This is a genomic window from Mesotoga sp. UBA6090 (genome assembly GCF_002435945.1).
Taxonomy (GTDB): Bacteria; Thermotogota; Thermotogae; order Petrotogales; family Kosmotogaceae; genus Mesotoga.
Genome location: NZ_DIXC01000052.1, coordinates 1 through 107,412 on the forward strand (window position 1 = coordinate 1; position 107,412 = coordinate 107,412).

General features: G+C 46.4%; 113 protein-coding genes, 2 tRNA genes, 1 pseudogene and 1 other annotated feature. Of the genes and pseudogenes, 96 read left to right on the plus strand and 20 right to left on the minus strand.

Translation table 11 applies throughout. The features are described from left to right. Positions 1-100: 100 nt before the first annotated feature. The 34 genes from rpsJ to B3K42_RS07865 all read left to right on the plus strand — a co-directional run bounded on the left by rpsJ (position 101) and on the right by B3K42_RS07865 (position 18,923). Positions 101-409, plus strand: a complete 309-nt coding sequence (gene rpsJ / locus B3K42_RS07700; protein WP_110990067.1) for a 30S ribosomal protein S10 — start codon at positions 101-103, stop codon at positions 407-409. Positions 410-431: 22 nt separating this feature from the next. Next, entirely contained in the window at positions 432-1,064 is a 633-nt protein-coding gene (rplC, locus tag B3K42_RS07705; protein ID WP_110990066.1) for a 50S ribosomal protein L3, read from the plus strand. Between the two features lie 32 nt (positions 1,065-1,096). Beyond that, positions 1,097-1,777: a 50S ribosomal protein L4 gene (gene rplD / locus B3K42_RS07710; RefSeq protein ID WP_110990065.1), complete on the plus strand. Its 681-nt coding sequence runs from the start codon at positions 1,097-1,099 to the stop codon at positions 1,775-1,777. Then, positions 1,777-2,076 carry a 50S ribosomal protein L23 gene (gene rplW, locus B3K42_RS07715; RefSeq protein ID WP_110990064.1) on the plus strand — a complete coding sequence of 100 codons (300 nt, stop codon included), beginning with the start codon at positions 1,777-1,779 and terminating at the stop codon, positions 2,074-2,076. The genes rplD and rplW overlap by 1 nt, the downstream gene beginning before the upstream one ends. 16 nt (positions 2,077-2,092) lie before the next feature. After that, entirely contained in the window at positions 2,093-2,920 is an 828-nt protein-coding gene (gene rplB, locus B3K42_RS07720) for a 50S ribosomal protein L2 (protein WP_110990063.1), read from the plus strand. 19 nt (positions 2,921-2,939) lie between these two features. Beyond that, the gene (gene rpsS, locus B3K42_RS07725; RefSeq protein WP_039882973.1) at positions 2,940-3,224 is read left to right on the plus strand and encodes a 30S ribosomal protein S19; all 285 of its coding nucleotides are present in this window, start codon (positions 2,940-2,942) and stop codon (positions 3,222-3,224) included. Between the two features lie 14 nt (positions 3,225-3,238). Continuing rightward, positions 3,239-3,673, plus strand: coding sequence for a 50S ribosomal protein L22 (gene rplV / locus B3K42_RS07730; protein ID WP_099772025.1), 435 nt, complete (start codon positions 3,239-3,241; stop codon positions 3,671-3,673). A 10-nt stretch (positions 3,674-3,683) separates the two neighbouring features. Then, complete coding sequence (rpsC, locus tag B3K42_RS07735) at positions 3,684-4,313, plus strand: 30S ribosomal protein S3 (protein WP_110990062.1); 630 nt, start codon at positions 3,684-3,686, stop codon at positions 4,311-4,313. 24 nt (positions 4,314-4,337) lie between these two features. Further along, on the plus strand, positions 4,338-4,763 hold the full coding sequence (gene rplP, locus B3K42_RS07740; protein WP_110990061.1) for a 50S ribosomal protein L16: 426 nt from the start codon (positions 4,338-4,340) through the stop codon (positions 4,761-4,763). After that, entirely contained in the window at positions 4,763-4,963 is a 201-nt protein-coding gene (gene rpmC, locus B3K42_RS07745) for a 50S ribosomal protein L29 (RefSeq protein ID WP_110990060.1), read from the plus strand. The genes rplP and rpmC overlap by 1 nt, the downstream gene beginning before the upstream one ends. A 6-nt stretch (positions 4,964-4,969) precedes the next feature. Continuing rightward, positions 4,970-5,275: a 30S ribosomal protein S17 gene (gene rpsQ, locus B3K42_RS07750; RefSeq protein WP_099772029.1), complete on the plus strand. Its 306-nt coding sequence runs from the start codon at positions 4,970-4,972 to the stop codon at positions 5,273-5,275. Further along, complete coding sequence (gene rplN, locus B3K42_RS07755; RefSeq protein WP_110990059.1) at positions 5,272-5,640, plus strand: 50S ribosomal protein L14; 369 nt, start codon at positions 5,272-5,274, stop codon at positions 5,638-5,640. The genes rpsQ and rplN overlap by 4 nt, the downstream gene beginning before the upstream one ends. A gap of 12 nt (positions 5,641-5,652) precedes the next feature. After that, positions 5,653-5,973, plus strand: a complete 321-nt coding sequence (rplX, locus tag B3K42_RS07760; protein WP_110990058.1) for a 50S ribosomal protein L24 — start codon at positions 5,653-5,655, stop codon at positions 5,971-5,973. A gap of 16 nt (positions 5,974-5,989) precedes the next feature. Beyond that, positions 5,990-6,550 carry a 50S ribosomal protein L5 gene (gene rplE / locus B3K42_RS07765; RefSeq protein WP_110990057.1) on the plus strand — a complete coding sequence of 187 codons (561 nt, stop codon included), beginning with the start codon at positions 5,990-5,992 and terminating at the stop codon, positions 6,548-6,550. Between the two features lie 12 nt (positions 6,551-6,562). Then, positions 6,563-6,748, plus strand: coding sequence for a type Z 30S ribosomal protein S14 (locus B3K42_RS07770; protein ID WP_099772033.1), 186 nt, complete (start codon positions 6,563-6,565; stop codon positions 6,746-6,748). Between the two features lie 13 nt (positions 6,749-6,761). Next, positions 6,762-7,166, plus strand: coding sequence for a 30S ribosomal protein S8 (gene rpsH, locus B3K42_RS07775; RefSeq protein ID WP_110990056.1), 405 nt, complete (start codon positions 6,762-6,764; stop codon positions 7,164-7,166). A gap of 13 nt (positions 7,167-7,179) precedes the next feature. Next, positions 7,180-7,734, plus strand: a complete 555-nt coding sequence (rplF, locus tag B3K42_RS07780; protein ID WP_110990055.1) for a 50S ribosomal protein L6 — start codon at positions 7,180-7,182, stop codon at positions 7,732-7,734. 17 nt (positions 7,735-7,751) lie between these two features. Further along, on the plus strand, positions 7,752-8,120 hold the full coding sequence (gene rplR, locus B3K42_RS07785; protein ID WP_110990054.1) for a 50S ribosomal protein L18: 369 nt from the start codon (positions 7,752-7,754) through the stop codon (positions 8,118-8,120). 13 nt (positions 8,121-8,133) lie between these two features. Beyond that, positions 8,134-8,739, plus strand: coding sequence for a 30S ribosomal protein S5 (gene rpsE / locus B3K42_RS07790; RefSeq protein WP_110990053.1), 606 nt, complete (start codon positions 8,134-8,136; stop codon positions 8,737-8,739). After that, a complete protein-coding gene (gene rpmD, locus B3K42_RS07795; RefSeq protein WP_110990052.1) occupies positions 8,739-8,927 on the plus strand; it encodes a 50S ribosomal protein L30 in 189 nt (62 codons plus the stop codon). Before rpsE ends, rpmD begins: the two co-directional genes overlap by 1 nt. A 13-nt stretch (positions 8,928-8,940) precedes the next feature. Beyond that, the gene (gene rplO / locus B3K42_RS07800) at positions 8,941-9,387 is read left to right on the plus strand and encodes a 50S ribosomal protein L15 (RefSeq protein WP_110990051.1); all 447 of its coding nucleotides are present in this window, start codon (positions 8,941-8,943) and stop codon (positions 9,385-9,387) included. A gap of 2 nt (positions 9,388-9,389) precedes the next feature. Next, on the plus strand, positions 9,390-10,691 hold the full coding sequence (gene secY, locus B3K42_RS07805) for a preprotein translocase subunit SecY (protein WP_110990050.1): 1,302 nt from the start codon (positions 9,390-9,392) through the stop codon (positions 10,689-10,691). A 2-nt stretch (positions 10,692-10,693) separates the two neighbouring features. Beyond that, positions 10,694-11,353: an adenylate kinase gene (locus tag B3K42_RS07810; RefSeq protein WP_110990049.1), complete on the plus strand. Its 660-nt coding sequence runs from the start codon at positions 10,694-10,696 to the stop codon at positions 11,351-11,353. Further along, complete coding sequence (gene map, locus B3K42_RS07815) at positions 11,346-12,098, plus strand: type I methionyl aminopeptidase (RefSeq protein WP_292598147.1); 753 nt, start codon at positions 11,346-11,348, stop codon at positions 12,096-12,098. The genes B3K42_RS07810 and map overlap by 8 nt, the downstream gene beginning before the upstream one ends. A 12-nt stretch (positions 12,099-12,110) precedes the next feature. Then, positions 12,111-12,356, plus strand: a complete 246-nt coding sequence (infA, locus tag B3K42_RS07820) for a translation initiation factor IF-1 (RefSeq protein WP_099828926.1) — start codon at positions 12,111-12,113, stop codon at positions 12,354-12,356. Next, entirely contained in the window at positions 12,353-12,469 is a 117-nt protein-coding gene (rpmJ, locus tag B3K42_RS07825) for a 50S ribosomal protein L36 (protein WP_099828927.1), read from the plus strand. The genes infA and rpmJ overlap by 4 nt, the downstream gene beginning before the upstream one ends. A 12-nt stretch (positions 12,470-12,481) precedes the next feature. Next, positions 12,482-12,850 (plus strand): 30S ribosomal protein S13, encoded by a 369-nt coding sequence (rpsM, locus tag B3K42_RS07830; RefSeq protein ID WP_110990075.1) that lies wholly within the window; start codon positions 12,482-12,484, stop codon positions 12,848-12,850. Positions 12,851-12,868: 18 nt separating this feature from the next. Continuing rightward, complete coding sequence (gene rpsK, locus B3K42_RS07835; RefSeq protein ID WP_110990076.1) at positions 12,869-13,255, plus strand: 30S ribosomal protein S11; 387 nt, start codon at positions 12,869-12,871, stop codon at positions 13,253-13,255. Between the two features lie 16 nt (positions 13,256-13,271). Then, complete coding sequence (rpsD, locus tag B3K42_RS07840; RefSeq protein WP_110990077.1) at positions 13,272-13,898, plus strand: 30S ribosomal protein S4; 627 nt, start codon at positions 13,272-13,274, stop codon at positions 13,896-13,898. 54 nt (positions 13,899-13,952) lie between these two features. Beyond that, the gene (locus B3K42_RS07845; protein WP_181419035.1) at positions 13,953-14,972 is read left to right on the plus strand and encodes a DNA-directed RNA polymerase subunit alpha; all 1,020 of its coding nucleotides are present in this window, start codon (positions 13,953-13,955) and stop codon (positions 14,970-14,972) included. Between the two features lie 21 nt (positions 14,973-14,993). Continuing rightward, the gene (rplQ, locus tag B3K42_RS07850) at positions 14,994-15,476 is read left to right on the plus strand and encodes a 50S ribosomal protein L17 (protein WP_110990079.1); all 483 of its coding nucleotides are present in this window, start codon (positions 14,994-14,996) and stop codon (positions 15,474-15,476) included. A gap of 38 nt (positions 15,477-15,514) precedes the next feature. Then, a complete protein-coding gene (fsa, locus tag B3K42_RS07855) occupies positions 15,515-16,171 on the plus strand; it encodes a fructose-6-phosphate aldolase (RefSeq protein ID WP_292598156.1) in 657 nt (218 codons plus the stop codon). 510 nt (positions 16,172-16,681) lie between these two features. Next, positions 16,682-17,959: a transcription termination factor Rho gene (gene rho, locus B3K42_RS07860; protein WP_349680964.1), complete on the plus strand. Its 1,278-nt coding sequence runs from the start codon at positions 16,682-16,684 to the stop codon at positions 17,957-17,959. Positions 17,960-17,972: 13 nt separating this feature from the next. Next, positions 17,973-18,923 (plus strand): ROK family protein, encoded by a 951-nt coding sequence (locus tag B3K42_RS07865; RefSeq protein WP_110990081.1) that lies wholly within the window; start codon positions 17,973-17,975, stop codon positions 18,921-18,923. On the opposite strand, the gene B3K42_RS07870 is transcribed toward B3K42_RS07865, so the two are convergent. Beyond that, positions 18,908-19,585, minus strand: a complete 678-nt coding sequence (locus B3K42_RS07870; RefSeq protein WP_110990082.1) for an endonuclease V — start codon at positions 19,583-19,585, stop codon at positions 18,908-18,910. The genes B3K42_RS07865 and B3K42_RS07870 overlap by 16 nt on opposite strands. Positions 19,586-19,691: 106 nt before the next feature. Between B3K42_RS07870 and dnaN the strand changes: the two genes are divergently transcribed. The 35 genes from dnaN to B3K42_RS08045 all read left to right on the plus strand — a co-directional run bounded on the left by dnaN (position 19,692) and on the right by B3K42_RS08045 (position 64,387). Then, entirely contained in the window at positions 19,692-20,795 is a 1,104-nt protein-coding gene (gene dnaN, locus B3K42_RS07875) for a DNA polymerase III subunit beta (protein ID WP_110990083.1), read from the plus strand. Continuing rightward, a complete protein-coding gene (locus tag B3K42_RS07880; protein ID WP_110990084.1) occupies positions 20,792-21,259 on the plus strand; it encodes a 2-C-methyl-D-erythritol 2,4-cyclodiphosphate synthase in 468 nt (155 codons plus the stop codon). Before dnaN ends, B3K42_RS07880 begins: the two co-directional genes overlap by 4 nt. Positions 21,260-21,262: 3 nt before the next feature. After that, positions 21,263-22,465: a type II secretion system F family protein gene (locus B3K42_RS07885; RefSeq protein ID WP_110990085.1), complete on the plus strand. Its 1,203-nt coding sequence runs from the start codon at positions 21,263-21,265 to the stop codon at positions 22,463-22,465. Further along, on the plus strand, positions 22,462-22,842 hold the full coding sequence (locus B3K42_RS07890) for a hypothetical protein (protein WP_110990086.1): 381 nt from the start codon (positions 22,462-22,464) through the stop codon (positions 22,840-22,842). Before B3K42_RS07885 ends, B3K42_RS07890 begins: the two co-directional genes overlap by 4 nt. Positions 22,843-22,857: 15 nt before the next feature. Next, a complete protein-coding gene (locus B3K42_RS07895; protein WP_110990087.1) occupies positions 22,858-23,895 on the plus strand; it encodes a hypothetical protein in 1,038 nt (345 codons plus the stop codon). Further along, positions 23,837-24,418, plus strand: coding sequence for a hypothetical protein (locus B3K42_RS07900; protein WP_292598163.1), 582 nt, complete (start codon positions 23,837-23,839; stop codon positions 24,416-24,418). Before B3K42_RS07895 ends, B3K42_RS07900 begins: the two co-directional genes overlap by 59 nt. Then, a complete protein-coding gene (locus B3K42_RS07905) occupies positions 24,408-25,007 on the plus strand; it encodes a hypothetical protein (RefSeq protein WP_258367177.1) in 600 nt (199 codons plus the stop codon). The genes B3K42_RS07900 and B3K42_RS07905 overlap by 11 nt, the downstream gene beginning before the upstream one ends. 14 nt (positions 25,008-25,021) lie before the next feature. Next, entirely contained in the window at positions 25,022-25,462 is a 441-nt protein-coding gene (locus B3K42_RS07910) for an alpha/beta hydrolase (protein WP_110990089.1), read from the plus strand. 28 nt (positions 25,463-25,490) lie between these two features. After that, positions 25,491-37,148: a type II secretory pathway, component HofQ gene (locus tag B3K42_RS07915; protein WP_258367178.1), complete on the plus strand. Its 11,658-nt coding sequence runs from the start codon at positions 25,491-25,493 to the stop codon at positions 37,146-37,148. Further along, the gene (gene amrB / locus B3K42_RS07920; RefSeq protein WP_110990091.1) at positions 37,145-37,972 is read left to right on the plus strand and encodes an AmmeMemoRadiSam system protein B; all 828 of its coding nucleotides are present in this window, start codon (positions 37,145-37,147) and stop codon (positions 37,970-37,972) included. Before B3K42_RS07915 ends, amrB begins: the two co-directional genes overlap by 4 nt. 89 nt (positions 37,973-38,061) lie before the next feature. Beyond that, positions 38,062-38,565: a hypothetical protein gene (locus B3K42_RS07925; protein ID WP_110990092.1), complete on the plus strand. Its 504-nt coding sequence runs from the start codon at positions 38,062-38,064 to the stop codon at positions 38,563-38,565. Positions 38,566-38,576: 11 nt separating this feature from the next. Further along, on the plus strand, positions 38,577-39,011 hold the full coding sequence (locus B3K42_RS07930; protein ID WP_110990093.1) for a SoxR reducing system RseC family protein: 435 nt from the start codon (positions 38,577-38,579) through the stop codon (positions 39,009-39,011). Next, on the plus strand, positions 38,992-41,301 hold the full coding sequence (locus B3K42_RS07935; RefSeq protein WP_110990094.1) for an endonuclease MutS2: 2,310 nt from the start codon (positions 38,992-38,994) through the stop codon (positions 41,299-41,301). The genes B3K42_RS07930 and B3K42_RS07935 overlap by 20 nt, the downstream gene beginning before the upstream one ends. Before the next feature lie 8 nt (positions 41,302-41,309). Next, positions 41,310-41,651: a holo-ACP synthase gene (gene acpS, locus B3K42_RS07940; protein WP_258367179.1), complete on the plus strand. Its 342-nt coding sequence runs from the start codon at positions 41,310-41,312 to the stop codon at positions 41,649-41,651. A gap of 1 nt (position 41,652) precedes the next feature. Next, positions 41,653-43,650, plus strand: coding sequence for an NAD-dependent DNA ligase LigA (gene ligA, locus B3K42_RS07945; protein ID WP_292598174.1), 1,998 nt, complete (start codon positions 41,653-41,655; stop codon positions 43,648-43,650). Further along, entirely contained in the window at positions 43,647-44,774 is a 1,128-nt protein-coding gene (locus B3K42_RS07950; RefSeq protein ID WP_258367180.1) for a cysteine desulfurase family protein, read from the plus strand. Before ligA ends, B3K42_RS07950 begins: the two co-directional genes overlap by 4 nt. Before the next feature lie 57 nt (positions 44,775-44,831). Further along, positions 44,832-45,704 (plus strand): YicC/YloC family endoribonuclease, encoded by an 873-nt coding sequence (locus B3K42_RS07955; RefSeq protein WP_110990105.1) that lies wholly within the window; start codon positions 44,832-44,834, stop codon positions 45,702-45,704. A gap of 12 nt (positions 45,705-45,716) precedes the next feature. Next, entirely contained in the window at positions 45,717-46,016 is a 300-nt protein-coding gene (locus B3K42_RS07960; RefSeq protein WP_014730503.1) for a DUF370 domain-containing protein, read from the plus strand. Next, entirely contained in the window at positions 46,013-46,630 is a 618-nt protein-coding gene (gene gmk / locus B3K42_RS07965) for a guanylate kinase (protein ID WP_110990104.1), read from the plus strand. The genes B3K42_RS07960 and gmk overlap by 4 nt, the downstream gene beginning before the upstream one ends. Then, entirely contained in the window at positions 46,627-46,860 is a 234-nt protein-coding gene (gene rpoZ / locus B3K42_RS07970) for a DNA-directed RNA polymerase subunit omega (RefSeq protein ID WP_110990103.1), read from the plus strand. The genes gmk and rpoZ overlap by 4 nt, the downstream gene beginning before the upstream one ends. A 96-nt stretch (positions 46,861-46,956) precedes the next feature. After that, positions 46,957-47,032: transfer RNA gene (locus tag B3K42_RS07975), tRNA-Thr, on the plus strand. Between the two features lie 15 nt (positions 47,033-47,047). Beyond that, a tRNA-Tyr gene (locus B3K42_RS07980) sits at positions 47,048-47,134 on the plus strand. Between the two features lie 29 nt (positions 47,135-47,163). After that, positions 47,164-47,331 (plus strand): 50S ribosomal protein L33, encoded by a 168-nt coding sequence (rpmG, locus tag B3K42_RS07985; RefSeq protein WP_110990102.1) that lies wholly within the window; start codon positions 47,164-47,166, stop codon positions 47,329-47,331. 35 nt (positions 47,332-47,366) lie between these two features. Then, entirely contained in the window at positions 47,367-47,573 is a 207-nt protein-coding gene (secE, locus tag B3K42_RS07990; RefSeq protein WP_110990101.1) for a preprotein translocase subunit SecE, read from the plus strand. 25 nt (positions 47,574-47,598) lie between these two features. After that, a complete protein-coding gene (nusG, locus tag B3K42_RS07995) occupies positions 47,599-48,666 on the plus strand; it encodes a transcription termination/antitermination protein NusG (RefSeq protein WP_110990100.1) in 1,068 nt (355 codons plus the stop codon). Between the two features lie 53 nt (positions 48,667-48,719). Further along, entirely contained in the window at positions 48,720-49,145 is a 426-nt protein-coding gene (gene rplK / locus B3K42_RS08000) for a 50S ribosomal protein L11 (RefSeq protein ID WP_110990099.1), read from the plus strand. A gap of 12 nt (positions 49,146-49,157) precedes the next feature. Beyond that, complete coding sequence (rplA, locus tag B3K42_RS08005; protein ID WP_110990098.1) at positions 49,158-49,856, plus strand: 50S ribosomal protein L1; 699 nt, start codon at positions 49,158-49,160, stop codon at positions 49,854-49,856. 11 nt (positions 49,857-49,867) lie between these two features. Then, positions 49,868-49,987: a sequence feature (ribosomal protein L10 leader region), on the plus strand. Between the two features lie 8 nt (positions 49,988-49,995). Next, positions 49,996-50,538, plus strand: coding sequence for a 50S ribosomal protein L10 (rplJ, locus tag B3K42_RS08010; protein WP_110990097.1), 543 nt, complete (start codon positions 49,996-49,998; stop codon positions 50,536-50,538). 21 nt (positions 50,539-50,559) lie between these two features. Continuing rightward, positions 50,560-50,946 (plus strand): 50S ribosomal protein L7/L12, encoded by a 387-nt coding sequence (gene rplL / locus B3K42_RS08015; protein ID WP_292598187.1) that lies wholly within the window; start codon positions 50,560-50,562, stop codon positions 50,944-50,946. A gap of 105 nt (positions 50,947-51,051) precedes the next feature. Then, positions 51,052-54,576 carry a DNA-directed RNA polymerase subunit beta gene (locus tag B3K42_RS08020; protein ID WP_292598189.1) on the plus strand — a complete coding sequence of 1,175 codons (3,525 nt, stop codon included), beginning with the start codon at positions 51,052-51,054 and terminating at the stop codon, positions 54,574-54,576. Between the two features lie 40 nt (positions 54,577-54,616). Further along, entirely contained in the window at positions 54,617-59,311 is a 4,695-nt protein-coding gene (locus tag B3K42_RS08025; RefSeq protein ID WP_110990110.1) for a DNA-directed RNA polymerase subunit beta', read from the plus strand. Positions 59,312-59,417: 106 nt separating this feature from the next. Then, positions 59,418-60,929, plus strand: coding sequence for an ABC transporter ATP-binding protein (locus B3K42_RS08030; protein WP_110990111.1), 1,512 nt, complete (start codon positions 59,418-59,420; stop codon positions 60,927-60,929). Beyond that, complete coding sequence (locus tag B3K42_RS08035) at positions 60,926-61,960, plus strand: ABC transporter permease (RefSeq protein ID WP_258367182.1); 1,035 nt, start codon at positions 60,926-60,928, stop codon at positions 61,958-61,960. The genes B3K42_RS08030 and B3K42_RS08035 overlap by 4 nt, the downstream gene beginning before the upstream one ends. Beyond that, complete coding sequence (locus B3K42_RS08040) at positions 61,953-62,840, plus strand: ABC transporter permease (protein ID WP_110990112.1); 888 nt, start codon at positions 61,953-61,955, stop codon at positions 62,838-62,840. The genes B3K42_RS08035 and B3K42_RS08040 overlap by 8 nt, the downstream gene beginning before the upstream one ends. A gap of 38 nt (positions 62,841-62,878) precedes the next feature. Further along, entirely contained in the window at positions 62,879-64,387 is a 1,509-nt protein-coding gene (locus tag B3K42_RS08045) for a carboxypeptidase M32 (protein WP_258367183.1), read from the plus strand. Positions 64,388-64,393: 6 nt separating this feature from the next. Here B3K42_RS08045 and B3K42_RS08050 read toward each other — a convergent pair whose 3' ends face one another. From B3K42_RS08050 to B3K42_RS08075, 6 genes are all read right to left on the minus strand, one after another. Continuing rightward, positions 64,394-64,846, minus strand: coding sequence for a DNA polymerase IV (family X)-like protein (locus B3K42_RS08050; RefSeq protein ID WP_110990114.1), 453 nt, complete (start codon positions 64,844-64,846; stop codon positions 64,394-64,396). Positions 64,847-65,021: 175 nt separating this feature from the next. Next, positions 65,022-65,342: a NifB/NifX family molybdenum-iron cluster-binding protein gene (locus tag B3K42_RS08055; RefSeq protein WP_110990115.1), complete on the minus strand. Its 321-nt coding sequence runs from the start codon at positions 65,340-65,342 to the stop codon at positions 65,022-65,024. Beyond that, positions 65,342-66,220, minus strand: coding sequence for an ATP-binding protein (locus B3K42_RS08060; RefSeq protein ID WP_110990116.1), 879 nt, complete (start codon positions 66,218-66,220; stop codon positions 65,342-65,344). The genes B3K42_RS08055 and B3K42_RS08060 overlap by 1 nt, the downstream gene beginning before the upstream one ends. After that, complete coding sequence (locus tag B3K42_RS08065; RefSeq protein ID WP_110990117.1) at positions 66,220-67,071, minus strand: ATP-binding protein; 852 nt, start codon at positions 67,069-67,071, stop codon at positions 66,220-66,222. Before B3K42_RS08065 ends, B3K42_RS08060 begins: the two co-directional genes overlap by 1 nt. A gap of 3 nt (positions 67,072-67,074) precedes the next feature. After that, positions 67,075-67,299 carry a DUF5320 domain-containing protein gene (locus B3K42_RS08070; RefSeq protein ID WP_110990118.1) on the minus strand — a complete coding sequence of 75 codons (225 nt, stop codon included), beginning with the start codon at positions 67,297-67,299 and terminating at the stop codon, positions 67,075-67,077. A gap of 4 nt (positions 67,300-67,303) precedes the next feature. Further along, on the minus strand, positions 67,304-67,603 hold the full coding sequence (locus B3K42_RS08075) for a DUF5320 domain-containing protein (protein ID WP_110990119.1): 300 nt from the start codon (positions 67,601-67,603) through the stop codon (positions 67,304-67,306). A gap of 124 nt (positions 67,604-67,727) precedes the next feature. Here B3K42_RS08075 and B3K42_RS08080 point away from each other — a divergent pair, with 124 nt between their 5' ends. The 5 genes from B3K42_RS08080 to B3K42_RS08100 all read left to right on the plus strand — a co-directional run bounded on the left by B3K42_RS08080 (position 67,728) and on the right by B3K42_RS08100 (position 72,629). After that, positions 67,728-68,324, plus strand: coding sequence for a class I SAM-dependent methyltransferase (locus tag B3K42_RS08080; protein ID WP_110990120.1), 597 nt, complete (start codon positions 67,728-67,730; stop codon positions 68,322-68,324). 100 nt (positions 68,325-68,424) lie between these two features. Further along, the gene (locus tag B3K42_RS08085; protein WP_110990121.1) at positions 68,425-69,357 is read left to right on the plus strand and encodes a carbohydrate ABC transporter permease; all 933 of its coding nucleotides are present in this window, start codon (positions 68,425-68,427) and stop codon (positions 69,355-69,357) included. Further along, positions 69,350-70,171: a carbohydrate ABC transporter permease gene (locus B3K42_RS08090; RefSeq protein ID WP_110990122.1), complete on the plus strand. Its 822-nt coding sequence runs from the start codon at positions 69,350-69,352 to the stop codon at positions 70,169-70,171. The genes B3K42_RS08085 and B3K42_RS08090 overlap by 8 nt, the downstream gene beginning before the upstream one ends. 16 nt (positions 70,172-70,187) lie before the next feature. Further along, positions 70,188-71,432 (plus strand): ABC transporter substrate-binding protein, encoded by a 1,245-nt coding sequence (locus tag B3K42_RS08095; RefSeq protein WP_110990123.1) that lies wholly within the window; start codon positions 70,188-70,190, stop codon positions 71,430-71,432. A gap of 9 nt (positions 71,433-71,441) precedes the next feature. Further along, positions 71,442-72,629, plus strand: a complete 1,188-nt coding sequence (locus B3K42_RS08100) for a hypothetical protein (RefSeq protein ID WP_110990124.1) — start codon at positions 71,442-71,444, stop codon at positions 72,627-72,629. Between the two features lie 108 nt (positions 72,630-72,737). On the opposite strand, the gene B3K42_RS08105 is transcribed toward B3K42_RS08100, so the two are convergent. The 3 genes from B3K42_RS08105 to B3K42_RS08115 form a co-directional block, all read right to left on the minus strand. Further along, positions 72,738-73,367 carry a radical SAM protein gene (locus B3K42_RS08105; RefSeq protein ID WP_258367187.1) on the minus strand — a complete coding sequence of 210 codons (630 nt, stop codon included), beginning with the start codon at positions 73,365-73,367 and terminating at the stop codon, positions 72,738-72,740. Further along, positions 73,318-75,471 (minus strand): ribonucleoside triphosphate reductase, encoded by a 2,154-nt coding sequence (locus B3K42_RS08110; protein ID WP_110990126.1) that lies wholly within the window; start codon positions 75,469-75,471, stop codon positions 73,318-73,320. The genes B3K42_RS08105 and B3K42_RS08110 overlap by 50 nt, the downstream gene beginning before the upstream one ends. Before the next feature lie 213 nt (positions 75,472-75,684). Continuing rightward, the gene (locus tag B3K42_RS08115; protein WP_110990127.1) at positions 75,685-76,233 is read right to left on the minus strand and encodes a 3'-5' exonuclease; all 549 of its coding nucleotides are present in this window, start codon (positions 76,231-76,233) and stop codon (positions 75,685-75,687) included. A gap of 150 nt (positions 76,234-76,383) precedes the next feature. Between B3K42_RS08115 and B3K42_RS08120 the strand changes: the two genes are divergently transcribed. Genes B3K42_RS08120 through yihA form a run of 6 tightly spaced genes read left to right on the plus strand, consistent with a single transcriptional unit; the run spans position 76,384 to position 82,614 of the window. Beyond that, positions 76,384-76,701 (plus strand): hypothetical protein, encoded by a 318-nt coding sequence (locus tag B3K42_RS08120; RefSeq protein WP_110990128.1) that lies wholly within the window; start codon positions 76,384-76,386, stop codon positions 76,699-76,701. Further along, positions 76,625-77,698: a DUF362 domain-containing protein gene (locus B3K42_RS08125; RefSeq protein WP_110990129.1), complete on the plus strand. Its 1,074-nt coding sequence runs from the start codon at positions 76,625-76,627 to the stop codon at positions 77,696-77,698. The genes B3K42_RS08120 and B3K42_RS08125 overlap by 77 nt, the downstream gene beginning before the upstream one ends. A gap of 10 nt (positions 77,699-77,708) precedes the next feature. Then, on the plus strand, positions 77,709-79,169 hold the full coding sequence (gene glpK / locus B3K42_RS08130; protein ID WP_110990130.1) for a glycerol kinase GlpK: 1,461 nt from the start codon (positions 77,709-77,711) through the stop codon (positions 79,167-79,169). After that, on the plus strand, positions 79,127-79,681 hold the full coding sequence (tsaE, locus tag B3K42_RS08135) for a tRNA (adenosine(37)-N6)-threonylcarbamoyltransferase complex ATPase subunit type 1 TsaE (protein ID WP_110990131.1): 555 nt from the start codon (positions 79,127-79,129) through the stop codon (positions 79,679-79,681). Before glpK ends, tsaE begins: the two co-directional genes overlap by 43 nt. 4 nt (positions 79,682-79,685) lie before the next feature. After that, positions 79,686-82,061: an endopeptidase La gene (gene lon / locus B3K42_RS08140; protein ID WP_110990132.1), complete on the plus strand. Its 2,376-nt coding sequence runs from the start codon at positions 79,686-79,688 to the stop codon at positions 82,059-82,061. After that, on the plus strand, positions 82,042-82,614 hold the full coding sequence (gene yihA / locus B3K42_RS08145; RefSeq protein ID WP_110990133.1) for a ribosome biogenesis GTP-binding protein YihA/YsxC: 573 nt from the start codon (positions 82,042-82,044) through the stop codon (positions 82,612-82,614). Before lon ends, yihA begins: the two co-directional genes overlap by 20 nt. A 387-nt stretch (positions 82,615-83,001) precedes the next feature. Here yihA and B3K42_RS08150 read toward each other — a convergent pair whose 3' ends face one another. Further along, a complete protein-coding gene (locus B3K42_RS08150) occupies positions 83,002-84,243 on the minus strand; it encodes a glycoside hydrolase family 1 protein (RefSeq protein WP_110990134.1) in 1,242 nt (413 codons plus the stop codon). A gap of 97 nt (positions 84,244-84,340) precedes the next feature. Between B3K42_RS08150 and B3K42_RS08155 the strand changes: the two genes are divergently transcribed. From B3K42_RS08155 to B3K42_RS08175, 5 genes are all read left to right on the plus strand, one after another. After that, positions 84,341-85,186, plus strand: a complete 846-nt coding sequence (locus B3K42_RS08155) for a carbohydrate kinase family protein (RefSeq protein ID WP_110990213.1) — start codon at positions 84,341-84,343, stop codon at positions 85,184-85,186. Between the two features lie 182 nt (positions 85,187-85,368). Further along, positions 85,369-86,310, plus strand: coding sequence for a hypothetical protein (locus B3K42_RS08160; RefSeq protein ID WP_110990135.1), 942 nt, complete (start codon positions 85,369-85,371; stop codon positions 86,308-86,310). A 213-nt stretch (positions 86,311-86,523) separates the two neighbouring features. Continuing rightward, positions 86,524-87,423, plus strand: coding sequence for a tyrosine-type recombinase/integrase (locus B3K42_RS08165; protein ID WP_110990136.1), 900 nt, complete (start codon positions 86,524-86,526; stop codon positions 87,421-87,423). Between the two features lie 29 nt (positions 87,424-87,452). Continuing rightward, entirely contained in the window at positions 87,453-88,205 is a 753-nt protein-coding gene (locus B3K42_RS08170; protein WP_110990137.1) for a PHP domain-containing protein, read from the plus strand. Next, complete coding sequence (locus B3K42_RS08175; protein ID WP_110990138.1) at positions 88,202-88,903, plus strand: DUF2461 domain-containing protein; 702 nt, start codon at positions 88,202-88,204, stop codon at positions 88,901-88,903. The genes B3K42_RS08170 and B3K42_RS08175 overlap by 4 nt, the downstream gene beginning before the upstream one ends. Before the next feature lie 10 nt (positions 88,904-88,913). On the opposite strand, the gene wecB is transcribed toward B3K42_RS08175, so the two are convergent. Next, positions 88,914-90,026 (minus strand): non-hydrolyzing UDP-N-acetylglucosamine 2-epimerase, encoded by a 1,113-nt coding sequence (gene wecB / locus B3K42_RS08180; protein WP_110990139.1) that lies wholly within the window; start codon positions 90,024-90,026, stop codon positions 88,914-88,916. Positions 90,027-90,173: 147 nt separating this feature from the next. Here wecB and murJ point away from each other — a divergent pair, with 147 nt between their 5' ends. Continuing rightward, positions 90,174-91,688, plus strand: coding sequence for a murein biosynthesis integral membrane protein MurJ (murJ, locus tag B3K42_RS08185; RefSeq protein ID WP_110990140.1), 1,515 nt, complete (start codon positions 90,174-90,176; stop codon positions 91,686-91,688). Here the strand turns inward: murJ and B3K42_RS08190 are convergent. Together B3K42_RS08190 and B3K42_RS08195 are read right to left on the minus strand one after the other, a co-directional pair. Continuing rightward, positions 91,685-92,437: a histidinol-phosphatase HisJ family protein gene (locus B3K42_RS08190; protein WP_110990141.1), complete on the minus strand. Its 753-nt coding sequence runs from the start codon at positions 92,435-92,437 to the stop codon at positions 91,685-91,687. The genes murJ and B3K42_RS08190 overlap by 4 nt on opposite strands. Before the next feature lie 3 nt (positions 92,438-92,440). Continuing rightward, entirely contained in the window at positions 92,441-92,749 is a 309-nt protein-coding gene (locus B3K42_RS08195; protein WP_110990142.1) for a polyhydroxyalkanoic acid system family protein, read from the minus strand. A gap of 86 nt (positions 92,750-92,835) precedes the next feature. On the opposite strand from B3K42_RS08195, the gene B3K42_RS08200 reads away from it, so the two are divergent. From B3K42_RS08200 to B3K42_RS08235, 8 genes are read left to right on the plus strand one after another with little or no spacing between them, the layout of a single operon-like run. Beyond that, complete coding sequence (locus B3K42_RS08200) at positions 92,836-93,393, plus strand: 3'-5' exonuclease (protein ID WP_110990143.1); 558 nt, start codon at positions 92,836-92,838, stop codon at positions 93,391-93,393. Positions 93,394-93,395: 2 nt separating this feature from the next. Beyond that, a complete protein-coding gene (locus B3K42_RS08205) occupies positions 93,396-94,682 on the plus strand; it encodes a PhoH family protein (RefSeq protein WP_110990144.1) in 1,287 nt (428 codons plus the stop codon). A 9-nt stretch (positions 94,683-94,691) separates the two neighbouring features. Beyond that, positions 94,692-94,934 (plus strand): DUF4911 domain-containing protein, encoded by a 243-nt coding sequence (locus B3K42_RS08210; RefSeq protein ID WP_110990145.1) that lies wholly within the window; start codon positions 94,692-94,694, stop codon positions 94,932-94,934. Next, positions 94,912-95,964, plus strand: a complete 1,053-nt coding sequence (locus B3K42_RS08215) for a YqeG family HAD IIIA-type phosphatase (protein ID WP_110990146.1) — start codon at positions 94,912-94,914, stop codon at positions 95,962-95,964. Before B3K42_RS08210 ends, B3K42_RS08215 begins: the two co-directional genes overlap by 23 nt. Then, the gene (locus tag B3K42_RS08220; protein ID WP_110990147.1) at positions 95,961-97,061 is read left to right on the plus strand and encodes a GTPase; all 1,101 of its coding nucleotides are present in this window, start codon (positions 95,961-95,963) and stop codon (positions 97,059-97,061) included. Before B3K42_RS08215 ends, B3K42_RS08220 begins: the two co-directional genes overlap by 4 nt. A gap of 21 nt (positions 97,062-97,082) precedes the next feature. Then, positions 97,083-97,676 carry a phosphate propanoyltransferase gene (gene pduL, locus B3K42_RS08225; RefSeq protein WP_110990148.1) on the plus strand — a complete coding sequence of 198 codons (594 nt, stop codon included), beginning with the start codon at positions 97,083-97,085 and terminating at the stop codon, positions 97,674-97,676. Then, the gene (locus B3K42_RS08230) at positions 97,676-98,470 is read left to right on the plus strand and encodes a DUF72 domain-containing protein (RefSeq protein WP_110990149.1); all 795 of its coding nucleotides are present in this window, start codon (positions 97,676-97,678) and stop codon (positions 98,468-98,470) included. Before pduL ends, B3K42_RS08230 begins: the two co-directional genes overlap by 1 nt. A 7-nt stretch (positions 98,471-98,477) precedes the next feature. Continuing rightward, positions 98,478-98,807, plus strand: coding sequence for a hypothetical protein (locus B3K42_RS08235; RefSeq protein WP_110990150.1), 330 nt, complete (start codon positions 98,478-98,480; stop codon positions 98,805-98,807). 28 nt (positions 98,808-98,835) lie between these two features. Here B3K42_RS08235 and glgP read toward each other — a convergent pair whose 3' ends face one another. From glgP to rpmE, 3 genes are all read right to left on the minus strand, one after another. Continuing rightward, positions 98,836-101,403 carry an alpha-glucan family phosphorylase gene (gene glgP, locus B3K42_RS08240; protein ID WP_110990151.1) on the minus strand — a complete coding sequence of 856 codons (2,568 nt, stop codon included), beginning with the start codon at positions 101,401-101,403 and terminating at the stop codon, positions 98,836-98,838. A gap of 160 nt (positions 101,404-101,563) precedes the next feature. Next, a complete protein-coding gene (locus B3K42_RS08245; RefSeq protein WP_110990152.1) occupies positions 101,564-101,932 on the minus strand; it encodes a S1 RNA-binding domain-containing protein in 369 nt (122 codons plus the stop codon). Positions 101,933-101,982: 50 nt separating this feature from the next. After that, positions 101,983-102,192, minus strand: a complete 210-nt coding sequence (gene rpmE, locus B3K42_RS08250) for a 50S ribosomal protein L31 (protein WP_110990153.1) — start codon at positions 102,190-102,192, stop codon at positions 101,983-101,985. Positions 102,193-102,304: 112 nt separating this feature from the next. Here rpmE and B3K42_RS08255 point away from each other — a divergent pair, with 112 nt between their 5' ends. Together B3K42_RS08255 and queA are read left to right on the plus strand one after the other, a co-directional pair. After that, positions 102,305-103,306 carry a ribonuclease gene (locus B3K42_RS08255; protein ID WP_258367191.1) on the plus strand — a complete coding sequence of 334 codons (1,002 nt, stop codon included), beginning with the start codon at positions 102,305-102,307 and terminating at the stop codon, positions 103,304-103,306. Then, on the plus strand, positions 103,287-104,297 hold the full coding sequence (queA, locus tag B3K42_RS08260; protein WP_110990155.1) for a tRNA preQ1(34) S-adenosylmethionine ribosyltransferase-isomerase QueA: 1,011 nt from the start codon (positions 103,287-103,289) through the stop codon (positions 104,295-104,297). The genes B3K42_RS08255 and queA overlap by 20 nt, the downstream gene beginning before the upstream one ends. A 74-nt stretch (positions 104,298-104,371) precedes the next feature. Here queA and B3K42_RS08265 read toward each other — a convergent pair whose 3' ends face one another. The 3 genes and pseudogenes from B3K42_RS08265 to B3K42_RS08275 all read right to left on the minus strand — a co-directional run. Further along, positions 104,372-105,808: an AI-2E family transporter gene (locus B3K42_RS08265; protein WP_110990156.1), complete on the minus strand. Its 1,437-nt coding sequence runs from the start codon at positions 105,806-105,808 to the stop codon at positions 104,372-104,374. Between the two features lies 1 nt (position 105,809). Further along, the gene (locus B3K42_RS08270; RefSeq protein ID WP_110990157.1) at positions 105,810-106,805 is read right to left on the minus strand and encodes an asparaginase; all 996 of its coding nucleotides are present in this window, start codon (positions 106,803-106,805) and stop codon (positions 105,810-105,812) included. After that, positions 106,802-107,412 (minus strand): annotated as a pseudogene (locus tag B3K42_RS08275) (radical SAM protein); the annotation flags it as partial. The pseudogene B3K42_RS08275 and the gene B3K42_RS08270, both read right to left, overlap by 4 nt.

Below are 107,412 nucleotides of genomic sequence, written 5' to 3' on the forward strand. Positions count from 1 at the left end.
GCCGGAGTCGTCAGCTCAATAATTGAGTGATTAACGGTCTTTCCAGGAGAAGGGGGAGTAATCTCCCTTCCCTGTTAACAGAAGGAGGGAACATTTAGGCATGGCCAAGCAAAAAATCAGGATTCGCTTGAAGGCTTACGATCATAAACTGCTTGACTTGTCGGCCAAGAAGATTGTCGAAGCTGTAAAGCTCACCAATGCCAAGGTATCGGGTCCGGTGCCATTGCCAACGGAGAGGACGCTCTACACTGTTCTAACTTCGCCACACAAGTTCAAGGATGCAAGAGAGCAGTTTGAGAAACTTGTTCATAAGAGGTTGATTGAGATATTCGATCCTACGCCAAAGACGATAGATTCTCTTATGAAAGTCGACCTCCCCGCAGGTGTAGACGTGGAGATTAAACTGTAAAGAGACTTCGGAGGTGTGAAAGATGAAAGGTATATTGGGTAGAAAACTCGGTATGACAACTATATACAAAGATGGAAAAGCCTTCGGGGTTACCGTAGTGAAAGCCGGTCCATGTACAGTAGTACAGAAAAAGACGAGTGAAGGTGGCGAATACGACGCCATTCAAGTTGGATTCGAAGAGCTTACACCGGAAAGAGCAAAAAAAATACTGACAAAGCCTCTGGTGAAGAAGTTTGAAGCCGTAAAGGTCAAACCACATAGAGTTCTCAAAGAGTTCAAGGTTGGTAACATCAGTGACTTCAATGTTGGTGATATCATAGAAGCTGGCGTCTTTTCTGAAGGCGAAAAGGTAGACGTAACTGGATTTTCGAAGGGTAGAGGTTTTTCCGGCGCGATGAAGAGATGGAACTTCAGAGGTGGAGAGGCTTCTCATGGTTCGAAGTTCCACAGAGAACTGGGTTCGGTGGGTAATCACACTGATCCTGCGAAGATCTGGAAGGGTAAGAAGATGCCCGGTCAGTACGGTAACGAGAAGAAGACTGTAAAGAATCTAACCGTTGTAAAAGTCGATGCAGAGAATGGACTCTTAGCCATTTATGGCGCAGTTCCAGGAGCGAGGGGCGGCCTCTTAGTAATTAAGAGCGCAAACAGATAGCCCCGAAAATGTGTTGGAAGGAGGACGCAACAATGGCTCAAGCCGACGTTGTGAATATGGCCGGCCAGAAAGTTGGCACAGTAGAACTGATTGAAAGCGTCTTTAACGTTGAACCGAACAAAGATCTTATGTTCAGATACGTTAATATGCAGCTCTCAGGTAGACGTGCCGGACTGGCTTCGGCTAAGACAAGATCAGAGGTTAGGGGCGGGGGAAGAAAACCCTGGGCCCAGAAGCACACAGGAAGAGCAAGAGTAGGTTCAACGAGAAGTCCACTTTGGAGACACGGTGGAGTAATTCATGGACCAAAGCCAAAAGACTGGTCGTTCAATATGACCAAGAAAATGAAGAAGGTTGCGCTACGATCTGCTCTAAGTGTCAGACTCAATGAAGGCAATCTAATAGTTTTGGATGATCTCAAGTTTGACAATCCAAAGACAAAGCAGCTCAGAGAGGTCTTGAGTAATCTTGGACTTGATAAGTCGCAGAAGACACTCTTCGTTCTGCCATGGCAGAAAGACGAGTATCAGAACGTTAGACTCTCCGGGAAAAACATTTATGGTGTGAAGGTAATAATAGCGGATAATCCTGGAAATACAGCCGTAACCAGCAAGACAAATATCGACGGACTTAACGTCTACGACATAATAAATCATGAAAAGCTTGTAATCACGACTGATCTTGTTCGTAAAATCGAGGAGGTGCTCGGTTAATGACTGAAAAGAAGTATTACGGAGACGTTCTCCTCAGACCGCTGATCACTGAAAAGACAGTTGCTTCTGGTGAGATGAACAAGTACATTTTTGAAGTACATAGAGAGGCCAATAAGTATACAGTCAAAGACGCCGTTGAGAAGCTTTTCAATGTGAAGGTTGAACAGGTAAATATCATTAACATGAAGGGAAAACCAAAGAAACGTGGTGTCTTTATTGGCAAGTCGAGGTCCTGGAAGAAAGCAATCGTTACGCTTGTGACTGGATACAGGATTAAAGAACTCGAAGGCCAACACTAAGGTGAGGTGAGATGACATGGCATTGAGAAAGTTTAATCCCGTCACCAAAAGCAGAAGGTCTATGCTTCTTCCTGACTTCAAGGAAGTTACGAAGACTGAACCTGAAAAGTCTCTTCTGGAGCCAATTAAAAATAACGCCGGTAGAAACCATCATGGAAGAATAACAGTTAGGCATCAGGGTGGGGGAACCAAAAGGCGTTACAGAGTTATCGATTTCAAGAGAGACAAGATAGGTATTCCTGCGAAAGTCATATCGATAGAGTATGACCCGAACAGAACGGCAAGGATTGCTCTTCTCCAGTACATCGATGGTGAGAAGAGATACATGCTGGCGCCGAAGGGCCTGAAGGTCGGAGATGGTATTCAGAACGGCGACCAGGCCGAAATATCTGTTGGCAACTCCATGCCACTAGAAAGAATTCCGGTGGGTACGATCGTCCACAACATCGAGTTCTTACCCGGCAAAGGTGGCCAGATTGCGAGAGCAGCGGGAACCTATGCCCAGCTGATGGCCAAAGAGGGGAGATATGCTCTTCTTAGAATGCCTTCTGGTGAGTTGAGAAGAGTAGTGGTGAAATGCATGGCGACGATCGGTATGGTCGGAAATGAGGAGCATTCGAATGAGATACATGGGAAAGCAGGTAGAAAGAGATGGCTTGGAGTTCGGCCGTCGGTAAGAGGCATGACTATGAATCCGGTCGATCACCCGATGGGTGGAGGAGAAGGACGTTCTAAGGGGCACCTTCCTCAGAGTCCCTGGGGACAGCCGGCCAGAGGTTACAAGACCAGAAGGAACAAGAAACCTTCAGATAACCTCATAGTGAAGCGCAGGAATCAGAATTGATCAGGGGGTGTAGTTGAAGATGTCGAGATCTAAGAAGAAAGGCCCATACGTACACCCGAGTCTCTTGAAAAAGATTAGAGAGCTGAATGAAAAGGGAGAAAAGAAACCCATTAAGACTTGGAGCAGAGCATCCATGATTCTTCCTGAAATGATCGGACACACAATAGCTGTCTACAACGGAATGAAGCATATACCGGTTTACATTTCAGAGAATATGATTGGGCACAGACTGGGTGAGTTCTCTCCCACCAGGAGGTTCGGCGGGCATGCTGATAAGAAGAGTAAGAAAGGCGAAGTCAGATGAGGGGGGATGCTGGGATGGCGCAGGCGACGCAGAGAGACAAGCGTTCAGTTCTCCATAGGAAGCGCAAAGAAGAAAAGGCAGCGACTCCCGTTACTCAGGCAAAGGCAGTTGCAAAGTTTGTAAGAATCTCCCCTAGAAAGGCGAGATCAGTTGTAAATGCAATAAGAAATAGGGAAGTTGGCGAGGCGTTTCAGATTCTTGAGTTCTCACCTAAGAAGGCCTCCCGTTTGGTTTACAAAGTTCTGCGCTCTGCAGTGGCAAACGCAGAGAACAATTTTGGACTGAATATCGATAGTCTTTATGTCGAGAAAGCTGTCGTCGATGACGGTCCGAGAATGAAGCGGCTGTGGCCGCGAGGAAGAGGAAGAGCTGATATTCAGCAGAAACGATTTAGCCACATAACCGTTGTTGTAGCAAACCGCGAAGAGATAAGCAATCCTCAGGAGTGAGGTGACATAAGTGGGTCAGAAGGTACATCCTTATGGATTCAGGCTTGGTGTCAGTAAAGATTGGAAAGCCCGATGGATCAACGAGAAGAATTACAAAGAATATCTTCTTGAAGATCTGAAGATAAGGGACTTTCTCAAAAAGAATTACATGGCTGCTGGAGTTTCCGATATTTACATCGAAAGACCGGAGCCAGGTAAGGTGGTTATTACCATCAAATGCGCCAGACCTGGTGTGATGATTGGAAAGAAGGGCAGTGAAGTCAAGCTGCTTAGGCAGCGGCTGGAGAAGCTTATAACCAGGCAGTTCCAGTTAAATATCGAAGAAGTGAAAACACCCGAGACCGATGCGATCCTTGTTGCTGAGGATATCGCGTCAAGAATTGAGAAGCGAGCATCCTATAAGAGAGCCATGAAGAGAGCAATATTCACAGCAATGAGAAAGGGAGCTAAAGGCATAAAGATAATGGTTTCCGGAAGACTGAACGGAGCTGATATTGCCAGGACAGAGTGGTACCTGGAAGGAAGACTTCCTCTCCAGACCCTCAAAGCTGATCTGGACTACGGTTACACCACAGCCTTCACTAAGATGGGAATAATCGGCGTGAAGGTATGGATCTACAAAGGCGACGTACAGGTGTAATTGCAAGAGGGGAGGTAGTTCATAATGTTAATGCCCAAAAGGGTAAAATACAGAAAGCAACAAAGAGGTAAGATGAACGGTAAGGCAAAAGGTGGGACCATTGTTCACTTTGGAGAGTGGGGAATAAAGGCCCTCGAACCACACTGGATATCTGCTCAGCAGATCGAGTCCTGCCGAATTGCGATTACGAGAACACTTAAGAGGAATGGTAATCTCTGGATTCGAATCTTCCCTGACAAACCTATTACCTCAAAAGGAATCGGTGTGAGAATGGGGAAGGGAAAGGGAGATGTTGAAGGCTGGGTAGCTGTTGTCAAGCCCGGGAAGATCATGTTCGAAATAGGCGGAGTGCCTGACCAGCTTGCGAAAGAGGCTCTTCAAAAAGCGGCTTCAAAACTACCTATCAGAACAAAGATAGTACCGAGGTATCAGATAGGAGGTGAGCTCTGATGAAAGCAGTTGAACTCCAGAAGTTCACAGACGAAGAACTCACTCAGATGCTCGAGGATTCAAAGAGAAAGCTGATGGACCTCAGGTTCCAGCTGGAAATGAACAAGTTGAAGAACCATTCCCAGATAACTGTTGTAAAGCGCGACATAGCAAGGATAAAGACCATCCTTCGCGGTCGTGAACTGGGGATAAGGAGGTAATCCGCCATGCCAAGAAAGACACTAGTAGGAACGGTAGTAAGTGACAAGATGGACAAAACGATAGTAGTGAGTGTTACAAGAACGCACATACATCCCTTCTACGGGAAAACCATGAAAACTACTAAGAAGTATCACGCAGATGATCCAGAAGGTCTTGCTGGAATGGGCGATACAGTTGAAATTGAAGAGTGCAGGCCCCTCAGCAAGATGAAGAAGTTCAAACTCGTGAAGGTTCTCAAGAAGGATATCTACACGGGAGAAATACCCGAAACTCCCGAGACCGTTGAAGGTTCCGGAGGTGACCAGAAATGATCCAGTCTGAATCATACCTGAAGATCGCAGACAACTCCGGTGCGAGAATGATCAAGGTGATACAGGTCGCCGGCGGGTACAGAAAGAGATCGGGAACCATAGGTGACATAGTTGTTGCGGCAGTGAGGGATGTGGCACCGAACACAGATTTCAAAAAGGGTGATATCGTAAGGGCCGTTCTTGTTAGAACCGCGAAGGAGATTCGCAGACCAGACGGTACCTACATTCGCTTCGATGACAATGCTGCGGTCATTATCGACAAGCAGAACCAGCCCAGAGGGACACGCGTCTTTGGACCTGTTGCTAGAGAAATAAGGGATAAGGGATTCTCCAAGATAGCTTCTCTAGCCCAGGAAGTCTGGTGAGGAGTGAGCAAAATGAGTAGAGTGAAAAGAGAAGATACAGTAATGGTTATATCAGGCAAAGACAGGGGCAAGAAAGGCAAAGTTCTTAAGACAATTCCCTCGGAGAAGAAGATAATAGTTGAGGGAGTCAACTTCACGAAAAAGCATCAGAGACCAACTAATCAATACCGTGAAGGTGGAATCATTGAAAGGGAATCCCCAATATACGTTTCCAAAGTGATGGTTGTCTGCCCCAACTGTAATAAGCCTACGAGAGTCGCCCACAAAATTCTTGAAAATGGTGAAAAGGTCAGATCTTGCAAGAAGTGCGGCGAGATAATCGATAAGGTCTGATGGGGAGGAATTGTTGATGGCATACGAATACGTCCCTTTGAAAGATAAATTTGAAAGTGAAGTAGTCCCTACCATGACGAAGGAATTTGGATACAAGAACAAGCTAGAGGTCCCTAGGGTTTCGAAGATAGTTGTCAATATGGGGATTGGCGAAGGTTCAAGAAATGCCGACCTTCTCGATCTACATGGCAAAGAGCTGATGACGATTGTCGGGCAGAAGCCAGTGGTGACGAAAGCCAAGAAGAGCATAGCGAACTTCAAACTTCGTGATGGAATGCCGGTTGGATTGAAGGTTACCCTCAGAGGGCCCAGGATGTACAACTTCCTATACAAGTTGATTAATGTTGTGCTTCCTAAACTAAGAGACTTCAGAGGCGTTGATCCCGACTCATTCGATGGTAGAGGTAATTATGCAATGGGGCTTCCCGAACAGCTAGTCTTTCCCGAAATTGTACCGGATCAGATAAAACGAGTTCAGGGAATGGACATAATAGTTGTTACAACGGCCAGGACTGATGAGGAAGCAAGAAGATTGTTAGCCCTTCTTGGACTTCCTTTCAAGAGAGTCATGGTCTAAGGAGGTAGGTGCATGGCGAAGAAATCATTAATCGAAAAATGGAAACGAGAACCCAAGTTCAAAGTAAGGAAATATAACAGATGCAATCTTTGTGGCAGACCCAGAGCGGTTTATAGAGAGTTCGGTCTTTGCAGAGTGTGCTTTAGACAGCTGGCTTCCGAGGGAAAACTCCCCGGTGTGAAGAAAGCAAGCTGGTGAGGAGGGAAATGTAATGTGGAGTGATCCCATAGCCGACATGCTCACTAGAATAAGAAACGCCAACGCTGCTTTCAAGGAGAGCGTGGACATACCGGCTTCTAACCTGAAGAAGAAGCTTCTGGATATTTTGAAGGCAGAGGGCTATATAGACGACTATAAATATATAGAGGATGGCAAACAGGGTGTTCTTAAGGTCTTTCTGAAATACAAGGGAGACAGAAGGCACAAGATCAACGTCATCTCTGGAATTGTGAGAATTTCTAAACCTGGCAAAAGGATGTACGTAAACAAGGACAAGCTTCCGAAGGTAAAATCAGGTATGGGAATAGCAATTTTAAGTACTTCCAGCGGAGTGATGACAGACAAGCAGGCCCGTTCCCAAGGCGTCGGCGGCGAAGTCATCTGCTACGTGTGGTAGGGAGGGAATTCTAATGTCTAGACTACTAAAGCATTCCATAAAAATCCCTGCTGGTGTATCATACAAAATCGAAGGAAACTTGATCACTGTGAAGGGACCTAAAGGCGAGCTAAAACAGGAACTCCTTCCTCTTGTGAAGATCGAAGCCGACGAAAAAGAGCTCTGGGTTAAGTCAAATGAAGATGTTGTGATCAGAAAGAGTGACTATAAGAGATTGGCAAAATATGCCGGCACCTTTTGGTCGCTAATAAACAACATGGTGGTGGGCGTTACACAAGGGTTTGTTAAGGAACTTGAAATCGTTGGAGTAGGATACAGAGCTCAGCTTCAGGGAAAGAAGCTTGTAATGAATCTCGGTTATGCTCATCCTGTTGAGATTGATCCTCCTGCTGGAATAGAGTTTGAAGTACCGGCGCCGCAGGCTATAGTTGTCAAGGGAATCGACAAGTACTTAGTTGGGCAGGTTGCTGCGAACATCAAGCGATGGAGAATACCGATTGTCTATTCCGGAAAGGGTATACGTTACAAGGGAGAAGCAATTAGAACCAAAGTCGGTAAGAAGGTCTAATCAAGGAGGCGGCTGGAGTGTTCAAACATAAAGACAAGAAGGAACAAAGGCGAAAGAGACATCTTCGCGTCAGGTCTGCAATTTCCGGAACACCGGAAAGACCGAGACTGGCAGTCTTCAGAAGCGAGAAGCACATTTATGCTCAGCTGATCGATGATTCCAAGGGAGTCACCCTTGTTTCAGCATCGACGGTAGACAAAGATGTCAAGGGTTCCATAGATAAGTCATGGAATGTAGACGCTGCGAAGAAGGTCGGGGAGCTCCTCGCAAAGAAGGCGAAAGACAAGGGAATCACCAACGTGGTTTTCGACCGTGGGGGATTCAAGTTCCATGGAAGAATAAAGTCGCTTGCCGAGGGAGCTCGAGCAGGTGGGCTACAGTTCTGAGGAGGTGAGGAAGATGGCTGAAGAGATGAAGAATGATCGCAATTCGAAATCTTCACGTGAAGGAAGAAGAAACCCCAGAGCTTCCAGAAACGCTCCTGTAGAAAAGCAGGTAGAAGACAACGAATTTGAAGAAAGAATAATTGAAATAAGAAGGGTTACAAAGGTTGTTGCTGGAGGAAAGAATCTATCCTTTAGAGTAGTTGCCGTTGTAGGCAACCGAGATGGAAAGGTTGGTCTTGGAATCGGCAGTGCCAGAGAAGTCCCGACCGCAATAAGAAAGGCAGTTCTAGAAGCCAAAAAGAATGTTACAGAAGTTGCGGTAAGAAACGAGACCGTACCACATGAGACAGTTGGTCGACAGGATTCCGCAAGGATAATGTTGAAACCTGCAGGTCCAGGCACGGGTATCATTGCCAACTCCCCCGTCAGAGCAGTTGTAGAGCTTGCAGGAGTTAAGAATATCCTAACTAAGTCTCTGGGATCATCAAATACGCTTAACATGGCCAGGGCGGCTCTGAATGGTTTGATTAGTCTGAGATCCCCGCAGGATTTTGCAAAGCTTAGAGACATTTCCTTGAAGAGGGTCTTCCACGGAATCAGCGAGGAGGCAGGTCAGTAATGGCAAGGAGTTTGAGAATACGATTGATAAAGAGTCCGATCGGCTTTAATAGAAGACAGCTGAAGACAGTAAGGGCGCTGGGTCTTGGTAAGTTGGACAGTGAAGTTGTCCAACCGGATTCTCCACAGATCAGGGGAATGGTTAATGCCATAAGACATCTTCTTGCTGTCGAAGAACTTGATGACTGAAGGGGGTAGGAAGATGGCTTTTAAAGTTGAAGATCTAAGTCCGACGCCCGGTTCGAGAAAGAGAGAGAAGAGAATAGGACGCGGTATTGGTTCGGGAATGGGTAAGACCGCCACAAGAGGCCACAAAGGACAGGGAAGAGCAACCGGCAAGGTGGCTGCACGATTTGAGGGCGGACAGACACCCCTATTCAGGAGAACACCGATAAAAGGGTTCAGGAACCGAGGCTCCATAGAGTATGCCACTGTCAATATTTGTACTCTTGAGGAAAGATTCGAAAGTGGTAGTGAGATTTCGCCTGAGATTCTCGTTCAGAAGAACATATTGAAAGATCTCAAAGATGGAGTGAAGATCCTGGCAAGAGGTGAATTGACCAAGTCTCTTATAGTCAGGGCAAATGCTTTCAGTGCAACTGCCAAGGAGAAGATCGAAGCTGCTGGTGGAAAGGCTGAGGTGATCTGATAATGTGGAATGCCCTGAAGAACGCGTTCAAGATACCTGAGCTAAGAGACAGAATTCTCTTCACGTTTTTCGCGCTGGCAATCTTCAGACTAGGTGTCTACATACCAATCCCGGGAATAAATATTCAGGCTTGGTCAGCTTATTTCGGTACTCTCTCTGAAGGTGGAGCCGGAGGCTTTATAGGCTTTTTTGATGTCTTCACTGGTGGAGCCGTACAGCAGTTTTCGATATTCTTGATGAGCGTTACTCCTTACATTAACGCGCAGATTATGCTTCAGTTGCTTACGGCCGTTGTTCCAAGTTTGAAGGAAATGCTCAAAGAAGGCGAAGAGGGAAAGAAAAAGTACGCTCGATACACAAGAATGCTGACAGTTGGACTTGCGGGTCTTCAAGGATTCCTGATTTCATTCGGTCTCTCTTCAAACACTGCTATAATGGCCATCCCAAGCAGGATTCTCTTTGTCCTCCTTGCAACAGCAACTCTAATTGGAGGAACGATGTTCCTTCTGTGGCTTGGAGAGAGAATAACTGAAAAGGGAATAGGAAACGGAATATCTGTTCTGATTTTTGGAGGAATTGTCGCAAGGTACCCTGCTTCTATAATGCAGATAGTCATCGCATTGTCTCCTATACAGTGGGTCATATTGCTTGCAATTGCTCTTTTCACAGTAATTGCAGTTATCTATGTCCAGATGGGAGAGAGAAGGATTGAAGTTCAATATGCCAGAAGAGTCACGGGCAGAAGAGTCTATGGGGGAGTCTCCACCCACATTCCTATAAAGGTTAATCAGGGTGGAGTCATACCGATAATATTCAGTTCTGCAATAATGATGCTTCCCCAGTTTATCGCAACTGCATTCCCTGAAGGAAGCGGTGGCAGGAATGTCATGCAAGCTCTGTTTGCTCAGACCTCTCCTGTTTACATCTTGCTTTACGGTGGAATGGTTTTCTTCTTCACATTCTTCTACAGTTCGCTGGTTTTTGATGTGAGAGAAGTATCGGATAATATACGTAATTACGGAGGATACATCCCAGGAATTAGGCCGGGCTTTTCGACGCAGCAGTACATTCAGAGAGTTCTGAATCGTGTGGTCTTTATGGGTGCTGTATTCCTTGTAGTTGTCGCCTTGCTTCCGCTAATAGTTGGAGGAATTTTCAGTATTGGCGGACTTGCAATAGGAGGGACCTCGACTCTAATTGCCGTTGGTGTTGCCATTGATATTTTGCAGCAAATGGAAACACACCTTATGGTCAGGCACTACGAGGGTTTTGTCAAGAAAGGCAAGTTACGGGGAAGGAGGTAAGCATGAATGTGATTCTAATGGGTCCTCCCGGAGCAGGGAAGGGGACACAGGCAAAACGGATAGCCCGTAAACTGAACATACCTCACATATCTACTGGTGATATGCTAAGGGATGCCGTGGCTGCTGGCACTGACCTTGGGCTGAAGGTTAAAGAAATTATGGATAAAGGGCTTCTCGTCCCCGATGATCTGATGATAGATCTTGTCAGAGAGAGATTGGCTAGAGAGGATACCAAGAATGGCTTCATACTTGATGGCTTTCCAAGAACAGTCGAACAGGCAATTGCACTGGACAAGATGCTTGACGAACTTAATAAGGAGATTCATGTTGCTCTGCTTGTTGACGCTGATGAAGAGGAAGTTGTAAAACGTATTTCAAGCAGGAGAGTTTGTCCGGAATGCGGGAAAGTTTACAATCTCCTAACGTTAAGACCCGAGGTCGAAGGTTACTGTGACAACGATGGTAGCAAGTTGATTCAGCGAGACGATGATAGGCCTGAGACTGTTAGGGCGAGGTACCGTGTCTACTCGGATAAGACCGCGCCAGTGATTAGATACTATTCCGGCGAAAAAGGCAATCTTGTTAAGGTGGACGGGTCGGGAGAAATTGATACCGTCACTGCTGAAATCGTCAATCATCTGGAGAATGCAAAGCATGGTTAGGTTGAAATCTCCAGAGGAAATCTGTAAAATCGAAATTGCTGCGAAGGTTGTCGCAGAGGTTTTGGCTGTGGTTGAGTCCTATGCAGTCGAAGGTGCCTCTGCCTATGATATGGAAAGAGCTGCAGAAGAATTGATTGAAAGAAGAGGTGGCATCCCCGCATTCAAGGGTTATAGTGGATATCCGTACACCCTCTGCGTATCGGTAAATGAGGAGGTAATTCACGGTTTTCCCTTGAGAGAGAAAGTCTTCGCTGCCGGGGATATCGTGTCCGTGGATTGTGGGGTAGTGAAGGATGGATTCGTGGGAGACGCCGCGAAATCTTTTGTTGTAGGAAGTTATCTATGCGAAAAAGACCGGTTGCTTTTGCAACGGACTGAAGAGTCTCTTTTTAAGGGCATAGAGATTGCATGCGCTGGAAACCGACTTGGCGATATAGGATTTGCAGTCCAGAGCTGTGTGGAAAGCGCCGGGTTTTCTGTGATAAGAGACTACGTTGGACATGGAGTTGGCCTGAGCCTCCACGAGGATCCTCAGGTCCCTAATTATGGAAGACAGAACAGCGGGATGCTTTTGAGAACCGGTATGACTCTTGCGATTGAACCGATGGTTGCAAGTGGACATTACAGCTTGGAGATTCTGGAAGATGGTTGGACCGCAGTAACTGCTGATAGATCGCGTGCTGCTCATTTCGAGCATGATATTGCGATACTGGAAGACGGGCCCAAGATTCTTTCCAGATTGTGAGGAGGATCACCGGTGTCGGATAAGAGCGATATCATTAAGATGGATGGAATAGTTGTGGAATCGATGCCCAATGCTACCTTCAAGGTCGAATTGGAGAACGGCCACTCTGTTCTAGCTCACATCTCTGGAAAAATGCGCAAGAACTTCATCAGGTTGATCCCCGGCGATAAGGTTGTGGTAGAGGTTTCGATATATGACCTGACCAAAGGAAGAATTGTTTATCGAAAAAGGATAGACAAAGGAGGAGAAACGAATTGAAAGTCCGCGCTTCGGTAAAGAAGAGATGTGAACATTGCAAGGTAATAAGACGCAATGGAAGAATAAGAGTTGTCTGCGAAAAAAATCCAAAGCACAACCAGCGTCAGGGTTAAGGAGGGATATAGATGGCACGTATCCTTGGTGTTGAGCTTCCTAATAACAAGAAGACTTTCGTTGCCCTGACCTATATCTATGGTATAGGTTATACAAGAGCCAATGAGATTCTTAGTGGAACCGAGATTGACCGCGACAAGAGAGCAAAGGACCTTACTGATGAAGAAGTAAGTAAGATCGCGAAGTTTATTAACGAGCATTACAAGGTTGAAGGTGAGCTCAGAACTGAAGTTGACAGGTCAATAAAAAGGCTAATTGAGATTGGAAGTTATAGAGGTTACAGGCATAGAAACGGACTTCCGGTTCGCGGTCAGAAGACGCATTCCAATGGGAGGACCAGGAAGGGTTCTAGAGCCAGTAAGATTCGTAAGAAGAGCTAAAACGGGAGGTAAGAGTGAATGGCAAAGAGACCAGCAGCCAAGAAAAGAAAGAAGTTATCTACTGATCGAGGTGTTGTGCACATAAAGTCCTCTTTCAACAACACGATAATTACCCTGACAGATCCCGAAGGGAATACGCTCATGTGGACGTCGGGTGGAACTGCCGGTTATTCCGGATCAAAGAAATCCACACCCTATGCGGCGCAGCTGGGCGCGGACAGGATTGCAAAAGAGGCTATCAAGTTAGGAATAACCAGAGTAGGTATAGAAGTAAAGGGCCCAGGTTCGGGACGTGAAGCTGCAATCAGAACTATTCAAGCGGCGGGTCTCACTGTTGAGACGCTTAAAGATATTACGCCACTGCCTCATAACGGTTGCAGACCGAGAAGAAGAAGAAGAGTCTGATTTAGGAGGGAGTTGAATGGCCAGATACACAGGACCAGTTTGTAAGCTTTGTCGTCGCGAAGGGTTCAAGCTTTATCTGAAGGGTGAAAGATGCTTTTCCCCGAGATGTGCTCAAGTCAAGAGGCCTGTAGCACCGGGACAGCACGGAGCTTCGACTAGAAAGCTTACTCAGTACGGAATGCAGTTAAGATCAAAACAAGTAGTAAAAAGAATCTACGGCGTTCTTGAAAGACAGTTTAGAAGATACTTTGAAGCAGCTTTGAGAAAGAGTGAAGAGACGGGAAGTGCCCTGGTTAGGATTTTGGAATCGAGACTGGATAACATCGTTTTCAGGATGGGATTTGCTTCTAGCAGAAGACAGGCGAGACAACTGGTTAACCACGGACATGTCCTTGTAAACGGCAGAAGGGTGAATAAGCCCTCCTTCAATCTGAGAGTCGGTGACATCGTGGAGATCAAAGAGAAGAGCCGAACTGCTCTACCGATAAAAGAAGCGGCAGAAGCTGCAAAAGAGAGAACAGCCTATCCATGGGTTGAGGTAGATTACGAGACGTTCAGAGGGACCTACCTTAGATATCCTGTAACTGAAGAAGTAGAGATTCCAGTTGATCTGCAGTCGATTATTGAGCTCTACTCCAAGTAAACCCGATTCTTACCTTCTTGGAAGGAGGTGTGTGCCCGAATTCTGGGCGAAATAATGTTGACATCAATAATGCCCAAGAACTTGCGAATTGAAGAGGAAAGAGAGGATGAGAACAGCTATTTCACAAGGTTCATTCTTTCTCCTATGGAAAGAGGATACGCCACTACTATCGGAAACTCGCTTAGGAGGGTTCTTCTCTCATCGATACCGAGTATGGCGATCACCAGACTAAAAATACCTGGGAAGTACCACGAATACGATGTTATCGACGGAGTCAAGGAAGACATTCTCGAAATCATCCTAAATTTCAAGAAAGTTCAGCTTAAACCGGCTCTTGAGTTTTCTGACGCGGTCAAGCTGACACTTGAAAAGGCTGGACCCGGCGTTATCACCGCCGGTGATATCAAGACTCCTACCGGTGTTGAGGTGGTTAATCCATCGCAGTATATCGCTACTCTAAACTCAGATTCAGTTGTTTACATCGAGCTTTTTGCCGAGATCGGAAGAGGTTTCGTCCCCGTATCGGAAATGGAGATCGAGCATGACGTAGAGATGATATATATCGATGGTATCTTCAGCCCTGTAATGAAAGTAAATTTCCAGACAGAGAACGTTCGTGTCGGCAAAAGAACAGACTATGACAAGTTGGTTCTTGATGTATGGACGAAAAAGTCAATAACTCCTTCAGATGCCTTGATGAGAGCTACTGACATTCTGATGAGGCACTTCGAAGTAGTTTCCAGTGGTCTTGGTCAACCGTCTCTAGGGCTTACTGGTTCGACAATTGAACCTGAAGAAGATGAGACAGTCGTCGAAGAGACCGAAGTGAGCACGGAAGCACCGCAGGCTGAAGAGCAGGATTCGAACTCCCTTGCGGCCAAAAAGGTTGAAGAGCTCGATCTTTCCGTGAGATCTCTCAACTGTCTAAAACGCGATAAAATAAACACGATAGGTGATCTTCTTGACAAAAGCGAGGCAGATCTTCTTAAGATCCGGAATTTTGGCGAGAAGTCAATGCTCGAAGTCGTGAAGAAGATGAGAGACAAGTTCAACATCGTACTCAAGAAAGAATGATAGTGAGGAGGCCTATTAGCCATGCGTCATAGAGTTAGTGGAAGCAAACTGAATATGCCCCACAGCCAGAGGGTCGCTTTGATGCGAAATCTGGCCAGGGAGCTTTTTGAACACGGAACAATCGTGACAACTATAACCAGAGCTAAGGAAGTGAGGCCTTTCGTTGAAAGCATCATTACTAAGGCAAAGAAGGCTTCGATAGTATCCACGGAAATTGTTTCAAAGGATCCGGATAATGCAGAGACTCAGGAGCTAAAATCAAAAAATCTTGCCCTAAGACGTGAGATTAACAGAAACTTCAATGACCGAAAACTGGTCAGGAAGATATGTGATGAGTTGGCAGTCAAGTACCGTGAAAGAAACGGTGGATACACTAGGATAGTGAAATTAGGCATGCGAAGGGGCGACGCAAGTGAAATGGCTGTTCTTCAGTTGGTTGACAACGAAGAAAGGCAGAACAAAAAGCCCGAGAAGAAAACTGAAAAGAAACAAGAGAAAAAATGATGGCTACCGCAAGGTAGCCATTCTTCGGAGGTTTGGCGATGAAGATATTTCTTGATACCGCAAATATTGAAGATATCAGGGAGGGGATGAAACTGGGGCTTGTTGATGGAGTCACCACTAATCCCACTCTGGTTTCAAGAGAAAATGTCAAGTTTGAAGATCGTCTTGTCGAAATCTGTGAAACAGTTGAGGGACCAGTATCTGCGGAAGTTACGGCGACAGATTATGAAAACATGATCTCTCAGGCGCGCGAATTGGCCTCTCTTAGCGAGTACGTTGTTGTGAAGATCCCAATGACAAGAGATGGGATGCGCGCGGTCAAGACCTTGAGCGGCGAAGGAATCAAGACAAATGTCACCTTGATATTCAATTCTCTCCAGGCAACGCTTGCAGCAAAGGCCGGTGCAACCTACGTCAGCCCGTTTGTGGGAAGGTTGGACGATATCGCGAGTGACGGTATGGGAGTTGTTGAGGAGATTGTCGAGATATTCGCCAACTACGGTTACCACACCGAGATAATTGTCGCAAGCGTTAGACATCCAATGCACGTACTTGAGGCAGCTTTGATGGGCGCAGATATCGTAACCATACCTTTCGAAGTGCTTCTGAAACTGTTCGGTCACCCGCTTACTGACATTGGAATAGAAAGATTCACAGAAGACTGGAAACGTTATAAGAAACAGCAAGGTCAGTAAGCTTTGAATTTTGCTGCTTTAGTGGTATATTATTCCTGAAAGAACTGGTACCTTACCGGAGAGGGGTCTCCCAAGCTTTCTTACAAATACTGTTAGCTTCACAATTTTGGTAATTCCTAAGACACGGAAGGAGGGTAGGTGCATTCTTCCTACGGCGGACTGAATGTACCGTCAAATTTGAGCCCAAGAAAAAAGAAAACTGAAGAAACACCAAGTGAACTTAAGGAAAAAGCTGTCACCGAAAAAAAGACAACAAGCAAGAGAACGACTAGAAAGAAGACTGAATCGAAGAAGACCGAAGAGAATCAGGAATCTGTAAAGACTCCTGCTAGACAGACTACTGAGGAGAAAAATGTAGTTGAAATTATCTCTAAAGAAGACCCCGGAGACTCTAAAGCGGAGAATTCTGGGCCCAAGGAAGTTGGAAAGGAAAGCGTTTCGAACGACGTTAAAGAAATCCCCAGGAAGGAAAGAGAAAAGGACAAAGACAAAGATAAAGACAAAGATAACATCAGGGAAGTGGAAATCGACATCTCCCAGCTGCAGGCAATGCCCATAAGAGAGGTTTATAAGCTTGCGAGGAAGTATGACGTGCAGGGTTATACCCAGATGGCCAAGAAGGATTTGATTTTTGCCGTTCTCAAGGCTCAGACTGAATCATATGGTTACTTCTTTGATCAGGGTGTGCTGGAGATTACAGATGGAGGGTATGGCTTTCTAAGAACTCTCGACAACAACCTTCTCCCCAGCTCAAATGACATTTACGTTAGCCAGTCGCAGATCAGAAGGTTTAATCTCACCAGCGGCGATACAGTTGCAGGTCAGGTGAGGCCGCCGAAAGAAGGAGAGAAGTATTTCGCGCTCCTGAGAATAGAAGCTATTAATCACAAAGCGATCAACTTCGCAGCTGAGAGAATCACCTTTCAGAATCTGACGCCTATTCACCCAGAAGATAAGCTTATCACGGAAACAGAACCCCACATTATGAGTACGAGAATGGTCGACCTCTTTTCTCCAATAGGAAAAGGACAGAGAGGCCTCATTGTCTCTCCTCCTAAGGCTGGGAAGACGATATTACTGAAGGAACTCGCAAACGGAATCGCTGAAAACCATCCCGATACAGTCAGAATAATTCTGCTGATCGATGAAAGACCAGAAGAGGTTACCGATCTCAGAAGGAGTTCAAATGCACATGTGATTGCCGCTCCATTCGACATGCATCCCGAGAAACAGATCAGGGTTGCCGAAATGACTATTGAGATGGCCAAGCGATTAGTGGAGTTCAACTACGATGTGGTCATCCTCCTTGACAGCATTACGAGGCTGGCAAGAGCCTACAATCTATACGTTCCGCCAAGTGGAAAGCTTCTGTCTGGAGGAGTAGATCCTTCGGCACTATACAAGCCGAAGTACTTCTTTGGCGCGGCAAGAAATATCGAGGAAGGCGGAAGCCTTACAATCATCGCAACGGCCCTTGTTGAAACGGGAAGCAAGATGGATGAGGTAATATTCGAGGAATTCAAGGGTACTGGAAACATGGAATTGATCCTTTCGAGGCAGCTTGCCAATAAGAGAATGTTCCCTTCGATCAACCTCACCCTCTCCGGTACAAGGAGAGAAGAACTTCTTCTTCCTTCCGATATTCTGAGGAAGGTCTGGGTTCTTAGAAGAATGCTTTCATCGATGTCCGAAGAAGAGGGTCTGAGACTAATCATGGATAAACTGCGGGGAACGGCCACAAATGAAGAGTTCCTGGACTTGATAGAGATGGAGAAAAAGCAGTACTAGACGGGAGATGTCAATGGCTGATCACGTGATCGGAATCGATCTGGGTGGTACCGAGACTAAGATTGCAATCGTACAAGAAGATGGAAAGATCATCGAAAAAAGGATGATTCCGACAAAGGTGTTCGACGGAAGAATCACCGTCGTGACAAGAATAGGTGACGCAATTGAAGAACTCCTTCACGAATCTGGAATGAACTCCTCCGATGTTATCGGTATTGGTGTCGGATCGCCGGGATCGATTGACCACGAAACCGGCACCGTCTTGTTCTCGCCAAACCTTCCAGACTGGTCAGGATTTGGACTGGCCGCGATGTTGGAGAAGATTACTGGAATCAAGACGTTCATCGAAAACGATGGGAATTCCTTCATCCTTGGGGAGTGGGCATTCGGAGAGTTCAAAGGAAGTCAGCATATGTTGGGACTCACTCTAGGGACTGGTGTCGGAGGAGGAGTAATTACTCATGGGATGCTAATGACAGGGAGCATGGGCTATGCTGGTGAACTTGGACACACTATTGTCGAACCCGGGGGTCCGCTCTGTGGCTGCGGTTCTCATGGATGTCTTGAATCGCTTGCGTCAGCTACCGCCATCGTTAACATGGCCAGGGAGTTTTCGAAGAGATTTCCCGAGTCTTTGATTTTTGCCTCGCCCGAGATAACTGCCAAAGTTGTCTTCGATTCCGCGCGAGCGGGTGATCATGCAGCAACGATTGTTGTTGAAAGAGCAACAAGAGCTCTAGCAACGGCAATAAGTAATTACATACACGTATTCAATCCCGAACACATAATAATTGGCGGTGGAATTAGTAAGGCGGGAGACTTGCTCATTGACAGCATCCAGAAAAAGATGCCGGAATACGTAATGCCATCTTTCAACGGAACCTTCAGTATAACTTTGAGCAAACTTGTGGAGAATGCAGGAATAAAAGGAGCCGCTTCAATAGTGTTCTACAGGATAAGTTGACCCTTCAGTTCTTGAGTTAGGATGTGAGCTTGCCTGGTCGGTTCAGGTATTCTGTACTTGCCTGTAGTTTTTAAGACCAGATCAACTGCAGATTCTGGAGTAATTCGATTCCCTGGCGAAACGAAAACTGGTTTTACACCTTTCCTTGTGCAAAGGGCATATCCAAGAAGTCGTCCATCGGGATCGTGAATTGGGCTTTTCTCCCCCTTCTCTTCAGGATAGTCTTTCAATTCACCGTATAGAAGACTTTTGGCGATTCCAATGGTTGGTTTCTTCACAAAGAGACCAATGTGTGAAGCTATACCAATACCCCTTGGGTGCGCTATTCCATGTCCATCAAAGAAAATCAGGTCGACTTCAGGGGATTTCGAGAGAGCCTTCACTATTATCGGGCCTTCTCTAAAAGATAGAAGTCCCGGAATGTAAGGTGTATCGATTCTCTCAACGGAGTGGAAGTAGTCAATCACACGTAGCGACCGAAATTCCATAATCACAACTACGGCGAGGGCGATATCTCTTGAAGGGAAGGAAACATCGACCCCGGCTATCAGTTCGGGCAGGCCTGCGTAATCCTCAAATACGAGGCGTTTCCTAAGCCTCCTCTGCAAATCGATAGCCTGAATTGGTTTCATCACCCAAGTGTGAATATTCTCTATGTTCATAAGTGATTGCTCCTCGACAGAAGGAATCTATCGTCATCGCTTTTCATAATGATTATGCCATATAGATGTTATAATTTATGAAACGCTCATCAAGTGGAGGTGGATGATGAAATTTGTCGTAGCTCGTTCCGAAATCCTCACGAGATTAGAGTCGGTTTCTGGAGCAGTCGCTCCAAAGAATGTCAAGCCGATTCTTTCAGGCATATATTTTTCAATGAAGGATGAGTCGACAATTAAGCTTGTAGCTACCGATTTAGAGACAGCGATCACTACCGAGCTGAAACCAAAGCATATAGATGGAAGCTGCAATTTCGTTATCGATGCGCGCTTGGTTCTCGAGATAGTCAGAAATCTGCCTGAAGGAGAAGTTATCTTTGAGACGGAAGAAACTAACATGGTTATCCGAATGGGCAGTGCACGTTTCACTCTGCCAACAATGGACCCTGATGACTTCCCGGATATCGAGCCAGCAGCTGGGGGACTTGACTTCACAGTTTCAGTATCTTCAGTTGAGCTAATGGTTGAAAGAGTCATCTTTTGCGCAGCCAGAGACGAGTTTATGAGGAATTTGAACAGTGTCTACTGGGAATTTGATGACGGGTATCTTCGCCTTGTGGCTGCGGATGGTTTCAGAATGGCCCTTTCCGAGGAGAGAATTGATCTTAACATTGATGATCACTTTTTGCTGACGTTGAAGAGCATGAGGGATCTTCAGAACAGCCTGAAAGCCGCAATGTCTGATGTTATGAAGATAACTTATGATGGTTCGCGGGTGCAGTTCTCCTTTGATGGAACCGAGATAGTGACTAAAGTAGTTGATGCGGAGTTTCCTGACTATAGAAAAGTCCTTCCAAAGTCATTCAAAGCAAGAGTGGTGATCCCGACAGAGACTTTTTCTGATGCTGTTAGAAGAGCATCGATTGCCGCAAGACTTGGATCCGACTCGGTCAAATTTGAGATAGACGATGAGCAGTTCAAGATTATTGCCAGAAGTCCAGATCACGGAGAATCAGTCGAGGTTATTGGAGCGAACAAAGAGGGTGACAACATCGTTATAGCATTCAATCCCAGATTCCTTTCTGAGTCGGTGAAGAAGATTGATTCCGACTCGGTGGAATTGAACTTTGTCGACTCGAACAGCCCGCTCCAGATGAACCCTGTAGATGTGCAGGGATACACTTATATCATAATGCCGATTAGGCTCATATGAATATCAGGGTAGGAATCGGTTATGATGTTCATCCGATAATAGTTGGGAATAAAGGATTATTTCTTGGAGGCGTTAGAGTATCTGATTCCCTTTACCTTTCTGGTCACTCTGACGGAGATGTCCTTTGTCACGCGATTGTGGATGCAATTCTGGGCGCAGCATCTTTGGGGAATATCGGTACTGAGTTTCCAGAGAACGACTTGAATAGAGAGCGAAGAAGCTTGGAGTTTTTATCTGAGATATCTGGAGCAATAAAGGGACGTTGGCAACTGCTGAATGTCGATACTGTTGTCGTCATAGAAAGCGTGAAACTGGCTGGCTTTGTTCGATCAATGATCGAAAATGTCGCTGAAGCTCTTGGAGTAGGAAGTGAGTTCGTGAATATCAAACCAAAGTCGGGGAACGGCAGCAGCCCTGATTTTGTTCGCGCTCATGCAGTCTGTCTTTTGAGAGAAGTGGAGTGAAAAATGCCTGATTTCCGTTATGAAGTGATCAACATCAAAGGAAGGCCCGAAAAAGGCAAGCTCACCGCAAATTCCAAACTAGAGGCACTCCAAATCCTCTCCAGCAGGGGCTATGTTGTCAGTTCCATTAAGCAATCATCATCGACTCGCAGCTTAACTAAGGCTTCGTTGTTTCCCGCCTCGCAGAAGGAAGTCAGTATCTTTTCGAGACAGTTGGCCACGATGGTTTCCTCTGGTGTCAGGATAAGAGAAGCGCTTCAGGTTCTTTCGAGTCAGGTTCTGTTTTCTAGAAGATTCAGAAAGATCATAGCCCGTGTTGTTTTAGACATAGAGGGCGGAATAAGTTTCAGTGAGTCTCTTGAGAGATCAGGTGTCTTTGAACCCCTGTTCACCAACCTTGTTAAGGCCGGTGAGGCAGGAGGGGTGCTTGATGAATCGCTTGAAAGAGTTGCAGATTTTTATGAGGGAATGGTTGATCTTCAGAACCAGGTCAAATCGGCCATGGCTTATCCTCTTTTCATGATGGTTTTTGCAGTTGGAATTGTGGGGATGATTTCCTTTTTTATACTTCCGAACTTGATCGACGCTTTTGGAGGAAACTTTGAGCCTGAGGGGACAATGGCTCTTCTTCTTAGTATGAACGATATTCTGAAGAACCAGTGGCCGATACTTCTGGTTTTGCTATTCGGCTTGCTGATCGGAGGTTTCTTCTTCTTCAAGAGCAAATACGGTAACATTGTTAAAGAAAGTATTGGAAAGCTAATCCCCCCGGTAAGAACCCTGAGAAATATGACCGCTATGGAAAGATTCACTAGAACGACAGCAGTTCTAGTCGCAAGTGGAGTTGATCTTCCAACGGTTCTGGAGCTTGCTGGAGAGGTCTCACAAAGCCCCCGGGTTATGAAAGCAGTAACCAATGCAATAGTGAGCATTAAGGGAGGCGAGAGTATCAGCGCTTCTCTTGAGCATCAGAAGGTCTTTCCACCGATAGTCGTTAGTATGGTGGCCACGGGAGAGGAGACCGGTAAACTGGACGAAGTCATGTTCAAAGTCGCTGATTTTTATCACATGCAGGTCCAGAATGCACTCAAGAAACTTGTTTCGCTTGTTGAGCCGATAATGATATTATTTATAGGTGGGTTCATTGGTTTCCTTGCAATAACCATATATGGTGCTGTTTTTGCGATGGAGCAAAGTATTGGATGAGTTTAACCGAGCTTTTGTGCTGTCTGGTTTTGGTCTCTCTGTGCATCAGCGGCGTAGTACTCGTTTCATCTGAAATCATAAGTAGCCTGAAAATCAGCCTCAGCAAAACTGCTTTCGATTCGTTTATTGAAAGACAGCGTCTTGAGGCTGTCGTTCGTTCCAGGCCTGTAGAGGTTTTCTATGATTATTGGTCGAAGAGAGTGTCTTCGACAACTGGGGCGGTTTTTGAAGACTGTCTTTGGGAGAACAGTGAGAACTTTAGGATTCGCTTCAATGGGGATGGATCTATCGCCATTCTTAGCGGGTCGACGACATTGAACTTTGCTGATGGCAGTGTGTTGACTATCCGGCCGGTAACGGGGAAAGTCACTTATTGAGACTTGGGGGTAAACATGTTTCAGAATATGATAACTGCCGTAAATTCTGACGAGGGTTACACTGAGATCGTGAGAGCTGTAGTTGAAGGTCGGTATCTAAAGCCAGTCTTCTCTGTGCTCAGGATGGGTGCAAACTCGCTTGAGGAATCAACCAAAGTCTTCATGGAGAACAATACGATTCCGGCCGATGAGATTTTTGTTACTGCCTTTCATCCAAGAGATGTTGTCTTTCAGCATCTGGAGGTTCCTCGAGTAAAGTCGACAAAGAATTTGCACAATGTTGCCAGCTTCAAGGCTGCTTCCCAGTTTTCATTACCGCCGGACGAAGTGAATGTTGCCTGCTTGAACTCGATAGCTTCTCTAAAAAGTGGACTCGTTCCAGCCTTTGTTATAACCAAGAGAAAGGCCGTGTTTGAATTCATTGCAGGACTTACGGGGAAGAGCTTCCCTGAGCCGAACATTGTTGATGTGAAGCCCTTCTCTATTTTCAAAATGGCTCAAACAAGCGTCTTTGAGGGCAACAACATTGTTTTCATAGTTGATAGAAGCTATTCGCTTCTCCTTACATTAAGGGGAGAAGAAATAGTGGGCCTTAATTACATCAACGATGGCTTTGATCAGGTGGCAAGCGGTTTCAAGGAGGACAATTCGCTCTCTCCAAACACGAATATTCAGAGGGAGTTTCTTATTGGTTCTAAGGCTTACTATGATTCACTAATTGAAGAAGCTTCGGAGAGACTCGAGGGACTGATCTCCTATCAGTTAAGGATGTATCTTACTAACACGATGTCAAACTCGCCAAACACTTCTGCGGCTGATGAGGCTCTCTTCACCAGGTTTTTTGTTGTGGGACAGTCAAGTCTTTCTACAGCTGTTTATTCAAGAGCTTTCCAGAGAATTCTCGGAGACGAAACAGAGGTAGTTAGCATGCCTCTGAAAATGAAGGAAACAAGCGGGATAACTTACATTTCGGTTGGACTGCTTATGAGAGGTGGTGAGATACTTGGTCGACGTAAACTTGTATTCAAGGAAGAAGCGGGTCTCAAGGCTTAAGTATTCTCTTATAGTCCTGCTGATAATTGCCCTTCTAGTTCTGGGGTCTCGTTTCTTTGTTACCCAGGCATTTGAGACAAGGTTGAGGCAGGTTTCCAGGATGAAAGGTTACCTCTTCGACAATACCGGGACGTATCTGACGGGCAATCTTAAAGCAGACATCGAAATGATCTACAATAAAAAGCAAGAGTATACAGTAATGAAGAATAAACTGAGCAAACAGGTGAATGATCTTCGCGCGCATGTTAACTCAAAATCAGTCGAAATGGACGTTTTTAGGACAATAGAGGCCTATCTTGAAGATGAAAATGCGATGAAAACAATAGCTTCTAGAATTCAGTTTGAAAACGGAGTCGGCAATTCCTTCTATTATCTGATTTTTGAAGGCGAGGATGTCTCTTTTCCGACTCCGAAAAGCACGCCGACTCTTCTTGCCAACCCAAGTGTGAGGGGAAATCTGGATTTTGCTGAGCTCTACTCGCTTCAACTCGTCGATCTAAAGGTGGGTGGCAATGATGAGTGAAAAGGACGAGTTCAATTTTGAAGAGGTAGATATCTCTGCCAGTCAAGAGTCATTTGACGGTAACGATAGCTACTTCATTCACAGAGACTACGCTAATAAGCTGAACAGGAAGCTCAGTTTTCTTGACAGAAAGGGTATGAATTCAAGACTTGCATTTTGGTCTTTGATCGCCTTGACTATCATCGGCTTTCTCTTTCTGGTGGTTTTGTATTCTTACAATACTTTTGAGAACACATCCTTACTCATAGACGAAGTGAACGGACTTGAGAGCGCTTATCTCGGGGTGCAGTTGCTTTCAAGGGTCAGAAACGAAGCGATCGGTTCAATGAGCACAAGAAGCTATCTAGAAGAACTCGAAGAAAAAATTCCGATAGAGACTAGACCTGGTGACTACAAAGGGATAACAGTCACTGGCAGCTCGAGGGATATTCTTGATCTAGTGGAAATGATAGTGAATGAGCCAAAGATACTCGTCAGAAAGCTTGAACTGAGATCGAATCTTGGATTTCCGATTCTTCCAGAATCGAACATTCCGTCGAATCTCTCTCTTGAGCTAAAGACGGATCTTACAGTAACGGGAAACTTCTAGGCGGAGTTGATTGTATGGAGAAAACTATTCTGGCAATCGTTATTTCAATAACTTTGTTAGTTACGGGCGGCGTCCAGCTGGCATTTCTTCTGGAACCGGTGGAAATTGCCGATGTGGCGGCAGGCAGAATCAAAATCGATCCTATCGATACTAGCAGAGTAGTAAGCAGCGTTACTTTGGGAAATCACTTCCTTCCTCTTTATGCTAGTCCTTTGGAAGTTATAAAGTCCATGCTAGAAGTGGGCGAAGAAGCTGCCGATGTCAAATACATAGCTTACTATAGATTGAACAAAGTTGATTATGCGATTCTTGAGGCAGGACAGTCACAGATTACCGTAAGGGTAGGAGAGCAGGTGGCTCCCTCTTACATTGTATACGGAATTACGGAATTTGCTGTGTTGCTTAACGACACGAGCACGAACAGCTTTGTTGTTGTGAAGTACTTTAGATCGTAAACTCGAGGGTGAATATGGGGTGATTCGTGTGAGAAGAATAGCGGTCATGTTTCTAGTTCTGGGTTTCTTCTGTATAGGTTTCTCCAATCAGTTAAATTCTGTTATGCCGTCTATGGATGCTGAATCAGTAACGGTGACGATGATCTTCAAGGACACAGTCACTGATTACAACATTCAGTCAAATCCTTCCAAGACAATATACTCTCTTGCGCTTAGCGGAGTGAGTGGCAGGAATATGAATCTCCCGCTCCGTATGGGTCCCGTAGAGGGGCTGTGGACCAGACAGGATCCGAAGAGGCTTTCTGTCAATATTGCGTTGTTGATTCCGGCAATTGATGAGCCCGAAGTCACGATAATGGAGAATATAGTCACGTTGAGATTCTTCAGATCGAGTATAAACGTAGATATCGAAAAGTTCACAACATACGGTATGACTGTTTCTACTGCGATGACGTACCTTTTCTCAGAAGAGATGCTTGATCTTTCTTATGTCATATCTCCAAGTGTCAGAAACGAGGAGGTCGTTGTCGGTTTTTCTCTTGCGATGCCCGAGGACATTCTCAGAAACATTCTCACCTCACTCGGAGATAGAATAGCATACTCCTTTTTGACCGACGGAACATTCTATCTGGGTACCCCTGAAGAAGTTCAGGATTTGGTCAACGCCTTCTGGAAGACCTACATCGGTGTGGAGTTCAACGTTGAGGGAGAATCTGTCTCCGAGCAGATTGAAAGGCTAAGGAAGACTCTTCCTGTAAACAGCTTCATCGAGTATCTGCCAAACGAGGCTTCTCTAATGGTTTTTGGAGATCTTCAGACTCACATGACGCTTTCTGCCGCACTAACGACAAACACAGTCACGAGGGAATACACGGTTCCGTGGGAGATAACCAACATTGACATTGAACCTCTCACTGCATACTATGAACTGGCGAGAAAACTCAATACAACGCTGTTCTCTGACAGCCTAACAATAGTCGGCATTCCGGAGTTCAACAAACTGATCTTTTCTGGAAATGCTGCCCAGGTAACCGCTCTGTATGAGTATATAGACCTTTACAGGGAGTACGTTACTTCACAAGACCTCGACTCCAGCAAGACGAGAATAACGATCACTCTGCCTGACAACTTCTTTCTGATTGAAGATGTATTGAAGTTAGGCAGCTCATCGGGATCGGGCTTGACAGAAGACAACACTCTGGTAGGGACGATTTTCAGTATTCTTCAGAGCTATGCGGTGTACGAGGATCTCTCTGTCGACAGAACCTTTGAACCGATCGGAAAGGTTACGTTTGAATTGCCCAATTACCTCGTTCCAGTTCTTCAGAAGGTCGTCGACTCTTTGTTTGAGATCTCGACAGATGTATCTTACACTATTGTGAACTATCACCTCACTATAGAAGAATCAATATTGTCACAGGTTCAACGTATTACCGGGGCAGCTATAGAGGCGCTGGGAGAAAGAAAGGGATATATACTCAAGGGTTCTAAGAATTCAATCGGAACGGCCGAGTATCTCCTTTCGCTTTTCACAGGGATTGCTTTTGAAGACTATGCAAGCACATACCTCGAGCTCAAGGCTAATGATTCCTTTGAGGAAGTATCTGCTTTCCTCAGAACTTTCTACGCGGCTCAGGGTCTTGTTGAAGAGGAGTATACAGTTGAGCAGATCGCAGACAGATTGGTCTTCATGTACGCTCCTTCCGAGATAATGAATAAGGCCGTTTTTGAACTTGAGCAGCACGAAAAGCAGATATACAGGGTGACAAAGCAATCCATTCTTGAAATTTCGCCAGAAGTCTATTCTTCAGGTTTGGGTGAATTGCTCCAGACGATCCTTATCGAGAACGAGACGGCCAACTTTATCGAGTCTGCCGGTCTGCTGGTGATTAGAGCCTACCCCGACAGGCTTGCAGAGATAGAGAGCGTCATCGAAGAAAGAATCCCTAGAATAACCGAAATGGTTGAGAATCGTATCTCAAGTCAGGAGACCCGGTTATCTCTCCAGATAATGGCGATCCCCGGTTGGGATATTGAGAAATTCAGGGCTTACCTCAACGACTTCCTGGGATCGGAGCTCTTTTCCGAAATAACACTTACAACATCAGGCAGCGGTTATATAGTCATTGCATCACAGCCTTTACTGGAAGCGATTTCTACAGAAGCAGAAAAATTGAGAGGATTTGAGAATCCATCTTTTAGACTGGAGACATCGATTCCATCCCTCGCACAGTTTGAGCTTCTTCTGGAAAAACTTGGTATCGCCGTAACGATTGTCCCCGTTGAAAACCAGTTTATGATCGTTGGTTCAAAGGAGAACGTTGAAGAGGCCTCTAAGCTTGTCCGACAGCTTAGCAGCGGCCTTCCTGTTCAGGGTGATGTCTCGGATACTGCGGTAGATTACGAGTTCACATTCATTAACCTTCCTTACCCAGAGGTTGAGGGGATTAGTGAACTTCTAAACAAACTCAGCCTTTCAGTTGAATTCGTCAACACTCCTACTGGTGTGGCAGTTGTAGCTACGAAAGAGAGACTTGAGAAGGCGATGGAGGTCATAAACTCTGTCCTGTCAAGAATCGAGACAATTGAGACAGGTCCGAGAAGTTACAGTTTGATAGATATTGAACCGGCTATGGTCAGTAGTTTAGACGAGATACTTTCCCGGCTGGGTTATGAAATAGATCTAGTGGAGACCCCTGCAGGAATAATCGGAATCGGTGTCGAGGCACAGTTAGCAAGAGCGAAGAGCATCGTTGAAGAGATCTTGAAGAAAGAGACATCATCGCTTCCTCACCAGGGAGATGGGGATAGATCATATTTGATCATTTCTTCAAAGCCTGAAATTGAGATTGCCTCGATCAACTCCGTAATCAGTGTCTTTAATTTCGACCTCATAATAACTCCGGTCTACGACAAAATAGTCGTCGTTGGAGACAGCTATGATCTTCAACTCTTCAGAGCGTTGCACGACGAGATTCTTACCTCTGAAAGTGTCGAAGGGGCTTTTATCAGCAAGGAGCTTTCGGGAGTGCCCGGTTGGGATTCTGACCGACTACTTTCCTATCTGGGAGTTGTGCTTGGAGTTGAGAAAACGGCCAGCGTCTCACTGGTTCAAACCGCAAGGGGATATATAGTCAACTGCCCTCAGTCAATACTGGAGAGTATTGAGAGCGAATTTGAGAGACTGCGCAGTATTGAAAGCCCTTCTTATTCGATTGAGAGAAGAATGCCTTCACTCGATGAGATGAACTCTCTTCTATCGAGACTGGGAATCATTGTCGACATTCTGAAGGTTGATGATTATTTCGTTATTATTGGATCTTCCACAAGTGTTAATCAGGCGAAAGAGCTTGTTTCAAGACTTCTGGAGGCGATTGGCGACGAATCGGAAATGAAGCAGACTGCATTTGAGGTCTCCAGTATCTCAAGAGAAGATATGCCTGCTTTCACTGAGATCTTCTCGAGTATAGGGATGGAAGTGAAGTTACTTGAATCCCCTTCAGGTATTTTAATTATCGGAAACGACGGAGAAGTTTCCAGAGCGATTGAAGTTGCAGATTCAATTCTTGAGAAGCGCGCTTCAACGGTTGATTCTGAAATCGTGTTCGAGTTTGTGCCTGTCTCTTCCGACGAAATTGGAGAATACTCTTTGATCTTCGAAAAGATGAGACTGAATGCCGAACTGCTATCTTCTCCATCGGGTGTTCTTGTAATTGGATCGTCTGAAGAGGTCTCAGAAGCAAAATCGGTAGTGCAGATAATTGACGAACAGAAACAGCAGTTCGATACCACCGAAGACAAGAGGAACATCTCGACCTTTGTGAGAAGAGTCGCTGGGTGGAGCGATGAAGTATTCTCCAATTATCTGAAAGACTTTTTGAATGAGGATCAATATTCTCGAGTATCTATCTCTCCTTCGGTAAGCGGCTATATCGTCGCGGGTCCAGCTGAGATTCTCCAGTCAATTGAGGCTGAAGTCAGTCGTCTTCAGGAGATTCAGGATCCTCACTTTGTTGTTCAACGAGGGCTTCCACCGCTTGATCAGCTTGAGCTCCTTATCGGAGCAATGGGCATCAAGGTTGAGATAATTCCGGTTGAGGATAAGTATCTGATTGTTGGAAATCGAGAGAGTGTCGTTCAGACAAATCAAATCATTGATCAACTCATAGAGGCAATATACCCCGAAGGGAAGCCCGTCGAAGATACTGTGGTGTCAAAAACGTTCATCTTCTTGCCGGTAAAACCCGAAGATGTAGCTCCTCTCGAAACAGTTATGGAGAGGCTCGGAATAACATCTGAACTGGTTCAGATCTCGACGGGGGTCGTCGCGGTTGGCTCTGAAGAGGAACTTCTGAAAGCACTTGACGTAGTTGAATCGGTAATGGCTCATTCCGAAAGCGTTACGGCTGAATTAGAACTGAATTATAGATTTGTTGATGTTCGATCGGGTTCAACAGAGCAATTTCTGCCCATAATCGACCGGCTTAAGATAGAAATCGAACTGCTGGATACTCCCACCGGTGTAGTTGCAATAGGCGCGGAATCGGAACTGGATCGCGCAGAAGAGTTGATAGAAGCGATTAACTCGAGAGCGGCTGAAGATGTTCCACTTCAGGACAAGTACGAGAGTTATCTCCTTCTTCCTCTTTCGGCGGGAATTACGGTCGAGTCTCTGGAACCGGCGCTTGAACTGCTAGATTATCGGGTCTTTGCAGTAAGCGTTGCTGACAAAATAATCGCGATTGGCAATGAAGAGGATCTTCTTAAGTTCAAGGCTCTGTATTTGCAGCTTCAGGCAGTGGAAGTAGACAGAGAAGAAAGGATCTCACTCGATATCAAGGCAATACCCGGTTGGGACATTGCCAGGGTCAGCGAGTATCTGAGACTATTTCTTGGAGCCGATGACTTCGACAGGATTTCTATAGTCCCTTCTTCCACAGGATTCGTTGCTTTAACACCAAAAGCTCTCATGGAGGCGTTAGAAGGCGAAATATCAAGGCTCAGAGAGTTTGAAGATCCGGCCTTCACAGTACTTGAGAGAATACCTCCCGTCGAAGATCTTGAAGGTCTGCTTTCGAGACTTGGAGTCCTTGTTGATCTGGTAAGCATGGGAAGTTCCACAATAGTAATTGGTTCCGGTGATGATGTTCAGCGCACCGGCAGGATAATAGATCAGCTTTTGGATTCGGTGACCTATGATGTCACTGCACCCGAAGCTGTTGAATACAGCGTTCTAGACATATCTGCTGACGACATGAGTAGCTTTAACGCAATTTTTGAGCGACTCGCGATCGATGTGTCTCTTATTTCCTCCCCATCCGGAGTCATAGCCATCGGGTCGCAGCAGGCCGTTGCAAGAACGGCGGCCGTGGTTGAAGACATTCTTAGCAGGAGGACCACCCCGCAGGTATATGAGCCGATTTATGCCTTCACGGGAATACCAAGTGCAGACATCGGTAGCTACCAGACTATTCTTGACAAGCTGAACTCGGGAGTAGAGCTTTTGCAATCCACTACTGGAGTTCTTATGATCGGCGATGCAGGCAAGGTGCAAGAAGCGGTCAAGACAGTCAATGCGATTCTTGAGAGAGAAGCGTTGTTTGACGAATCAGAAGGGCAACCAGACAGGGTTTCAAACGTTGCAGCCCTCGTCCCCGGATGGAACGATGCCAAGTATGCCAGTTACTTCACTGACTTTCTCGGCGTCGACGATTTCTCTAGAATCTCTATCACTCCTTCTACCAGTGGATATATTGTGATCGGTCCCGAAGAAGTAGTGTCGAGATTGGTTGCCGAGGCTTCCAGGTTAGCCGGAATAGAGGATCCATTCTTCGTTATTGAGGACTCCCTACCCGCTATCGATCAACTCGACACTCTGCTTGATAGATTGGGCCTTAAGGTCACGATATTGCCTGTAGAGAACAAGCATCTCATAGTGGGCATCAAGGAGAGTGTTGAGAAGACGGTTGAGCTCATTAAGATGCTCAGAAGTGACGTGGAGGCTCCCCTAAGCTCGAGAAAATATGACTATTTGATAATGCCGGCAAATGAAGGCAGTTTCGAAACAATACGACAGGTGCTCTCTGAATTGAAGATCGATGCCACGGCTTTGAGCTTTGGGAGTAACGTGATACTTGTTGGTTACGGCGAGGATCTCGAAGATGCAGCAAGTGTCGTAAACTCGATAAATGAAAGAACGTTGATTTTGGAGACTGACAAGGAGCTGAAGTACTCGTTCACAGAGATCCCGGACGACAGAATTGATGAGTTTAAAGCCATACTCGACAGCCTTAAACTAGATGTCGAACTTCTCTCGTCCCCTTCGGGAGTCGTCCTTGTTGGAACCGAGGAAGAGGCGGAAAAGGCGAATGAAGTGATCCGTTCAGTACTTTCAAAGGCCGAACAGGATGAAACTGTCGAGTCGAGATTTTTCAACAACCCGGCTGGATGGGAAGAGGGAAAGCTTGTTGCGTATTTGAGAGGTTTCCTGGGAGAGAAGGACTGGGCGAAGGTGAGTGCAACTCCTGTCCAGTCTGGATATCTCTTAGTGGGCCCATCGGAAATACTGAACAGGATACATTCAGAGACGGTGAGGTTAGCAGGCCTTGAGAAGCCTTACTACGAGATAGTCGAGACGGTTCCTTCTATCCAGAATCTTCAGGCTATGCTGGAGAAGATGGGTCTTGCCGTTACGGTTGTCACCGTGGATGGGAGATCGATGGTAATCGGACCGGAAAGTGATGTCCTTCAGACTGTTAAGGTATTTGGTGAACTTGCCGAAGGAGTTGTCCTTCCCAGGGGCGACGAACCGGATGTCTTTGACTTTGTAGAAATCCCGTCTGAAGAAGTGGAAAGCTTCAGAACGATCTTCGCCAGGCTCGGCATCCGAGTCGATCTGCTCAGCACACCTACCGGAGTCATAGTCGTTGGCCGAAGAGACGATATTTCGAAGGCCCTGGAGACCATAACCTCTATTCTCTCTCGCAGAGAGGTACAGGTTGTTAACGGCGAGCAAAGCTATATGGTTGTGGAGATTCGTGACGGCTTCGACCTAGCCTCAGCTCAGTCGGTTATCTCGGCTTTCAGTATAGACACATACCCTCTTTCTGTGGCGGGAAAGCTTGTGATCATAGGTGCCGAAAAGGAAATTGGAAGATTCGTACAGATAAGAAACGACATCATAAGCGAGCACAAAGTGACCGTTATCGTGCCTCGTGAAGTCACTATAGAAGAACTCAACGGGATAATCAATACGCTGGGACTTGAAATGTCGGTTCTGGAAATCCGAGGCAGCTTCGTCGTTTACGGTAAGGAGGGAGAGATCGAACAGGTTAGGGACATCCTTTCCCGCCTTACGTCAGATGAGCCTACCGAAAAGACTCAAGAGATGCGGATTTTCACGGGAATTTACCAGAGTACTGATTTTCTGAATCAGCTTCTCTCCAGTATGGGCTCTTCTTTGAAGATCTACGGAGAAGGTGACAGAATTGTGGCGGTTGGTAGTGCGGACGATATAGGAATGTTTGAGAATCTCATGCAGGAGATCGGTTCTGAACCGTCAGCAGTGGAACTGACAGCGAAGTTCTATCCCAGGCTTGAAGGATGGACTGGAGAGACTCTTGCCGAGTTCTTCCGGGCCATGAACTTTGCAGTAGAGGTCTTCCATGAGAGCAGTCAGGGATACCTGTTGATAGGTCCGGCCGATGAGCTTAATAGAGTTCCCGATGTTATGGACGGTCTTGAACTTAAGACAAAGAAACTGACTACTCTGTATTCGGTTCCATCGGGAATGACTTATGAAGAACTCAGGGAGATTCTGGTGTCGGCGGGATTCAGTCTCTCATATACGAAACTGGGACAGAGCATGTCGATTTCCGGCCTTGAAGATGATGTCAATATGGCTGTTGCTCTCCTCGACGAAGTAATCAGAAGCGGACTGGGAAAGGGAGTTTCTTACAGACTTATAGAATTACCTGTCGACCTGACTCTTGAGAAGCTCGAAAAGATAATGAGCGACATGGCACTCGACATCTCCTCGGTGCAAGTTGACGGCGAAGTGATGCTAATAGGTCCCGACAGCGATCTGAGAACTGCGAAGGAGGTAGTTGAATATCTCACGCCTGAAGACCCTTCCTTTGACGAGAAAAGAATCTACTCGGTAATTCCGCTTGGTGAGGGACTATCGTTTGCGGAGATCTCCGCCCTCGTTGAAAGTCTCTCCCTAAGTGTTGAGATCCTTCCTGTGGGAGGAGATATCGTAGTAATAGGTACTGAAAGCAATGTGGATCGATTCAGAGAACTTGTAAGCTCTATCTCAGCAACTCTTGGAATAGGAAGTGTTGAGAGTCTTGAATACTCCATCGTTGAGAAGGTGGAAGAGATCTGGATCGACCAGTTCAGAGAGCTACTCGCATCTCTCAACATACCTGTGAAGATTGTAGAGGTTTCCGACTACCTGGTCTTCATAGGCTCGAGCGATAATAACGGGAAAGCAGTCGACCTCTTTTCAAGATTCGAGACGGAAGATAAAAAGCCCGTAGCAGAGGAAATTGAGTTCGCCACTCTTTCGTTGCCAGAGGGATTTGATCTCAATTCTCTCTCGACTATATTCGATAAACTTGACTTCAAAGTCGATCTAGACGCCGTTGGCAATGTCTTACTCTTGATCGGAACGAAAGATTCTATCGAGAATGCTCAGGCGCTTGTTGAGAAGCTTGTGTGGGTTTCCACCGGCGAATCGGGCGTAAGGAACGTCTTTGAGATTCTCGAGCCTAAGGAAAGTGTATCTGCCGAGTTGCTGAATCAGCTTTTCAGGCTCATTGGAATTGATGTAGAGATACTCGAAGGAGATACTGCGCTTGTATTTGTGGGAAGCCAGACCGATGTTGAGATGGCGCTCGAGGTCTACGATTCTCTCGGAAGAACGGCAGAAGTTGACGAAGGACCTCTGTCGTACACGATAACAATTCTTCCGAAGAACCTCACTCCAGGCCAGCTAGAGACAGCTTTCGATTCGATTCAGATACCGGTTGGCGTAATTGAAGCCGGCGATTACGCTATAATTGTCGGAACAAAGCCTTCCCTTGCTAGAGCGCAGGAGCTCGTTTCCTCCCTTCGGATAGGGATAGACGCAAGCGGAACGTCGGCCGACGGTTCGATATCGTACGTGACATTCACTCTGCCGGAAGGGACAGAAATTGAGCAGTTCGAGACAATAGCGGGACTTATGGAGCTTAAACTGAAATTTGAGCCGGTCGGAGACAGGGTCTTCATGATAGGTACGGGCGAGGATATAGGCGAATTCGAGCAGGTTCTCAGTGGGCTTGTAAGCGAGAAGGCTGGAATAGTAAATGAATTCAGATTCGCAAAGAAGCTTTCCGGAATCGACGCCGAGACGCTCGAAACTTATCTGCTCGCGAAAGAGATTTCGCTTTCCGGAGTCTTCAATGTGAGCGGTGGATACCTGATAATTGGCACCAGAGAGTCCATTGACGAAGCCCAGGCAGTCATTGATTACCTGGCAGACAATCAGCAGGTTCACTTCTCCTTTGTAGATCTGCCTTCGACATTGAGGTTCGAAGTACTTCAGGCAATGGTTAATGAACTGATGCTTGATGTAGTGTTTACTCAAATCACTCAATCAAGGTATTTGTTGATAGGTGAGATAAACGACATTGATCGCATGAAGAGTATTCTGTCAGATGCTGTTGTCGGAGAATCTAAGTTCCTAGATTACGAGATAGTTATTGTTAGCAAAGAGTTCAACGATTATCTTGCTGATGAAAGAATCAGGGAAGATTTAGATAATTCTTTGGATAGCATTGGTGTATCTACTTACATTGGCAAGTTTGATGACCGACTTCTGATAGTGGGCGAGAAAACGCATGTGGATGTAGCTAAGAAGCTGATTAATGAGCTTGATGAAGCGGCATCATTTTCTGGAATAGAAGAGAAGATAAAGATCGAAGATCTTCCCCCCGTCAGCGGTTGGAGCATAGAGCAAATAACACAGTTCCTGGAGGCGGCGGAGATTCAACTCAGATCGATTATAGAATACTCTGGCAGACTCATCGGAATTGGTACTCAAGTCGGTCTCGAAAACGCGAGAGCCGCGCTCAGTATCCTCGCCGTAGATTTGAAGCGGGAGTCGGTAAGAATCGAGAAGAGTTTAGTTACCGAGACTCAGCTCAAAGAGATTATCTCCAAGCTAGACCTAAAAGTGGAGTTTGTAGACCTCGAACGCCAGTGGCTGCTAATTGGCGAGCCAGAGTCACTTATGATTGTCACCAGGACAGTTGAAGAGGCGGCCGCCGACAAGGAGATCTCAAGATACATCACCGATCTGACTGTCAATCCTCAAGAACTTGCCGATCTTCTTAGAGAATCAATCGAGGGAATAACTGTTCAGACCTTCGACGACCTTCAGATGCTGTTGATCAAGTCAAAGAGCTCAGCTCTGCTCGATGCGGCAGAGAAGATGGTCAAGGACGTTCAGGATTCGAGAAAGGCTGTCGATCCTCTGGAGAAAGGTGTCGTAGTAACGGGTTCCACGGTCAGAATAAACGTGGCCGACCAGGATCTAGAGTCCCTTCTCAGGTTGGTTGCTGATAAGCTCGGTATTTCGCTCCTCTTTGTGGACAAGATTGTTGAGAACGTGACAATGTCTGTTGAAGGCCTTACCTGGGATGGGCTGGTAAAAGTCATCAATGCTACAAAGCCGGTCGAGATAAGCAAAATCGATGACATCTACGCAGTCACGAAGAAGGAACAGAAGGCCGGAGAAGAACCTACCGATGTTGAGCTTGTTTACCGTGTCTATCACAATGTTGAAGAGGTGACAAGATTGATTGAGTTCTACGGAGGAGAGGTTCTTTCCGATCCAGTGAACGGTTACATTGTTGTGAGAGGGCTTGCGAAGTCCAGGGTAGACAACATTTTCGATGAGATCGGATCTTCTCTCGCGCAACCGAAGAAACAGGTGAGGATAGAGACAAGACTTGTCGATAAGTCCCTTGTGGATGAACTTCAGAGAGAATTCAAGACTGCAATAGGCGTTAACAGTCCTGAGATTCTGATAGAAAACGGTTCGATCGATCTAGACTTCAGAATCATTGACTATCTGGATATAACACAGCTCATCGATGACATAGTCAACACTGCGACGGCAAGAATAGAAGCTGATCTGAGCAATAGAGACAATGATTCCGATCTCATATCCAGCCCTTCAATTGTTTCCATGAGTGGTGAAGAGGCAAAGATTCACATAGGAGATACAATTCCATATCTCGTCCGCACAATTGAGTATGTCGAAGGTAACCCCGTGGAGATAGAGACTATCGAGTACCTCAATACCGGAGTGGAGTTGAGAATAACTCCTACCGTCAACGATGACGGAAAGATCCTGCTAGATCTCTACATAAAGGTTAGCGAGCCCGAGAAATATGTCGATGGAACAAGGACCCTTTATGGAGAGAAGACCCGGGAAGCAAATAGCAGGCTAATAATTTCCAACGGAAACACTCTGACAATTGGAGGTCTAGTAGCAAATAAAGATACGGTGACAGTGAATAAAATGCCTTTCTTAAGCGATCTACCCTTCATTGGCAAGTTGTTCACCACAGAGAACAGAACATCCGACAAGAGAGAATTGGTTATCTTCATCACAGCGGAGGTGGTTGAGCCGTGATAAGGAGACCCGTTGTCAGCGGGAAGTTTTACGCAGATGACGGTGAGGATCTTAGAAGCCAGATAAAGAATTGCTTCTTCCATCCAGTGGGACCTGGAAGCCTTCCAGTGACTTCTGAGAGGCGTGAGGGGACGATCGGCCTGATTGTCCCTCATGCCGGTTATATGGCGAGCGGCCCAGTCGCTGCATGGGCCTACTGGAAGGCCTCTTCACTTATGAAGCCCGCGACGGTGGTAATAATTGGACCAAACCATACTGGTCTGGGAACACGGCTCTCATTGTGGCTTGACGAAGCCTGGGAAACGCCCCTGGGTAGTGTGGAGATAGACCATGAACTCGGAAAGAGAATCATGGCCATGTCAAATGGGATGATAGTCTCCGATACCGCCGGGCACCTATATGAACACTCTATAGAAGTCCAGCTTCCCTTTCTGCAATTCCTCTACGATGATTTCAAAATCGTCCCGATTATCATGACGGATCAGAGGCTGGAGACGGCTTTGATGGTGTCAGAAGTTCTTGAGAAAGTGTCTAGGGAGCGGAAGGATCTCCTGATAATAGCGTCATCTGATTTGAATCATTACGAGTCGCACGAGATTACTATGAAAAAAGACAGCGAACTTGTCAGTCTTCTGATAGAAAGGAAGTATAGAGAGGCCTACGATGTCTCGAGGGAAAAAAGAATAACTGCCTGTGGTTTAGGTCCTATAGTAGCAGTTAGGGAGTCCTTTGAGTCTATGGATGTGCTCAGTAATACGACGAGCGGTGCGGTAATCGGAGACAGGTACAGAACGGTTGGTTACTTTGCAGCTCTGCTGAAATAACATCATCAGGAAAGGGAGCGCATAACTCGCTTTGCCTTCGGTGTGTCACTAAAACCCATGCTATAATTTCGTTGAACTGGAGGTGTTATGTGAAGACCTTAGTCGTGTTCCTGATAGTAATTATGACAGGATCTCTTGGTTTTGGTTCGTTGATTATAGATGGTATGCACTATTCCGGCATGGCTCCAGCAAGTGGAGAGCTTGTCTACGATGGAATAAATGCAGCATACGTCATTAGCCAAATTGGAAAAAACTCATTCGAACTGGGAGGAAATTTCTCCTTCGTGTCCCCATCTTCATCTGAAGAGTTCTACAAGAGCGGTCATTTCAACACGATATTAAAAGTATTTGCAGGGCAGGCCTACGATTTGACCGAAAAATCGGCGGCGGGACTAAGAGTCGTTTCCAGAGTCGGCCTAGTGACGGCGAACGTTGACAAGTTTGGGATCTTCTTCTCGATTACTCCTGTTATCTACGTTCGGGTAGGTTTTCTTTCCTTCGGAGTTTCGCTGGGAGTTGAACTTGAGCAGTTCTTCGGAATGGAAACTCTTCCAGTTTTTCATGCGGGCGGTGAGATTACTTACCGTTTCTAGCGGAGGTGAATATGAGAGAGTTGGCTGTTGTGAAGGAGCTTGAAGGAGATATGGTGCTCCTCGAAAAAGCTCGTACCGAGGCCTGTTCGACTTGCGGCTCGAAGAATAGTTGCAGTGTCTCGTTAAGCGAGAAGAAAGTTACTATAAAGGCAATGAAAAATGGAGTGGAGGTTCATTCGGGAGATACAGTTGAGATCGAGACGGGAAATTTGAGTGCAACCAGAGTGTCCATGATTGTATACGGAATTCCCCTTGCTGTTTTCCTAGTCACGCTCATAGCGATGAATACGATTTTGGGATCCGAGGTACTTGCCCTCGGAACTGCCTTTGCTTCCATAGTGGTGGTCTATGCTCTAATCGCAGTCTATGACAAAAAAAACAGAGAGAAACTCATGCCGAAGATTATCAGGAAGGTGGAGCTGCCGGATGGATTCATTGTTCGATGAAGATGCTCTTCGATTGCTGGAGTTTGACAAAGTTCTTGGCGATATTTCTGAAAAGGCAATTTCCAGGTACGGAAAAGAGAGGATAAAGGCTCTTAAGCCACTGGTCGAGGATACCGGACTTCTCTACAGAAGAGTTAGCGAGTTTGACATGATACTGATGAGGGAAGGTGAGCCACCCTTCTCGGTCTTTCATGATCTCAACGATTATATAGGCAAGGTTAAGCGGGGATTCAGTCTCGGCGGGGAAGAGCTTTTCAGGAGCGCCGTGACAATGGAAAACATTTGTCGTTTGAAGGAGTTCTTCGATCGTGTTTCTCAAGACTTCCCTGCTGTGAGCGAGGTAGTAGCGCTTCTCGGCTGTGAACGCGGATTCATAGGCGATGTCAGAAAGAAGATCTCAGAGGACGGACAGATTAAGGACAACGCTTCTCCCGTCTTGAAGGAGATTAGAAATGAACTTAGGAGCCTTGCCAGGAACCTCAGGGGAAGGCTTGATTCGATAATGAACAGGTACAAGGACAGTCTGACAGACAGTTTGGTACTCAGCAGGGAAGGAAGATACGTTTTACCACTTTCGGCAGGCAAGAAGAATGAGTATCAGGGTGTCATTCACGGTTCTTCGGGCAGCGGTGCAACAGTCTATTTTGAGCCTCAGGAGCTCATTGCTCTAAACGACTCGATGAGAATTCTTCAATCTAGAGAAGAAGAGGAAATCAGAAGAATATTGAGAGAACTAACAACCCTTTTCTTTAGCACATTTGAAAGACTCGAGCCATCACTGGAGGCCCTTGGAATTCTGGATGCGCTTTACGCTGCCTGCAGATTCGCAAAGAAGAGAAATGGGGTCTTCATTGGACCGTCACTTTCAAGGCGTTTTTATCTCAAAGATGCCAGGCACCCTCTTATCAATGATGAAAACGTGGTCCCGATTACGTTCACAATGGAAGAAGGGATAAGTGGAGTATTCATTACGGGTCCCAACACAGGGGGAAAGACGGTTGCAATGAAGACGATAGGTCTCGCAGTGCTTCTCATGCTTTGCGGTCTTCCCGTACTTGCGGACCAATCATCGGAGATCCCCTTCTTCAGGAGGCTGTTTGCGGACATCGGGGACGAGCAGTCCATCGAGCAGAGTCTGAGCACTTTCTCGTCTCACATATCCAGGATAATAAGAATAATCGGAAGCGCTGAAGGTGACTCTCTTGTGTTGCTTGATGAATTGGGCGCCGGGACCGATCCTGTTGAGGGATCGGCTCTGTCGATAGCGATAATCGAAAGGCTGCTGGAGAAGTCCAGGCTGATCCTTACGACTCACTTGACTCCGATTAAGCTCTATGCCATGGAACGCTCAGACGTAGAGAATGCAAGTGTCGAGTTTGATGTTTCGAGCCTCAGGCCGACTTACAGGCTGCTGATGGGTATTCCCGGCTCGTCAAATGCCATCGAAGTTTCGAAAAGGCTGGGGCTGCCGCCGGAGATAATAGAAAGAGCCCGTTCATACATGGATAGTGAAGCCAGAGACCTCGAGGCGGTAATTGGCAAACTTCACAGAGAAAGATCGTCACTGGAAGAAGAAAGAAGGGGTCTTCTCAAGACGAGAAATGAACTTGAAGAAAAGGTTCAGGAGTTCGAAGAGAAGCTTTCGATGATCAAAGAGAAACGATACCGCGAAGTAAGCAGAGAAATCGATGAACTTGAGGAAAGACTGGGTTCCATAATCAAAGATATAGAAAGAGCAATCAGCCAGTCGAGGTCGTCGAGTGAAAGAGACAAAGTTGCGGCAGTTAAACGCCTGAACGAACTGAAGAGGGAAGTTGAACTCTTTGGAAGCGCTGCTACTGATAAGGGAGATTCGGTGATTCCAGCTATTGGTGACTCGGTGAAGCTAATAGACAGCGGCGCAGAAGGGACAGTTCGTGAATTTGATGGAGACAGAGTAGTTATTGACTCGGGGAAAATCACATTGAAGGTTCCGTTGTCGCGGGTCCAAGTTATAGGAAAAGTCACTGCTGAATCCGGTTTGTCATCTCTTGAATTAGAGAACCAGAGCATAAGTCAGGAAATAGATATCAGAGGCAGTATCACCGAGGATGTTCCGATAATTATCGACGACTTTCTTCAAATGCTGAAGACAAATGGTAAGAAGCAGGGTTACATAATTCATGGAAAGGGTACTGGCAAGCTTGCTGAAGGGGTATGGAGCTACTTGAGGCGTACAAGAGGCGTTAAGAGCTTCAGAATTGGAACGCCTTCAGAAGGCGGGAGCGGCGTCACCGTTGTGGAGGTCTGAGAAGGATTATGCGTACTGGGATCGACATCATCAATATTTCGCGTATGACGGAAGGCGTTGCAAAGAGAATTCTCGGGAAGGAAGAAAGAGAGATCTTTGACGGTTTAGGGAATGAACGTAGAAGGATGGAGTTTGCTGCCGGCCGTTTCGCAGCCAAAGAGGCATTTGTAAAGGCATCGGGGCGTAAGGACATTGAGTTTTCGAAGATTCAGTTTTTGGTCGACGAAGAGGGAAGACCGATTCCCTCTGAAGAACTGAAGCGGCTACTGAGTAACGTCGATCTGACGGTCAGCATCTCTCACGAGCGAGAATATGCCGTAGCAGTCGTGATCCTCTTCGGGAGGGGTTAACGTGATTCCATTTGAAGAGGCAAAGAGGAAAATCGAAGAGCTGAGAAAAGAGATTGATCGCCATGCTCATAAATACTACGTTCTCGATGATCCAGAGATATCTGATGTTGAATACGATCGTCTAATGAAGGAGCTTACTGAACTTGAAGATCAATACCCTGAACTGAAGACTCCTGATTCACCAACAGTACGGGTTGGTTTGAGGCCAATTGATTCCTTCAAAGAGGTAGTTCATGAGCATAGACTGTTCTCCCTGGACAACACTTATTCAGCGGAGGAGGTAATGCAGTTCGACAAAAGGATCAGAGAGGCACTGAACGTTAATTCGGTACAATATGTCTGTGAACTCAAAATTGATGGGCTTTCTATCTCTCTGAAGTACGAAAACGGTTTGCTTCTGAGAGGTGCAACGAGAGGAAACGGTTTTGTCGGAGAGGACGTTACCGAGAATATCAAAGCTATCAAATCCATTCCCCTCAGATTGAGGAAGGACCTTTCGATAGAATTGAGGGGAGAGGTGTATTTACCAAAGGATGTCTTCAACGAGCTCAACAGAGTTCGTGCAGAGAGTAATCTTCAGTTGTTTGCAAATCCTCGAAACGCTGCCGCCGGAACGCTCAGGCAGCTCGATCCCAGGGAAGTATCCAAACGAAAGCTGAGTGCATTTTTCTACCAGATTGTTGAACCCGAAAGGTTTGGACTGAAGAGCCAGAGTGAACAGCTTGAGTTTCTGAGGACAATCGGGCTGAAAGTTGAGCCGAATTTCGAAATAGCAGACGGCACAGAAGACGTGATCGAATTCTGGAAGAAATGGTCCGGATTGAAATCCAGTCTGAACTATGCGGTTGACGGAACGGTAGTGAAAGTGGAAGATCTTCATTTGCAGCAAGAACTGGGGTACACTACGAAGGCACCCAGGTGGGCCATAGCCTTTAAGTTCCCGGCCGAACAAGCCACTACGAAGCTTAAGGGTGTAACTCTGGGAGTAGGAAGGTTGGGCACAATAACGCCTGTAGCTGAACTTGAACCAGTTCAGCTGGCCGGAACCACCGTCAGAAGAGCAAGTATGCATAATTTCGACTTTGTCCGTGAAAAGGATATAAGAATCTTTGACACAGTAATTGTGGAAAAGGCGGGCGAAATCATTCCGCAGATAGTGAAAAGCGTCCCCGACAAGAGAACCGGCGAGGAGCAACGAATCGATCCCCCTTCACAATGCCCGGTCTGCGGCGGACAGGTTGGAAAAGAGAGAGAGGAAGACGTGGCGCTGAAATGTCTGAACCCCGCCTGTCCCGCGAAGCTTAGCAGAAGGATACAGTTTTTCTGTTCCAGAGATGGAATGGACATTGAAGGGCTTGGAGAAAAACTTGTGGAGCGGATCGTTGAAGCCGATCTTGTGAAGAGGCCTTCTGATCTCTACAAGATAAGTGAAGACGATCTTCTCGAGCTGGGAGCGGGAATCGGCGAAAAGACGGCAGCCAAACTTATCGAAGCCATCGAGAAGAGCAGGAAGAATCCTCTTTTCAAGCTGATCACCGGACTCGGTATCCCCGGCGTAGGTTCGAAGCTTGCAAGAGACCTTTCAAACCACTTCGGAAGTCTTCAAGCAGTAATCTCTGCTAGCGAGAAGGAACTGAAGGAAATTTCCGGTATCGGCGAACAGCTTGCTTCAGACATAAGAAACTACTTGTCTGCGGCTGGTGTAAGAGAAGAGATTGAGGAACTAATGAAATATGTAAACACACAAGAGGAAAGCGTAGGCGGAATCAAACCTTTAAAAGGATTGAAGTTTGTGGTCACCGGTACACTTCCCAACTATTCTAGAAAGGGAATTCAGGAAAAGATAATTGAACTTGGAGGAGAGGTTGTTTCGAGTGTTTCGAAGAATACAGATTACCTTCTTGTGGGTGAGAATCCCGGCTCAAAAGAGGGAAAGGCCCGTTCTCTCGGAATAAAGATAATTGGTGAAAAGGAGTTCGAGGAGATGGTTAAGTCTTGATCCGCTATTTCGACAACAATGCCACAACTCAGATGGAAAGAGACCTTGCCGAACTGATGGCAAGTTTGTGCGAGGAAGAATATGCAAATCCTAATTCCATGCATTCTTTTGGTGTGAAGCAGGCTCGCCGCCATGAAGAAGCCAGGGAGAGAGTGGCACGCTGTCTCTCGGTTGACCCCAGGGAGATATTCTTCACTTCATGTGCAACTGAGACGATAAACTGGATTCTCAGGTCCAGCATTTTCTTCAGGGGCAAGAGGAAGAAGATTGTCACAACTTCAATTGAACACAAGGCGGTTCTCAACACTCTTAAAGATCTGAAGACAATTTCGAACATTGAGTATTATGAGGTTGCACCGGAAAGCGATGGAATTGTGAGCGTCGACAAGCTCCTCAATGAGGTTGATGATGAGACTTTTCTTGTCTCCGTTATGGCTGCAAACAACGTAACCGGTTCAATTCAGCCTTATGAGGAGATTGGCAAAGCTTTGAGAGAAAGAGGCGTTCTCTACCATGTAGATGCAGTTCAGACAATAGGTAAAATACCCTTCAATCTGCAGAAGGGCTTCTGTGACTATGCTTCATTTTCTGCCCATAAGTTTCATGGTCCGAAGGGAGTCGGAATGGCATTCGTGAAACGCGGATCGCCTATTAAGCCCTTTATCACTGGCGGAGGACAGGAGAGGGGTATGCGCGCAGGGACTCAGAACGTACCGGGTGCTCTGGTTACTTCGATAGCAATGCAGAGAGCAATTGAGAATATGGATACGTCATCCAGAAGACTTAGAGATTTCCAGCAACAGATTGTTGAGAGCGTGAAGGCTCTTGGCGGCGCTGTGAATACTCCTGAGGATTCAGTCTCTAACACAGTTAATGCATCTTTTGCAGGTATTAGGTCGGAGGTTCTGGTTAATGCTCTCTCTGAAGAAGGTGTATATCTGGGGACTTCTTCGGCGTGTTCTTCCAGAAGCGATGGAGGTCAGTACGTTCTTGATGAAATGGGAGTTGATCCTTCACTTGCCTCCTGCTCAATCAGAATAAGCATGTCAAGATTCACCACGGAGGAAGATGTGGCGATTCTAGTAGAAACACTGAAGAAAACGGTTCCTCTTTTGAAATTTTAGCCACAAACGGTTATAATTGACTGTAATTAGATTTAACCGCCTTTGAGGTGATAATAGTTGCTCAGAAGTATGACCGGATATGCGAGGGCCGAAAGGAGACTTTACGGAATAAATGCTTTTGTAGAGTTGAAAACTGTAAATTCGAAGTACTTGAACGTTGATGTCAATATCGGGGATGCTTTCTCTGAGCTTGAAATGAATGTTAGCAGGTTAATAAAAGAAAATCTCAAGCGTGGAACTGTGAAGGCCAGAATCGATATTTCTCTGGTGGACAGTGATGACTTTCTTCAACCTGACTTTGGTATAGCCTCCTCAATCTACAATTCTCTCAGATTGATAAGAGATCGTTACGGACTTGCCGGAGAAGTCTCTGTAGATTCAATGGCGAGATTCAAGGAGATATTCAAGACCAGACCATCTGAAGACCTTGCAGAGAAGATATGGAATGTGATAGAAGGGCTCCTGATTGAAGCTGTGGATCAACTGAACATTGACAGGGAAAGGGAAGGACAGACCATGTCTCTCGCTTTGAACGAGTATCTCGATAGACTCGAGACCATTGCGGAAGAGCTCCAGGCCAATTCTGAGGATATGGTTCTGTACTATCGAGATTTCCTGAAGAAGAAATTAGAGCAGATTTCCGACAGCCAGCTCGATGACAACAGACTGGAACAGGAGGTAACGCTTCTTGCGGAAAAGGCAGATATTTCGGAGGAAATAGTCAGAATGATCTCTCATATCGAATCCTTTAGAAGTGTTATGCAGTCTGACAGAGAGAGTGGTGTGCAGCTTGATTTCATCTGTCAGGAGATGCACCGCGAACTGTCTACAGTTGCATCTAAATCGAAGAAACTGGTGATTACTAACCTCTCTGTCGAGGGAAGAACGCTGGTAAATAAACTCAGGGAACAAGTTCAGAACATAGAGTAGGAGGTGTTTCACTTGTACGGACTCATAAACGTCGGGTTCGGAAATGTTATCATCGGTGACAGAGTTATCGCAATTGTGAATCCCGAATCCGCACCACTGAAAAGGTTGAAGGAAGTGGCCAAGGATGAAGGAAAGCTAATCGATGCAACATACGGTAGAAAGACAAGAGCAATAGTCATCACTGATAGTAATCATATTATCCTTTCTGCAATTCAACCTGAGACAATCGCCTCTAGATTCATGCAGACATTCAGCGACATTGAAAAGCTCCTGGAAGATATCAGGGTATCTGGACAGAATTTTGAAGAATGAAAGGTATAGTCTTTGTGATGAGTGGTCCTTCGGGGGCCGGAAAGACCTCGATACTCAAAGAAGTACTTAAGTGCAATACAAATCTTGATTTCTCAGTGTCCTATACCACAAGAGAGAGACGTCCGGCTGAGATAGATGGAAAAGACTACATATTTGTTACCGAATCTGAATTTGGTAAGCTCTTGGAAGAGAATGAATTTCTTGAATGGGCAAAGGTTCATGGAAACTATTATGGAACGTCGAGAAATCAAGTGAAAAAGAGCGTGGACTCCGGTAGAGACATACTGCTTGACGTGGATATTCAGGGAGCGATGTCAGTAATGAAAGCACTGAAGGACGCCGTTTATATCTTTGTTGCTCCCCCATCTTATGGAGAGCTGATTCGGCGCCTCGAGTCAAGGGGAACGGAAAACATCGAATCGCTGAGAATGAGGTTGGAAGATGCAAAGTGGGAACTGGAACAGGTAAAACATTTTCAGTATCTTGTTGTTAACGATAATTTAAAACACTCGGTAAGTCAGTTTGAGGCAATCATCACCGCCGAAAGGCTACGAGTTGATAGAATTGTGAATGAAAAGGGAGAAAGATTCCTGTTTGAGGAGAAGAGTATATGATTGTTAACTATGATCTGCTTTTGAAGAGAATAAGGCACAAGTACGCGATTCCGGTGGCTGCCGCCAAGAGGGCCGAAGATCTTGAGGATTTCGGACGCCCGAAGCTAGATCCTGCGACAGTGAAAGCTGCCGGCGATAAGATTACTATTGCTTTGAAGGAGTTGGAAGAAGGTTATATCAGGATTAGGAATGAAGAGATGCTGATGATTCTGGTTCCGAAAGTGAAGTAACAGTTTCTTGCTTCCCTGACCTCAGAAGAGGAAATTTCTTAATTTGCCTTGTTGACAGGGATAAAGTCATTAGATATAATAAGTATCGTGCGTCGGGCCAACGTAGCTCAATCGGAAGAGCGGCTGATTTGTAATCAGCAGGTTGGGGGTTCAAGTCCCTTCGTTGGCTCCAAGGTTAACTATCGGTGGTAAGGTGCCCGAGTGGTCAAAGGGGGCGGACTGTAAATCCGCTGGCGGAACGCCTTCGGTGGTTCAAACCCACCCCTTACCACCATTAATTTTGCTACTGTTGAGGTGCAAGCAATGGCAAAGAAAACGAAGGGAAATAAGGTTCTTGTAACTTTGAAGTGTTCGGAGTGCGGTACGAGAAACTATTACAGATTCAAGAACCGCCAGAAGAAGTATAAGATTGACTCGAGTAAGTACTGCCCGAAGTGCAGAAAACATACCGAGCACAAAGAATCCAAGTAAGGTTGAGTCGTCTCAACTGAGTCAGGAGGAATCCCATGGCCAAGGCAAAGTTTTGGAAGTTTCTTTCCGAAGTAAGGAGCGAAGTTAAGAAGGTGACGTGGCCTAACAGGGAGCAGATGATCTCGTCTACTGGAGCAGTAATCGTCATTCTGATTGTAGTGGGAGCGTTTCTTGCGCTTCTCGATGTTATTTTCACGAATGCAATTGGGTCGCTTTTGAGTTTCTTGACAGGCGCTGTTTAATGCTGTTATCCGTTGGTGATTAGTTGTGCGGAAAAGATGGTTTATAATTCAAACTTACTCAGGCCTGGAAAACTCTATCAAAGAAGCAATTCAGATCAAGATAGAGTCTTTTGGCTTTTCGCACATGTTTGGAAAGATTCTTGTTCCAGAGGAAACTAAGCTTGACAGAACTAACGTTGCCGCGGAAAAGTATATCGTCCCTGCCAACGCAAAGCTTCTAGTTAAGGATAATCAAGACGTAGCTAAAGGAGACCCTGTAGCTGAAGAAGTAGAAATCAAGGTTAAGAATGACGGTACAGTCGCGGAAATCAAAAACTACAGAGTAATCTTCATTGAGACTGCCGACAGGCGCTATACCAAAACCTATTACATTCCCGAAAGTGCAAAGATTGAGACAGGCATTAAGACTGGAGCCAGGATTAGGCAGGGAATGCCTCTTGCAAAGCAGGGCGAGTTTTTCTGTGAATTGGACGGAAAGATTGTCTATACACAGAAGATGAAGCGAATCGTTGTTGAAAAGGAAAACGGCGATGAAGACGTCTATCTGGTACATCCGGATAGTTATGATTCAAGGATTGCAAAGAAAGGAAATCTCGTAAAACGCGGGCAGCTGTTTGGTGAGACAAGAAAGATTTTCTCTAAGACCGAAGGAAGAGTGGAAATCTCAGATCTTCCAGGAAGGAAAGAGATAAAGATTTTCAAGATCGTCAGAACCAGGCTATATCCCGGGTATGTCTTCATCGAGATGATAATGAATGAAGAGACGTGGAATGTTGTCAAGAATACTCCAAATGTTGTCAACTTCGTTTCGGTAGGAGGTCAGCCTGTACAGCTCAAGGAGAAAGAAATAAAGGCCTTGTTGAGGTTGGTAGGAATTGAAGAGTATGAAGAACATTCAGGCGGTCCAGTCAAGATAGAAGTTGACTTCGATATCGGCGAGGTCGTCAGAATCAATACAGGTCCATTTGAAGACTTTGTTGGAAAAGTGACAGGTCTAGATCCTGAAAGACAGGAATTGAAAGTTGTCGTTAGTATCTTTGGAAGAGAGACACCAGTTATCCTCAGTTTGTCTGAGGTTGAGAAAATAGTCTGATCTACGAAAAAGTGGGAGGGCTAAGCCCGTTAACCACAAGGAGGTAAGCAAATATGTCTAAGAAGGTCATTGCCCAAATCAAGCTACAGCTTGAAGCGGGGAAGGCAACACCAGCACCTCCAGTAGGACCGGCTCTCGGTCAGCATGGAGTGAATATCATGGGGTTCTGCAAGCAGTTCAATGCAGAGACTTCAGACAAAGCCGGTATGGTGCTGCCGGTAGTTATTTCGGTATATGCAGACAGATCCTTCAGTTTCATCCTCAAAACTCCACCCGCCAGCTTCCTTTTGCTTAAAGCCGCCGGAATCCAAAAGGGCTCTGGAGTTCCTAATCGTGACAAGGTTGGCAAGGTTACCAGGGCACAACTAGAAGAAATCGCGAAAGTCAAAATGCCCGATCTCAATGCCAGAACAGTCGATGCTGCTGCGAAGATTATTGCTGGAACTGCTCGCAACATGGGCATCGAAATCATGGGTTGAGGAGGGGTCTGAATGCCGGTTAGATCAAAGAGATACATTCAAGCTAGAAAGTCCGTCGACAGAGCCAGAGTTTACTCTGTAGAAGAGTCTATAGACTTGTTAAGGAGTTTTCCGCCAACTAAGTTTGATGAGACTGTTGAGATGCACATAAAGCTCGGAATCGATCCTTCAAAGTCTGATCAGCAGGTTAGGGGTACAATTTCCCTTCCTCATGGAACAGGAAAGGATGTACGGGTTCTGGTGTTTGCCAAAGGAGAGCAGGCAGATGTTGCCAGACTGGCCGGAGCGGACTTTGTGGGCTCGGATGATCTTGTTCAGCAGATTCAAGGTGGCTGGACAGATTTTGATGTCGCTATCGCTACTCCTGATATGATGAGGGACATAGGTAGACTGGGTAAGGTTCTTGGCCCGCGTGGCCTGATGCCATCTCCCAAGGCCGGAACTGTGACAACCGATGTCGAAGATGCAGTCAAGGGATTCAAAGCCGGGAGAATCGAAGTGAAGAACGACAAGACGGGTAATCTTCATCTACCTGTCGGAAAGAAGTCGTTTGAAAGTGAAAAACTGCGTGAGAACTTTGTCTCGGCTCTCAATCAGATTACAAGAATGAAGCCATCCGGTTCGAAAGGTAGATTCGTTCTGAGGGTCTTCCTTACAACGACGATGGGCGCTGGAATAAAGGTAGATTTCGTTAAAGAGACAGAGAAGTAGTCAAACACAAACAAGATATAAATTCATTGCCAAAGACAGTAGGTAATTAAGAGCGTAAGCCGCCTACCGAGGCGTGTAGAAGATATAGCCTTCTGCGGCCTCGATTGTGGGGCCGCTTTTCTGAAAGGAGGTGCGAGAAGTGCTAACCAGAGAAAGAAAAGAAGAAATCGTTGAAAGTCTATCAGAGGCCTACAAGAAGTCTTCTCTAATACTGTTCGCGGACTATAAGGGCATGAAGGTCGATGGAATCACTGCTTTCAGAGACAGACTTTATGAAAAGTACGAAGATAGAGCCCAGTTCACGATAAAGAAGAACACGCTGGTCAGGCTTGCTCTAAACAATGCCGGTTTTGACGAAAGCGAATGGAAAGACTCAATTACCGGTACGACGGCAGTGCTGACTGTGGATGATGAAGATCCGATCTCAGCGCTGAAGATAATAACTGATTTCAACAAAAACAATAAGACCTTGCCAGTCATAAAAGCAGGATTTCTTGAAGGGAAATACTTCACCGGAGACCGGTCTGCAGAACTTGCAAAATTGCCTTCGAGAGATCAATTGATTGCTATGGTTGTGGGAGGATTTGCTGCTCCTATAACCGGTCTTGTCTATACTCTGAATGGAGTGCTAACGAAGTTCCTGTATGCTCTAAATGCAATTAAGGATAAAAAAGCTGAATGATTCATGTGGAGGTGTGGTAAGATGACTAAGGAAGAACTAATAGTCACAATAAAAGGAATGACAGTAGCAGAGCTTTCTGAACTTGTGAAGGCCCTCGAAGAGGAATTTGGTGTCAGCGCTGCAGCCCCTATGGCTGTTGCGGCGGTGCCTGCAGCAGGTAATGGGGCAGACGAGGAAGAGGAAGAGCAGTCTGAATTCAAGGTTGTTCTGAAGTCTTTTGGAGCGAAGAAGATCGATGTTATTAAGGTCGTAAGAACCATAACCGGACTCGGACTAAAGGAAGCCAAGGATCTTGTTGAAAAGGCTGGAACGGCGGAAGGCGTTGTCAAAGAGAGCCTTCCAAAAGCGGAGGCAGAAGAACTGAAGAAGCAGCTTGAAGAAGCTGGCGCCGAAGTCGAACTGAAGTAATTGGGCAATTGTCTGGTTACATATTTTTTGTATAATAAAGACACCCACATCAGGGAAATCCTCTGATGTGGGTTTGGTGTGCTAAAACATACGAGAGGTGATCTGATGAGAAAGGCCAATTTTGGCAAACGAGAGCGGTGGGTATTTGGAAGAGTGCATGAACCTCTTGAAATCCCGAATCTCATTGAGATCCAGACTCGTTCCTTCGAGTGGTTCATAGATGAAGGTCTTCTGAGTGTTCTGAAGAAGTATTCCCCCATCAAGTCGCAGATCCAGCGTTCGGATCTCAAGAAGGGCGAGAAAGGCTTCTCTCTGGATTTTGTATCGACCAGAATAGGCGAGGCGAAACACTCCATTCAGGAGTGTAAAGACAAAGGTCTCACGTATTCAGTTCCGCTTTATGTGACTGTAAGAATCACCGACCTTTATACCGGAGAGATCAAGGAGGAAGAGGCCTTCTTTGGATACTTGCCTTTTATGACTGACAACGCCTCCTTCATAATCAACGGAGCGGAAAGAGTAATCGTCAATCAGCTCGTGAGGTCTCCAGGTGTCTATTTTGTTGATGAACCTACGAAGGCGGTATCGGGTTCTCTTCCCATTTATATTGCGCATTTTCTGCCTGTAAAAGGTGCGTGGTTTGAGATCCTCCTTAATCCCAACAAGCAAATAATGCAGGCTAGAATCGACAGAAGAAGAAAACTGAATTTTTTTGTCTTCCTGAAGGCTCTGGGTTACGAAAACGATCTCGATTTGCTCAGGCTTTTTGAAAGTGGCTATGATGGGTCGGACGAAGATGAATTACTCGCGAATGTTGGAAGTATGATACTTGAAGACATCAAGACTCCTGGCGGGGATCTGATAGCTGAAAAGGGAACGCTACTGACTGAAGATATTATCGCAAGAGCAATCGAGGCAGACGTAAAGACAATAAAGCTGCCGCTTCCCATTGCAATGAAGACTTTCATTGCCCTGCAGAAGACATACGGAGAAGGAATGACCGAGGATGACGCTTATATTGAACTTTTCAGAAAGCTCAGACCTGGTGAGATTCCTCGAATAAATGCCGCTAAGAGCTACATAACCAACCTATACTTCAGTCCCGACCGTTTCGACTTTTCCGATGTCGGCAGATACAAGGTCAACAGCAGGCTTAAGAAGGTCTATCAAGACTACCTGAAGGAATTTGAAGGAAGGAAAGTCTCAAAGGACACGGATTACGCAGAAGAGTCCAGTGTTCTTACCGTACTTGATGTGGTCCTTGCTGCAAGGCATTTAACAGAAATAGAAAGCCGCCCGGAACTTCTCGATACGAAGGACCACCTAGGAAACAAACGGGTTAGAACAGTGGGCGAACTCATGGAAACTGAATTTGAGAAGGCCTTCATCAAAATACATAAGCTACTCGAGGAGAAGCTTACCATCTATACTTCCTTTGACAAAATCGCGGTGCAGAGTCTCGTAAATGTAAGAACGCTGATGACCACGCTGCATCAATTCTTTGCAACGAGTCAGCTTTCTCAGTTCATGGACCAGGTCAATCCGCTTGCAGAGTTAACTAACAAGAGGAGACTTTCTGCCATTGGACCGGGAGGCTTGAAGAGAGAACACGCAAGATTTGAGGTTCGTGACGTTCATCACTCCCACTACGGTAGAATGTGTCCCATAGAGACCCCTGAAGGCGCCAATATTGGACTGATGACTTCAATGGCTACCTTTGCAAAGATAGACAAGTTCGGGTTTCTCCTGACTCCTTACAGAAAGGTTCAGAAGGGAGTAGCTAGTGACGATATTGTATATCTTGCCGCAGATGAAGAAGAGCGTTACAACATAGCTCACTCAACTATCGCCATGGACGCAAAAGGTCGTATTCTGGATGAAAACGTCGAAATTCGTTATGCAGGTGAGGTAAGGTATGTCAATAGGGAAGATGTTGACTACATGTCGGTCTCTCCCAAACAGATCGTTTCAATCTCGACTTCTTTGATACCGTTTCTGGAAAATGACGATGCCAATAGAGCATTAATGGGATCAAACATGCAAAGACAGGCCGTGCCCGTTATCAAATCCGAAGCTCCCATTGTTGGGACAGGTGTCGAAGGTGTGGCTGCCAGAGATTCAGGATATGTTGTTCTTGCAAAGCACAAGGGCAAGGTAATTAGTGTTGACGGGCGAAGAATTATCGTGCAGAGGCTAGATGAAAAAGGCAAGCCTGAGCTTGATGAGAAAGGAAAGCCAATCGAAGATGTTTATACTCTGTTCAAATTCGTGAGGACAAACCAGGACACTGCGGTAAACCAAAGACCGATAGTATCTGTTGGTGAGGAAGTAGAAAAAGGAGCTCCGATCGCGGACGGTCCCTCGACGGAAATGGGAGAGCTTGCCCTTGGGAAGAACGTGCTGGTAGCTTTCATGCCCTGGGAAGGGTATAACTTCGAAGATGCTATTTTGGTCAACCAGGAACTTCTAGAAGATGACACTTTCACGACTATCCACGTTGAGATGTATGAGACGATTGCGAGAGATACTCAGTTAGGTCCGGAAGAGATCACTGCCGATATTCCTAACGTGTCGAAGGAATCTCTCAAGAATCTCGATGAGAGCGGAATAGTCAGAGTAGGTGCTTATGTTACTTCACAAGACATTCTTGTTGGAAAAGTTACACCCAAAGGCGAATCCGAAACAACTCCTGAAGAGAAGATAATCAGGTCTGTTTTCGGAGATAGGGGAAGAGATGTGAAGGATTCATCCCTGAAACTTCCTCATGGCGTCGAGGGAAGAGTAATCGATGTCAAGGTCTTCGAAAAAGAAGAAGTATCTGAGCTCGGATCTGGCATAAACAAACTTGTCAAAGTATTCGTCGGAATCAGAAAGCCTCTGGATGTGGGTGACAAGCTTGCTGGAAGGCACGGTAACAAAGGCGTTGTTTCGAATGTTATACCGAAGGAAGACATGCCCTTCCTTCCAGACGGCACTCCAATCCAACTTGTGCTTTCTCCTCTAGGTGTCCCGTCGAGAATGAACGTGGGACAGGTACTTGAGACACATCTTGGCTGGCTGGGAAAGCTTACGAATCGCTATTTTGCAACTCCTATCTTTGACGGAGCCACAGAAGACGAAATCATGACCGAGCTTTATGAAGCCAGAAAGAAGTTCGGCCTTGAAGACGGAGATAGTGAAGATTTGAAGACCGGCAAGGTAACCTTGAGAGATGGACGCACCGGCAGTCCTTTTGACTTCCCGATTGTTGTGGGAATCATGTACATGCTTAAACTCGTTCATATAGCAAAGGATAAGATTCACGCAAGATCTACAGGTCCTTACTCCCTCATTCATCAGCAACCTCTTGGTGGAAAGGCTCACTTTGGCGGTCAAAGATTCGGCGAGATGGAGGTCTGGGCGCTTGAAGCCTATGGAGCGGCCCACACTTTGAATGAGATGCTGACGATAAAGTCTGATGACATCAAAGGAAGGAACGATGTCTATAAGGCAATACTGAAGGGAATTAACATACCAGAACCAGGTATACCGGAAAGTTTCAAAGTTCTTATAAAAGAGCTCCAGGGACTCTCTCTCGACGTCAAGGTTTTTGATCAGAACAATGTCGAGCTGGATGTGGATAAATTATGAGAATCAACAAAAGGGAGCTACCCCTCAAGGAGGGAAGCAGATGCCAGTAAGCACATACAAGAGAAAGGTCAGTAAGCTGGAAATTGATATTGCCTCACCGGACAGAATCAAGGGCTGGTCAAGCGGGGAAGTAAAGAAGCCCGAGACGATCAATTATCGTACATTCAAACCGGAAAGAGACGGACTTTTCTGTGAGAAGATCTTCGGACCGACTAAAGACTACGAGTGTACATGCGGCAAGTACAAGGGAAAGAAGTACGAGGGAACCGTATGTGAACGCTGCAGTGTACGAGTCGAGTCTAAAGAAGCTCGCAGAAGGAGGATGGGCCACATCGAGCTGGCCGCTCCTGTCACACACGTTTGGTATTTGAAGAGTGCACCTAGTGTTCTGTCATCACTTCTTAACATTCCTGCGAAAGATCTCGAAAACATAATCTACTATGGATCGAAGAGAGTCATTGAAAGGCTGTATGTGGTAACAGATCCGAAGGAGACGGATTTCTTCCCCGGAATGACGATGTACCAGACTGAATATGAGATCTATACAAAGAAGCTCAGCTTTGAAGTCGAGCAGGGCTACAAGGTAAAGGCTCCTCACGGACCGGTTACGGCAGACATTGACGGTAAAGTCACTATCGAGAGAATCGACAGCAGTACCGAGAGAGAACTGAACTGGGTAATCGTCAAGGACGAGACGGGAATTGAGAAAAAATACCCGGTTTTCGAAGGTGCCCTTATATATGTTCAAAATGAGGACGAAGTTCATAAGGGTGACACCCTTGCCGACAGATTCCTTTTTGAGGATGAAGTTCTTTCCGCTACAGAGTACAAGATCTTTGACGAATATTATCCAGGAAAATTCGAAGTGGAGACGGATACCGAGAGCGACAGGCCGATAGTAATAATAACGGAAATCGACCCCGAAGTTTCCGAAGAGACGGGCAGGACAATCGGAGAAGTCTTGATAGAAAATGAGTACGAGGCGTACAAAGAGCTTTATCCTGGAAAGGTAACCTGTGATTACGGAGCGGCCGCGATTAAGAAGCTGTTGCATGGAATTGATCTGGAAGAACTGCAGGTTGCCATTGAACTGGAACTGAAGTCTATTCCAAAGAGCAGTGCGAGAGCTCTTAAACTTCTTAGAAGGTTGAAGTACGTCAAGGACTTCATTGCCTCAGAGAACAGGCCGGAATGGATGGTTATGGACGTTGTGCCGGTAATCCCGCCGGACCTTCGGCCTATGATTCAGATCGAAGGCGGAAGATTTGCAACTACGGATCTGAACGACCTGTACAGGAGAGTCATTAATAGGAACAACAGGCTTGCAAAACTTCTGCAGATCGGAGCTCCCGACATAATAATCAGAAATGAAAAGAGGATGCTTCAGGAGGCTGTTGACTCCCTCATATACAACGGGAGAGTTGGAAAGGCAGTATCCGACAAATCGGGCAGGCCATTGAAGTCTCTTACCGACCTGGTCAAAGGCAAGAAGGGAAGATTCAGGAGAAATCTGCTTGGAAAGCGAGTAGATTACTCCGGTCGAGCAGTTATCGTCGTCGGACCCGATTTGAAGATTCACGAGTGTGGAATCCCGAAGAGAGTGGCAATGGAGTTGTTCAAGCCGTTTGTTCTCTCTAAGCTCCTTCACGGCAGCGAATCAAGCAAGACAGCAAGAAAACTCAAGAAAACGATCATAGAGAAGGAAATGCCCGAAGCCTGGGAAGTCCTCGAAGATGTGATCAAGGGACATCCGGTTCTCCTCAATAGAGCACCGACTCTTCACAGGATATCCATACAGGCTTTCATACCCAGGTTGGTCGAAGGAAACGCGATTCAGCTTCATCCGCTTGTGTGTGCCCCATTCAACGCAGACTTTGACGGAGATCAGATGGCAGTTCACGTTCCCTTGTCCGCAGCTGCCCAGGCAGAGGCAAAGTTTCTCATGCTCAGCAGATACAACGTGATTTCCCCAGCAAGCGGGAAACCCATTTCGATGCCTGGCAAGGACATAATAGTCGGCGTGTATTACCTGACAACTGTGGGTCATGATCATGAGAAGAAAGAGAAAGAAGTCATGGATTACTACTCAGCCCTTCTCAAAGATGAAAAGATTTCCGATGTTGAAGCGAGAAGGATGGTCAGGGAAAAGGCTCTTGAATGGGTTGATTGGAAGTTCTCCTCTCCAGGAGAAGCGCTTCTTGCTTACGACATGGAATATATATCACTTCACGATCCTATTCTTGTTCAGCTGGATCCCTCATCCGGAGAGCTCACACTGACAACGGTAGGAAGGATAATATTCAACACAATAGTTCCCGAAAAGCTCAGAGACTACACGAAGAAGTTCAACAAGAAAGCTATAAAAAAGTTGATCTACGACTGCTTCCACGAATACGGAATTGATAGGACGGCAGATCTTCTGGACGATATGATGTCTCTTGGTTTCCATTACGCCACTGCTTCGGGGCTGACCATATCGATAAATGATATCGTTGTTTATCCCCAGAAGGACGAAGTCATCGATGCAGCTCAAGAGAGAGTAGACCAGATCGAGAACCTTTATAAGTCGGGATTCTTGACTGAAGATGGTAGAACCCAGGAGATAATTAGAATCTGGTCCGATACGACTCAGGAGATAATGGAAAAGACGTACACGGAGTTCGAGAAGTATCCATTCAATCCAATTTACATGATGGTCGATTCAGGAGCCAGGGGTAACATCGACCAGCTGAAACAACTTGCTGGTATGCGAGGTCTGATGGCCGATCCATCAGGAAAGACGATTGAAGTACCTATAAAATCGAATTTCAGGGACGGACTAACAGAGCTAGAGTTCTTCACATCCACTCACGGGGCGAGAAAGGGTTCGGCCGATACGGCTCTTCGAACGTCGTTCGCAGGTTACCTCACCAGAAGACTAGTCGATGTCTCCCAGACAATAACCGTTACTACACCGAACTGCGGTACTCACGAAGGTATCGAGGCCGTTGAACTCATGGCGGACGGTGTAACGATTGAGAAACTCGAAGAGTTCCTCTTTGGAAGGGTTCTTGCGGCCGATGTTATCAATCCTCTGACGGGGAAGGTCTTGAAAAACGAGAAGACTGGAAAGGAATACTTCCGCGATACGATGATTAGAGATGAAGATGCCGCATTCCTTTCAAACTACAGAGCCAGTGTCGAAGTTGCCCGCGAAGAGATATTGAGTATTCCGAAGGTGACCAGGCTCATAAACTATACCGAACTGAACGAGAATATCACAATCAATGACAAGGAATATAAAGCAGGCACCCATATCGGCAGTGATCTTCTCCACCAGCTCAAGAATTCCGAAGTCGAGGAAGTGAAGGTAATTACCTTCCCATGCGTGGGTCAGATTTTTGCAGGCGATCCCGTAAAGAATAGCAGTAAAGAGATGCTTGTGAAGTATCAGGAGAAAGTTGACGAGCTTACGGCTAAGAAGCTGCAGAAGAACGAAATAGTCAAAGTCTACGTCCGTCCGACAATAAAGGTCAGATCCGTATTAACTTGCGAATCGGATAGTGGAGTATGTGCTATGTGTTACGGAATGGATCTTTCAAACCACGAGATTGTCAACGTTGGAGAATCCGTTGGTGTGGTCGCCGCTCAGTCAATCGGTGAGCCAGGTACACAGCTCACAATGAGGACGTTCCACACTGGAGGTATAGCCACGGGACAGGACATAACCAGAGGTCTTCCACGTGCAGAGGAATTGTTCGAGGCCCGAAAGAAACTCAAGGATCCTGAGGCGCTCTTTATAGAAAAGGGTGATAGCGGTTTCGTGAAGGATCTCGTCTCTGACGACAAGGGAAGAAGAAAGGTCTACATTGAAACAAAGACTGGTGGCATCAGTGAATACGATCTCTCCTCGAGCATCAAACCCAAGATCGAGATCGGCGACAAGGTCACCGAAGGACAGGCAATAACAACGGGAACCATAAGGCCAAGGAAACTGATGGAAAAGCTGGGTCTCGTTCAGACAGCGCTTTATCTTCTCACCGAGATCAAACGAGTCTATGCAGAACAGGGTGTCGAAATTCACGACAAGCACTTTGAGCTGATAATAAGACAGATGCTTTCGAAAGTTGAAGTCACGGATCCCGGAGACACCGACTTCCTGCCGGGAGACCTCCTAGACATTGTCGAAATCAGAAAAATAAACAAGACAATAGATGAAGCAAACAGCAGAGTCGGAGAAAACAGAGAGTATGTAATCGATAAGAGATTGGCAAGGAGAGTCCTTGGCGAAGATGAAGATGGAAAGATACAGAAGATAGCCGCTGAGGGGGAACCAATAAGTGAAGAACTGCTTAACAAGATACTGAAAAGCAGCATAAAGCAGATACTCATTTTTGATGTCGACGAAGATAATTATCAGAAGCTTGTCAATGACTTCAATCCCGACACCATAATTCCCGAGAAGAAGATCCAGATCATGCCGAAGGATCCGATAAAGTTCAAGCGAAAGCTTCTCAGGATTACCAAGGCATCTCTTGAGAGTGAAGGTTGGCTATCTGCTGCATCATTCCAGCAAACGCCGCAGATTCTTACCGAGGCATCTGTAGCAGGGAAGTCAGATTTCCTGCAGGGACTGAAGGAAAACGTAATCGTGGGCCAGCTGATACCCGCAGGGACTGGTCTTGATATGTATGCTAATCTGCAGGTTGAAGAGGCAGCGATACCCTCACAGTTCAAGGAAGAGGAGCTGGCCTGATCTAAGCGGAACTATTTATATTGGCGGAAAGCGCGTTGCGCTTTCCGCTTTTCTTTTGGAATGGTAACATTATAGAGGACTGAAACTCTATCATCTGGGGGCAGAATTGTCGAAGCCGGTTTTGGAAATAACGAATCTTAGTAAGACATATAGTATAAGCGGAACGAGAGCCCTTGACGGAGCAACTCTCTCATTTTACTCAGGAGAGATCGCCTCTCTTCTTGGAGAGAATGCAGCGGGCAAGACTACGCTTATGAAAACCATTGTTGGAATTGAAAAGCCCAACAGTGGTTCTATGTTATTTAGAGGTGAAAAGTATCTTCCGTCGGGCCCTTCTTACGCGTTAGAAAAGGGTATAGGAATGGTCCCTCAGAGCCTGAAAGTGATTCCCCAGCTAACTGTATTTGAGAATCTGTTGCTGGGTCTAAAGATGAATTTGCCTGGAGGGGCAATCAAGCACTTCAAAGAAGAAATTGAAAAGGTTATGCAGCGTTATCGCCTGCAGCTTCCTCTAGATAAGAAGGTTGAATTGCTTTCGACGGGGCAGCGGCAAAAGCTGGAAGTGCTGAGAATACTCCAGAATTCACCGGAGATAATCATATTCGACGAGCCTACAACTCTTATTTCCGAAACCGAGAAGGAAGAGCTTTTCGAGGCTTTCAGGAGGTTGAAGGCCGAAGGAAAGACTGTAGTGTTTATCACTCACAAGCTGCGCGAAGCCTATTGCGTTTCAGATCGAATATACGTGATTCGATCCGGAGTAATCATTGGCCGCTACAGAAGAGATGAGACTTCGGTAGAAGAGCTTCACGATCTAGTTTCTGGAGAAGAGATTAGTCAAGATAGGGTTCAACTGTCGTCGGTCGGAGAAACAGTACTGCGAGTCGAGGAATTGAGTATCGAAGGTTCTATAGAGGGGGGAGAAGCTGTAAAGGGAACATCCTTCGAAGCAAGGAGGGGCGAGCTTCTCGCGATTTCGGGTGTAGCCGGAAATGGTCAGGAAGAGCTCCTGGAGGGAATATTCGGGATGAGAAAGATTCTTTCGGGAAAGGTTCTTCTCGATGGAAAGGATGTCACCAACATGCGTCCCCGTAATCTCAGAAAGCTGGGGCTGGCAGCTCTGCCTTCGGACAGAGACGGCACGGCAAGCTGTAAAACCGCATCAATAAAGGATAATCTCGTTATTCACAAAGTTACTGACGGTGGCTGGATTGTTGATGATAGGAGGCTAGACGCCTTTGCCAGAAGTCTTCTAAGCTATTACGGCGTTGTATATGGCAGTATCTTTGACCCGGCTTTTTCTCTATCTGGAGGTAATCTCCAGAAGTTGCTGCTTTCAAGAGAGATCAGTTCTGAACCCAAAGTGCTTTTGCTTGGAGAACCCTCCAGAGGTCTTGATGTTAAGCATCTTCACATACTGCGCACAGTTTTAGCGAGTATAAAAGAAGAGATGGCGGTCATCGTTTTTACAGCAGATCTTGAAGAAGCCCTCAGAGTCGGTGACAGGATCATAATTATGTCTGAAGGAAGGATCGTCTTTAATAACGTCAACAGACCTGGATTGAGTAAACATATGATAGGCAAACTAATACTGAAGGCAACGGGAGAGAGGCAGTGATTAGGCGATCTTGGATGGATGGCAGATCATTTCTTGTCATGGCGCTCGCTTTGGCTGCCGGGCTCGTTCTAGTGCTTCTTATGAGTGAAGGACCCTTGAATGCGACTAGAGCGTTCTTTCTATCCGTCTTTTCTAATCGCTTCTATTTTGGCAATCTTCTGGCCTATTCGATCCCTCTAATTCTAACCGGACTGGCTGCATCTATAGCCTTCACCTCCTCATGCTTCAATCTCGGTATGGAAGGGCAGGTATATCTTGGAGCTCTTACCGGAACGGCAACCGGCATTCTTTTGGCCGGAAGAGTATCTGGAGCTGCGGGAATTGTCTTGATGATTATAGTCAGTTTTTTTTCCGGTGCGACAGCTGCGGGTATCTCTGCGTTGCTGAAGACCCGGTTAGGTGTGAATGAGCTGATCTCTTCGCTCTTGCTGAGTAACGGACTGGTACTGGTAGTAGATTACTTCATTGAGGGCCCTCTTAATGATCGTCCTTCCGGCCTTGCAGCTACAGTCAGTCTGCCCGATGAGTTTAGATTTGAAGGTTTGATGTCGCCTTCGAGTCTCCATTCGGGAATTATTTTCTCCATAGCTGCAGCCGTAATTCTCTGGTTTTTTTTATTTAGAACAAGAGAGGGATTCAAAATGAGAATCGCTGGAAAAAACCGGAGGTTCGCCTATTATTCTGGTGTTGACACAAAGAAAGTCATCTTCTGGTCTCTCTTTCTTAGCGGAGGGCTTGCATCTACTGCAGGAATCATTGATGTCATAGGCATTCACGGCAGAGTGATGAGGGGTTTTTCAAGCGGATATGGCTGGAATGGAATTGCGATTGCCCTTATTGCAAGAAATCATCCGCTGATGGTTGTTCCTGCTGCTCTGTTCTTCGCATATCTAGAAAGCGGAGCGCAAATCGCTTCGCTTGAGGCAAATGTTACGCCTGAAGTTGCCAAGATTGTTCAGGCCGTTATCTTTTTTCTGGTGACGGCGGAAGCTCTCATCCCCAAGCTTTTCTGGAGAAAGAAATATGCTTGAAGCGATAATTCGGGATACAGTGAAGAACTCTACGCCGCTTATTCTTGCGGCCACTGGCGGTCTGCTTACAGAAGTTTCCGGCTGGCTGAACATCGGGTTAGAAGGCAGCATTCTTTCTGGTGCTTTCTTTGCTGTTGTTGTCTCGTCGGTAACCGGAAGCATACTTCTGGGTACTCTGGCTTCAGTCATTGTGGCGGTGATTCTTTCCACCATTGTATTCTTGACCGTAAGATTTCTGAAGGCCAATCTTTACGTAGTTGGGATAGCTGCGAATCTCCTGTCAGTCGGCCTGACTGTTACGCTGACAGATTTATGGTTCAAAAGCAAAGGGACCGTAGTCTTCAGTGGTTCACCGAGACCTGGAGTCCTTTCGATCGATTTTCTCAATGGAACAGTACTTAGTTGGATGAATGGACTTAGCCCATTTGATCTAGTCGCCTTCGTTACTCCATTCCTCATTGCTTATCTCTTCAAGAAGACGGTTGTCGGTGTGAAACTAAGGGCTTGTGGGTATGATGACGAAAGTGCTTTCTACAGCGGCGTTAAGGTTAATCAGATCAGGTTCATGGCATACTTTGGAAGCGGAGTCTTTGCCGGACTTGCTGGCTCGGCGCTATCTCTTCCGCTTGGGGCTTTCGTATCAAATATGTCCGGTGGAAGAGGCTGGCTGGCACTTGTAGCAGTCATCATGGGAAGGAAGAACCCGGTACTAGTATTTTTATCTGCAATCATGCTGGGCTTTATCACCGAGTTATCGATCTTTCTACAGGTTGCAACAGAAGTCTCTCCAAAGTTGCTACTTTCACTGCCTTACTTCGTCTCTTTCGTGATTCTCGCACTATCTCGCAGTGGAAACAGCAAGAAAAGACTTCCGGATTAGCCAAGTAAATGCGTGATATAATTCATCGAATTGGAGGTGTGGCTTTGAAACTTATAGATCAGCTTAATTCGAAATACTCCGAGATATCTTATCTTCATAGCGCAGCAGCGCTCATGGTATGGGACATGAGAACATACATCCCCTTGAAGGGGGCAGAGATAAGGGCGGAGACTCTTGGATATATCTCGACTCTCGCATTCAGAAAGTCCGTTTCTGAAGAAGTAGGAGCTTTGCTTAGCCAGCTCAACGAGAACAAAGTCCAAGAGGAACTAACTGAAGACGAGAAGGCGATGGTCATGGTAGCAACGAAGTCCTATAGAAGAGCAAAGGCAATTCCACCTGAGCTTTATCAGAAGTACTCTGTCCTAACATCGAAAAGTGAAAGAGTGTGGGAAAAGGCTCGGAAAGAAGACGATTTCAACAGTCTGGAGCCATATCTGGAGGAAATCGTTGAACTGTCCAGAGAAATGGCCCGATTGTACGGATTTGAAGAGAATCCGTATGATGCCCTTCTCGAGGGCTTTGAAGAGGGTATGACAGCCACAAAACTGCGGAAAATCATTGAGCCGTTGAAATCGGAGCTCATACCTTTCATAAAGAAGATTATGGAAGAGGGCGAATTACCGAATACCTCCGTTCTTGAGGGAAGATTCAACAGAAGGGCTCAGGAGAAACTTAGTAGAAAGGCTCTCAAACTCATAGGATACGACTTCGATGCCGGGAGGCTTGACGAAACGGTCCATCCCTTCACAATCGGCATAGGGGTAAACGATGTCAGGGTAACGACTAAATACACATCCGGCCAATTAACTCCTTCTCTTTTTGGATCGATACATGAGGGGGGTCACGCGATCTATGAACAGGGGTTGCCTATTTCACTCAGAGAGACCCCGCTTTACGGTGCGTGTTCTCTAGGTATTCATGAATCTCAATCGAGAATGATGGAGAACATGGTTGGCAGAAGCAAGGAATTTCTGTCGTTCTTCTACCCACAGATACAGAAGGCTTATCCATCGAATTTCAAGAACGTTTCGCTAGGTGAATTCTATAGATCAGTAAATAACGTAAAGCCGTCTCTGATTAGAATAGAGGCCGATGAAGTAACATACAACCTGCATATTATGATTAGGTTTGAGCTGGAAGAAGCTCTTATCAAAGGAGACCTTCGAGTTTCTGATCTCCCGAAAGCGTGGAATGCAAAGATGAAAGAGCATCTCGGAATTGAACCTGATACTGACAGCGACGGAGTGCTCCAGGATGTCCACTGGCCATCCGGAATGATCGGGTATTTCCCATCGTATATGTTGGGAAACCTGTATGCTGCACAGATGTATTCGAAAGCAAGCCAGGATATCCCGGGACTTGACAAGAGGATAGAAATGGGAGATGTTCTGTCTCTTGTCGACTGGTTAAGAAAGAACATTCATAGCATGGGAAGGCGGTACGAGCCCGAGAAACTTCTGAAAGCAGCCACCGGGAAGGAGCTGGATCCCTCATATTTCCTTAGGTATGTCAAGGAGAAGTACTCGAGCATTTACCAGATATAGTCTTCATCAGGTTTGAACTTCCAGAAGAAGAGCCTCGATTTTGGAGAGCCTGTCTTGAGATAGCTTCAGGTTCTCCTTTCTAGTTACAAGGAAGTCTACGATTTCCAACGGTTCTTCAAGACCCATGTCCTTCCAAATGAAGGAAATCACCTCGGGGTCAATAAGATCGTGAAAAGCAAGCAAATAGATAGCGGCTGGCATCTTGTTCTTCAGTTCGGAAGTCTTCTTTATTTCGCCACTCTCCAGAAACTCGAGGGACTTCTCTTTTACGGCCTTCCCTATGCCCTTGATCGACGAAATGCCAGCAATATCGTCACTAGTAAGCTGGCCCGAAGGCAAATTTGATCTGATGACTCTTGCTGCAAAGTCATAGGTTCTTACCTTGAATGGATTGTCCCTGTTGACCTTGAGAAGTCTTGAGAGCAAGTCAAATTGCATTGCCAGTTCCTCTTTTCTCACCGGTATCACCTCTCAGTGTATTTTACACCGTTGAGAACCGGCAAGGAAATAAAATGCTCGGAATTCTCTTCCACTCCATGAGAGATGCATTTGTTTGTCCAGACACAATTCAGGCAGACAAAAAACCTCTACGATTGGCATAGAGATCGGGATATCAGAGGACAGGCCCGCGAATTTATTTCTTCCTTTTGCTAAGAACAGCTTCAATGTTCTCCTTTGCCGTGCCGACAAAGGCTTCATAAAAGGCCATGCCTGCAGCTTCTATCGCTTGAATGGCGTTGCCTCCAAGATGAAAGGCAATTATTGTGTCTATGCCTTGCTTTGTGAGCATGTTTACTGCCATGGGTCCGGCACCGTGCGCCACACTGTTGTCTGGTTCTACATATTCTTCGCTTCCCGTTTCTGGGTCATAGATCAGAAAGAACTTTGCTCTGGCAAATCTATCGTCTGGAATACTATTCATAGTTTTTTCTTTCACTGGGATAGCAATTTTCATTATTCTTCTACACCTCCGAAAATTTTTCGTTTCAACCTCAGGGCAATTCGCTTTATTGCTTGCGCTGCCACAGAATCATCCATTGCAACAACCGGTTTCCCAATAATAGTCGCTTTCTCTACCTGCTCGTCAAAGGGAATCTTGCCCAGGAGCTCTATTCCGTTAGCTCCACACCAGGACTCTATGAAGGCGCTCTTGGAAGTATTTAAATCCCATTTGTTTATCACTATTCCGAAATCTCTCTTGAAATGTCTTATAGTCTCCACAATCCTTGCTAGATCGTGGTTTCCCGATACAGTCGGTTCGGCAACTGCGAGCACGTAGGTTGCCCCCGTAATCGATGAAGTTGCGGGGCACCCTATTCCTGGGGCACCATCTATTATGATTATTTCCTTTTTCCCCTTCTCCGCGACATTAATTGCCAGTTTTCTGACCTCTGCCACCAACCCTCCAGAAGTCTCTTCCCCCGGAGTCAATAAGGCGTGAACAAGAGGAATTTCGTTCGACTGAGATAAGAAGTAATCTCCGGACTTATTGTCTTTAAGCGAAATTGCGTTCGCCGGACAGATTGCCACACACATGCCGCATCCCTCACATGCGTAGGGATCGATTGAGTAGGGACCTCCCCTGATAATCGCATCGAATCTGCAGAATTTCTCGCAGAGTCCGCATGATATGCATTGATCGGAAATTTCGGCCTTTTTACCACCATAATACTCAAATTTCTCGATCAGCTTATTCTCGAGAATGAGGTGAAGGTTTGGTGCGTCTACGTCACAATCGGCCATCACTATTGAATCAAACAGAGAGGAAAGCGATCCTGCAAGTGTTGTCTTTCCAGTTCCGCCCTTTCCGCTTACTATGGCAAGTTGGAACATCATGACACCCCCGATAAAGAGATGATCTTCTCCGCCAGTTTCTTGAACCGTATCTTCCATGATGGCGAAGTTTCAGTGAAGAGCTTGCCTTCTGAATAGGCTTCGGCTATGCTGCGGTCAAAAGGTATTCTTTCGAGGACAACAAGGTTTTCTTCGCCGGCATATTCATCTATCATTGTGTAGGAACCTGTATCTCTGTTGATTACGATACCGAAAGGAATCCCCATCTCTCTTACAATTTGAACTGCAAGTTTCAAATCATGAAGACCAAATGGAGTGGGTTCGGTTACCAGTATCGCGAAATCCACTTTTCTTAGTGTCTCTACCACAGAACACGACGTTCCCGGGGGAGAATCGATAATGACGACCTTATCTCGATCGATATTCTCTTTGAGTTTTCTGATAACCCTTACAGGGGACGGTTCTCCAATTTCCAGTATTCCCATTCCAAAAGCAGTCTTGTCGTCTATTCTGCCTGTTTTAACTTTTCCAATGACTTTCGGCCTCTCGCTAATTGCCTTCTCGGGACAGACAAAAGTGCACAAACCGCAGCCATGACACAAGGATTCGAAGACCATGACACCCGTATCAAAAACGGAAAGCGCCCCAAACTGGCAGGCTTCGGCGCATTTGCGGCAACGAGTGCACTTCTCCTTATCTATCACGGGAAGCATCAGCTCAATTTCCTCTTCATGCTCAATCTTTGGATCAAAAAACAGATGTACATCGGGTTCTTCAGCATCTGCGTCCAGAAGTTGAACATCAAAATCCTCAGATATGGCGCTAGCGAGGTTTGTGGCAAGGGTGGTCTTTCCTGTGCCACCCTTGCCACTTAGTACGGCAATAACCAAGGCCTACCACCATCTCCTGAAGCGATAACCCATGCCTCTTCCGGCTCCAAATCCTCCCCCAAATCCCATCCTTCTTCCGAAAAACAGTCTTCTCCTCGGATAGAGGCGGTAGGAGTAGTTCCTTACCGGCGTTTGCCTCGATACTTGATCATCGGGAGCACAGTTTCCCATGCCCCAGCCAGTCATTGGTCCATAACCCTCGGGTCCAGTTCCATCTCTCCACGGCATATTCTCACTCCTCTTCTTCATTACTGCTTGTGTTTTCAAGCGTTTCCAGTCTCTTCTCTACTTCCTTGAGCTCTTCGCCGATCATCTCGAGCTCTCTCTTAAGCATCGCTTGATACTCCTTTAGTTCCTGACTTTCCATTTCGGGGGAAATCTCCTGATCATAGGCATATGGCCCGTAATAATCGAAACCTCTTCCGGGTGCAAATCCTCTACCATATCCCATTCCTCTTCCGTATCCAGGGCCATATCCGAAGTATCTACAGGAACCGTCTCTAAACCTCATAGGACCAGATCCAAATGGCATATAATCACCTCCTATATATGCACTAATCATATATATTATACTAATTGAAATTGACAATGTCAAGAGAAATCTGGCTTTACCGAATTCTGCGGAATTTCTGATAGTATCTAAGTGAGGAGGATAGATGGGAAACAAAGCACATGTCTTGCTGTTTTCACTAATAGCTCCGTTTTATAACGTTGCTTTCAAGTCGCAGCTGAAGAATTATCGAAGCCTTTTGAAAGAACATCGGTCTCTAATTGGCAAGGATATCGAAAGCGTCCTCGATATCGGTTGTGGAACTGGTGCTCTTGCTAAAGCATTCGACGAACTGGGATACAGAGTAACGGCTGTGGATGCTGCGACTTCAATGGTAGCGATCGCGAGGCATAATCTTAAGGAAAGCGGAGTCACAGTAGTTCAAGGCGATTTTTTCGAGAAACTCCCCTTTGAAGACAATAGTTTTGATCTTCTCGTAGCATCGTATGTTGTACACGGTCATAAGATTGACGGCAGAGAGAAGTTCTATAAAGAGAGTCGTAGAATCTGTAGGAAAGAGGTTCTGATTCACGAGTTCTTTCCGAATAGAAATCCCTTAGTCTATGTTGTCGAGTTCTTCGAGAGAAGTGATTACAGAAACTTCGTTCCGAAAGCCTTCGAAGAGCTTAAAGAGAATTTTCCCGTTGTAAAAGGCGTTAGACTTTCCTCTACGACAGGGTGGTATCTATGTCGGTGCGACTAGGCTCTTAGGTAGTTGGGTCTTCAAGATTGTGAAGTTAGCAGGCGTTCAAGGAAAGGCTGGTGTTTCAATATTTGAACAAGGTCATTCTAGGGGTCTACAGATGAAGAAAGCTATTCCTTACATATTTATTGCACCTGCAGCTGCGATAATCGGTTTCTTTTTTCTATATCCATTGATATACTCATTTGCCATCAGCCTGTTTGAGTGGGATCTATCACCCACCATGACCTTCGTTGGTTTCAGGAATTACGCTCAGATCTTGTCATCTGGCGAATTCTGGGACTCAATGTTATACACCGCTTACTACATTCTTGGCGTTCTTCCTTTTTCGCTCCTTATCGGTTTTCTTTTCGCTAATCTTCTGAACGATTCGACTATGAAGGGAATCGGGTTCTTCAGAATGATCTATTTCCTTCCGGTTGTTACATCGCCTATTGCAGCCGGTATGGGATTCAGCTTTCTCTTTAGCACTGAACTCGGGTATGTTAATCACATAATCGGGTCGTTTGGAGGGGAGTATGTGAACTGGTTGACGAACCCTGAGGGGATTGTTCAAATCCTGTTCAACTGGACTGGAATTCAGCTTCCGAAGGTATTGCAGGGTCCTAGCGTGGCGCTGTTCGTGATAATACTAATGGGGATCTGGCAGAATATTGGATACGCAATGGTCGTTTATCTTGCAGGCCTTCAGAATATCCCACCGACTTACTATGAAGCTGCCGCGCTGAGCGGGGCAAACAAGTTCCAGATGTTGAGAAAGATCACTGTACCTCTTCTTTCGCCGACCACTTTCTTTCTGTTGATAATGTTCAGCATTAGTTCCTTTCAAGTCTTTGGTCCAATAATGGTCATGACTCCCGATGGAGGGCCGCTTAACACAACCTCGGTCGTTGTCTTTCGGCTTTATCGAGAGGCCTTCTCTTATTACAGGTTTGGTTACGCAGCAGCTATGGCCTTTGTTCTATTCCTATTCGTGATCTCTCTTACTGCCTTTCAGGTGAAAACTATCGAGAGGACGGTACATTATGACTAAAAGGATTGGGAGAGTTTTCAAGTACGCGATACTTATAGCCGGTGCCGTTGTGATGATCTTTCCCTTTTTCTGGTCTTTCATGACATCCTTCAAGGATTTGAGAGAAATTCTCAGAGACCCCTTTTCTCTAATCCCAAGGGGATTTACTCTGAAAAATTATGTCAGTGTCTTCACGAAGGTTCCATTCGCCAGATACCTTTTGAATAGCACAATTGTGGCGCTGGCTACTACTGTTTTGCAACTTGTGACGGCTTCTCTGGCAGCCTTTGCATTTGCCAGGATGAGATTCAGGGGCAGAGAAGTGATATTCTATGTCTTTCTGGCAACTATGATGATTCCCCAGCAAGTTGTGATGATTCCTCAGTATCTCGTAGTAATGAGACTCAATATGGACAACTCCTATTTAGGGTTGATTTTGCCTCACGCGGCCACCGCAATTTCGATATTCTTTCTCAGGCAGTTCTTCTTGACAATTCCGAGAGATCTTGAGGACGCCGCCACGATCGATGGTTGCGGCCCGCTCAGGACTCTGTTCAATGTATTTCTTCCTTTGACCAAGCCGGCCATAGCTACCATTGCCGTCTTCTCTTTTATGTGGTCGTGGAATAACTACTTCTGGCCTTTGCTTGTCATAAGTGAACCGGAAATGAGAACCGTCCAGCTAGGTCTGGCGATGTTCAAGTCAGAGGGTGGAATCCAGTGGGGGGAGTTTATGGCTGCGACAGTCGTAGCCACGCTACCGATCATGATTGCTTATTTCGTTGCCCAGAAACAGTTTGTCAAGGGGATAACCCTTACGGGATTAAAAGGATAAAGAAAAGGAGGAAAAGATGAAAAGAATAACGACGGTACTTTTGCTGTTAATCCTGGCAGTTGCTGGCCTCGGGTCTGTAACTCTCACATTCTGGCATTCGATGTCGGATTATCAGAAGCCGATCATCGACAAGCTTGTTGCCGATTTCAACAAGGCTCACAAAGACATCACGGTAAGGGCTATATTTCAGGGATCCTACGATGATACTGTTACAAAGCTAAAGACGGCTCTGCTCACCGGAAAGGGTCCGGATGTTGCTCAGGTCAACATAGAGCACATTCAGATCTTTTCCAAGGATGGTTCCTTACAGGATCTTACTGATCTGATCGCCGGCGACTCTTCTTTGAGTGCGGAGGACTTTGTCGATAGTTTCTGGCAGGCGATAATTCGTGACGGCAAACCTTACGCTCTTCCCTTCAACATAAGTGCTCTTATGCTGTTTTACAACAAGGACCATTTCAGGGCAGCGGGGCTTGATCCAGACAGACCACCTCAAAACTGGGAGGAACTCGAGGAGTACGCCAGAAAACTCACAATAAGAAAATCTCTGGATTCCAGACCTTCTCAGTATGGCCTTTTATGGGGTGTAGACACCATGTTCTATCAGTTTGAGCCTCTTGTTTGGCAGAACGGTGGAGAGATCTTCAATGAGCAAATGACCGAGTGTATTATTAATTCTCCCGAGGGAATCGAGGCTCTGGAAACGTGGAGGCGATGGTTTGTCGATGGTTTGTCTCCGGTAGACTTAACTATTGATGAAGGTATACAGTCCTTCACAATGGGGAGAATCTCGATGGGTCCGATGACAAGTGGAGGAATCCGGTACGCTCTCGAGAACATACCCTGGAGTCTGGGAGTGGCCCCTCTTCCTGAAGGCAAGCAGAAAACCACGACACTTGGAGGAGGCTCTCTTGCCATTATGGCCGGACTCTCAGAAGAGAAGCGTCAGGCCGCCTGGACGTTCATCAAATGGATGGTTTCAGAGAAGAACACTTTGTTCTGGTACGAGGGAACGGGATACATGCCGGTTCTGAAGTCTGCAATGAGTTCTCTCGAGATACAGCTGATCTGGCAGCGTTTTCCGCAGTTAAAGGCTCCTATAGACTCGATAGAATTTGCCAGACCCAGGCCGGTTCACACAAATATCATTGAGATCAGGAATATTCTTTACAATGCTGTTGAGCAGGTAAGAAAAGGGGTTGCAGAGCCAAAACCGGCTTTCGATATTGCGGTGGCGAAAGTCAACGAGTTGCTCGAGTGAGGTGATGAGATGAAGCGAATACTTCTGTCGGTAATATTCATATTCTTTTCTTTGACGGTTTTTGCTAACAAAATCGTGGAAATTGAAGTAACAGGTGTTGAAAAGACAATTCCACAAGTGGTGATCAATATTTCCGGGCTCAAGATCGGTGAAGAACTGGATATCGAGAGAGTTTACAGGGCCAAGAGAAATCTGGAAGAGTGCGGTCTCTTTACAGATGTCTATCTTCAGCTTGGAGATGTCGGCGGCGATTACAAACTGGTGATTTCTGTTCAGGAGAGTTCTTCCTTCTATCCGTATTTTGGCGAGTATCTGACATTGGGAGCGGGAGATCGAAACCTTCTGGGTTCTGGGGTGAACGTCTATGGAGGGATCCGGTTTCTTAGGTTCACAGAGAAAAAGTTGCTTGGCTTTCTGCCCCAACCCGAGTTCTTCTGGGGAGGGCTGAGATTTGGCGCTAGCACCTTTAGCGTCCTTGGAACAGGTATCAATCCCTTCGTTGAAGTGACTCTGTTTAAAGAGGTTCCGTGGCAAGCCGATACTATGCTTTCTTTGAATTCTGTAGATCTGGGTGCGACCTATCCCTTTGGAGAGTATATTGCCGGAATTTCCTATACATACGAAAATGCGTCATTTGAGGCCACGCCTTCGAATAACTACTCGGTTTCGATACTTACTGGAGCCTTTTCTTTTGGCGACGAAGATAACTACCAGGAAAAAAGAGGAAACTTATTTGGAAAAACGACTCTCTCCTACGGATTTGGAGACGGAATAAATTATCTTCAGCAGAAGGCATCGGTAAATTACTGGTACAGGATCATTGGAAGGATATATATCGAGAGTGCGACGAGAGCAGGCGTGACTTATTTCGGAGATGCGCCGGTAACCAGGCGTTTCTACCTGGGAGGAAGTACCGATCTAAAGGGCTGGAACCCCTATGCATTTAATCCCAGATTCTATGCGCTGGAAATACTTCAGGCAGGAGTCCCTCTTAATGAGAGCTTCGCTGTTGCTCCTTCCGATGATATGAGCACTTTCATTCCCAAGCTCTACTTGATGGCGGCCGCCGGTGACAACGCCACTCTCGGTCTTTCGATAGGAATAGGTTTCGAGTGGAGAACACCACTGGGAGTTGGAGTGGAGCCTCAGGTGTTCTTCGGGGGAAATGGTTTCAAATTCTACTTCGAACTCAGGTAACTTCCTGACGGACTTTGCAACAAAATCAATCGCTCTTTCTCACCAGCGCACAACGAGAGAATCGGCCGGGAAAAGAACGGCCGGTTCTCTTGTCACCTCATAATCCTTTCACTCTCTAACGGAAACGTTCTGCGCATATCCGGAGAGCAAGTCGGCGAATTCTCTTAAGACTGGACCGGGATAAGGTGGCGATTCGCAGAACCCGGTTACCGGTCTATACTGCTGAACTGAAACCAACGACGCTCCGATGCATATTCTCGCGAGCTCTTCGAAATCCTTTTCAGGAACGTAAGGTGGAAACATTGTGATCCTTATCTCATGACTGGAAAAACCCTTTGCCAATTCAATACTCTTCTGGATTTGCTTCAGATCCACAGTAGAGAACGGCTCATAGTTCAAAGACTTGAGATCAACTGCGACATAGTCGATAATGTCCAGGAACTTCCTAAGAATATCTGAACTCCAGCCATTGGTATCGAGTTTAACCAGTACAGCCGGAAATTGCGCTTTCAGTCTTTGAACAAACGGGATCAGATCGTCTGCCCTGAGTGTTGGCTCTCCCCCGGTAATAACAACAGTATCTATGAGAGCTGCTCTTTTGTCCAGGTATGTGAAGATCTCAGATTCGCCAACTTTCTCCTCTACCAATTTCTTCAGTTCAGGATTGTGGCAATAAGCACAGTCAAAATTACAGCTTGAGGTAAACAGTGTCAGGGCTACTTTGCCCGGATAGTCCACTAGGCTGACCCTCTCCATTCCTGCGAAATTCATCTACTTTCTCTCTCCCAATTCTGTAAGTCTCTCTCGTCTTGAATTCTTCCTGTTTTCCGATGTTCCAGTTCTGTACTGGTCTGTAGTAGCCTGTAATCCTTGAATACACTTCGGTCGGCTTTCCGCATTCGGGACATGTGAACTGTTCACCTGTTATATATCCGTGGTTTTGACAGACTGAATAGGTAGGTGAAATCGTGAAGTACGGAATTCTGTAATTCTCGGCGATCTTTCTCACAAGCTGCCTGGTCGTTTTCCAGTCAGATATTCTCTCTCCAAGGAAGGCGTGAAATACTGTGCCTCCTGTATATTTCTGCTGTAGCTCCTCCTGAAGGTCTAGCGCGCTGAAAATATCCTTCGTGTAGTCCACTGGCAGATGGGAAGAGTTTGTGTAATACGGGTTGTCCTTTCCCGCAGTAAGTATTTGAGGAAATTTCTTTTTGTCCATCTTGGCGAGCCTGTAAGCCGTTGATTCGGCCGGTGTCGCCTCAAGGTTGTAGAGATGGTCGGTTGCCTCCTGATAGCCGATCATCTTGCTTCTCATGAAGTTCAGCACTCTCAATGCAAACTGATAGCCCTCTTCTTCGGCTATAGTCTTTCTGATCCAGCGGGCATTCATACTTGCTTCATTCATTCCTATCAAGCCAATCGTAGAAAAATGGTTATCGAAGTTCTTCAGATATCTCTTTGTGTATGGATAGAGGCCTTCACTGTTCAATTTCTCCACTACCGATCTCTTTATTTCAAGGCTTCTGCTCGACAGATCCATCATTTTCGAAAGTCTTCCGAAAAACTCTTCTTCACTCTTGCTGAGGTATGCGATTCTAGGAAGGTTTATTGTAACGACCCCTATGGAGCCCGTGAACTCATCCGAACCGAAGAGCCCGCCGCCTCTCCTTTTCAATTCGCGTTTGTCCAGCTGCAGCCTGCAACACATGCTCCTCACATCGTCAGGATCAAGGTCAGAGTTTATAAAGTTCTGGAAGTAGGGAGTTCCGTATTTACTGGTTATCTCAAAGAGAAGCTCTGCATCCTCATTCTCCCAGTCAAAATCCTTGGTGATATTGTACGTCGGTATTGGATACTGGAAGCCTCGACCATTTGCATCTCCCTCGTCAAGAATCTCAAGGAAGGCGCGATTAATCATCTTCATTTCTTCCTGACAGTCCCCGTAAGTGAAGTCCATCGCTTCCCCTCCAACTATTGCCGGTTCATTCTTCAATTTGGCCGGGACAACCCAGTCGAGGGTAATATTCGTGAAGGGGGCCTGTGTTCCCCATCTAGAAGGCGTATTTACTCCGAATACAAAAGACTGAATGTTCTGTTTGACTTCTTTGAGCGAAAGGTTGTCGATCTTCACAAAGGGTGCGAGATATGTATCGAATGAAGAGAATGCCTGAGCGCCGGCCCATTCATTCTGAAGTATTCCAAGGAAGTTCACCATCTGATTCACAAGGGTAGAAAGGTGTTTTGCCGGTGATGACGACACCTTTCCCGTCACGCCTCCGAGACCTTCTTCAATAAGCTGTTTGAGGCTCCATCCGGCACAGTATCCCGAAAGCATTGAGAGATCATGAATATGGAGGTCGCCTTCGCGGTGGGCGTTGCCTATCTGTGGATCGTAGACCTCCCTAAGCCAGTAATTGGCGGTTACCGTACCGCTGTTGTGCAGAATTAGTCCCCCGATTGAGTATGTGACAGTAGAGTTCTCATGTACCCGCCAGTCCAGCATATCAAGATAGCTGTTAACGGTCTTTGAGAAGTCGAGCATGGAAGAATCAAGCTCTCTGAGTTTCTCCCTGTGTCTTCTATAAAGTATATATGCCTTGGCAGCATCGGCAAAGGCAAGGTTTTCAAGCGTTCTTTCTACCGAGTCCTGGATATCCTCTATGTCTACGAGATTGTCTGTGGTTTTTGGCTGAAAATCTGCTACGACCCTCAGTGCAACCCTCTCAAGGATGTCTTCGTTATAGTGGGTTTCGGTTGCCTCAAATGCTTTCTTCATGGCGTTGATTATCTTCTCCAGTTCGAATTCGACTATTGACCCGTTTCTTTTCCTAACATTCAACATATCAATACCCCCATGAATAGGCTCAATAAATAGTGGACAATGATGATTTTAGCACAATATATTGATAATTCCAAAGAAAACTGCTGTATCATAGCCCGAACAGAAAGACTCCTTCCAACAGAACAGAAGAGGTTAAAGCGGCCTCCAAATCCTTCCCGGAAGTACTTACGAGAGGAGGCGAAAAACGGAGCGTTTAAAAGAAGATCAAAAAGTTTACCTTTGAGGTCTCCTTATAAATCTAGGTACATTATTTGTACCGATTCTAGTTAACATTGCTACGAATGCCTCGGCCGTTGCCAATGCGTCTCCAAGAGCTCTATGACGAGATTCCGGGACTATCCCCAATCTTGCAAGCAGTATGTCTAGATTGTTTCTCCCATATCTGAAGACTGCTTTCGACATCTCTACGGTATCAATGTATGAGTTCTGGAGCCTGCCCAATCCGGACTGTTGGCCGTAATAGTCGAGAAAGGAGAGATCGAAAGGGGCATTGTGAATCACGAGAGTGGCGTCTCCAAAAAAGGAAAAAAAGTCTTTGAGGACATCTTTTACCGGCGGCTTTCCCTTAACGGTCAAGTTGCTAATTCCCGTCAGGGCTGTTATAGTGATTGGAATTATACACGCGGGGTCTATAAGTGAATCATAGCAATCGTTCCTACAGACTTTCCAGTCGCGCACACGCACTCCCGCAACCTCGATCAGTCTCGCCCCTCGTTGTGGACTCATTCCTGTTGTCTCCGTGTCTAGAACGACAAATTCCAAAAGACTCCCCTCCCATCTGATTGTACAATGAAAGAAGTTTCTTCGGAAAGAGTCAGAGATCGTGTTTGTGAAGAATTGGGCAAATCTGTTAAGCCGCTTTTCCAGTCTAAAGGCATTACATAGAGTATAATTTTTATGAGGTGAACCACAATGGATGACAAGGTAAATCAATCAGAAGAGGAAATAAAGGAACGCTATAGAAAGGCTATCGAATCAGCAGTTCAAAAAGCTCCGATCAGATCTGGAGAGAGACTGTATCTCACAGATCTCTGGGCTGTCACCTCAATTCCTGAAGAGGTCATTGTAGAGACTCTTGCTTCTTCCGAATTGAAGCTGCCCGAAGGGGTATCCTGCATAGTCGACGATAGAAGGAAAAAGAAGAGGATTATTTATGGGAAACGAGAATCTAATGAAAAGAGTGGCGGTCCTAAGCAGCCCAGAATACGCAAGGTGCAGGGAGAAGATTAGCGAAGGGCTAGACCTGATCGAGTTCAACGAAACTCTGCAGGGAAAGAAAGTTCTTCTGAAAGTGAATCTTCTATCGGCAAGGTTACCGGATAGTTGTGTCACCACTAATCCAGCCTTTGTTCGGGCTGTGGCAGAGGTCTTTCTCAGGAAGGGAGCGATAGTCAGCATCGGAGATTCTCCCGCGAGCGTTCGCACTGAGGTTGCAGCTTATGCCGCAGGAATTACCGAAGTCTGTGAAGATCTCGGGGTTCCGCTCGTAGATTTTGATGATCCCGTTCCTGTAGTCCTGGAGCAGGGTACGTACAGGAGCTTTGAAATTGCCAGACCGGTTCTTGAAACAGATCTTCTCGTGAATCTTCCGAAGCTCAAGACACATTCACTCACTCAGGTCACATTTGGAGTCAAGAATCTTTTTGGCTGTGTTCCCGGGGTTAAGAAGCAGGGTTGGCATTTCAGAGTGAGAAACATGAAGGAGTTCTCGGCTATGCTTCTTGATCTGGCCGGTTATCTGAGGCCGTCCCTGACGATAATCGACGGCGTAGAAGGAATGGATGGCAACGGTCCGTCGAACGGCCGGATCATAAGGCCAGGAATAATTGGCATTTCAAGAGATGTTTTCGCACTTGACGATGCTGTCGCAGAACTCTTTGGAGTAATACATTCAAAGGTTCCGATTCTTCGTTTGGCAAGAGAAAGAGGACTAGTAGGCGATTACGAGGTAGTTGGAGATGAAGTCGAGCCGAAAAATCTCTCTCTCCCCGAGACGAATCTAATCGGGGTTTACGGTGCAGCCCTACTGAGGAGATTAGTAACAAAGTTTCCGAAAATAGATAGGAAGAAGTGTGTGAGCTGCCGTGTATGCGAGAGGGCCTGTCCGGCTGGAGCAATCGACATAAGCAGGTTCAATATCGATTATGGCAAGTGCATAACTTGCTACGTGTGTCATGAACTTTGCCCGGAAGATGCTATCGTCTTTAGAAGACGTATTCATAGATAGGAGGGGTTAGATGAGCTATATTCTCGCTATTGATCAGGGAACGAGCAGCAGCAAAGCCGTTCTTTTTGATGAAGAATTGTATCAAGTTGCCGTTGCTCAGGAGGAGTTTGCGCAGATCTATCCCAAACCCGGGTGGGTTGAGCACGATCCTAGAGACATCATCTTAAGTACAATGGGTGCAATTGAGAAAGTCGTCTCGGACGCCAGGATCTCATTCAGGGAAATTGCGGCAATCGGCATCACAAATCAAAGAGAAACCGTCGTTGCCTGGGATGCGGTGACTGATCAGCCGCTTTACAACGCAATAGTATGGCAGGACAGAAGAACTGCCGACAGATGCAGAGAGATCGAAGAATCTCATGGAGAATTGATAAGGCGAAAGACCGGCCTCAAGCCGGATCCCTATTTCTCCGCGACGAAGATGGAATGGTTGCTGGAGAATGTACCGGTAGTTCGAGAGGCGGCTAGAAAAGGGAGATTGAGATTCGGAACGATTGACTCCTGGTTAATCTGGAATCTGACGAGAGAGAACCTCCATGTGTGTGATTTCTCGAACGCTTCGAGAACGATGTTGTTCAACATCGAGAAGCTTGAATGGGATCGCGATCTCCTCAATCTCTTTGGAGTGGAGAAAGAGTTTCTCCCCGAAGTTGTGGAATCGTGTAAGCTTCTCGGTCCTTCGATCTACGGCCCTAAGATTGGAGGAATAGCCGGAGATCAACAGGCTTCGCTGTTCGGTCAGACGGCCTTTCAGACCGGTGACGCGAAATGCACATATGGGACGGGCTCATTTGTTTTGATGAACATTGGAAGCGAACCAAAGATTTCCGATCATGGCTTGCTTACAACAATAGGCTGGAAGTCAACGGAAGAGACCGTCTACGCCGTGGAAGGTTCGATATTCGCCACCGGAGCTTTGATTGGCTGGTTGAAAGATGGACTGGGAATCATAAACAGCCCTTCCGATACGGAATCGCTTGCCAGAGAAGTCAATGACAATGGAGGAGTCTTTTTCTCCGGCGCCCTGACAGGGCTGGGAGCTCCATACTGGAACTCCTCAGCGAGAGGTATGATGATCGGTTTGACAAGGGGAACGAGTAAAGCACATATTGTAAGAGCCGTTCTCGAATACATCGCTTTCAGAACAAGAGAGATTCTTGAACTGATGGAAGAAGAAACGGGAATCAGGCTCAACAAGCTACTTGTTGACGGAGGAGTTACGCGAAATAACTTCCTGATGGAGATGCAGGCAAATATCCTGAATATTCCGGTTGACAGATCTCTGATAAAGGAAACGACGGCGCTTGGTGCTGCAATGCTTGCAGGAATATGCGCTGACCTCTGGGATCAGGAGAGCTTGAAGAACAAGCGAATAAGCGAAGTTGTCTTTGAACCGTCGGGAGATAGAATGGAGGAAGAGTTCAAGAGGTGGAAAGAGGCGTTGAAGAGATCTATGAACTGGGCAAACTAGAGCTGAAGGATCTCGAGGCTCTTGCACAAGAGCTTGGAGAGGCGCTTGAAGGAGGAGAGACGGTCCTTCTATTCGGTGATCTGGGCAGTGGGAAAACCACGTTTGTAAAGGCGCTGGCCAGTGGGTTGGGCATCGATCAGGATTATGTGAGAAGTCCGACTTTCAACATTGTCAACTTCTATCCCGGCCGATCCTCGACTGGCAGAAGCGACGATGTCGAAACGGCTAGAGTGCATCCCGCTCTTATACACGTTGATCTATACAGGATCACCGGTGAAGAAGAGGTTTTGGATCTAGCTCTCTACGATCTCATGAATTGCAGTGCGGTTCTAGCGGTAGAATGGCCGGAGCTTTACCTTAAGTATGTCTGCGAGCCTTATCTCATAGTTGAACTGGAGCATTTCGACGAGATGAAACGAACAGTGAAATTGAAGCCATTCGGCTGCAGAATGAAGAGCATTCTGGACCGTCTGGCTACTAGATTATACCAGGATAAGAATGAAGGAAGGTGAATAGATGGCTCAGAAGTTTGAGTTGCTGGAAAAAGCTGCTGTAGGAAGCGAACGGAAGATAGAGATACCCGATAAACTGCCGGTTATACCGACGAGAACAAACATGTTAGTATATCCTTCTGCAGTGATGCCGTTGTATGTTGGACGCGAGAAGTCGCTGGCGGCGCTGGAGGAGTCAATTGGCAAATTCAATCAGATGGTATTTCTCGTTTCTCAGAGGGACATTACTAAAGAGGATCCCGGGATCGAGGATCTATTCGAGATAGGGACGATAGCGAGAATAGTGCAGCTGATGAAGATGCCCGATGGGAACTACAAGATTCTTGTTGAAGGGTTGACAAGAGCCAGGCTCGCTTCAGTGGAGGAAGGAGAAAGCACGTTTATTGTCGTTGCAGAAAAGTTAAAGTCCAAGGGCAGAAAGAGCAAGATGCTTCAGGCGCTGGTTAGAAGGGTGAAGGAACTTACGCTGAGGTATGTATCGATGAGCAGACGTTTCCCCGACGAAGCGATAATGGCGCTGGAAGACACTTCCGATGCAGATAAGTTTGCAGATTTCATTTCTTCAATGGTGCCCTTTTCTTTAGAAGAGAAGCAACGTCTTCTCGAGGAAATAGAAACGAAGGATCGTCTCAATACCCTTATGGAGCTACTTACAAGAGAGATAGAGATTCTCTCTCTAGAGGAAGAACTCGACAAGAGGGTTAAAGAGAAGATTGAGCAGGGGCAGAAGGAGTACTACCTGAGAGAAAAGATGAGAGCGATCCAGGAGGAGCTCGAGGGCGAAGAAGATGAGGAAATCAAAGAGCTTAAAGAGATGGCGGAGTCCCGCGAGCTTCCGCAGGAGGTAAAGGAAAAGGCAGAGCAGGAGATCTCTAGACTGGAGAAGATGTCTCCATATTCTCCGGAAGCGACGGTCGTGAGGACTTATCTCGATTGGCTGTTGAACCTCCCCTGGCAGGAAGAGACGGATGATGAGATAGTAATTAAGGACGTCAGGAAGACTCTCGATAACAATCACTATGGACTGGACGATGTGAAGGAGAGGATCCTTGAATTCCTGGCGGCCAGGAGGTTTTCGAAGAACCTTCGCGCTCCGATTCTCTGCCTCGTCGGGCCTCCGGGTGTTGGGAAGACTTCACTTGGTCGGTCTGTTTCCGAAGCTATGGGAAGGAAGTTCGGCAGAATCTCTTTAGGAGGCATGAGAGACGAGGCCGAAATAAGGGGCCACAGACGTACTTATGTCGGAGCGCTTCCGGGCAGAATAATGCAGATGATCAGAAAGCTGAAGACCAGGAATCCGGTAATCGTGCTGGACGAAGTCGACAAGATGGGGATTAGTTTTCAAGGAGATCCTGGTTCTGCTCTTCTCGAGGTTCTTGATCCCGAGCAGAACAACAGTTTTACCGACCATTTTCTGGAAGTGCCTTTTGACCTCTCCAGAGTCCTGTTCATTACTACGGCAAACGTTCTCTATTCGATTCCAGCCGCTTTGAAGGACAGGATGGAGATTATCGAGATTCCAGGTTATACGGAGTCTGAAAAGTATCACATAGCCAAGGATCATATACTGCCGAAGCTTCTTGATGAATACAACATGAAGGATAGCAAGCTGAAAATAACACCGGCCGCCATCAGGGACGTAATTAGAGACTACACAAGAGAAGCAGGAGTTAGGGAACTCGATAGAAATCTGGCGAAGATCATCAGAAAGGCCACTCTGAAAATAGCCGAGGGCGGCGATTCAATCTCGGTCGGTGTCAATGAACTGGGAGAGTTTCTTGGAGCACCTCTATTCAAAGAGAGTGATTTCAGGAAGCATCCAGAGGTCGGTGTGGCGACTGGACTGGCCTGGACATCGGTTGGGGGAGAAATCATGTACATCGAAGTCCTACCCGTTTCCGGGAAAGGAAAGACTATCATAACAGGTCAGCTGGGAGATGTTATGAAGGAATCGGCACAGATCGCGGCGTCGCTCGCCAGAAAGCTTTGTGGAGATGAGAAGTTTACCGAGGTCTTCGAGAAGAAGGACTTCCATATCCACGTTCCCGAAGGAGCCGTTCCCAAGGATGGACCCAGCGCCGGGATTACTCTCACGACGGCGATTGTCTCGGCCGTCACCGGAAGAAAAGTGAGAAACGACATTGCAATGACTGGAGAGATAACTCTAAGAGGGAAGGTACTGCCCATTGGCGGTTTGAAAGAAAAGCTAATGGCAGCTTACCGTGCCAGAATGAAGAAGGTTTTGATTCCTCTTGCAAACAAGAGAGATCTCGATAAAGTTTCCGAAGAGATAAAGTCGAAACTGGAATTCGTCTTTGTCGAGGATATAAACGAAGTACTTGAGGAGGCTCTGATTCCCGGTGACGGTAAAGAGTGCTGAACTAATAAAGACTGTCTTCGCGAAAGGCGAATATCCACCGCCTATGAAAAGGGAAATCGCATTCGCGGGGAGGTCGAATGTCGGGAAGTCTTCTCTGCTGAATTCGCTGTTTGGAAGGAGGCTTGCAAAGACAAGCTCAACTCCGGGCAAGACAAGATCCATCAATTTCTATGGGGTTAACGGAGAAATCTACTTCGTTGACCTGCCCGGCTATGGGTACGCGAAAGCCGCCATGTCAGAAAGAGAAAAGTGGCAGAGGCTGATAACAGACTATTTCGAATCGAGGGAAGGGATCTCTCTGGTGGTTCTGCTTGTTGACATAAGACATCCGCTGCAGCCGGCCGACAAACAGATGCTTGACTGGGTTACGTACTACGCCATTCCATATGTTCTGGTTCTGACAAAGGCAGACAAGCTTTCAAAAAGCCGTCAACAGCAATCAAAGAAATCAATAAGCGAAGAAGTCGCTGCATGGGGGAGACCACCCGTTTTTTCCGTATCCGCAGAGAATCGTCAAGGTATAGAGGAGCTGCTCAAGACTCTTTTGCAATGAAAGTATTCTGCTGTTGTTTGAAGGACCAATGCTATTCATGGTATTGGTCCTTCTTCAGTTTTTCGGGCCGTGCAGGGCGTTTTATTGATGAGGGCAGCCAGACTCCAGTTCGAGGGGATCTTTTGTATAGGAAATCCAGACACTCACGGAAAGGTCGATTCTCCGTCCCAGACGCGGAAATCGAAAATTCCGAATTACTCCCATGCCCCTGCAATCCGAGGCAGCTGCAGCGCCCTTTGCACCTTACTTAATCGATATTTGCACTTCAACTCTTACAGAAGTTAAGCCGAACTTCCGTGAAGGATATTGCTGATCGATCAGCCAATGTCAGAGGGCTAATTCAGAAGCTCATACCTGTCGATGGCCCTGTCAGAGTGTATCGAAGTCCTAAGTGAGGCTCTTGCTTATAAATTCTCTAAACTTCCCGGCGCTTTCTCGCGGTTTCAATTCCAGTGTCTCCTGAACGGTCTCGTAAAGGCCGAATTTCATTGAGTAGCCTTCCTTCCATTCGAAATTATCCATCAAGGACCAGTACATGTACCCGAAAACACGCGCTCCCTTCTCCATTGCATTTCTTACCCCTGTAAGTGCTTTTTCTATGTACTCCCACCTCCTGGTGTCTGAAGCGTCGGCGATTCCGTTTTCCGTTATTATTATCGGCAACTGATAACGCTTATACGCTTTCAGGATAACGTCTTTAATCCCCTGCGGGAAGAACTCGTATCCCATCTCCGTTTTTTCGAATTCATCTCCCACAGCGATTTCAGGAAGGGGTTTCGAATACTTGACAAAAATCCGAGTATAGTAGTTGATTCCGATAAAATCAAGCTTCGATGAAATTTCCGGAGCTGCCTCTCCCTTTCCTAAGGGCTTGACCAGTTTTCCCTTAAGCAGGCTATCCAGGTAACTGTAGTTGTAGACCCTGTCCAGGTAGTTCGAAACTAATCTATCTTCGGGATGAAGCTTTCTCAGGGGGAAGAAAGGCATCATGTTTATTGCCACGCCGACCATTGACGTAGGATAAAATTCCTTTATCACATCATAAGCCTCGCTATGAGCGAACAGCAGGTTGGAAAGAACCTTCATCGCCCTACCCATGTCTTTGATTTCGGGAGGCCATTCTCCCATGAGGTAAGACATAACCGCATAAACGTTCGGTTCGTTCACGCTCACCCAGTAGTGAATAAACTGCCCCATATATTGGACTATCTTTGAGACGAAACGCCTGAAATATCGAAGGTTCTCCCGGTTCTCCCAGCCTCCCATATCCGAAAACCATTGAGGAAGCACAAAGTGATTGAGAGTCAAGATCGGCTGTATTCCATTTTCTATGAGAGCTTTGCAGAAGTCCTTGTACCTTTCGAGGGCGCTCTCTTCGAATCTGTTGGCCTTCGGCTCAATTCTTGCCCATTCAACTGAGAATCTGTATGCCTTTACGCCGAGAGACTTAACGGCCTCAATGTCTCGATCTAGATTCTCCCAGCTGCCACAGGCGATATCGGAAGTATCGCCGTTCTTGACCTTCCCCTGGTGTTCCCAGGTGTACCAGTCGGAGAAGACATTGTTACCTTCTATCTGATGACCGGCCGTTGCAACACCCCAAATAAAACCGTCTGGAAATGAAAGCATATTCGAACCCTCCCGAGTTTGTTTTTTGTCCGCTCTTCACAATTATAATCTTGAAGGGAAGCAAAGCCAAAATGAGCGAAAGGATGAGGTAAAAGAGATGAACATTTCTGTGGTAGGCAATGTGAATATTGATCTCAGCGCCTTCATAAGAGAAAGCGTCAACAGTGAAGAGAATAGAATCAGAGAGATGATGTTTTCGATCGGCGGAAGTGCGGCAAACACGGCGATTATGCTTAACAGACTGAGAAAGAACGTCTACTTGCAGGGGGCGGTTGGGACAGATCAATTTGGAGAGATGGCAATTGAAGCTCTGAAGAGAGAAGGGGTGAACACGGAGCATCTTTCCAGGCTGGAAGGAAAGACGGGCTTCTGCTTTTCTGCCGTGTCTGCCGATGGGCAGAGGCATCTCTTCACATACAGAGGTGTGAACGAAGCAGACTATTCGATTAATAAATCATCCGACTTTTACCACTTTGGAGGAATAAGGCCCGATCAGATTGAAAGACTATTCAAGAATCTTCGAAGTCCAAGATTCTCTTACAACCCCGGAGGAATCGTGACTTTCGAGCGAGGCCCCCAAGTAGCCGAAATCGCTGCGCGGAGCGAAATCCTCTTTGTGAATGAGAGCGAATGGCGCCATCTCGAGAGGTTAATGACTGTAAAACCATTGATTGTTGTAACGCTGGGTGCAGAAGGAGCCAGAATTGAAAACGGGCCAACCGTCGATGCTTTTGAAGTGAAGGTAGTCGATACGACGGGAGCGGGAGACGCCTTCAACGCAGGCTTCTTGCACGGGTATCTCGCTGATAGAAAAGTCTGCAACTGCCTGCAAATCGGAAATCTGCTTGCAGCTCTCGTTGTATCGAGACCGGGAGCGAGTCCGACCTTTTCATACAATGATTTACAAAGTCTAGCCAATATATACAATGTACAAGTGCCATGAATATCAGGACACATCCTATAATAGTATATAGCAATACAGTGTATATACAATCTATTATGTCAGTTACAAACAACTATACTATTCGTAAACCAGTATGCGATGCTATACAAAGTACACGTAGTACACTAGATTACTTGTGAAAGAGTCTGCTTATGTGATAGTATATTTGCAGAGGTGATTTCATGCCAGCACAGATTGCATCCGTAGATGTTGTTAGAATACTGGGAAAGCTCAGTGATGACTGCGGCGAACAGTCGAGTAGAAACAGGTTTATAAAGGAGTACCTCTCAAAATACAAGTCCCCGGAGTCGATAATTAACGATATCGAAGGGCTTCTCGACGCATATCCCACTTTTGAAGGCGATTCTGAGAGTCTTGCGAGAGCCTTTGCGGATCTAGTGAACAGACTTGCAGAGATTTCAGGCTTCTCGGTTGATTATGTCAAGTACTCAGGAAGAGAAAAGATCACAGGAATCTGGAAGGTTGGTGAAGACGTTCAGATTAGGGTCGCGGCGATTATCTGCACAAGTTTCGAGGAGGCCAAGGGTGTCGCAAGAAACGCCCTGCTGATTCTGCCTGAAGCCATTGATCTCGGGAGGCCATTTGTCACCGTTGAACGCCTTGGAATGCTATTCTCAATGATTGAACAGATAGAGCTTCCCGTGAGTTCGATAGCCTCGATCCTCGTTACAGACGATGATTACGACAAGAGGATATCTTCTTTCATGGAACTCATGTTTCTTGCTTTCAAAAAGGAACTTGCTCGTAAACCTCAGATGTCTCTTCAAAAGGAATGGACTAAAGAGGAACTCCAGGAGTTCATTATGGAGCGGCTGAAGCTTCCCACTATAGGAATGCTTTTTTCCTTGCTCGATTCTCCCATGGCAGGAGAAGATCTAGTTGAGAACATAAACGAATTCCTTAAGGAAAATGAAAGCGAACTCGTGAAAGGACCGATGGCGCTTGGGGCAATTATGGGTGCTCTTTCAAAACACTACTCCGGCATCAAAGAAGAGCTTGTACTGAGAGAGGGAAAGAGGTACAGACTTGCAGAAAAGTACAGACCCATGATCTCGGAGATTAAAACGCGCTTTGAAAGCTCCAAACAGACAGTAGATCGATAAACGGCTCATAGCGCTCGTTTCTTGCCGTGAGAATATAATTAGATATTTCATGTAGAAAAAATGCAATACAGGGCAATTTACGAGGTCTAGTTCCGTAACCCTGAGTTAATGCGGTTTACAGAATTCGTTTTCAAAAGCAGTCTGTGCTATAATATGAGATATGAGTCATAATGACTATTATGGCTCATATTTACAATAATCTGGGGGTTGATTATGAAGTTCAACGAATCGGTTGAGAGGTTCAAGGAGAACATGGAGTTTGTCAGGAATATGTCTTCCAACACTATTGGTGCATATCTTTCCGATCTCCGTCATTTCGAACGCTTCCTTAGCAGTCACGACATCGACTATACTACAGTGAAGAGAAGGGATATCGAACTCTTCGTGAAAGAGTATTCGCAGGGAAAGTATTCCAAAAAGAGACCTTCGGCAACAACTGTAGCGAGAAATCTTTCGACAATAAGATCTTTTTACACATTTCTATACATCAGCGGAATGGTGGGCAAGGTCCCAACCGAACTTATAAAGAATCCCAAGACGCGGCGCAGGATTCCAGACTATATAAGTCACGATGAGGTCATGAAAATTCTCTCCTCCTTCAAGGAAACGAATCTCGGTAAGAGGAACAGGGCCGTTGTGGCAACAATGTATTTCTGCGGATTGAGGGTCAGTGAAGTGTGCAAGCTCAGACTCGGCGATCTGCGTCTGGGGAGCTCTCCCGCAGTCAGGGTTATGAGTGGAAAGGGGAACAGAGACAGAGAGGTCCCCATGAACGACCAGGTTCTTACCATCCTGAAGGATTATCTCTCAATAAGGAAGGACTTTCCCGTTGATGAGTATGAAGATCACGTCTTTGTGGGAACTCGCGGAGAGCCAATGGCAAGAAACGTAATTCCCAAAGTATTAAATACACAAGTAAAATTAGTATATCCAGATAAGAGAATACATCCACATTTATTCAGACATAGCTTTGCGACACAACTTTTACAAAAAGGAGCAAGTATAAAAACTGTACAAGAATTATTGGGTCATTCAAATTTAGCTACTACAAGTATATATTTGCATATAACTGATAGAGAAAAACGAGCAGCTGTAGAATTGCTATCAGATTGATATGCAAGTATAAATAGCAGAGATTTCAAATGATTGATATACACAATCACACAACTTTTTCAGATGGAAGGAATACTGTGGAGGAGGTTATACAGTCAGCAGTAGATATCGGGCTTCAGGTCGTAGGTCTTTCGGATCATTTCGATCCTTATGTCTGTCAGGAAGTCTGTCTCCAGCCGGAACAGGTCAGCGGCTATCTGAAGGAAATAAGAAGTTTCGATGGAGAACTTCCCATTAAAGTGCTTGCCGGTCTGGAACTCGGGCTGCAGTCTGAAGGGATTCTCTGGCCCGGAGAGGAAATGGATTACTACCTCTACTCTGTTCACACAGTCCCTGGCAGGCCGGATCTAAAGAGTCTCGAAGATCCCTGGGAAATCTACCTTCAAGAGGCGATTCTCGCGGTCGATCTTATCGATAGGCCGGGCTTCTTTGGACACCTGGATTTTTTGAGGAGACACATACCATTTGGAAGAGCGCCGAAACCCGGACCGCTGATGGATCGACTTCTTATGAAGTTGGTTTCTAATCATGTTGGGCTCGAAGTGAACACTTCGGGCTGGATGTATGGAATTGGAGATCCATCGCCCCAGTCATGGGTAATCGAGAGGTATCTCGAACTGGGCGGCAATCTCCTGACAATAGGATCTGACTCGCATAGAGCGCTACAGGTTGGGAAGTACAGCGCTAAAGCCGTTTCGTTGTTAAAGGAAATTGGAGTGAGAGAGGTGTTTTACTGTGAGAACGGCAGTTACGTACCTTTCAGAATCCTGGAGGAAGAATGACTGAAGAAAGGTTTTCTGGATTTTCCGCAGAGACGCTTTCATTCTTGATCGATCTTGGAATGAATAACAACCGCTCATGGATGGAGAAGAACAGGGATCGGTATCGCCGGGTCTTACTTGAACCATTCAGGAGCCTCGTAAAGAGCATCGGTCCTTTTATGGAGGATCTCGATCCATTCATCGAGATCAGCCCTCAAGTTGGAAAAACTATAAGCAGAATCAGCAGGGATGCGAGGCGGAACAAGGGAAAGCCTCCATACAGAACCAATATGTGGTTTACCTTCAGGGTTCCCGTTCCGGACTGGAAGGACTCTCCGGGCTTCTTCTTTGAACTCTTTCCCGACCGGTACAGATACGGAATGGGTTTCTACCTGCCTTCGCGCGAGACAATGGCCAAGCTTCACGAAGAGATCCGGAAGAATCCTGACAGATTCATTGACAAAACCAGGGTTCTGAGAGAAAGTGATTTTTCCGTGTTCGGAGAGAAGTATAAGAGAAGAAAGAAAGACGGTGTTCCGGCAGAGTTGCTCGAATGGTTCCAGTATAGAGATTTCTACATAGCCGCCAATCGCGAGGCCGATGAAGTCCTGCTTTCTACGGCGCTTGTGGAGCATCTGAAGATCGCGTTCTCCTCGCTTTCTGAATTATACGAATACTTCTGGGAGCTAAAGATGAGAGAAAGCGTAGACTTGCCTTAGACAATCGGATCTAGAGATTATCACAGAGATGCTTGACGATTCTCTCTGAGGCTTTGCCGTCCCCGAAGGGATTTGTCGCTCTCGCCATCCTGGAGTATTCCTCCGAGTCGCTCAGAAGTCTGACCGTCTCGCCGAATACTGCTTCTCTGTCGGTTCCTACAAGTTTTGCAGTTCCTGCCTGAATTGCTTCGGGCCTTTCAGTCGTGCGCCTGAGAACAAGAGTAGGCTTTCCAAGTGCGGGGGCCTCTTCCTGTATTCCGCCAGAATCGGTTAGTATCAGCCTTGATTTCTCCATAAGCGATACGAATGGTAGATAGTCGAGCGGGTCGGTCAAAACGATCCGTCTGTGTTTCTCCAGCTCAGGAAAGACGATCTCCCTCACGGCGGGGTTGAGATGAACCGGGAAGACGACTTTCAAATTTGGGAATTCGGCAAGGATGTCCTTGATGGCTTTCATAACCTGTCGCATCGGCTCGCCCCAATTCTCCCTTCTGTGCATCGTTATGAGAATGTACTCATCTCCCTCTACACCTATGGCCTCCCTGTAGCTGGAAGTCAGTTTGGACTTGTTATCGGTGACCCACAGCAATGCATCGATCACGGTGTTGCCTGTCACAAGCAAGCGGTCCTCCCGAACGCCCTCATTCATCAAATTCCTCTTTGCCGTTTCCGTCGGAGGGTAGTGATAGGTTGAAATCACTCCATTCAGCCTTCGGTTGATTTCTTCCGGGAAGGGATCATAAACGTCTTCGGTTCTAAGCCCGGCCTCAACGTTACCGACAGGGATTTTGTGGTAGAAAGAAACCAGCGCCCCTGCGAATGTCGATGTCGTGTCGCCCTGAACGAGAGTCGCATGAAAATCATTCTCCGAGTAGATCTCATCAAGCTTGTCGATTAGCCTGGAAGTGAGGCTCGCCAGAGACTGTCTCTGGCGCATGATGTTCAGATCGAAATCCGGTTCTATCCCGAAGAGAGATAGAACCTGGTCAAGCATCTCTCTGTGCTGAGCAGTAGCAATAACTACGGGCTCAAGAGGTGAATTCTTGAGAGCGAGGTAGACGGGAGCCATCTTCACCGCTTCGGGTCTTGTCCCGAAAATCAAAGCGACCTTTTTCATTTTCATCAGCCTTTTGCCCTTCCCCCCTTAAAACATTCGTAAGAGCCATTTCAGTATATCATAGTTCTCTTTTCTACTTATTTGAAGAGATCTCGACAATAATCGCCTTTTTCTCGCATCTTCCGTGTATTATAATCTTTTGTGGAGGTCTCTATGACGGCAAGCACAGCTAGAAGCACGGCTCTCTTTGCTATAGCAACTATGTTATCAAGGATAACGGGTCTCGCCAGAGACTCTCTATTTGCAAACTATTTCGGGACGTCGGCCCAGTATGATGCCTATCTTGTCGCAATCATGATTCCCTTCTTTCTAAGAAAGATCTTCGCCGACGGCGCAATGACAATGGCTTTCGTTCCTCTTTTCAACGAAAAGCTGAAGAATTCCGGTAAGAGGGCTTTCATATTCGCCTCAACCGTTATGGCCTTCGTTTTGATCGTCTCCGGATTGATTTCGGCGGGCGGGATGGTTTTCTCCGAAGGGGTTGCCTCAGTCTTCGCCGGTGGCTTCGATCAGGCTGCTCTTGAACTGACAGCCAGACTCATCAGAATCTCCTTTCCCTTTATTGTCCTTGTCTCTCTCTGGGCAATCTACTGCGGAGTCCTGAACAGTCTCGATGCCTTCTTCATCGCGGCGATAACTCCCATGTTCATCAATCTGTCAACGATTGCAGGCATTCTGCTTTCAGCCAGGTTTTCTCCGCCGATCGTTGGTCCCACTATTGGCTTTCTGGCCGGAGGAGCTATACAGCTTCTTGTTGTAGCCCTGGCAGCCCGATCAAAAGGCTTTGTTTTCAAGCCGGGATATAACAAGAGCGATGCGAAGGAATTCCTTGTTCTCTTTCTGTTCTCGGCGATATCTCCGGCAATAAACGAGATCAATTCCTTTGTGGATATAAGAGTCTCAACCGAACTGGGCAGAGGGGCCGTCTCCAGCCTTGGGTACGCGCAGCGGCTCTATCAGCTTCCTCTTGGTGTCTTTGCCATTGCCGTTGCAACTGTGGCGCTTCCAAAGCTCTCAAAGCTTACTTCCGCAGATTCGAAGGAGAGGTTCAGAAAATCTCTGTGGGATTCTCTGACGGTGCTTGCCTTTCTGATCATTCCTTCTACTCTTGGACTCCTTGTCCTGGGTGAAGGCATAGTGCGGCTTCTCTTTGAAAGGGGCTCATTCACCCCTAGCGATACTGCTCTGACCACATCGCTTCTTTATGGCTACACTCTTGGACTGCCTTTCTATGGATCCTATGGTGTTCTCTCGAGAGCCTACTATGCGAGAAAGAGCCCGAAGACCCCTACAATAATCTCTGCGATTATGGTAAGCGTGAACGTCGTTCTTGACATCGTGCTCGGCTTCACAATAGGCCCTCTGGGCGTAGCGCTAGCTACCAGTATGGCCGGGATAGTGGGGACCGTCATAGTCTCCGCTGCACTTCTAAAATGGACTGGATACGAAAAAGAAAACCTTATAGGAATAGTGAAGGTGATTCTTGCATCTCTAATGATGTCGGCTTTAATGCTGCTGGGTAGAGTCTTCTTCGGAACAGGATATATTTCAACTTCGATCACACTCGTATCGGGAATAGGGGTGTACTTTCTGCTCGCCAGAGCGCTTGGCCTGGGAAACTTATTCAAGCTGAAGGATTTGCTTGGCAAGAACAAGAGAGACCTTTAGCAGTCGGCTATTCGAAATGGCACATAATTCATCTTTTCACAGTAGAAGATCTCTTTGATCCCGATTTCTCTCAGCAACAAAAGGGCATCTCCAATGTGACTGCCGACGTCTTCTCTTCGATGAGAATCCGAGCCGGTTGTGATCAGTCTGCCTCCAAGTGAGAGGTATCTCTCGATTATCCATCGCTGGGGACTTGGCTCTCCATAAGGATACCGCCAGCCGGAAGTGTTAATCTCAATCCCGATACCGGTTTTTATCAGCCTCTTCAATAGCTCGTTCAGTAGAGTATCGTTGTCCAGAGGTCTGTGTTCCGGAATGTATCTTCGAAGGAAATCGATGTGGCCAAAGAAGCCTGGTTCTTCAACCTCGGAAATCGCGTCAATTGCCTCTTCTAGATATAGTGTCCAAACATTTTCGATGTCCAGATCTCTTGTCCCCGGTATTCCGTGCACAGAGTATATAAAATAGTCGAAATCTCCTTCTGGGGGTACCCTGGCACACGACTGCAGGCCCACTTCAAGTCCTGAGAGGATCTTCACTCTCGAGTTCTCCTTTAGTCGGGAAAGATTCTTCAAATAGCCTTCGAGATCTCTAAGTCTATAGTTGAACGGAAGGGAAGTGTCCAGATCATCGTGATCCGAGATCCCTACCACCTTCAGACCTTTTGTGCAAGCTTCCTGAACAATCTCCTCCATAGGTGTATTACTGTCGGGAGAAAAAGAGCTGTGATTGTGAAGATCTACTGGCACCCCTCAATCACCTTCTATAAGGATCTTCTCAAGCTCTGTCTTCAGTGTGGTCTCGATCTTCCCCCTGAAGGCTGTCAGTGTTAACGGCAGCGTTCCGACGAGCGATACGCTATTGTCGAAGATCTTCAAGCAACCGTCTGTCTTCAGTCCGGCCGCTTTCAGCTGGAACTTCAGGGAGTTGTCTTCCCAGAGAGAATCGAGGGTGAACTTCCCTTTGAATTCCTTCTGCAGTTCTTCGATTTTTTGCACCAGCTTCCTTTTGGCCCGATCGCTTCCGAGGTTGTGACTGACAATTACCGAAAGCTCTTTCAAATCTATCACCTCACTCAATTGTATAGTAAAGAAGTGGTCAGGAGTGCAAGCCCTTCTCATGGTAAAATTTTCATGGAGGGTTTGAAATGAAAAAGATCTACTTAGTCATTGACACAGAGACCACTGGATCGAGTCCCCTGGGAGGAGACAGAATTCTTGAAATAGCGGCGATTCCAATATACGGGAATAAGATCTTGCAAAATCTGTCATTCCAGTCCCTTGTTAACCCGCTAGTCCTGATTCCGGCGCAGATTACCGGGATACACGGACTGAAGAATGAAGATGTCTCTCAAGAACCGACGATGGCCGAGGTTTTTCCAAGATTTCGCGACTATGTTGGTGGAGCGACTATCGTCGGTCATAATATCGTAAACGACATGACCTTCTTTGATATCGCATCAAAGGAAACTGGAGTGCTTCCGCTGGCCAACAATTACATTGATACTATTGACATAGCACATGAGGTTTTTCCCGAGGGACCGTACAGTCTCAAGAGTATTGCCAAGAGGCTTAAGATTAGGGATGTACCTACTCACAGAGCGATGGACGATGCCAGAGTGACTGCAAAGGTTTTCCTGGCACTCGCGAGGCGACTTGGAGGTATTTCCGAGATGATCAAATACGAGAAGAAGTGGAGGGGTTAGGTTTGATAAAGAACTTTATTCTCGATACCAACGTTCTTGTTCATGATCCTTATTGTTTCGAAAATTTCGAAGACAACAACATCATCATCCCTTTTCCCGTTCTTGAGGAAATAGATAAACTGAAGAAGAACTCCGGATCCGTTGGCCAGAATGCCAGGAAAGTAAATAGATTTCTTGATTCCCTTAGATCAAAAGGCAGGCTTACAGAAGGAGTAAGGCTAGAGTCTGGCGGTACGCTTCGAATTGCGGTATTTGATGAATTCAAGAGCAAGCTCCCGCCGTTTGCTGCAAGCAATTACAAAGACAACGCCATCCTGCTGTATATGATGGAGCTCTGTCTCGTGGACAAACTGCCTGTCATTCTGGTCAGCAAAGACATAAACATGCGTGTGAAGGCCGATATTATGGGACTGAAAGCCGAAGACTATCTACATGACAAGGTGGAGATAGACGATAAGCTGTCGGGAATAAACATCATAGACAATCCTTCTCTCAGGGATAAGTTCATCGACAGGGACGAACTATCGGCAGACGAACTTCCCGAGCCTGTCGGAGCAAATGAATTCGTGGATTTTGGCAGAGAGATCTTTGGAAGGGTGTCTCCCGACGGTGAGAGGATTGTTCCGCTGGAAATTACTATGGAAACAAGCAGTTGGGGGATAATGCCCCGGAACAACGAACAGATGATGGCAATGGAGCTGTTGCTTGACGACGACGTGAGAGTAGTCTTCATACCCGGGATGGCTGGAACGGGCAAGACGCTGATCTCCCTTGCCTGCGGATTGAGAAAGGTTGTTGACGAGAAAAAGTATGAAAGGCTTATGGTTGCCAGGCCGATCATCCCTATGGGACAGGATATAGGCTATCTTCCCGGCTCCATGGAAGAGAAGATAAATCCATGGATGACCCCAATATACGACAACCTCTATTTGTTGTTCAGCAACCGCCACATGGATCTGAATGCGTTCATGAAGAAGGGAGAGCAACTTCAGGTAGAGGTTCTAAGCTATATCAGGGGAAGATCCATACCGAACCAGTATTTCATAATCGACGAGGCTCAGAACCTCTCGCCCCATGAGATCAAGACGATAATTACCAGAGTGGGGGAAAACACTAAGATAGTTGTGATAGGAGACCCATATCAGATTGACAATTCCTACCTCGACGCATACAGTAATGGACTGACATATGCTGCTTCGAGGTTGACAAACAAATCACTGGCAGGCCATATAACCCTAACTAAGGGTGAGCGTTCGGAACTTGCCAGCTTAGCGGCCGAACTGCTATGAGGTCCACATATGAATAGAGTTGCGGAGTACGATCTCTTTGTCAAGATAAGGCCGGAAGACATTCATGTGCTCTGCTACATTGCCGAAGCTGAAGACAATCTTATGAACATCAGGCATGTCACAGATGAGGACCTTCTGAAAATAATTGTCCCCGCAGATCTGCTGGATGAAGTGAAGAGCTTTCTAAAGAGCATAAAAAACCGTATCGATCTGGAAGTGGTGGAGATTCGTGCGAATCCTGGACATACTTGATAACGCAGTACCAAACGACAAGGCGGAAAATGTCAGAGAGGTGGACTATGAGAGACTCCAGAAGCTCGGGTATAATACGATTCTCTTTGATTACGACAATACCATTGCAGTCTGGAGAGAGCCCTTCGATATGCGGAACAAACCCGTAATCGATAACCTGATCTCTTCCGGTATGAAGGTCGGCGTTGTAACGAACGGTCCTCAGTCTAGAGTGAAGAACCTAAGGGACCTTTTTGGAGAAGAACTTAGAGTTTATCACTCCATGAGAAAGCCCGGTACCAAAGAACTTCGGAAGGTCCTGAGCGACATGAAATCCAGGCCAGAGAAGACGGTCATAATAGGAGACCTTTTCTTCACAGATATTATTGCCGGAAATAGAATGGGAATGTATTCGATCCTGGTGGCGCCACTGGTCGATATCAGCCAGAAGTGGTATAAAAGGCTATTAGGGAAGATTACAATTGCAGCTCATTCTGTCTTTTTCTTCACAATTGGCTGGATCTTCAGAACGGGAAGGTTGGCCACACCTCATATGTTTTCTGCGGGCGCTATGGATATTGACTTTGATGCGTTGAAGGAATCAGGCTATAGACTTGTAATCTTTGATTTCGACAATACTCTTGAGCCCTGGGGAGCAAGTTCGATTTCAAAAGAGAAGCGGTTGCTTCTTAATAGAGTGGAGAGGTTAGGTATGGAGGTCGTTTTGATCTCAAATGGAAAGGCTGGTAGGCTAAGCAAGATCGATGATGAGCTGGATTCGATAAGAGTGATCAGTCGAGCTAGAAAACCTCTGACATTCAAGGTCAAACGTGCGCTTAGAGACTTTGATGTGCCATCGTACAAGACAGTAGTGGTTGGAGACCAGCTGTTCACAGATATTATCATGGGCAATCTTCTCGGGGCATATACAATAAAGGTCGAACCTATTTCGGAAAGAGAATTCTTCTGGACAAAGCTTGTAAGAAGAGTGGAAGGTCTTCTCCTAAGCAAAATGAGGAAGCATCCAGAGGTGGAGGCACTTGACAAATGAAATGTAGCGGGTGTGGTGTTGAGCTGCAGCATGAGGACCCGGCCGGTTTGGGATACATATCCGAGTCGGTGATGGAATCAAGGCTCCTTTCAGGAAAGGAGATCCTGTGTCGAAGATGCTTTCTCATGAAGCATTATAGTTCGCTGCCAGAGGGTAATATGGTTGCTCATTCGCTTGATAATATGAAGGAGTATCTCCGTCTCGCCCATGATGTAATCTATGTAATTGATATTTCAGACTTCGACGGAACTTTCAGGAGGGATATAGCGGACCTCCTGAAAGATCATTCTGTTCACTACATTCTGAACAAGATCGATCTACTTCCCAGAGAGGTTAAGGTGAATGAAATGAGAGACTGGGCCTCGGGCATTCTCAAGGCACCGGTGAGCAGAGTAAGGCCTGTCTCGGTTTTGGGGCAATATGGACTGAAATCGCTTTTCGCCTATCTGAAATCCAGTGCGAGTGAGTACGTTTCGGTAGGAGTTACCAACGTTGGGAAGTCCTCACTTCTGAACGGCTTGACGCGTTCCGAAGAGATAACTGTCAGTCGTTTTCCCGGAACAACTGTAGAGGTGACTTCGAGGACACTGTACAACTCTTCGGTTACCATTTACGATACTCCGGGAATCTTCACGGAAGACAGATTGACCGACCTTTTGAGCGTTGAAGACCAGAGCAGATTTCTTCCCCGCAAGAAGCTGGTCAGGTCGACCTTTCAATTCCACGAAACCCGAACCGTTTTTCTGAGTGGATTTGTGCGAATAGATGCGAAGAATGAGACCGATCCCGTAGGGATATTCCATACCTTTGTTCCGGAAAGTGTTTCAGTCCATGAGACTAACTCGAATACTGGGGTCGAGGAATGGGATAGATGGTTTGGAGGAATTTTGAAACCTCCTTTTTCTAGTTCTGCTAGGAGTGAGTATAAGTGGAAAAGAGAGAAATTCAGACTGAGAACCGGTCAGGAGCTTCACATTTGCGGCCTTGGCTGGATAAACGTCGCTAAAGGTCCAATAACACTTGTTCTTACTACTCTGGAAAGTGTAACTCTGAAAGTTAGAAAGGGACTTGTCGGTCCGAAAAAATTCAAGAAGTGAAGATAACTGGAGGTGTATTTTGTGAAACTGAAGCAACCGGCAATTAAGGCAGGCGTTTCAAATCGCCATCTTCATTTGAGTGCGGAAGACATCGAGAGACTCTTCGGCAAGGGTCATGAACTAACTCCTATAAAAGATCTCGGTCAACCCGGGCAGTACGCCTGTGATGAAAAGGTGATTCTTGTCGGTCCAAAGGGGGCAATTACGGGAGTAAGGGTACTGGGTCCTGCGAGAAAGGCCACTCAGATAGAGGTATCGAGAACCGACGCTTTTTCCCTGGGAATAAAGCCACCCATAAAGGATTCCGGTGACCACGCGGGTACTCCCGGCCTAACGATTGTCGGTCCTAAAGGAACTGTCGTTCTTGATTCCGGAGTGATGCTTGCCAAGAGGCATATTCACATGACACCCGAGGACGCCATGGTATATGGTGTGGAGGACAAGGAGATAGTAATGGTCTATGCCGAGGGCGCCGGAACGCGAAGAGTGATCTTCGACGACGTTCTGGTTAGAGTGCACTCAAGTTACGCTCTAGAATTCCATGTCGATGTGGATGAAGCAAATGCTGCAATACTGAACAACAACGATCCAGTGTTCATTATCGAGGAGTTGTAGTGGTCTATCTGGGGACGAGCGGCTACTCATTTCCAGACTGGGTGGGGACGGCATACCCTTCAGGGATCAGCTCTTCCCAGATGCTCAGATATTACCATTCAGTATGGAGATTCAGCTCCGTTGAACTGAATTTCACATATTATCGAATGCCATCTATCAAGACAATCACAGGCATCCTCAGGAAGATACCCGGAGAGATGACATTTGCAGTTAAGGCACCGGGACAGGCGACGCATGATCTATGGAAGGGAAATTCCGGAGAGTTGAGGAAAGTATCCGGTGAATTCTATCAGGCACTTCAACCCATGCGGGAAGAGGGCAGGCTGGGGCCGGTACTCTTCCAGTTCCCGTGGTCGTTCAAATTCAATGAGAGAAACAGGGAGTATATTGAAGAGATCGCTGCATCTTTCGACCCGAATAGTAATCTCCTGGCCTTCGAGTTCAGACACGATAGCTGGGCAAACGAAGCTGCCTTTGAAGCGGTCGAGGAGGCGGGCGGAATACCTGTAACAGTTGACGAACCGACTATCGGGGGGTTGTTTCCATATATTCCCAGAGCAGGTCTTAGGGGTGCTTACTTCAGATTCCACGGAAGAAATCCCGACTGGTTCAACAGCAACGGAAGTGAAAGATACAACTACGATTACTCGGAAGATGACTTGAGAAGTTTTGCCATCGATGTGCTAGAATTTCATAAACGAGATATACCTGTCTTTGTTTTTTTTAATAATTGCTACATGGGAAGAGCAGTTCATAATGCTCTTCTTCTGAGAGACCTGTTAGGAGGTGCCTGAATAAACAATGACTTTTCCTGATTACATAAATGTGGTTCTGAGGATGATAGCCGAGGGAAATGAGAGTCATGAGATCTACGAACAGCTGCATAAGCTTGGATTGAGAGAAGTAGAGATTACTGAAGTATACAACGCGGTGATCGGAATGATCACATCCGGTTCGGAATCGACGGAGATTATTATCGACGGCGATTACAACCCAAGAAAAAGAGTTTTTCTCGAAGAAGAACTCAAGGCGATCATGACCGTTCCCGGTCTTTACAAATCGCTTCTTTGGGGCGACATTTCTCCTGGAGACTTTGAAAGGACTCTCTCTGATTTCTCAGCCAATAACTAGAAAAAACCCGCCTTCGAGGCGGGTTTTTTTATACGATCCATTTTGCAATGGGTATGAAGTATCTGTCAGGCAGTTTTTGGGGATTTGGGATCACTCTGACGGTGTATGCCAGATTACCCTCTTCGGATACGACGAATTTCCCGCCGTACACGTATTCGCCATGGACGTCTTCTTTCACCAGCTTCATTGGATAAAGACTGAAGCTGTCCATCTCGCCTTCGTCATTCATCTTTGCCACAAAAATCTCAGCTTGAACCTCCGATGGATCCAGAGTTCCAAGATAGATATTTGCCGAGAGGGCGATCTCCTGCCCGACCTTTACCGATTTGGCAGAAGACTCGGCCTGCACATTCGGCTTTATTCTTATGGCGTTCCAGCTGGCACTGAACTTGTCTTTCCAGACGGCAACGCTCTTAGCAAGTTTGTAACCGTCTCTCTCGGCCTCTACAGACAGGTCGGCGGCCGGGAAATAAAGGTCGGTGGCATACTCTGCAACCATCCTGTGAGTATTGAACTTGCTCCCGATTTCCTTGATGGAGCTCTTCATTTTCTTTGCCCAATCCCTCGCTATTCCTTCTTCATCTCTCGAGTAGTATAGAGGGATTATCTCCTTCTCAAGTGCGCTGTAAATCGACACAGAGTCTATCCTGTCCTGAAGCTCTTGGTCTCTGTAGTCTCTGTTATCGCCGATCGCCCAGCCGTTTTCACCGTTGAAACCTTCCACCCACCAGCCATCGAGGACGCTGAAATTCAGAACTCCATTCATTCCGGCTTTTTCACCGCTCGTTCCGCTTGCTTCGTGGGGTCTTCTGGGTGTATTGAGCCAGATATCCACACCGGTTACCAAATGTCGAGCGATATTCATGTCGTAATTCTCGACAATAATCACCCGGCTTTTGAATTCCGGTGTTCTGGAGATCTCATACAACTTCCTAATCAGCTCTTTTCCAGGATCGTCTGCCGGATGGGCCTTTCCTGCGAAAACAAATTGAACCGGTCTTTCGGAGTTCGCGATTATCGACTTCAGTCTGTTGATGTCTTTGAAGATCAGCGTTGCTCGCTTATATGTAGCAAATCTCCGTGCAAATCCAATAGTGAGAACATCTTCAGGCAGGGCTTCCTCGACCTCCAGAAGGTCTTCTATGGTCTCGCCCAGTCTCATCCGCTGTCTCTTCAACCTTCCCTGCAAAAAGCCTCTTGCTCTGGATTTCAGTGACATGTGTAGCTCCCAGATCTCGCTCTCCGGTATCTTATCGACCCCTTCCCAGATCCCTGGATCATAGACTCTCTCATGCCAGTCCTCGGGAAGGTACTTGTCCAGCAACTCGACCAGGTTTGGATTCAGCCAAGTCCAGATGTGAACTCCGTTTGTCACATGAGTTATCGGAACCTCTACCGCGGGTAGATCCGGGTAAATGTGATTCCAAAGATTTCTGCTGACTCTTCCATGAAGCTTGCTTACTCCATTAGCAAGGGCAGAAAGCCTGAGCGCAAGGACCGTCATGCTGAAGTGCTGCTCGCCACTCTGAAGTTTCTCGATGCCGAGGTTCAAGAATTCATCCCTATCGGCGTGCATCTTACTCCAGAAATCGCGGAAGTACTTGTCAATCATGTCAAGGGTAAACGTATCATTACCGGCAGGCACCGGTGTATGTGTTGTGAAGACATTGCCAGATTTTACAATCATCGATGCGGTCGAAAACTCTATCGAGTTTTTCTGGACCAGTTCTCGAATTCTCTCGAGGGACAAGAAGGCCGCATGCCCTTCATTCATATGCCATACATTTGGCGAGTAGCCCAGCATTCTGAGGGCTCTCACTCCGCCGATGCCGAGAAGAATCTCCTGCTGTATCCTGGTTTCACGATCGCCTCCATAGAGCGTGCCGGTGATCTTTCTGTCTTCGGGTTCATTTTGAGGAATGTCTGTGTCCAATAGATAAAGAGATGTCCTGCCAATTTCGGCCTTCCAGACCTTCGCCCATACCTTTCTCCCTGGAAAGTCTATGTTAACGAAAACCTCATCTCCGGCTTTATCGAGCGCAGGAACTACGGGAAAATCCTCGAACTCATAGGAGTGATAAATGTTCTGCTGCCAACCCGACTCATCTATTCTCTGTTCAAAGTATCCGTTCCTGTATAGAAGTCCTATGGCAACGAAATTGAGGCCCATGTCGCTGGCCGTTTTCAGGTGGTCTCCGGCCAGAATGCCGAGGCCTCCAGAGTAGATTGGGAATGATTCATGTAAGCCATACTCCGCGCAGAAATAAGCAATGCACTGCTCTTTTCTCTCCGGGTGTTCTCTCTCCATCCACGTATCTTTTCCACCCATGTATTTATCGAATTCTTCTACGGTGTTCTCATACATCTTGATAAACGCTTTGTCTTCGGCCAGTTCATACAATCTAGTCTGGCGTACCCTGCGGAGAAGCCTTACGGGGCTCCGCTTTTCCTGATACCACATCTCGGGGTCCATGTGTTTGAACATCTGTTGAGCATGGTAGTTCCAGCTCCACCATAGGTTCTTTGACAGTTCTTCGAGTCTGCTTAGCTTTTCGGGCAATCTCGGAACCGCCATGACTCTTTCGAGGAAGTACATCAGTATAACCTCCTATTTTGGCATCTGTGTCCAATTATACCCTTTCATACTCCACTATGCTTACTTATGATCCTCTCACTCGTCTTTGCTACCTTTTTTGCCCTTTCACAAAAAAAGGGAGCTCAGCTCCCTCTATTCTATTTCACGATACTTTCAATTTTTATGGTCTTTTACGGATACCTCTTTTCTTGTCGAGTCTTCTCTTAAAGGCGGAGATCTTTTCGCCGCTATCTCTCATGAACTTGGCCAGTTTCTTTTCGAAGTCTTGGCTTGACGGCCCTTCATCAGAGCCTTTGGTCTTCAGATCCTTGATCGACAGTTCCCATTTTCCGTCCTTTGTCGTCCCAAGAACCTTTGCTTCTACTTTCTGACCAACTTTGAGATAGTCTTCAATGTTCTTCACGTACTCTCTTGCCACTTTGGAAATATGAATGAACCCTTCCTCACCGCTTTCAAGATTTACGTACGCTCCGAATTTCTTGACAGAAGTTACATTTCCCTCAACAACGGTACCCACTTTCACACTCACATGACTAACCTCCAATTGACTATATACTTGAGGGAGCGCAAAGCGCTAACTCAGTAATTGTCTCCGTATTTGTTTCTGAACTTCTGAACTCTTCCTTCAGTGTCGAGAATCATTGAAGATGCGTCTCCACGGAAGTAGGGATGGCAGCTGGAACAAAGGTCAACCTTTATGGTGTCCTTTGTAGAATAAAACTTATGTTCTGCGCCACAGGTACACTTTACAGTAATCAGCTTCATCTCGGGGTGCATATCTTTTTTCATCGGGGCTTCACCTCTTCATGTTGTAATTTGCACAAATCTCATTATATCATAGAGAGAAAAGCGTGTCAAAGACTTACTTGTGGCAAACGCTCGCATAGATAGGAGAATAGTGATGATTAATGACATACAAAACCATTTGAAAGAAGCCGCCTCTTCAGAGGGGTTCTACAGTTATTACGGAAAAAGAAAGGAAAGCCTTGGAAGGCTTTCCAGCGGTCTCCGAAAGAATCCCTTGAGCAGCTCGATGATCGAGAAGGTTGTGAAGACAATCCCCGGGCTCAAAAGCCTATCCTACGAAGTAATCGAGTTTTCAATCGACATACTGAGAGAGCGAGACAGAGAACCGGAAGAGAGAGTACAATACGTATCTTCGCTTTCTGAGGCATCGGTTGCCGATATTGCACAATTGCTCTTCTTGATCGATCCGAGAAACAATCCACCTGTCAATGGGAGGGTCAGAAAGAAGATCAAGTCGATAGACGATTACAGAAAGTGGCTTTCAATTGCTAGATCCATTGGAAAGTATGGAATTCAGGACTATATCATGCTTGAAGCGGCACTTCTTTACGAAAAGCCGGAGGTTGCTGAGAGATCCGGTCTTGCCGACAGGATAAGTAGAGTTCTGCATACCAACATCTCGGAGCTGGAGACTCTGCGAAACGCAGTCTCTACTCTTTCAAAATCGGCAAGAGGAGAACTTGGCAATCTGAAGTTCACACACCCTTACGTCAAGAATGCGCTTTTCTCCCGTCGTTCCAGACCCGTTGTTGTTGACGGTAGCAACATCGTTTTTTCTATGAGCGATCACGCAGATTTGAACAGAATAGACGATCTCTTTCTCAGGATGTCTTCGTGCAGGGTTGCTTTGTTTCCATACAGGATAATCTTTGATGCAAATATCAGATTCACTCTTGGCGGTTTCCAGCAAGAGAATCTGAACAGGCTGCTTTCCTTGCCACAAGTGGAGACTTACTCGCCAGCCGATGATAGAATCATCTTCCTGGCCAGAGAAAACGATTCCGCCGTGATAAGCTACGACAGATTTCTCGATCATGGGGTTGCCGACATAACGATAATAAGGCCTGAGGAAATAGATGAAAGTCTCAGAGTTTGATTACGATCTCCCAGAAGAACTAATCGCCCAGGAACCGGCCGTTCCGAGAGACAGTTCTCGACTACTGGTTGTAGACAGAAAGAGCGGTGCCCTGGAACACAGAGTATTCGCCGAAATCGTCGAATTTCTCCGTCCCGGCGATGTCGTCGTGCTAAACAACAGCCGTGTTATTCCTGCAAGGCTGCTTGGGATGAAGGAGACTGGAGCAAAAGTCGAGGCCGTGCTGATAGAAAGACTCGACCGGGGACTCTGGAAGGCAATAGTTAGACCCGGATCAAAGATTAAGCCTGGAAACGAGCTGCTGTTCAGCGGAATTTCATGCAGAGTTGTCGAACACTGCGAAGATTCAGGCAGGATTCTCGATTTTCATGGGGCTAGCGATGAAGAGATCAAAGAATCGGGCTTGCTTGCGATCCCCCCGTATATTCAGACTTACCCGGAGAATCCCGAATCTTACCAGACGGTCTACTCGCGGCCGGAAGGTTCCGTAGCTGCCCCCACAGCCGGTCTGCACTTCACTGAGAGCCTGCTTGAGACGCTCGCCGGTAAGGGAGTCGCGGTTGAGTTCATCACGCTTCATGTCGGCATCGGAACTTTCAGACCGGTAAAATCGGAGCTGATAGAAGAACACAAAATGCATGGAGAATACTTCACGGTATCTTCTGAAGCTGCAGAGACGATCAACAAGGCCAAGGCCGATAATAGAAGGATTATTGCCGTCGGCACCACGACCGTAAGGACTCTGGAAAGCATAGCTGCCCGCCACGGCTCAGTTGTAAGTGATAGCGGCCAGACAGATATATTTATCTATCCCCCCTATGATTTCAAGATTGTCGATTCTCTTGTCACAAACTTTCACCTTCCAAAATCGACCCTCCTGATGTTGGTTTCGGCATTTGCCGGAAGAGAGTTGATTCTCTCGGCATATAGAGAAGCAATTTCAAGAAGATACAGATTCTTTTCCTTCGGCGACGCCTGTCTCTTACTGTAGGAGACTCTTTGAACTGAAGGGGTTTTTCGGCAAATCGTCGGAGGGATTATCCCTTTCCGCGAAACCCCGCAGTATCAATCTTCTTCTTCGAGCATCGGTGAGAAGAAGTGGATCCACATCATTTTCAGGATTATTGCAAACGGCACGGCTATAATCGCTCCGAAAAGTCCCAGCAGCTGTCCTGCCACCAAGATCATCAAGATGATTATTACCGGGTTGATTCTATTGTAGCCTTTCATGAATACGAGGAAAAGTATGAAGGCCGCGGCGTGTACAATCGCCAGGATTATCAGCAGCACCAGAACGAGAACGAGATTCTGAGTGGATACGGCAAGAAGAACGAGTGGCACAAATTCGAGTGGTACTCCCACTATGGGTATGAGATTTGTAAAAGCAGCCCAGAGCCCCATTAGAAGGCTGTATTTCAATCCCATCGATTGAACCACAATACCGACTACAATCCCCACAATCAATGCTAACAGGACTACCGAAATCACATACCTTTCGAGATTCTTGTAAGTGTCGGACAGGAAACTTAAAGCGGTGCCTCGTACTTTTTTCGGGTAGAACTTTGGAATGAACTCCTTGACCGAGAGGAAGTAGTAGCTTAGGTAGATTGCACCCACTATTGTAAAGAATAGTACCAGCCCCGCACTCGTTACGAAGCTGGGCACCTTTTCCAGTATTCCCGGAAGGAATTTCATAAGGCTGTTCTGCACCTGAATGAGAAAATTTCTTACGCTTTCGTAAGTTGCCCTCCGCCTTGCCGGATCGATGTTCTTCGGCATGAAGTATTCAACTACGTCCTTCCACAGCTCTTGCGACTGAACCAGCATCACATTTTCCATGACATTAGCTGAAAGCGATTCCGCCACTTCGGGATTCAGATATTTCGAGACAATCCCGTTTATCTCATCGTAAAGAGGCTGTCTTCGGTTACTGCTGCCTATAATCACAAGATAGTCGCTTCTCTCTTTTAAGCTTTCCTCAAGCAAGGAGAGATCCTTCTCCAGGTTTCCAGCATCGGACGGCATCGGTTTCAACAAATTCGAGTAGTAGTCTTTCAAATCCCTAGAGACAAGATCAAGAGATTCGATCTCTTCGGCGGAAAGCTTTTCGAGCAGATCTTCATCGGAAAGAAGCCTGTCGATGTTCGCATTCACTTCGAAAGAGGTAATTTCTGCCTCCTGAACGGAAGGGAAGAAGTCTCTGAGAATACTGAAGAATTTAGAGGCTTCTTTTGCCACAGGAGTCGTAAGGAAGACGATAAGCAGTACTAAACCTGCAAAAATAACCGTCAATCCTATGCCGAGAGAGATCGAACGTTTGAGTTTCAGATATCGCTGTGCGAATCTCGCCCACGGCTCGAGTATCATAACCACGGTGAAAGTTGTAAAGAGAATCACGGCAGTCCTCAGTGAAACGGAGAACACAGCGAAACAGATAGCCAGGTAGAACAGCGTGAATAGCGCCGTTTGAAAACGTGGTTTCTTCAAAATCTCTCGGTTCACATTATGCCCCCTTCAAAGGGAGTTTGAAGAGCCTCTCAATCTCCGCCATATCATTCGTGATCCCCATTATGACAATCAACTTGATTCTAGCTTTGATCGGGGACAACTCCTGTGCGAAAATTGCGCCTAAGTCGGCCAGACTCTTTCCTCCTCCAACATATCCATAAACTCCAAGGACGCGGCCTTTAAAGCACCTTGAAGTAATAATTACAGGAACCCGTTCCTCTTCTATTAGATATTTTACTACGTGATACACTTCTACCGGCACATTGCCTCTTCCGAAAGTCTCAAGAACCACCCCTTTGAAACCCAACTGGGGCAGGCTTCTAAGGATTGAGCCGTCATCGCCAGTGAAGGTCTTGACAAGAGCTACTTTCGATTCAATATTGTCGACGTTGAATACCGTTCTGAGCAAGGGTTTTCTGAAGAAAATCACTGAGTCTTCATCGACAATTCCCAGGGGTCCATGGCCAGGGGAGTCAAAAGTGGCAACGTTGCTTGTGTAGGTCTTGGTAACCTCTCTGGCGGCATGAATCTCGTCATTCAGACAGACCATTGTTCCCATTCCGACTGCAAGAGGATTGACGGCAACTCTTACGGAAGAGAGAACATTTCTGGGGCCGTCGGTTCCCATCTCATCGATATTTCTCATTGCGGCGGTGAAGATTACCGGCTTCTCGCTTCTGACAGTAAGGTCAAGAAAATAGGCCGTTTCTTCAAGTGTATCCGTCCCGTGTGTAATCACGGCGCCACACACTTCATCTCTGTCTAGAAGCCTTTGTACCGTTTTCGAGAGTCTCCACATCGTCTCGGGGTTGATGTATGGACTGGGGATGTTTGAGAACTCGTGGTGTTCGGTGCAGGCGACCTCTTCCAGTCCGTCAACGTCAGCCACATGTTTACTCATTCCCTGAGCTGGAACGGAAGCTCCTGTAACAGGGTCGGTTACCATGGCAATTGTGCCTCCCGTTGTAACTATAACGACTCGCTGTTTCACAGCCATTTTCCTCCTAATTTCATCTTGATCAAAGCTAACGTCTTCAGTACATCCGGGCCGACAACTGGTAAGAGCTCCTCCACCGCCTTAGGTCTCTTGATGACTAGAGTTCTCGCCCGGTCTCTTCCAATTCCAGGGAGGAATTTCAGTTCTCTCTCCCCCAGATCATTGAGCTCTGTTCCAACCGGTATACCAGTTATCGATCTCATACCGTGATCAATAACTGCGAAATCAGTCTTCTCTTCAAAGGCGACCGGTGTGCCGAGGAGAATCGGATAAGTACCTAGCGGTCTGCCGAAGTGAATCAGACCTTCGCTGAATTCAGGAATTACCCCCCGGACAATCGCTCCTACCGGGAAGACTTTTTTTAGCATTTCGGCATCAATTTCCCTTCTTATGCGCTGCTTGTGTTTTTTGAACAACCTGTGATCTACTTTCGGCCTTGCCATTCTCGATATCCTCGCGTTGGGAAAGACCATGACCTGCCTTATGTTGATTCTCCTCAGAAGAAGACCCTTCTGTTGAATGCTTGCAAGATGTTCATAATCCGTCTGGAAGCTGTTACGGTTCTGTCCGGGAAGACCATAAAGCAGGTTTATTCCCGGTA

Bases quoted from the DNA above. Each gene is read 5' to 3' on its own strand.
- B3K42_RS08055 (WP_110990115.1), bottom strand. From the start codon at position 65,342: ATGAAAATTGCTATCCCAGTGAAAGAAAAAACTATGAATAGTATTCCA.
- rplP (WP_110990061.1), top strand. From the start codon at position 4,338: ATGTTAATGCCCAAAAGGGTAAAATACAGAAAGCAACAAAGAGGTAAG.
- rplE (WP_110990057.1), top strand. From the start codon at position 5,990: ATGGCATACGAATACGTCCCTTTGAAAGATAAATTTGAAAGTGAAGTA.
- rplO (WP_110990051.1), top strand. From the start codon at position 8,941: ATGGCTTTTAAAGTTGAAGATCTAAGTCCGACGCCCGGTTCGAGAAAG.
- B3K42_RS08175 (WP_110990138.1), top strand. From the start codon at position 88,202: ATGACTGAAGAAAGGTTTTCTGGATTTTCCGCAGAGACGCTTTCATTC.
- B3K42_RS08255 (WP_258367191.1), top strand. From the start codon at position 102,305: ATGATTAATGACATACAAAACCATTTGAAAGAAGCCGCCTCTTCAGAG.
- B3K42_RS08220 (WP_110990147.1), top strand. From the start codon at position 95,961: ATGAAATGTAGCGGGTGTGGTGTTGAGCTGCAGCATGAGGACCCGGCC.
- rpsK (WP_110990076.1), top strand. From the start codon at position 12,869: ATGGCAAAGAGACCAGCAGCCAAGAAAAGAAAGAAGTTATCTACTGAT.
- rpmG (WP_110990102.1), top strand. From the start codon at position 47,164: ATGGCAAAGAAAACGAAGGGAAATAAGGTTCTTGTAACTTTGAAGTGT.
- rpsH (WP_110990056.1), top strand. From the start codon at position 6,762: ATGTGGAGTGATCCCATAGCCGACATGCTCACTAGAATAAGAAACGCC.
- B3K42_RS08080 (WP_110990120.1), top strand. From the start codon at position 67,728: ATGGGAAACAAAGCACATGTCTTGCTGTTTTCACTAATAGCTCCGTTT.
- B3K42_RS08235 (WP_110990150.1), top strand. From the start codon at position 98,478: ATGACTTTTCCTGATTACATAAATGTGGTTCTGAGGATGATAGCCGAG.
- queA (WP_110990155.1), top strand. From the start codon at position 103,287: ATGAAAGTCTCAGAGTTTGATTACGATCTCCCAGAAGAACTAATCGCC.
- rplV (WP_099772025.1), top strand. From the start codon at position 3,239: ATGGCGCAGGCGACGCAGAGAGACAAGCGTTCAGTTCTCCATAGGAAG.
- B3K42_RS07905 (WP_258367177.1), top strand. From the start codon at position 24,408: ATGATGAGTGAAAAGGACGAGTTCAATTTTGAAGAGGTAGATATCTCT.
- rplW (WP_110990064.1), top strand. From the start codon at position 1,777: ATGACTGAAAAGAAGTATTACGGAGACGTTCTCCTCAGACCGCTGATC.
- B3K42_RS08020 (WP_292598189.1), top strand. From the start codon at position 51,052: ATGAGAAAGGCCAATTTTGGCAAACGAGAGCGGTGGGTATTTGGAAGA.
- rpmD (WP_110990052.1), top strand. From the start codon at position 8,739: ATGGCAAGGAGTTTGAGAATACGATTGATAAAGAGTCCGATCGGCTTT.
- rpsM (WP_110990075.1), top strand. From the start codon at position 12,482: ATGGCACGTATCCTTGGTGTTGAGCTTCCTAATAACAAGAAGACTTTC.
- B3K42_RS08165 (WP_110990136.1), top strand. From the start codon at position 86,524: ATGAAGTTCAACGAATCGGTTGAGAGGTTCAAGGAGAACATGGAGTTT.
- B3K42_RS08155 (WP_110990213.1), top strand. From the start codon at position 84,341: ATGAACATTTCTGTGGTAGGCAATGTGAATATTGATCTCAGCGCCTTC.
- lon (WP_110990132.1), top strand. From the start codon at position 79,686: ATGGCTCAGAAGTTTGAGTTGCTGGAAAAAGCTGCTGTAGGAAGCGAA.
- B3K42_RS07880 (WP_110990084.1), top strand. From the start codon at position 20,792: ATGAATATCAGGGTAGGAATCGGTTATGATGTTCATCCGATAATAGTT.
- B3K42_RS07810 (WP_110990049.1), top strand. From the start codon at position 10,694: ATGAATGTGATTCTAATGGGTCCTCCCGGAGCAGGGAAGGGGACACAG.
- rpmC (WP_110990060.1), top strand. From the start codon at position 4,763: ATGAAAGCAGTTGAACTCCAGAAGTTCACAGACGAAGAACTCACTCAG.
- glpK (WP_110990130.1), top strand. From the start codon at position 77,709: ATGAGCTATATTCTCGCTATTGATCAGGGAACGAGCAGCAGCAAAGCC.
- B3K42_RS07870 (WP_110990082.1), bottom strand. From the start codon at position 19,585: ATGAACATAGAGAATATTCACACTTGGGTGATGAAACCAATTCAGGCT.
- B3K42_RS08075 (WP_110990119.1), bottom strand. From the start codon at position 67,603: ATGCCATTTGGATCTGGTCCTATGAGGTTTAGAGACGGTTCCTGTAGA.
- rplX (WP_110990058.1), top strand. From the start codon at position 5,653: ATGAGTAGAGTGAAAAGAGAAGATACAGTAATGGTTATATCAGGCAAA.
- B3K42_RS08120 (WP_110990128.1), top strand. From the start codon at position 76,384: ATGGATGACAAGGTAAATCAATCAGAAGAGGAAATAAAGGAACGCTAT.
- murJ (WP_110990140.1), top strand. From the start codon at position 90,174: ATGACGGCAAGCACAGCTAGAAGCACGGCTCTCTTTGCTATAGCAACT.
- rpsD (WP_110990077.1), top strand. From the start codon at position 13,272: ATGGCCAGATACACAGGACCAGTTTGTAAGCTTTGTCGTCGCGAAGGG.
- B3K42_RS08095 (WP_110990123.1), top strand. From the start codon at position 70,188: ATGAAAAGAATAACGACGGTACTTTTGCTGTTAATCCTGGCAGTTGCT.
- map (WP_292598147.1), top strand. From the start codon at position 11,346: ATGGTTAGGTTGAAATCTCCAGAGGAAATCTGTAAAATCGAAATTGCT.
- B3K42_RS07865 (WP_110990081.1), top strand. From the start codon at position 17,973: ATGGCTGATCACGTGATCGGAATCGATCTGGGTGGTACCGAGACTAAG.
- rplF (WP_110990055.1), top strand. From the start codon at position 7,180: ATGTCTAGACTACTAAAGCATTCCATAAAAATCCCTGCTGGTGTATCA.
- fsa (WP_292598156.1), top strand. From the start codon at position 15,515: ATGAAGATATTTCTTGATACCGCAAATATTGAAGATATCAGGGAGGGG.
- B3K42_RS08040 (WP_110990112.1), top strand. From the start codon at position 61,953: ATGCTTGAAGCGATAATTCGGGATACAGTGAAGAACTCTACGCCGCTT.
- B3K42_RS08025 (WP_110990110.1), top strand. From the start codon at position 54,617: ATGCCAGTAAGCACATACAAGAGAAAGGTCAGTAAGCTGGAAATTGAT.
- B3K42_RS08110 (WP_110990126.1), bottom strand. From the start codon at position 75,471: ATGTTGAATGTTAGGAAAAGAAACGGGTCAATAGTCGAATTCGAACTG.
- B3K42_RS07845 (WP_181419035.1), top strand. From the start codon at position 13,953: ATGTTGACATCAATAATGCCCAAGAACTTGCGAATTGAAGAGGAAAGA.
- secE (WP_110990101.1), top strand. From the start codon at position 47,367: ATGGCCAAGGCAAAGTTTTGGAAGTTTCTTTCCGAAGTAAGGAGCGAA.
- rplN (WP_110990059.1), top strand. From the start codon at position 5,272: ATGATCCAGTCTGAATCATACCTGAAGATCGCAGACAACTCCGGTGCG.
- B3K42_RS08085 (WP_110990121.1), top strand. From the start codon at position 68,425: ATGAAGAAAGCTATTCCTTACATATTTATTGCACCTGCAGCTGCGATA.
- rpsS (WP_039882973.1), top strand. From the start codon at position 2,940: ATGTCGAGATCTAAGAAGAAAGGCCCATACGTACACCCGAGTCTCTTG.
- rplB (WP_110990063.1), top strand. From the start codon at position 2,093: ATGGCATTGAGAAAGTTTAATCCCGTCACCAAAAGCAGAAGGTCTATG.
- rpsQ (WP_099772029.1), top strand. From the start codon at position 4,970: ATGCCAAGAAAGACACTAGTAGGAACGGTAGTAAGTGACAAGATGGAC.
- rpmE (WP_110990153.1), bottom strand. From the start codon at position 102,192: ATGAAAAAAGATATGCACCCCGAGATGAAGCTGATTACTGTAAAGTGT.
- B3K42_RS08210 (WP_110990145.1), top strand. From the start codon at position 94,692: ATGAATAGAGTTGCGGAGTACGATCTCTTTGTCAAGATAAGGCCGGAA.
- rplD (WP_110990065.1), top strand. From the start codon at position 1,097: ATGGCTCAAGCCGACGTTGTGAATATGGCCGGCCAGAAAGTTGGCACA.
- B3K42_RS07895 (WP_110990087.1), top strand. From the start codon at position 22,858: ATGTTTCAGAATATGATAACTGCCGTAAATTCTGACGAGGGTTACACT.
- B3K42_RS08160 (WP_110990135.1), top strand. From the start codon at position 85,369: ATGCCAGCACAGATTGCATCCGTAGATGTTGTTAGAATACTGGGAAAG.
- B3K42_RS08090 (WP_110990122.1), top strand. From the start codon at position 69,350: ATGACTAAAAGGATTGGGAGAGTTTTCAAGTACGCGATACTTATAGCC.
- B3K42_RS07890 (WP_110990086.1), top strand. From the start codon at position 22,462: ATGAGTTTAACCGAGCTTTTGTGCTGTCTGGTTTTGGTCTCTCTGTGC.
- rpoZ (WP_110990103.1), top strand. From the start codon at position 46,627: ATGATTGTTAACTATGATCTGCTTTTGAAGAGAATAAGGCACAAGTAC.
- secY (WP_110990050.1), top strand. From the start codon at position 9,390: ATGTGGAATGCCCTGAAGAACGCGTTCAAGATACCTGAGCTAAGAGAC.
- B3K42_RS07930 (WP_110990093.1), top strand. From the start codon at position 38,577: ATGAGAGAGTTGGCTGTTGTGAAGGAGCTTGAAGGAGATATGGTGCTC.
- rplQ (WP_110990079.1), top strand. From the start codon at position 14,994: ATGCGTCATAGAGTTAGTGGAAGCAAACTGAATATGCCCCACAGCCAG.
- B3K42_RS08070 (WP_110990118.1), bottom strand. From the start codon at position 67,299: ATGCCGTGGAGAGATGGAACTGGACCCGAGGGTTATGGACCAATGACT.
- rpsE (WP_110990053.1), top strand. From the start codon at position 8,134: ATGGCTGAAGAGATGAAGAATGATCGCAATTCGAAATCTTCACGTGAA.
- B3K42_RS08200 (WP_110990143.1), top strand. From the start codon at position 92,836: ATGAAAAAGATCTACTTAGTCATTGACACAGAGACCACTGGATCGAGT.
- B3K42_RS07770 (WP_099772033.1), top strand. From the start codon at position 6,563: ATGGCGAAGAAATCATTAATCGAAAAATGGAAACGAGAACCCAAGTTC.
- dnaN (WP_110990083.1), top strand. From the start codon at position 19,692: ATGAAATTTGTCGTAGCTCGTTCCGAAATCCTCACGAGATTAGAGTCG.
- B3K42_RS08125 (WP_110990129.1), top strand. From the start codon at position 76,625: ATGGGAAACGAGAATCTAATGAAAAGAGTGGCGGTCCTAAGCAGCCCA.
- rplA (WP_110990098.1), top strand. From the start codon at position 49,158: ATGCCGGTTAGATCAAAGAGATACATTCAAGCTAGAAAGTCCGTCGAC.
- B3K42_RS08060 (WP_110990116.1), bottom strand. From the start codon at position 66,220: ATGTTCCAACTTGCCATAGTAAGCGGAAAGGGCGGAACTGGAAAGACA.
- rplK (WP_110990099.1), top strand. From the start codon at position 48,720: ATGTCTAAGAAGGTCATTGCCCAAATCAAGCTACAGCTTGAAGCGGGG.
- B3K42_RS08150 (WP_110990134.1), bottom strand. From the start codon at position 84,243: ATGCTTTCATTTCCAGACGGTTTTATTTGGGGTGTTGCAACGGCCGGT.
- B3K42_RS07885 (WP_110990085.1), top strand. From the start codon at position 21,263: ATGCCTGATTTCCGTTATGAAGTGATCAACATCAAAGGAAGGCCCGAA.
- rplC (WP_110990066.1), top strand. From the start codon at position 432: ATGAAAGGTATATTGGGTAGAAAACTCGGTATGACAACTATATACAAA.
- B3K42_RS07910 (WP_110990089.1), top strand. From the start codon at position 25,022: ATGGAGAAAACTATTCTGGCAATCGTTATTTCAATAACTTTGTTAGTT.
- B3K42_RS07935 (WP_110990094.1), top strand. From the start codon at position 38,992: ATGGATTCATTGTTCGATGAAGATGCTCTTCGATTGCTGGAGTTTGAC.
- rplL (WP_292598187.1), top strand. From the start codon at position 50,560: ATGACTAAGGAAGAACTAATAGTCACAATAAAAGGAATGACAGTAGCA.
- wecB (WP_110990139.1), bottom strand. From the start codon at position 90,026: ATGAAAATGAAAAAGGTCGCTTTGATTTTCGGGACAAGACCCGAAGCG.
- glgP (WP_110990151.1), bottom strand. From the start codon at position 101,403: ATGTACTTCCTCGAAAGAGTCATGGCGGTTCCGAGATTGCCCGAAAAG.
- B3K42_RS08100 (WP_110990124.1), top strand. From the start codon at position 71,442: ATGAAGCGAATACTTCTGTCGGTAATATTCATATTCTTTTCTTTGACG.
- rpsJ (WP_110990067.1), top strand. From the start codon at position 101: ATGGCCAAGCAAAAAATCAGGATTCGCTTGAAGGCTTACGATCATAAA.
- acpS (WP_258367179.1), top strand. From the start codon at position 41,310: ATGCGTACTGGGATCGACATCATCAATATTTCGCGTATGACGGAAGGC.
- B3K42_RS08170 (WP_110990137.1), top strand. From the start codon at position 87,453: ATGATTGATATACACAATCACACAACTTTTTCAGATGGAAGGAATACT.
- gmk (WP_110990104.1), top strand. From the start codon at position 46,013: ATGAAAGGTATAGTCTTTGTGATGAGTGGTCCTTCGGGGGCCGGAAAG.